The sequence below is a fragment of the Cellulosimicrobium sp. SL-1 genome (assembly GCF_011033075.1).
Lineage (GTDB): Bacteria > Actinomycetota > Actinomycetes > Actinomycetales > Cellulomonadaceae > Cellulosimicrobium > Cellulosimicrobium funkei.
Genome location: NZ_JAACJC010000008.1, coordinates 171,295 through 257,776, shown reverse-complemented (window position 1 = coordinate 257,776; position 86,482 = coordinate 171,295). Strand labels below are relative to the sequence as shown.

General features: G+C 75.0%; 70 protein-coding genes, 2 tRNA genes and 1 riboswitch (1 of these 73 cut by a window edge). Of the genes, 26 read left to right on the top strand and 46 right to left on the bottom strand.

All coding sequences use genetic code 11. The features are described 5' to 3' along the window. Positions 1–29 precede the first annotated feature (29 nt). The 3 genes from GWJ10_RS14345 to GWJ10_RS14335 all read left to right on the top strand — a co-directional run bounded on the left by GWJ10_RS14345 (position 30) and on the right by GWJ10_RS14335 (position 6,140). Positions 30–4,778, top strand: a complete 4,749-nt coding sequence (locus GWJ10_RS14345; protein ID WP_241005825.1) for an Ig-like domain-containing protein — start codon at positions 30–32, stop codon at positions 4,776–4,778. Positions 4,779–4,869: 91 nt separating this feature from the next. Further along, positions 4,870–5,535: an ATP-dependent Clp protease proteolytic subunit gene (locus tag GWJ10_RS14340; protein ID WP_061268672.1), complete on the top strand. Its 666-nt coding sequence runs from the start codon at positions 4,870–4,872 to the stop codon at positions 5,533–5,535. Next, positions 5,535–6,140 carry an ATP-dependent Clp protease proteolytic subunit gene (locus GWJ10_RS14335; protein ID WP_009866251.1) on the top strand — a complete coding sequence of 202 codons (606 nt, stop codon included), beginning with the start codon at positions 5,535–5,537 and terminating at the stop codon, positions 6,138–6,140. The genes GWJ10_RS14340 and GWJ10_RS14335 overlap by 1 nt, the downstream gene beginning before the upstream one ends. Before the next feature lie 43 nt (positions 6,141–6,183). Here GWJ10_RS14335 and GWJ10_RS14330 read toward each other — a convergent pair whose 3' ends face one another. From GWJ10_RS14330 to GWJ10_RS14320, 3 genes are all read right to left on the bottom strand, one after another. Further along, positions 6,184–7,173, bottom strand: a complete 990-nt coding sequence (locus tag GWJ10_RS14330; RefSeq protein WP_163188180.1) for a DUF6882 domain-containing protein — start codon at positions 7,171–7,173, stop codon at positions 6,184–6,186. Positions 7,174–7,241: 68 nt separating this feature from the next. Next, on the bottom strand, positions 7,242–7,724 hold the full coding sequence (locus GWJ10_RS20025; RefSeq protein WP_163188178.1) for a helix-turn-helix transcriptional regulator: 483 nt from the start codon (positions 7,722–7,724) through the stop codon (positions 7,242–7,244). 112 nt (positions 7,725–7,836) lie between these two features. Beyond that, on the bottom strand, positions 7,837–8,589 hold the full coding sequence (locus GWJ10_RS14320; protein WP_163188176.1) for a TenA family protein: 753 nt from the start codon (positions 8,587–8,589) through the stop codon (positions 7,837–7,839). Beyond that, positions 8,580–8,708: riboswitch (TPP riboswitch) on the bottom strand. (Overlaps the previous gene by 10 nt.) An 86-nt stretch (positions 8,709–8,794) precedes the next feature. Here GWJ10_RS14320 and GWJ10_RS14315 point away from each other — a divergent pair. Then, entirely contained in the window at positions 8,795–9,721 is a 927-nt protein-coding gene (locus GWJ10_RS14315) for a VOC family protein (protein WP_061268676.1), read from the top strand. 84 nt (positions 9,722–9,805) lie between these two features. Further along, on the top strand, positions 9,806–10,201 hold the full coding sequence (locus GWJ10_RS14310) for a VOC family protein (protein WP_076406322.1): 396 nt from the start codon (positions 9,806–9,808) through the stop codon (positions 10,199–10,201). A 42-nt stretch (positions 10,202–10,243) separates the two neighbouring features. On the opposite strand, the gene GWJ10_RS14305 is transcribed toward GWJ10_RS14310, so the two are convergent. The 10 genes from GWJ10_RS14305 to GWJ10_RS14260 form a co-directional block, all read right to left on the bottom strand. Next, positions 10,244–10,320, bottom strand: a tRNA-Leu gene (locus GWJ10_RS14305). A 152-nt stretch (positions 10,321–10,472) separates the two neighbouring features. Further along, entirely contained in the window at positions 10,473–11,963 is a 1,491-nt protein-coding gene (locus GWJ10_RS14300; RefSeq protein ID WP_043656236.1) for an NAD(P)/FAD-dependent oxidoreductase, read from the bottom strand. A 191-nt stretch (positions 11,964–12,154) separates the two neighbouring features. Beyond that, entirely contained in the window at positions 12,155–13,549 is a 1,395-nt protein-coding gene (locus tag GWJ10_RS14295; RefSeq protein ID WP_163188174.1) for a hypothetical protein, read from the bottom strand. After that, entirely contained in the window at positions 13,549–13,881 is a 333-nt protein-coding gene (locus GWJ10_RS14290; RefSeq protein WP_034651541.1) for a PadR family transcriptional regulator, read from the bottom strand. The genes GWJ10_RS14295 and GWJ10_RS14290 overlap by 1 nt, the downstream gene beginning before the upstream one ends. A 211-nt stretch (positions 13,882–14,092) precedes the next feature. Beyond that, a complete protein-coding gene (locus GWJ10_RS14285) occupies positions 14,093–15,127 on the bottom strand; it encodes a Ppx/GppA phosphatase family protein (protein ID WP_163188172.1) in 1,035 nt (344 codons plus the stop codon). Between the two features lie 21 nt (positions 15,128–15,148). Beyond that, positions 15,149–15,676 (bottom strand): DUF501 domain-containing protein, encoded by a 528-nt coding sequence (locus GWJ10_RS14280; RefSeq protein WP_241005824.1) that lies wholly within the window; start codon positions 15,674–15,676, stop codon positions 15,149–15,151. Positions 15,677–15,717: 41 nt separating this feature from the next. Then, complete coding sequence (locus tag GWJ10_RS19875; protein ID WP_241005823.1) at positions 15,718–16,539, bottom strand: septum formation initiator family protein; 822 nt, start codon at positions 16,537–16,539, stop codon at positions 15,718–15,720. Positions 16,540–16,731: 192 nt separating this feature from the next. After that, positions 16,732–18,018: a phosphopyruvate hydratase gene (gene eno / locus GWJ10_RS14270; protein WP_061268679.1), complete on the bottom strand. Its 1,287-nt coding sequence runs from the start codon at positions 18,016–18,018 to the stop codon at positions 16,732–16,734. A 207-nt stretch (positions 18,019–18,225) separates the two neighbouring features. Then, positions 18,226–19,005, bottom strand: a complete 780-nt coding sequence (locus GWJ10_RS14265) for a MazG family protein (protein WP_241005822.1) — start codon at positions 19,003–19,005, stop codon at positions 18,226–18,228. A 123-nt stretch (positions 19,006–19,128) separates the two neighbouring features. Further along, complete coding sequence (locus tag GWJ10_RS14260) at positions 19,129–21,315, bottom strand: carbohydrate-binding module family 20 domain-containing protein (RefSeq protein WP_163188170.1); 2,187 nt, start codon at positions 21,313–21,315, stop codon at positions 19,129–19,131. A 258-nt stretch (positions 21,316–21,573) separates the two neighbouring features. On the opposite strand from GWJ10_RS14260, the gene GWJ10_RS14255 reads away from it, so the two are divergent. After that, complete coding sequence (locus tag GWJ10_RS14255) at positions 21,574–21,792, top strand: PLD nuclease N-terminal domain-containing protein (protein ID WP_061268680.1); 219 nt, start codon at positions 21,574–21,576, stop codon at positions 21,790–21,792. Positions 21,793–21,804: 12 nt separating this feature from the next. On the opposite strand, the gene GWJ10_RS14250 is transcribed toward GWJ10_RS14255, so the two are convergent. Then, positions 21,805–22,245, bottom strand: coding sequence for an adenylyltransferase/cytidyltransferase family protein (locus tag GWJ10_RS14250; protein WP_021483197.1), 441 nt, complete (start codon positions 22,243–22,245; stop codon positions 21,805–21,807). 255 nt (positions 22,246–22,500) lie between these two features. Between GWJ10_RS14250 and GWJ10_RS14245 the strand changes: the two genes are divergently transcribed. Then, the gene (locus GWJ10_RS14245) at positions 22,501–23,205 is read left to right on the top strand and encodes a low molecular weight phosphatase family protein (RefSeq protein WP_061268681.1); all 705 of its coding nucleotides are present in this window, start codon (positions 22,501–22,503) and stop codon (positions 23,203–23,205) included. 7 nt (positions 23,206–23,212) lie between these two features. Here GWJ10_RS14245 and mfd read toward each other — a convergent pair whose 3' ends face one another. Continuing rightward, entirely contained in the window at positions 23,213–26,965 is a 3,753-nt protein-coding gene (gene mfd / locus GWJ10_RS14240) for a transcription-repair coupling factor (RefSeq protein ID WP_163188168.1), read from the bottom strand. Between the two features lie 110 nt (positions 26,966–27,075). Then, positions 27,076–28,419, bottom strand: coding sequence for an oligosaccharide flippase family protein (locus GWJ10_RS14235; RefSeq protein ID WP_241005821.1), 1,344 nt, complete (start codon positions 28,417–28,419; stop codon positions 27,076–27,078). Between the two features lie 209 nt (positions 28,420–28,628). Between GWJ10_RS14235 and GWJ10_RS14230 the strand changes: the two genes are divergently transcribed. Next, positions 28,629–30,092, top strand: a complete 1,464-nt coding sequence (locus tag GWJ10_RS14230; RefSeq protein WP_061268684.1) for a polysaccharide biosynthesis tyrosine autokinase — start codon at positions 28,629–28,631, stop codon at positions 30,090–30,092. 18 nt (positions 30,093–30,110) lie between these two features. Continuing rightward, complete coding sequence (locus GWJ10_RS14225; protein ID WP_163188166.1) at positions 30,111–31,400, top strand: hypothetical protein; 1,290 nt, start codon at positions 30,111–30,113, stop codon at positions 31,398–31,400. Between the two features lie 83 nt (positions 31,401–31,483). Here GWJ10_RS14225 and GWJ10_RS14220 read toward each other — a convergent pair whose 3' ends face one another. The 3 genes from GWJ10_RS14220 to GWJ10_RS14210 form a co-directional block, all read right to left on the bottom strand. After that, complete coding sequence (locus GWJ10_RS14220; RefSeq protein WP_163188164.1) at positions 31,484–35,791, bottom strand: LamG-like jellyroll fold domain-containing protein; 4,308 nt, start codon at positions 35,789–35,791, stop codon at positions 31,484–31,486. 128 nt (positions 35,792–35,919) lie between these two features. Further along, on the bottom strand, positions 35,920–36,651 hold the full coding sequence (locus tag GWJ10_RS14215; protein WP_163188162.1) for a hypothetical protein: 732 nt from the start codon (positions 36,649–36,651) through the stop codon (positions 35,920–35,922). Beyond that, entirely contained in the window at positions 36,648–37,628 is a 981-nt protein-coding gene (locus tag GWJ10_RS14210) for a glycosyltransferase family 2 protein (RefSeq protein ID WP_241005820.1), read from the bottom strand. Before GWJ10_RS14210 ends, GWJ10_RS14215 begins: the two co-directional genes overlap by 4 nt. A 205-nt stretch (positions 37,629–37,833) precedes the next feature. On the opposite strand from GWJ10_RS14210, the gene GWJ10_RS14205 reads away from it, so the two are divergent. Genes GWJ10_RS14205 through GWJ10_RS14190 form a run of 4 tightly spaced genes read left to right on the top strand, consistent with a single transcriptional unit; the run spans position 37,834 to position 41,945 of the window. After that, positions 37,834–38,595, top strand: a complete 762-nt coding sequence (locus GWJ10_RS14205; RefSeq protein ID WP_163188160.1) for a CDP-alcohol phosphatidyltransferase family protein — start codon at positions 37,834–37,836, stop codon at positions 38,593–38,595. A gap of 14 nt (positions 38,596–38,609) precedes the next feature. Beyond that, positions 38,610–39,632, top strand: a complete 1,023-nt coding sequence (locus GWJ10_RS14200; RefSeq protein ID WP_163188158.1) for a glycosyl transferase — start codon at positions 38,610–38,612, stop codon at positions 39,630–39,632. Continuing rightward, positions 39,629–40,948: a phenylacetate--CoA ligase family protein gene (locus GWJ10_RS14195; protein ID WP_163188156.1), complete on the top strand. Its 1,320-nt coding sequence runs from the start codon at positions 39,629–39,631 to the stop codon at positions 40,946–40,948. The genes GWJ10_RS14200 and GWJ10_RS14195 overlap by 4 nt, the downstream gene beginning before the upstream one ends. After that, entirely contained in the window at positions 40,932–41,945 is a 1,014-nt protein-coding gene (locus GWJ10_RS14190) for a glycosyltransferase (RefSeq protein ID WP_163188154.1), read from the top strand. Before GWJ10_RS14195 ends, GWJ10_RS14190 begins: the two co-directional genes overlap by 17 nt. On the opposite strand, the gene GWJ10_RS14185 is transcribed toward GWJ10_RS14190, so the two are convergent. From GWJ10_RS14185 to GWJ10_RS14155, 7 genes are all read right to left on the bottom strand, one after another. Further along, positions 41,876–43,009 (bottom strand): glycosyltransferase, encoded by a 1,134-nt coding sequence (locus GWJ10_RS14185; RefSeq protein ID WP_163188152.1) that lies wholly within the window; start codon positions 43,007–43,009, stop codon positions 41,876–41,878. The genes GWJ10_RS14190 and GWJ10_RS14185 overlap by 70 nt on opposite strands. After that, the gene (locus GWJ10_RS20085) at positions 43,006–45,285 is read right to left on the bottom strand and encodes a glycosyltransferase (RefSeq protein ID WP_163188150.1); all 2,280 of its coding nucleotides are present in this window, start codon (positions 45,283–45,285) and stop codon (positions 43,006–43,008) included. Before GWJ10_RS20085 ends, GWJ10_RS14185 begins: the two co-directional genes overlap by 4 nt. A gap of 135 nt (positions 45,286–45,420) precedes the next feature. Then, positions 45,421–46,023: an aminoacyl-tRNA hydrolase gene (gene pth, locus GWJ10_RS14175; protein WP_061268692.1), complete on the bottom strand. Its 603-nt coding sequence runs from the start codon at positions 46,021–46,023 to the stop codon at positions 45,421–45,423. Positions 46,024–46,143: 120 nt separating this feature from the next. Beyond that, positions 46,144–46,770, bottom strand: coding sequence for a 50S ribosomal protein L25/general stress protein Ctc (locus GWJ10_RS14170; RefSeq protein WP_061268693.1), 627 nt, complete (start codon positions 46,768–46,770; stop codon positions 46,144–46,146). Positions 46,771–47,119: 349 nt separating this feature from the next. Then, positions 47,120–48,262 carry an acyltransferase gene (locus tag GWJ10_RS14165; protein ID WP_163188148.1) on the bottom strand — a complete coding sequence of 381 codons (1,143 nt, stop codon included), beginning with the start codon at positions 48,260–48,262 and terminating at the stop codon, positions 47,120–47,122. A 163-nt stretch (positions 48,263–48,425) separates the two neighbouring features. Beyond that, complete coding sequence (locus GWJ10_RS14160; protein WP_163188146.1) at positions 48,426–49,148, bottom strand: GPP34 family phosphoprotein; 723 nt, start codon at positions 49,146–49,148, stop codon at positions 48,426–48,428. A 68-nt stretch (positions 49,149–49,216) separates the two neighbouring features. Then, the gene (locus GWJ10_RS14155; RefSeq protein ID WP_241005819.1) at positions 49,217–49,861 is read right to left on the bottom strand and encodes an SIMPL domain-containing protein; all 645 of its coding nucleotides are present in this window, start codon (positions 49,859–49,861) and stop codon (positions 49,217–49,219) included. Positions 49,862–49,997: 136 nt separating this feature from the next. Here GWJ10_RS14155 and GWJ10_RS14150 point away from each other — a divergent pair, with 136 nt between their 5' ends. Then, positions 49,998–52,694 (top strand): hypothetical protein, encoded by a 2,697-nt coding sequence (locus GWJ10_RS14150; protein WP_163188142.1) that lies wholly within the window; start codon positions 49,998–50,000, stop codon positions 52,692–52,694. Positions 52,695–52,697: 3 nt separating this feature from the next. On the opposite strand, the gene GWJ10_RS14145 is transcribed toward GWJ10_RS14150, so the two are convergent. The 3 genes from GWJ10_RS14145 to GWJ10_RS14135 form a co-directional block, all read right to left on the bottom strand. Then, entirely contained in the window at positions 52,698–53,681 is a 984-nt protein-coding gene (locus GWJ10_RS14145) for a ribose-phosphate diphosphokinase (RefSeq protein ID WP_024841193.1), read from the bottom strand. 67 nt (positions 53,682–53,748) lie between these two features. After that, entirely contained in the window at positions 53,749–55,428 is a 1,680-nt protein-coding gene (glmU, locus tag GWJ10_RS14140; protein ID WP_163188140.1) for a bifunctional UDP-N-acetylglucosamine diphosphorylase/glucosamine-1-phosphate N-acetyltransferase GlmU, read from the bottom strand. Positions 55,429–55,458: 30 nt separating this feature from the next. Further along, positions 55,459–55,530, bottom strand: a tRNA-Gln gene (locus tag GWJ10_RS14135). A 315-nt stretch (positions 55,531–55,845) separates the two neighbouring features. On the opposite strand from GWJ10_RS14135, the gene GWJ10_RS14130 reads away from it, so the two are divergent. The 9 genes from GWJ10_RS14130 to GWJ10_RS14090 all read left to right on the top strand — a co-directional run bounded on the left by GWJ10_RS14130 (position 55,846) and on the right by GWJ10_RS14090 (position 64,889). Further along, positions 55,846–56,448: a TetR/AcrR family transcriptional regulator gene (locus GWJ10_RS14130; protein ID WP_163188222.1), complete on the top strand. Its 603-nt coding sequence runs from the start codon at positions 55,846–55,848 to the stop codon at positions 56,446–56,448. Between the two features lie 166 nt (positions 56,449–56,614). Next, positions 56,615–57,220 (top strand): hypothetical protein, encoded by a 606-nt coding sequence (locus GWJ10_RS14125; RefSeq protein ID WP_163188138.1) that lies wholly within the window; start codon positions 56,615–56,617, stop codon positions 57,218–57,220. A 104-nt stretch (positions 57,221–57,324) separates the two neighbouring features. Continuing rightward, positions 57,325–58,287, top strand: coding sequence for an ATP-binding cassette domain-containing protein (locus GWJ10_RS14120; protein WP_163188136.1), 963 nt, complete (start codon positions 57,325–57,327; stop codon positions 58,285–58,287). After that, complete coding sequence (locus tag GWJ10_RS14115) at positions 58,284–59,492, top strand: ABC transporter permease (RefSeq protein WP_163188134.1); 1,209 nt, start codon at positions 58,284–58,286, stop codon at positions 59,490–59,492. Before GWJ10_RS14120 ends, GWJ10_RS14115 begins: the two co-directional genes overlap by 4 nt. Positions 59,493–59,899: 407 nt before the next feature. Then, positions 59,900–60,400, top strand: coding sequence for a MarR family transcriptional regulator (locus tag GWJ10_RS14110; protein WP_021482856.1), 501 nt, complete (start codon positions 59,900–59,902; stop codon positions 60,398–60,400). Between the two features lie 63 nt (positions 60,401–60,463). After that, positions 60,464–61,792, top strand: coding sequence for an MFS transporter (locus GWJ10_RS14105; protein ID WP_163188132.1), 1,329 nt, complete (start codon positions 60,464–60,466; stop codon positions 61,790–61,792). 139 nt (positions 61,793–61,931) lie between these two features. Next, entirely contained in the window at positions 61,932–62,879 is a 948-nt protein-coding gene (locus tag GWJ10_RS14100) for an ATP-binding cassette domain-containing protein (protein WP_061268702.1), read from the top strand. Next, positions 62,876–63,697 (top strand): ABC transporter permease, encoded by an 822-nt coding sequence (locus tag GWJ10_RS14095; RefSeq protein WP_206158410.1) that lies wholly within the window; start codon positions 62,876–62,878, stop codon positions 63,695–63,697. Before GWJ10_RS14100 ends, GWJ10_RS14095 begins: the two co-directional genes overlap by 4 nt. A 175-nt stretch (positions 63,698–63,872) precedes the next feature. Beyond that, complete coding sequence (locus GWJ10_RS14090; RefSeq protein ID WP_163188130.1) at positions 63,873–64,889, top strand: TetR/AcrR family transcriptional regulator; 1,017 nt, start codon at positions 63,873–63,875, stop codon at positions 64,887–64,889. A gap of 70 nt (positions 64,890–64,959) precedes the next feature. On the opposite strand, the gene GWJ10_RS14085 is transcribed toward GWJ10_RS14090, so the two are convergent. Further along, on the bottom strand, positions 64,960–65,562 hold the full coding sequence (locus tag GWJ10_RS14085; protein WP_076406275.1) for an NAD(P)-binding domain-containing protein: 603 nt from the start codon (positions 65,560–65,562) through the stop codon (positions 64,960–64,962). 119 nt (positions 65,563–65,681) lie between these two features. Between GWJ10_RS14085 and GWJ10_RS14080 the strand changes: the two genes are divergently transcribed. Continuing rightward, positions 65,682–66,167, top strand: coding sequence for a MarR family transcriptional regulator (locus tag GWJ10_RS14080; protein WP_021483746.1), 486 nt, complete (start codon positions 65,682–65,684; stop codon positions 66,165–66,167). A gap of 69 nt (positions 66,168–66,236) precedes the next feature. Here GWJ10_RS14080 and GWJ10_RS14075 read toward each other — a convergent pair whose 3' ends face one another. From GWJ10_RS14075 to GWJ10_RS14040, 8 genes are all read right to left on the bottom strand, one after another. Next, positions 66,237–66,563: a hypothetical protein gene (locus GWJ10_RS14075; protein WP_034654213.1), complete on the bottom strand. Its 327-nt coding sequence runs from the start codon at positions 66,561–66,563 to the stop codon at positions 66,237–66,239. Next, positions 66,560–68,413, bottom strand: coding sequence for an ABC-F family ATP-binding cassette domain-containing protein (locus tag GWJ10_RS14070; protein WP_061268710.1), 1,854 nt, complete (start codon positions 68,411–68,413; stop codon positions 66,560–66,562). Before GWJ10_RS14070 ends, GWJ10_RS14075 begins: the two co-directional genes overlap by 4 nt. Before the next feature lie 94 nt (positions 68,414–68,507). Further along, the gene (locus GWJ10_RS14065) at positions 68,508–69,485 is read right to left on the bottom strand and encodes a carbohydrate ABC transporter permease (RefSeq protein ID WP_228485058.1); all 978 of its coding nucleotides are present in this window, start codon (positions 69,483–69,485) and stop codon (positions 68,508–68,510) included. After that, a complete protein-coding gene (locus tag GWJ10_RS14060; protein WP_241005818.1) occupies positions 69,475–70,362 on the bottom strand; it encodes a sugar ABC transporter permease in 888 nt (295 codons plus the stop codon). The genes GWJ10_RS14065 and GWJ10_RS14060 overlap by 11 nt, the downstream gene beginning before the upstream one ends. Before the next feature lie 2 nt (positions 70,363–70,364). Continuing rightward, complete coding sequence (locus tag GWJ10_RS14055; protein ID WP_163188128.1) at positions 70,365–71,711, bottom strand: sugar ABC transporter substrate-binding protein; 1,347 nt, start codon at positions 71,709–71,711, stop codon at positions 70,365–70,367. Between the two features lie 54 nt (positions 71,712–71,765). Continuing rightward, positions 71,766–73,397: an FAD-dependent oxidoreductase gene (locus tag GWJ10_RS14050; RefSeq protein WP_163188126.1), complete on the bottom strand. Its 1,632-nt coding sequence runs from the start codon at positions 73,395–73,397 to the stop codon at positions 71,766–71,768. A gap of 48 nt (positions 73,398–73,445) precedes the next feature. Beyond that, a complete protein-coding gene (locus GWJ10_RS14045) occupies positions 73,446–74,534 on the bottom strand; it encodes a LacI family DNA-binding transcriptional regulator (protein ID WP_163188124.1) in 1,089 nt (362 codons plus the stop codon). Positions 74,535–74,782: 248 nt separating this feature from the next. Further along, a complete protein-coding gene (locus GWJ10_RS14040) occupies positions 74,783–76,771 on the bottom strand; it encodes a DUF1349 domain-containing protein (protein ID WP_163188122.1) in 1,989 nt (662 codons plus the stop codon). A 259-nt stretch (positions 76,772–77,030) separates the two neighbouring features. Here GWJ10_RS14040 and GWJ10_RS14035 point away from each other — a divergent pair, with 259 nt between their 5' ends. Then, positions 77,031–78,053, top strand: coding sequence for an acetylxylan esterase (locus GWJ10_RS14035; protein ID WP_163188120.1), 1,023 nt, complete (start codon positions 77,031–77,033; stop codon positions 78,051–78,053). 20 nt (positions 78,054–78,073) lie between these two features. Here the strand turns inward: GWJ10_RS14035 and GWJ10_RS14030 are convergent, their stop codons facing one another. The 5 genes from GWJ10_RS14030 to GWJ10_RS14010 all read right to left on the bottom strand — a co-directional run bounded on the left by GWJ10_RS14030 (position 78,074) and on the right by GWJ10_RS14010 (position 83,349). Then, entirely contained in the window at positions 78,074–78,487 is a 414-nt protein-coding gene (locus GWJ10_RS14030) for a hypothetical protein (protein ID WP_163188118.1), read from the bottom strand. A 58-nt stretch (positions 78,488–78,545) separates the two neighbouring features. Next, positions 78,546–79,496, bottom strand: a complete 951-nt coding sequence (locus GWJ10_RS14025; RefSeq protein WP_081600140.1) for a 4-(cytidine 5'-diphospho)-2-C-methyl-D-erythritol kinase — start codon at positions 79,494–79,496, stop codon at positions 78,546–78,548. After that, the gene (gene rsmA, locus GWJ10_RS14020) at positions 79,493–80,434 is read right to left on the bottom strand and encodes a 16S rRNA (adenine(1518)-N(6)/adenine(1519)-N(6))-dimethyltransferase RsmA (protein ID WP_163188116.1); all 942 of its coding nucleotides are present in this window, start codon (positions 80,432–80,434) and stop codon (positions 79,493–79,495) included. The genes GWJ10_RS14025 and rsmA overlap by 4 nt, the downstream gene beginning before the upstream one ends. A gap of 132 nt (positions 80,435–80,566) precedes the next feature. Further along, the gene (locus GWJ10_RS20020) at positions 80,567–82,018 is read right to left on the bottom strand and encodes a resuscitation-promoting factor (protein ID WP_277394954.1); all 1,452 of its coding nucleotides are present in this window, start codon (positions 82,016–82,018) and stop codon (positions 80,567–80,569) included. Positions 82,019–82,359: 341 nt separating this feature from the next. Next, on the bottom strand, positions 82,360–83,349 hold the full coding sequence (locus GWJ10_RS14010; protein WP_163188114.1) for a WYL domain-containing protein: 990 nt from the start codon (positions 83,347–83,349) through the stop codon (positions 82,360–82,362). Positions 83,350–83,487: 138 nt separating this feature from the next. Between GWJ10_RS14010 and GWJ10_RS14005 the strand changes: the two genes are divergently transcribed. Further along, the gene (locus tag GWJ10_RS14005) at positions 83,488–83,874 is read left to right on the top strand and encodes a VOC family protein (protein ID WP_232322722.1); all 387 of its coding nucleotides are present in this window, start codon (positions 83,488–83,490) and stop codon (positions 83,872–83,874) included. A 19-nt stretch (positions 83,875–83,893) separates the two neighbouring features. Here GWJ10_RS14005 and GWJ10_RS14000 read toward each other — a convergent pair whose 3' ends face one another. The 3 genes from GWJ10_RS14000 to metG form a co-directional block, all read right to left on the bottom strand. Further along, positions 83,894–85,060 (bottom strand): ubiquitin-like domain-containing protein, encoded by a 1,167-nt coding sequence (locus GWJ10_RS14000; protein WP_031316670.1) that lies wholly within the window; start codon positions 85,058–85,060, stop codon positions 83,894–83,896. A gap of 177 nt (positions 85,061–85,237) precedes the next feature. After that, positions 85,238–86,245 carry a TatD family hydrolase gene (locus GWJ10_RS13995; RefSeq protein ID WP_163188112.1) on the bottom strand — a complete coding sequence of 336 codons (1,008 nt, stop codon included), beginning with the start codon at positions 86,243–86,245 and terminating at the stop codon, positions 85,238–85,240. Positions 86,246–86,247: 2 nt separating this feature from the next. Beyond that, on the bottom strand, positions 86,248–86,482 hold the 3' end of the coding sequence (gene metG, locus GWJ10_RS13990; protein WP_163188110.1) for a methionine--tRNA ligase. The gene runs 1,559 nt beyond the window's last position; the window shows 235 of its 1,794 coding nt (coding positions 1,560–1,794); its start codon lies off the right edge, out of view — the gene reads right to left on this strand; the stop codon is at positions 86,248–86,250.

Genomic DNA, 86,482 nt, shown 5'->3' with positions numbered 1-86,482 from the left:
TCGTCGGGGACTCGCCGTCGAACGCGACCGTGCAGACCATCATGGGCGGCGCCGCGCTGCAGGCCGTGGTCCCCGAGGACGCCGAGGGCACCGGCTCCTTCCGGTACTCCGTGTCCGACGGCCGCGGCGGCGTCGCCGAGGCGGGCGTCACCCTCAAGGTGTCCCCCTGGGGCGAGAACGCTCCCCCCGAGCAGACCGGTGACCCGGTCCTGCGCGTCGCCCAGGGCGGCGCCGCGACGATCAAGGTGCTGCCCTTCTTCAAGGACCCGGACGGCGACGACCTGTACCTCGCGTCGGCGGCCGCGACGGTCGCGGGCGACGACGTGCGCTCGCGCCCCGACGGCACGGTCGAGCTGCGCGACGGCGGCGGCTCGACCGGGCGCAAGATCGTGACCCTGCTCGTCTCCGACGGCGAGCTGTCCTTCGAGGGCAAGCTGCTGGTCGACGTGGTGCCCGGTCCGCAGCCGCCGGTCGCGGTGAGCGACCACGTGGTGGTGCCGGCGGGGCAGCCGGTGACGGTGGAGCCGTTGCGCAACGACACCGACCCGAACGGGGACGAGCTGCGCCTGGCGTCGGTCTCGGAGTCGGCCCCGGCGCAGATCACGCCGAACTACGACGCGGGCACGTTCACGTTCCTCTCGATGGAGCCGCGCTCCTACGACCTGACGTACCAGGTGACCGACGGCCCGAACGCGACCACGGGCCTCGTCCGGGTCGACGTCCTGCCGCCGTCCGAGGCCGAGGGCGCGCCCGTCGTCGTCACCGACACCGCGCTCCTCCCGGCGGGAGGGTCCACGCTCGTGGACGTCCTCGCGAACGACACGGACCCCGCGGGCGGCGTGCTCGTCGTGCAGTCCGTGCGCGTGCCCGCCGACGCCGGGGTGTCGGTCGCGATCCTGGCCCACCAGATGCTGCGGGTGACCGAGATCCGGCGCCTGGACGCGCCGGTGACGGTGGAGTACACCGCCTCCAACGGCACCGAGACCGCGACCGGCCAGGTGCGGATCGTGCCGGTGCCGGCGCCGACGCGGCTGCAGCCGCCGAACGCGGTGGCGGACGAGGTGACCGTGCATGCGGGGGACGTGGTGACGGTCCCGGTGCTGAAGAACGACACGCACCCGGACGGGTTGGAGCTGTTCCTGCAGCCCGAGCTGGAGCAGGACGTGGACCCGGCGCTCGGCGAGGCGTTCGTGTCGGAGGACACGCTGCGGTTCAAGGCGGGCTCGGAGGCGGGCACGGCGTACGCGATCTACCGGGTGCGGGACGTCAACGGGCAGGAGGACTCGGCCCAGGTCACGATCCGGATCCGCGACGGCGAGGACAACGCCCCGCCGCAGCCGCGCGAGATCGAGGCCCGGGTGCTGTCCGGTTCCAGCGTGCGCATCGCGGTCCCGCTGGACGGCATCGACCCCGACGGCGACTCCGTCCAGGTCACCGGCATCGCTACCCCCGCGGGCAAGGGCACCGCCCGGGTCGTGGACGGGATGATCGAGTACGCGGCGTCGAAGAACGCGACCGGGGCGGACACGTTCACCTACTCCGTGCTCGACGCGCGCGGCGCCACCGCCACGGGCACGGTCAACGTCGGCATCGCCCGTCCCGCGGACACCAACCAGTCGCCGGTCGCGGTGGACGACGAGGTGACGGTGCGCCCGGGGCGCACGGTCTCGGTCGCGGCGCTGGCCAACGACACCGACCCCGACGGCGACCAGGTCGGCCTGGTCCCGGGCGGGATCGAGGACACCCACGACCTGGACGCCGAGGTCGTGGCCGACCGCATCGTGCTGACCTCGCCCGACCAGGACGGCTCGTACACGTTCTACTACCAGATCCAGGACACCTACGGCGCCCGCGCGACCGGCGCGGTCACCGTGAACGTCTCGGCCAACGCGCCCCTGCTGCCCCCGGTCGCGCGCGACGACACCGTGCCCGTGGAGGACATCCTGGGCAAGACCGAGGTCACCGTCCCCGTCCTGGACAACGACGAGGACCCCGACGGCGCCGCGAGCGAGCTCACCGTCACCACCGACGCGAGCACCGCGAGCGTCACCCCCGACGGCGAGCTCACCGTCACCCTCACCGAGGGCCGCCAGGTCATCACCTACACCGCGACCGACATCGACGGCCTGACCGCCAAGGCCTTCGTCAAGGTCCCCGGCCTCACCGACCAGGCCCCGACCCTCCGCCCCGGCATCACGCCCCTGGAGGTCGTGAGCGGCGAGCCGCTGCCCATCGACATCACGGACTACGTCCTGGTGGTCGAGGGCAAGACTCCCCGGCTCACCACGGAGGAGAAGGTCACCGCGCTCGAGGGCACGCGAGAGGTCCTCTCGACCACGGAGATCACCTACACGTCCGCGGCGGACTACGTCGGCCCCGCCGCCGTGACCTTCGAGGTCACCGACGGCTCCGGTCCCGACGACCCCGACGGCCACACCGCGCTGCTCACGCTGCCGATCAGCGTCGTGCCGCCGGAGAACCTGCCGCCGGAGCTGTCGACCCCGACGCTCGACGTCGCGGCGGGCGAGGAGGCCTCGATCGACCTCGCGCGCTTCGCGACCGACCCCGACGGCGACCCCCTGACCTTCAAGGCCACCGGCCAGGCCCAGGGCGTGACCGTGTCCGTCGAGGGCACCACGCTGCGCGCCCAGGCGACCCCGGACGTGCCCAAGGGCTCGGTCGTGCAGGTCCCGATCACCGTCACCGACGGCGAGCACCCCCCGGTCGAGGGCACCGCGACCCTGACCGTCGTGGCCTCCACCCGGCCCCTGGCGCGCGCCAACCCCGACACCGTCGACGACGCGCACCAGGGCAAGGCCACCACCGTGCCCGTCCTGGCCAACGACTCCAACCCCTTCCCCGACACGCCGCTCGAGATCGTGGCGGCGAGCGTCGAGACGGGCAGCGGCGACGTGTCGTACAGCGGGGGCGACGTCGTCGTGACGCCCGCCGACTCGTTCGTGGGCGTCATGGTGGTCGTCTACCGGATCCAGGACGCGACGAAGGACCCCGACCGCATGGTCGAGGGCCGCGTCCAGCTCAAGGTCCTGGGCAAGCCCGAGGCGCCCGCGACCCCGCAGGTCGTCGAGGTCCGCTCCAAGACCGTCGTGCTCACCTGGGACCCCCCGAACAACAACGGCGCCGACATCACCGGCTACACCGTGCGCTCCCAGAACGGCTACACCAAGGAGTGCGGCACCACCACGTGCACCCTCGACGGGCTGACCAACAACGTCGAGTACACCTTCACCGTCTACGCGACCAACGCCGTCGGCGACGGCCCCGCCTCCCCGGCCTCCGCCGTCGCCCGACCCGACGAGAAGCCCGACCCGCCCGCCGCACCCCGCCTCGAGTTCGGCGACAAGTCCCTCACCGTCACCTGGACCAACAAGACCTACACCGACCGCTCGCCGATCGAGACGGTCGACCTCGAGATCTCCCCGGCGCCGAAGGGCGGCGCCGTCCAGGTCACGGCGCTCTCGGGCACCCAGTACGTGTGGAACGGGCTCGAGAACGGCACCGCGTACAGCGTCCGGGTCCGGGCGAACAACCTTGCCCCCGACCCCTCGGACTGGGGCGAGTACTCGGGCGAGATGGTCCCGGCGGGCCTGCCGGACGTCCCGGAGACGCCGAGCGCGGTCCGCGCCGCGGACTCGCCGCTCAACGGCGGCTCGATCGACGTGTCGTGGAAGCCGCCGTTCGAGAACGGCGACGCGATCAAGGGCTACACCCTGCAGCGGTACAAGAACGGCGCCCGCGACGGCGCCGCGCTCTCCCTCACGGCGACGAGCCACAAGGCGACGGGCCTCGACAACGAGTCGTCGTACACGTTCACGGTGACGGCCGAGAACAAGGCGGGCCGGACGGCGGAGAGCGCGGCGTCCGCGGCCGTGGTCCCCTACGGGCGCCCCGAGGCTCCGCCCCGGCCGAGCGTGCAGAACGTGGGCGGCGGCGGGCAGGACAGCGGCATCCCCCGCGTGTCCTGGGGCGCCGCCGACGCGAACGGCAGCCCGATCACGGGGTACACCGTCACCGCGTCGCCCGGGGGCGCGAAGAGGGACGTCGCCGGCACGTCCGTCGACTTCACGGGCCTCCCCGCCGGGAACTACACGTTCACCGTCACCGCGACGAACAAGGGCGGCACGTCCACGTCGAGCCCGGCGTCGGGGCAGATCAGCGCGTACGGCAAGCCCAGCGCGCCGGGCGTCAGCCCCAACAAGACCGGCGCCACGAGCGGCACGTTCACGGTGACGGCACCGTCGTCCAACGGCGGGAGCGGGGTCACCCGGTACAACTGGCAGCTCTCCGGCAGCCAGAACAGGTCGGGCTCCGGCCAGAGCGTGGACGTCGGTGGCGACTACGACCAGACCTACACGCTCATCGCCCAGGCGTGCAACGCCGCCGGGTGCGGCCCATGGAGCTCGGGCCAGACGATCCGCACCGACCCGCGGCCGGTCCCGCCGACCGTCTGGGTGACGCGCGGTCCGCAGCGCAACACGCAGCCCGGCTTCGGCAACTGCACCGGCAGCATGTGCACGGTGTTCCGGGTCAACGCGAACTCGACCTTCCCGTCCGGCACCTACACCTTCCGGTGCTACTACGACGGCAACCAGGTCGGGGGCTACTCCTGGACCGAGTACCTCGCGGCCGGCAGCTACGTCGACCTCGGGTGCATCCTCGGCAACCCGTACGGCACGCAGCGCACCGCGACGGTGACGGTGAGCATCTCGCCGGGGAACGGCGTGACCGTCGAACCGAAGCCCTGGCCCATCCTGTGACGCGGTCCTGAGACGGCCGATCTGCCGTCGGCGAATGAGCCGACGGCAGATCGGCCTCCTCACGGGGCCACTGCGGGCGCAGGGTGGTCGCATGACCACGCACCTGACCGGCCGACCCGCCGTCGGCGACCACCACCGGACCCCGCGCGCAGAGGCTGCCGCCTCGGCGGCCTCCTCGTTCGACGACCAGCTCACGACGCGCCTGCTCCACCAGCGCATCGTCGTCCTCGGCACGGCCGTGGACGACGCCGTCGCGAACCGCCTGTGCGCCCAGCTCCTCCTGCTCTCGGCGGAGGACCCGCGCGCGGACGTCGCGCTCTACGTCAACTCCCCCGGCGGCTCGGTGAGCGCCGGCCTCGCGATCTACGACACGATGCGGCTCATCCCCAACGACGTGTCGACCGTCGCGATGGGCTTCGCCGCGAGCATGGGCCAGTTCCTCCTGTGCGCGGGGACGCCGGGCAAGCGGTTCGCGCTGCCGCACGCGCGGATCATGATGCACCAGCCGTCGGCCGGGATCGGGGGCACCGCCGTCGACATCGCGATCCAGGCGGAGAACCTCGTCTACACCAAGGGGCTCATGCACCGGCTCCTCGCGGAGAGCACCGGGCAGTCCGTCGAGACCATCGCCGACGACTCCGACCGCGACCGCTGGTTCACCGCGCAGCAGGCGCTCGAGTACGGGATGGTCGACCGGATCGTCGAGAGCGTCGACGACGTCCGCCCCGCCCGCGCGGCCCGGAAGGTGGGTCTGTGATGGCGAGCTACACGATCCCGACCGTGGTCGAGCGCACGCCGCTGGGCGAGCGCGCGTTCGACGTCTTCTCCCGCCTGCTGTCGGAGCGCATCGTGTTCCTCGGCACGGAGATCGACGACGGCGTCGCGAACGTCGTCATGGCGCAGCTCCTGCACCTGGAGTCGGACGCCCCGGACCAGGAGATCGGGCTGTACATCAACTCCCCGGGCGGCTCCGCGACCGCGCTCATGGCGATCTACGACACGATGCAGTTCGTCCGCTGCGACGTCTCGACCATCTGCATGGGCCAGGCGGCCTCCGCCGCGGCCGTCCTGCTCGCGGCGGGCACGCCGGGCAAGCGGTTCGTGCTGGAGCACTCGCGCGTCCTGCTGCACCAGCCGTCGGGCGGCGGGGAGGGCACGATCTCGGACCTGTCGATCCAGGCGGAGGAGATCCTCCGGATCCGGTCCGAGACGGAGGAGGTGCTGGCGCGGCACACGGGCCAGACCGTCGAGCGCCTGCGCGCCGACACCGACCGCGACCTCGTGCTCACCGCGCGCCAGGCCGTGGAGTACGGCGTCGCGGACGCCGTCGTCACCTCGCGCAAGCTCGCCGCGGCGGCGTGACGCCCGACCGCGGGGGCGACCCCGTGCCACGTCAGCCGCGTCGTCAGCCGCGTCGTCGGAACCACGACCGGCGGCGCGGCTCGGGGGTCGTCTCCGCGGGCGACGGCTCGGGCACGGCCGATTCCGGCGCCGCGGGCGCAGGCTCGGGCGCGGCCGGCTCGTCCGCCGGTGGCTCCGAGACGGTGAGCGCGGGCGCCGTCGGCTCCGAGGCGGCAGGGTCTGCCGTGGGCGGCTCCGACGCCGTGGGCTCCGACGCCGCGGCCTCGGGCTCCGCCGCTGCGGCCTCGGGCTCGGCGGCCAGGGGCGCGGCGGCCTCGGGCGCGGCGGTCCGTCGGGACGACGCGGAGATGCCGGCGATCCGCCCGCGCTCGTCGAACCGCACGGTCACGGTGCCGTCGGGCACGTCCAGCACGACGGCGCCGGTCCCGTCCGCGACGGCCGGCAGGCCGCGCGCGCTCGCGTAGGACGCGACGGCGCGCCGGTGGTCGACGACCGTGACGGACAGCAGCCCCTCGCTCAGCGTCCGCACGACGCGCGGCACGCTCGGGGCGGGCAGGGCGAGGTCGGCGTCGTCCAGAAGGAACCACGCCCGCGTGCCGCCGCCGACGGGGGCGCTGTAGTGGGCGGACGAGCCGGTCACGGCCTTGGCCGCGAGCGCGAGCCGGTGAGCGAGGTCGTCGGCCAGCGGGAGCTCCGGCTCGGCGGCCTCGCGCAGCCCGGTCCGGCGCGTGCTCTCGGCGGCGGTGAGCACGGCGTCGGGGAAGCCGTTGACGTTCTGCCACGCCCACATCCACGTGCCCGGCCCGGGCGCGGCCGTGCCGAGGAACTGAAGGCGGCACGTCGCGGTCCCGCCGTCGGGCGCGGTGAAGGTGAAGACCCCGGTGGTCAGGTCGGCGGCCCAGGCGTCGTCGCCGTGGAGGTCCGTCAGGTGGAGCTGGTGCTCGTGGGAGAGGAACGCGGCGTCGTCGACGAGGTCCTGGAGGGCCGGGACGTCCTGGGCTGCCGTGCCGTGCGCGGTCTGCGGCTCCGTCATGGACCGACGGTAGCGGCGCGCACCGCGCCCGGCCCCCGCACGACACGCGGTGCGACGGGGACCGTCGCTCAGGCCGCGAGGAGCAGGACGTCGCCGGCGCGCGCGGTCGGACGTCGGAGCGTCTCGGCGACGGGGAGGTCCCGCACGGGCTCGCCCGCCGGGGCGACGTGCCGTGGCGCGGAGAGGGCACCGCGCTCTCGCGCGGAGGACAGCACGCGGACGGGCGCGAGCGGCCGCAGCTCCTCGCCCGTGCGGGCGACGAGATCGACGAGGCGCAGGCCGAGGGCGCCGCACACGGCGGCGAGGACCTCGGACGACGCCTCCTTGCGCCCGCGCTCCACCTCGGACAGGTAGGCGGTGGAGACGCGCGCGGCGGCCGCGACGTCGACGAGCGTGCGCCCCTGCGCGAGCCGCGCCCGCCGCAGGATCCCCCCGATGACGTGGCGCAGGAGGGGCTCCGCCCGCCCGCCCGCCCGGGAGCGGGGGCTCGGCGTCGCCCCGTCCGGCACCACGTCCGGCAGCGTGCCCGGCACCGCGCTCGTCGCGTCCATGCGTTCACGCTACCCGCGGCCCACCCGGGTGCCGAGGCACCCGGGTGGGTATCTGCTGCTGGCGTAAGGCCGGGCGCACGACGCGAGCCGGCCGCGCGCCCGGCCGGACGGGTCACCAGCGCTCGAGCGACCAGGCCATCTGCCAGAAGCGGATCTCGTGGCGGCAGCTCAGCTCGAACGCGCGCTCCATGCGCGCGCGCTCCGCCTCGCCCGCGTCCGCGGCGAGCGCGTCGAGGCGTGCGCGCAGGTCCGTGAGGACGTCCTCGGTGCGCTCGGCCGCGTAGAACTGCCACCAGCCCGCGAGCGGGTGGTCGTCGCCGAGGGCGCCGGGCGTCGTCTCGCGCTCGCCGAGCCAGAAGCGCCGCGCGGACCAGATGTAGGTCCACGGGCACGGGAGCAGCGCGGCGAGCAGCACGCCGAGCGAGTCGCGGCCGGCCGCCGTCATGTGGTCCACGTAGGCCTGCGCGCTCGGCGCGAGGCGGTGCGTCTGCGCCTCCTCGTACGTCACGCCGAGGAAGTCGCACATCGCGTGGTGCGCGTGCGACTCGTCGTCGAGGAGGAAGCCGGCCTTGTCGTGGAAGTAGGCCGCCCACGACCGGTCGGGCGCGAGGGCCATGCCGAGGCCGTAGCAGCGCAGGTAGGCCGTGAGGTACTGGTGGTCCTGGCCCACGTAGTGGCGGACCGCGGCGGGCTCGACGGAGCCGTCGCGCAGCCCGGCCAGGAAGGGGTGGTCGTAGAACGTCTCGAAGAGGTCCGCGTACCGGCGGGCGAGGTCGGCGGTGAAGCCGGTCTCCTCCTGCCGGACGAGCGCGGTCGGGTCGTGCGCGAGGACAGGGTTCAGGGTGATGGCAGCAGGCGTCGTCATGCCCACGTTCCTCCGCTCGTGCTAGCGAGATCAGGTTCGACGGGTCCGGGCGGCCGTACCGCTCGTCTCAGTCCCTCGGCCCGGGCCGTGGCCCGGGCGGGACGCCCCGCGTGGTTCGCGCCGACCCTAGCAAGGACGGCGCCGGTGCGGGAGCCCTCGCCACGGTGTGGGAATATAGTTGTAGCGACAACAAGTTGGAGTAGACATGACCACGAGCACGCCGGGCGCGCCGACCGACCGCCTCCTGTCCCCGTCCACGAGCATGGACGCCGTCACGCTGCGCGTGGGCGACCTCGAGCTCATGACCTCGTACTACACAGGCGCGTTCGCCCTCGCCCCGCTCGAGGAGCGGTCGCGCGGCGCGGAGGTGCACCGTGTGCTGGGCCGCGGCCGCACACCCATGCTGCGCCTCGTGCACACGCCCGGGCTCCCGCCCGTCGACCCGCGCCAGGCCGGCCTGTTCCACACGGCCTTCCTGTTCGACGACGGCCCGAGCCTCGCCGCGACCGTCTACCGCGCCGCGCAGGACCGCCGCGGCACGTTCGTCGGGTCGAGCGACCACCTCGTCAGCGAGGCGTTCTACTTCACCGACCCCGAGGGCAACGGCGTCGAGCTCTACACCGACCGCCCCCGCGAGACCTGGGTGCGCGAGCACGGCCAGATCCTCATGACGACGACGTTCCTCGACCCGAACGCCTACCTGCGCACGCACCTCGACCAGGAGACGTTCGACGCCGGCCCCTCGCTCGCGGGCCGCGTCGGCCACGTGCACCTCCAGGTGGGCGACGTCGCGACCGCCCACGCCTTCTACGTCGACGCCGTCGGCTTCGAGGCGACGCTCACCGGGTACAGCGGGGCGCTCTTCGCGTCCGCCGGCGGGTACCACCACCACGTCGCGATGAACGTGTGGAACAGCGCGGGTGCCGGGCCCCGCGCCGCGAGCCTCGGGCTCGGCGACGTCGCCGTCACGGTGCCGGGCCGCGAGGACCTCGACGCGCTCGTCGCGCGCCTCCGCGCCCGCGGGCTGGAGCACGCGGACGACGGCCGCTCCGTCGTCGTGCACGACCCGTGGGGCACGCGCGTGACGCTGTCCGTCCCCGGCACCACGACCGAGGAGCTGCTCGCGCGCTGAGGCGCGGCGCCCCGGGCACGGGGCGCGCGCCCGGGGCACGAGGCGCACGATGGGAGGACCCGCCGAGCGCACCGAGGAGCGACCGTGTTCCGCAGCCTCTTCCCCGTCCTCACCGTGGCCGACCTCGACCGGTCCCTCGGCTTCTACCGCGACCTGCTGCGCGGGACGGTCGAGTACGCGTTCCCCGACGACGGCCCACCCGTCTACGTGAGCGTGCGCGTGGGCGGGTCGCCGCTCGGCCTCGGGCAGGGCGACCCGCCTCCGGCGGACACTCGCGTCGTGCTGTGGGTGTACGTCGACGACTGCGACCGCGCCGTCGAGCACCTCGCGGCCGCGGGCGTGCCCGTCCTGGAGCCGCCCGCGGACCAGCCGTGGGGCGAGCGCGTCGCGCGCGTGCAGGACCCGGACGGCACCGTCGTGATCCTCGGCCAGGAGGCCGCTCCCCCGGCCGAGCCGGAGGGGCCGACGGGGCTGTCCTAGCCCGGGGAGCCCTGGCGCCTCGGAGCCGACCGCCCGTCGGCATGGTGCCCCCACCGGGACTCGAACCCGGAACACGCCGGGTTTAAGCCGGCCGCCTCTGCCAGTTGGGCCATGGGGGCGCGGGCCGAATCTACCGCGCGCGCGGGGCTCCCCGGGCCCGTCGCCACGACGGCCGCCCGCTCGGACCCGGACGCGACGAGGGGCGAGCCGCACGCGCGGCTCGCCCCTCGTCGTCGGGCACGACGGCCGGGCCGGGGGCCCGGCCGCGGCCTCAGGAGGCCTTCGCCGCCGGCGTCCGGTCGTCGGCGTCGACGGTGCCCGCACCGGACTCCGCCGCGGCCGCCGAGCCCTGCGCGGTCTGCTTGACCGGGTCGCCGTCCTTCTTGGGCGGGACGGACGCGGCGCGGAACTCCGCGCGCGGGTCGTGCAGCGAGCCGAGCGACACGAGCTCGCGGCCCATGAGGAACTGGCCGATCCAGCCGATGAAGATGCGGATCTTGCGGTTCCCCGTCGGCATCGCCATGACGTGGTAGCTGCGGTGCATGAGCCACGCGAGCGTCCCGCGGAGCTTGAACACGCCGAACAGCTCCGCGACGCCCTTGTACAGGCCGAGCGACGCGACCGTACCGACGCTCTTGTGGCGGTACTCGACCGGCGGCTCGCTGTGCAGCTCGAGCGCGAGGTTGTCGGCGAGGCGCGTGGCCTCACGGATGGCGTGCTGCGCGTTCGGCGGGCAGAACTTGCCCGGGTTCAGCACGTCCGGGACGGCGGCGCAGTCGCCCGCGGCCCACGCGTTCGGCACGACGTTGCCGTCGGCGTCCGCGACCTGGAGCGTCGGCAGCACGGTGATGCGGCCCAGCTTGTCGACCGGGAGGTCGGACGACTCCTTGAGGACCGGGTTCGCCTTGACGCCCGCGGTCCACACGATCGTGTCGGAGTCGAACTCGACCCCGGTCGAGGTGACGACGTGGCCGTCCACGCACGACGACAGGAACGTGCTGAGGTGGAACTCGATGCCGCGCTTCTTCAGCTCGTCGAGCGCGTACTGCGCCATGGGCTCGCTGAGCTCGGGCAGGATGCGGCCCGCGCCCTCGATCATGACGAAGCGGAGGTCCTTCTCCTCGATCGTCGCGTAGTTGCGCGTCGCGTAGCGGGCCATGTCCTCGATCTCGGCCAGCGCCTCGATGCCCGCGAACCCGCCGCCGACGAACGTGAACGTGAGCATGCGGCGACGCAGCTTCTCGTCCCACGTGGACGACGCGACGTCCATCCGGTTGAGCACGTGGTTGCGGACCGCGATGGCCTCCTCCACGTTCTTGAAGCCGATCGCGTTCTCCGCAAGGCCCGGGATGGGCAGCGTGCGCGACACCGAGCCGAGGCCGACGATCAGGTGGTCGTACGTGACCGAGTAGTCGTCGCCCTCCTCCGGGTGGATCGTCACGCGGCGGTCCGTGTGGTCGATCGAGACGACCTTGCCCTGGAGCACGTCGACGCCCTTGAGCGCACGGCGGTGCGGCGCGACGACGTCGCGGCCGTCGATCGAGCCCGCGGCCGCCTCGGGGAGGAACGGCGCGTACGTCATGTACGGGCGCGGGTCGACGACGACGATCGCCGCCTCGCGGCGACCGAGCTTCTTGCGCAGCCGGCGGGCGGCGTACAGACCCACGGAGCCGCCGCCGAGGACGACGACGCGGGGCACCTTGCGGGGCCGCGGCGAAGCGGTCTGGGCACGGCTGACCGAGGTCAGGTCATTCTGAGGCATGGTTCCAGAGTATTACCGGTTGCGGCACAGGCGAGCCGGAGCGTCCGCCTGACGAGCGTGACGCGCCCCACGCCGCGCGGACGGACGGGGGCAGAGGCGGGCACACGCGGGCACAGGCGACATTCCGCAGGGGCCGGGACCGGGGTGGTGCGCCGCCGTCCGCCGTGGGCGCACCACCCCGGGCCCGCCGGTCAGCCGATCGCGCCGACGACGGGCGTCGGGCCGGTCGGTGCGGGCGCCACCCCGCCCGCGGGCGGGGTCGCGGGCGCCTCCTGCGACGGCGCCGGGTCGCCCTCGGCCGGCTCGTCGGCCGGCGCCTCGCCCGCACCGCCCGTGCCCGACGACGTCTCCCCCGTCCCCACGCTCGACGGCACCGCGGTCGGCGCCTGGAGGAACGGCCACGGCATGTCGCGCGTGCGCGTCCCCGTCGCCGGGACGGGGCGGCCGTCGCCCTCGGGGTACTCGACGTCCTCCTCGGCGACCGCGCGCAGCGGGTAGACGTTCCACCGCTCGCGCCCGTCCGTCGAGACGGCGGGCTGGAAGTACCACGTGCCCTCGACGTCGGGCACCGCCCACGCCCCGGAGGCACCCTCCTCGGTGACCGTGCGGACCTGGCGGCCGCGGTCGTCGAAGACCTGGACGTCGCGGAGCGGCTCGCCCGCCGCGTCGTACACGAAGAGGTTGGACACCTGCGCGCCGTCGACCCACACGCCCGCCGTGCCCGGGGAGTCCCCGCTCCCGAACGACACGCTGCTCACGAGGCCGCTGCTCGCGTCGCTGCGGCCCTGCTCGTAGCCGCGGTCCCACGCGTACGGGCTCGACGCGCTCGCCGAGGCGGCGACGAGGACGGCGGGCACGGCCGCGACGGCCGCGGCGACCGACAGCGGACGGCCGACCTTCCGCAGCCCGCGGGTGGGCAGCCACCGGCCCCGGCCCCACTGCACGCTCACGACGACCGCGATCAGCACGACGACGCGCGCGGACAGGTCCGGCGGGAGCACGGCCACCTGGTACCCCGCGACCAGGGCGAGCAGGAGCGTCACCACGACCCAGCCGCGCAGGATCCACCACGCGGGCGTGAGGGCGCGCAGGAACTCGGCCGTCGAGGCCCACTGCGGCGACGAGGTGACGGGCTGCCAGCCCGCGCGCCAGTCCGCCGCGAGCATCTCGCCGAGCCCGGTCAGCCGACGGCGCGGGCCCCGCGCGGCGCCCGGGGCGACGGGAGGCAGGCCGGCCGCGGTGCGCAGCTCGGCGGCGTACTCGGCGGGCGGACCGAAGAACGCGACGAGGTCGAGGCCCGTGTCGTCGAGCACCTCCGCGCCGTCCGTGCCGTCTGTGCCGTCTGTGCCGGCCGGAGCGCCGTCGGACGACGCCGGAGCGGGGGCGCGGCGCGGGAGCGCGCCGGGCGCGTCGACGACCGCCTCGGCGAGGTCGGCCTCCAGCCCGTCGGCGAGCTCCTCGACCTGGTCGGGGCGCAGGTCGGCGAGGTGCGCGCGCACCTCCTGGGCGTAGGCGTGGACGTGCCCGTAGAAGGCCCGTCCGACGGGCGCGCCGGCGGGCGGCTGCGCGGGGGTCGTCGTGCTCATCAGGCGGCCACCTCTCCGGTCCGCAGCAGCGCGGACACGGTGCCCGCGAACGTCTGCCACTCCTTGCGGTGCAGGTCGAGCATGGCCCGGCCCTGCGGATTGATCCCGTAGTACTTGCGGTGCGGCCCGGCGTCGGACGGCACGACGTAGGTGGTCAGCGCCCCGCCCGCGTACAGGCGCCGCAGCGTCCCGTACACGGACGCGTCCCCCACGTCCTCGAGCCCCGCCGCGCGCAGGCGCCGCACGACGTCGTACCCGTACCCGTCCTCGGCCTCGACCGCGGCGAGCACCGCCGCGTCGAGCACCCCCTTGAGCAGCTGCGTGGTGTCCATCCGTCCCTCCGTCGGGCGTGGCCCCGGTCCGTCCCGGTGCTCGGCCACCGGGATCACGGGATGCACACTACCGTGCGATGCGCAGTACCGTGCACACGACACGCCCCTCGCCCGAAGACGCCGGAGCCCGGGCCGCGGGCACCGGGCGGCCGGTGCCACGCGACGCCGGGCTCGGCGGTCGGGCAGGAGGGGCCGCCGGGGCGACCCCGGGTCAGGCGAGCGACCAGGCGATGCCGTCGAGGATGTCGTGCTCGCTCGTCACGACCTCGGTGAGCGACCCGCCCGCGGCGGCGACGTCGTCGCGTACACGGCGCACGACCTCCGACCACACGAGCGCGCCCGCGCCGATGACGTCGACGCGCCCGGGGTGCATGAACCCCAGGGCGGTGCGCTCGGCGCGCGTGCGGTGCAGCAGGTCGTCGCAGGCGGCGAGCACGGTGTCGACCGGCAGCACGGACCCGTTGATCCGGTCGCGGTCGTACCGGGCGAGGCCGAGCGCGTGGGCCGTGACCGTCGTGACGGACCCGGCGAGCCCGACGAGCGTCGCGGCCCGCCCGAGCGGCACCACGCGGGCCGCGTCGTCGAGCGTGGCCCGCACGTCGGCGCGGGCCGCCGCCTCCTCCTCGGGGGTCGGCGGGTCGGAGCGCAGGTGCCGCTCCGTCATGCGCACGCACCCCACGTCCATCGAGTACGCGGCGTCGGGCGTCGTCGTGCCGAGCACGAGCTCCGTCGAGCCGCCGCCGAGGTCCACCACGACGTAGGGGCCGGGGCGCACGGCCGCGACGGTCGACGTCGCCCCGCGGAACGACAGCGCCGCCTCCTCCTCGCCCGAGACGACCTCGGGCTCGACGCCGAGCGCGTCGAGGACGCCCGCGACGAACTCGTCGCGGTTCTCGGCGTCCCGCGTGGCCGACGTCGCGACGAAGCGCGTCCGCGTCGCGCCCAGGTCGTCGATCACCTGCGCGTAGCGGCGCGCGGCGTCGAGCGTGCGCGCGAGCGCCTCGGGGGCGAGCCGACCCGTGCGGTCGACGCCCTGGCCGAGCCGGACGACCTCCATGCGGCGGTCGAGGTCGACGAGCGTCCCGGCCTGCGGGTCGACGTCGGCGACGAGGAGGCGGATCGAGTTGGTGCCGCAGTCGATCGCCGCCACGCGCGAGGCGCCGGGCGGGACGGGGGCGGGCGAGGCGGCCGACGCGGCGGTCGCGCCCGGGTCCCGGGTGAGCGGAGAGGTGGAGCCAGAGGTCATGCGTCCAAGCGTGCCACGCGGTCAGCAGGTGCAGCGGTCGGGGCGCCACACGTCGCGCACGCGCTCGAGCGCCTCGTCGCCCAGCGGGTTGACGCCCGGCCCGGCCGCGAGCGCGTGGCCCACGAGGACGTGCAGGCACTTCACGCGCGTGGGCATCCCGCCCGCCGAGATGCCGTCGATCTCCTCGACGTGGCCGAGCGCCTCACGCTGCGCGAGGTAGTGCTCGTGCGCGCGCCGGTAGGCGGCGGCGAGCTCCTCGTCCTCGGTGAGCCGCTCCGACATCTCCTTCATGACGCCGTTCGCCTCGAGCGTCGACGCGGCCGCGACCGCGCCCGGGCTCGTGAGGTAGTAGGTCGTGGGGAACGGCGTGCCGTTCTCGAGCCTCGGCGCCGTGCGGACGACGAGCGGGCGCCCGCACGCGCACCGCGCGGCGATGCCGACGACGCCGCGCGGGGTGCGCCCGAGCTGCTCCGCGAGCGTCTCGAGGTCGCGCTCGGTGACGACGGCGTCCGGGTCGTCGGCGGGGATGGCCAGGCGGGCGTCGGGCACGGGACTTCCTTCGGGTCGGTCGGCGGCGTCGGGACGACGCCTCACCCATTCTCCCCGCTCTGCGGAGCGCCCTCGTCGCCGGCCGGTTCCTCGCCCGCGGGCGCGGTCCCGTCGGACGTCCCTGCGTCGTCGCCGCCGGACGTGCGCGGACCGCCCGCGACCTGCACCGACTCCCAGATGGCCTCGTACCAGGGCGTGCCCTCCTCGTACCCCCGGACGGGCCCGTCCGTGATCGTCCGCCCGGTCTGCGGGTCGGTGTCGTCGACGACCGTCTCCGGGTCGAGCACGCGCCACGGCCGCTCCCCCGGCATGACGAAGTTGAGCCGGTCCCGCGCCTCGCGCTCGACGTACGCCTGGTCGTCCCAGCGGGCGAGCTCGGCCTCGAGCTCGGTGTGCTCGGCCTGCGCCTGCTCGAGGCCGGCGCGCAGCTCGCGCAGCTCCCCCGTCTGGTTGACGTACGCGCGCAGCGTCGGCAGCAGGAGCACCGCGGCGAGGAGCACGACGACGGACAGGACCAGGGTCCGGACGGTCACCACCTCGGGCAGGAGGAAGCCGTAGCGGCTCCGACGCCGGTCCTCGGGCGCGGGGCCGGCGGCACGTCGCGTCGACGTCGCGCCGCTCGGTCGCGCGGCAGGGCGGCGCAGGCCGGACGACGACGGGGTCCGGGCGGTCGAACCGCCGCCCGGGGACTTCGCCGAGGAGCCCGACGCCGTCCGCGGGGCGCTCGTGGCCGACGTGCGCGGGCTCGCGGACCCCGAGGACGCGGAGCGCTTCGTGGGCTTCGTCCCGGACGTGCCGCGCGCGGGCCCGGAGCCCGGCCGCGCGGGGGCACCGGGGCGCGGGGGACGACGCGAGGACGGCATGCCCCGATTGTGCTGCCGCGAGACGCGGCGCGCCGGGAGCACGCGCGGTGCGCCCGCGAACGTGAGGCGATCGACACGACTTCTTCACCCGTCCGGACGCGCCGGAGCCCGGCGGGCCGACGAGCGGCCCTCCGGGCTCCGGGTGCCGGGTCGTCCCGGCGGGGTCGTGCGCGACCGACAGTCAGCCGCAGGTCAGCCCTGCACCGTCCAGCGCGGGAACGCGCCACGGCCGGCGTAGCGGGCGGCGTCGTCCAGCGCCTCCTCGATGCGCAGGAGCTGGTTGTACTTGTTGATGCGCTCGCCGCGGGCGGGGGCGCCCGTCTTGATCTGCCCGGCGTTCGTCGCGACGGACAGGTCCGCGATCGTCGTGTCCTCGGTCTCGCCCGAGCGGTGCGACACCATCGCGGTGAAGCCGTTGCGCTGCGCGAGCTCGACGGCGTCGAGCGTCTCGGTGAGCGTGCCGATCTGGTTGAGCTTCACGAGGAGCGAGTTCGCCGCCTTGAGCTCGATGCCCTTCGCGAGACGCTCCGGGTTGGTGACGAACAGGTCGTCGCCGACGATCTGCACCTTGTCGCCGACCTCGGCGACGAGCTGCGACCAGCTGTCCCACTCGTCCTCGGACAGCGGGTCCTCGATGGAGACCAGCGGGTAGTCGCGCACGAGCTGCTCGTAGTAGGCGATCATCTCGGCCGGCGTCTTCGCGCCGCCCTCGAACTGGTACGCGCCGTCCTTGAAGAACTCGGTGGACGCGACGTCGAGCGCGAGCGTCACGTCGGTGCCCGGCGCGAAGCCGGCCTTCTCGATCGCGACGAGGATGAGGTCGAGCGCCTCGCGGTTGCTCGCGAGGTTCGGCGCGAAGCCGCCCTCGTCGCCGAGGCCGGTGGCCAGGCCCTTCTCCTTGAGCACGGACTTCAGCGCGTGGTAGACCTCGGCGCCGGTGCGCAGCGCCTCGCGGAACGAGGAGGCGCCGATCGGGGCGACCATGAACTCCTGGATGTCCACGTTCGAGTCCGCGTGCGACCCGCCGTTGAGGATGTTCATCATCGGCACGGGCAGGACGTGCGCGTTCGGGCCGCCGACGTAGCGGTACAGGTCGAGGCCCGCGCTCTTCGCGGCGGCCTTCGCGACGGCGAGCGAGACGCCGAGGATGGCGTTCGCGCCGAGCTTGCCCTTGTTCGGGGTGCCGTCGAGGTCGATGAGGGCGGCGTCGATGAGGCGCTGGTCCTCGGCCTCGAAGCCGATGAGCTCCGGGGCGATGTCGTCGATCACGGAGTTCACCGCGCCCTCGACACCCTTGCCCAGGTAGCGGGACTTGTCGCCGTCACGACGCTCGACGGCCTCGAACGCACCGGTCGACGCGCCCGAGGGCACTCCGGCGCGGGCGAACGTCCCGTCGTCCAGGACGACCTCGACCTCGACGGTCGGGTTTCCGCGGGAGTCGAGGATCTCGCGCGCTCCAACGGCTTCGATGCTGGCCACAGGTGCTCCTTCGGGGCAGGGCTGCGGGCGCTTCGAACGGTGGTGGCGGACCCGGGCAGGGAAACCCGGGACGCCGCGTGCGCGCCCGCGACGATGGTGGGTTTACGACCACAGCCTAGTGCCCGGTTGTGACCTGCGCCGCTGCGTCCGGTCCGTGGGCCCCGGGTCGGGGACCTGCGCGTCGACGATCGGGACGAACGTCCCGCCTCAGCCCTGCACCGCCGGGCCGGGCTCCGCGGGCGCCCCTGCCGACGTCTCGGCCGCGACGATCCGCGCCTCGACGCGCCGCAGCTCGCCCCGCAGCGCGGCCTCCGCGTCGAGCCCGTCGGCCTCCGCGCGGGCCACGAGCGCGAGCAGCTCGCGCCCGAGCCGCTCGTCCGGCGTCGGGCCGGCGCCGTCCTCGCCGACCGCACCCGCCCCGGTGCCCGACGGCGCCGCGAGCGCCGCGCCGACGACGTCGCCGAGGCCGCCGCGACCGGCCCGGGACAGGACCTTCTGCGCGCGGGCGAGCGCCCCTTGCGTGTGCGAGATGCCCTCGAGCACCGACGAGCGCTGCTTCTCCGCCTTCTTGATCGCGTCCCACTGCCCGTGCAGGTCGGTCGCGTCGGCGTCCGCGAACACGTGCGGGTGGCGCCGCACCAGCTTCGCCGCGAGGTCGGCGGCGACGTCGTCGACGGTGAACGGGTCCGGCTCCTCGCTCGCGATGCGCGCGTGGAACAGCACCTGCAGGAGCAGGTCGCCGAGCTCCTCGCGCATCCCGGCGCGGTCGTCGGTCTCGATGGCGTCGGCGAGCTCGTGCGCCTCCTCGAGGAGGTACCGCACGAGCGAGACGTGCGTCTGCTCGCGGTCCCACGGGCACCCGCCCGGGGAGTAGAGGCGGTCCATGACGGCGACGACGTCGCGCAGCGGGTCGGTCGCGGCGCCGGGCGCGCGGTCGTGCGCGGGCTCGTGCGGGTGCGGGGCTGCCGAGGGCTCGGAGGCGGTCACCGCCTCATCGTAGGTTCGCCGGGCACGCGGTCGCCGTCGGTCGATCCTGCCGTCGCTGCCTGGCCCCAGCACGCGGTCGTGGCCCGGGCCGGGCCACGACCGCGTGCTGGGATGGCGGAAGCGCTACGACCGCCAGGTGTCCGACAGCGTCACGGAGCCGTCGGCGCCGACCGTCGCCGTGCGGTTGCCGCCGCTCTCCCAGACGACGTTCCCGCCGCCGTCGCGCTTGACGTACTTGTACTGGAAGGTCGTGCCGGCCGGGAGGTCGACGCGCGCGGTCCACACCGGGTAGGCCGACGACGACAGCGGGACGCCGTTCGCGGGCGCCCAGGATCCGAGCGCCGGGATGCTGCCGACGACGTGGACCGTCTGGCCCCACGTGGTGGTGGCGGCGACGGAGAACGACGCGTCGCCCTGCCCCTCGGCCGGCCCGCCCGGCGACCCGCCGCCGTCGCACGGGTCGCCCGCCGTGACCGTCCCGCCGGAGACGGCGACCGCGGCGCCGGACAGGGAGTAGTCCTTGCCGCCGTTGCTGTCCCAGGCGCCCGAGCCGTTCGTGAAGGCGGCGGTGACGGTCGCGGCCGCGCCCGTCGCCCCGCTGGGCAGGGTGATCTGCCGCGAGACCCAGCCTGTGCAGGCCGCCGTCATCGGGACCCCGGGGACGGCGGTCCAGGCGCCCGTGCCGACCTTGTAGTGGACGTTGTACGCGTTCCAGCCCTTGTCGGTCGCGTAGTAGACGGTCGTCGTGCCGGCCGGGTCGACGGGCCCGGGGCCCCCGGTGCCGCCGTCGCCGCGCGCCCCGACGTGGAGCGCGAGCGCCCCGTACGCGGGCACCGTCGCCGTGAAGGTGCCCGAGCCGGAGACGGAGACGGTCTTCGAGCAGTCCATCGACGCCACGACGTCGCAGTACGTCCCGGCGGGGAGCGAGGTCTGGTAGGTGCGCGTCACGGCGTTCGCGGAGTTGTTGATCGTCACGTAGCCCTTGGCGCCTCGCCCGTAGGCGATGTGGTTGTTCCCGTCGTCCCACCAGCCCGTCACCGGGGTCCCGGCGACCGCGTTGTGGAAGCCGACCATGCCCGCGATCTCGGTCCAGCGCTGCGTGCAGACCCAGGCGCTGTCGGCACAGTTCGCGTCGGGCACGGAGGTGGCCGAGGCGCCGGGCGCACCCGCGTCCTTGTCGCTCCACGTGTAGCCCGAGTAGACGCTCGGTGCGCCGTAGGGCCACGAGAGCATGAACGCGTTGGCGAGCCGGTACTTGGCGCCCCACTTGTAGTTCATCGTCTCGCCGTTGCGCTCGGTGTCGTGGTTGTCGACGAAGACGCCCGCGCGGTCGGAGGGGAGCTTGTTGTCGCCGATGGTGCGCAGGTCCTTGATCTGGGCGTCGAACCGGGACTTCAGCTCGCGCGCGTAGAAGAACTCGTGCGAGTCGCCGGAACCGAGGTACTCCGAGGGCTGGATCGGCTCGCCGCTCGCGCCGATGACCTCGTGCACCCAGAAGACGTTCGGGTTCGTGAGCCGCGCCTTGATCGCCGCGAGGTCAGCGGCCGGGATGTGCTTCGCGGCGTCGATGCGGAAGCCCGAGACGCCGAGCGACAGGAGGTCGTTGAGGTAGCCCGCGATCTTGCCGCGCACGTAGTCGGAGCCCGTCCGCAGGTCCTGGAGCGAGACGAGGCGGCAGTTCTGGACGTTGTACCGGTCGCCGTAGTTGCTGATGTTCGACCGGCAGTCGTTGAAGTCGTTCGGCCCGTACGGGACGCCCGGGAAGCTGTCCACGGAGTAGCTCGTCCCGCCGGTCCCGGTGCCGGACCCGGTGTCGGCGCCCGCCGTGTGGTTGACGACCGCGTCGACGATCACGCCCACGCCTGCCGCCTTGCAGGCGCTCACCATGCGCTGGAACTCGGCGCGGGTGCCGAGCTTCGACTCGAGCTCGTAGCTGACGGGCTGGTAGGAGGTCCACCAGGCCGTGCCCTGGATGTGCTCCTGCGGCGGCGAGACCTGGACGTAGCCGAACCCGGCCGGGCCGATGGTGCTCGTGCACTCGGCGGCTACGGAGTCCCACGTCCACTGGAAGAGGTTGAGGATCACGTCGCCCCGGCCGTTCGGGGAGTCGACGACGGGCGTCGGCACGGGCGGCGCGGCCGCGGCGGGTCCGGCGACCGGGACCGCGGCCAGCGCCGCGGTCAGCGCGAGGGCCGCCGAGGCGCCGGCCGCGAGGACGCGGCGCAGGCGCCCGCGGTGCGGGCTGGCGGGGCGGCCTGCGGGGACGAGGGTGGGCGCCGGGGGTCCGGCGAGGTCGGTGGTGCGCGTCATTGCAGCTCCTTCGAGGATGCGGCCGCCCCTCGCTCGGCGTCGAGCACGGGCGGGCCACGCGGTGATGACGAGCGCCCCGGGGTGGCGGGCGCGACCGGCACCTGCGGCGTTGCAGGATGTTTCCGGATGTTGCTGCAACCTTACAGAGACCGGCGCGGGCTGTCACGACCTGTGTCCACGGGTCGTGCGGACGGGTCGTGCCGGTGCGGCGGCGGCCCGGACGGCATAGCGTCGGAGGACACATCGAGAGGAGACGCCATGGGAACCAAGCGCCGGTGGAAGGACCTGACGAAGGGTCAGCGGATCGCCGTCGGGGTGGTGGGAGCCGCCCAGGTCACGCTCACCGCCGCGGCGTACCGGGACCTCGTGCGTCGGCCGGCCGACCAGGTGAACGGGACCAAGCTCGCGTGGGGCCTCGCGCTCCTCGTCAACTGGGTCGGGCCCATCGCCTACTTCCTCGACGGCCGCAAGAGCTGACCGCGGGAGGGCTCAGCCCTCGACCGTGAGCCCCGCCGTCGGCTCGAGCAGCGTCAGCGCGCGCCGCAGCGCCGTGCTCGACGTGTGCACGGTGTAGGGGAAGTAGACGACCTCGACGCCCACCTCGGCGAAGCGACGCTCCAGCTCCGCGCCCTTCGGGGTGCCGCGCCAGTCGTCGCCCTTGAAGAACACGTCGAACGGGCGCTGGCGCCAGGTCTCGAGCTTGTCGGGCTGGGTCTCGACGAACACCTCGTCGACGAACCGGACGTGGCGGACGATCTCCGCGCGCTCCGTGACGGGGACGACCGGGCGCCGGCCCTTGGCGAGCTCGAGCATGTCGTCGTCCACGACACCCGCGACGAGGTAGTCGCACTCGCTGCGGGCGTGCCGGAGGACGTTGAGGTGCCCGACGTGGAACAGGTCCCACGCACCGGGGGCGTACCCGACCTTCATGCCCGTCCTCCCGTCCTCGGCCGCGCGCCCCGCACGGCGAGGGGGCCGCGTCCAGGCTAGGACCGGGAGGAGACCCGAAACCACGCCCTCCGAGGGTGAAGAGTGCGGCCCACCGGGTGAATTGTGGGCCCCACGAGCGCGTGGGAGCGCACCCGCCCGCCCGCCCGGCAGGGGCCCGATCGCTGCGTGCTACCTTCGGTCGGTCGCCTTTCCGGACGACGTCCCCGCGCACCGGAGGGAGTGCCGACCTCAGTCATGCCGTCCCAGGTCCTCACCGTGTGCACCGGGAACGTCTGCCGCTCCCCCACCGCCGAGAGGCTGCTGAGCATCCGCAGCGACACGAGCGTCACGGTGTCGAGCGCCGGGACGCACGCGCTCGAAGGAGCACCGCTCGACGAGCCGATGGCGCGGCTGCTCACGGCACGCGGCCTGGAGGCGTCGACGCACACCGGGCGGCAGCTCACGGCGGCGATGATCGAGCAGGCGGACCTCGTCCTCACGATGTCCCGGGCCCAGCGGGCCGCCGTCGTCACCCTCGTCCCGCAGGCCGTCCGACGCACCTACACGCTCCTGGAGCTCGCCGCGCTGCTCTCGGCGATCGACCTGCCCGTCGACCCGGACGAGACCGACGCCGACCGGATCGCCCGCCTCCCGGAGATCGCGAGCGCGCAGCGCGTCCGGACGATCACCCCGCGCACACCCCTCGACATCCCGGACCCGCACGGTCGCTCCGAGCGGGCCTACCGGCAGGCGTTCACGACGATCGACACCGCCGTCGCGGCGGTCGCCCGCGTCGTGCACCCGCCCGCCGCCCGGCGCCTCGAGTGGTCCCCCACCCTCACCGAGCGCGGCGCGCGCACGCCGCCGTTCCCCGGCGGCGGGGACGGCACCGACCCTACCGGGCGCGGCGGCAGCAGCTCGCCCCGGCACGGCGGCCGGCGGAGCTGGCGCCTGCGCTGACCGCGCGTCAGCGGGCCGACGACGTCCCCACCGTCGCGGCCGCGCTCACCTCGCCGAGCACCACGGCGTCGATGAGCTGGCGCGCCCACCCGAGGACCTCCGCGCCACGCAGCGGGCGGCCGCCGATGCGCGCCGTCGTCGGGTACGGCACGAGGATCGCCCGGATCGCGGGCTTGAGCAGCGTGCCCGGGTAGAGGCGCTTGAGCCGCAGCTGCGCCGACTCGGGGAGGTCGACCGGCGCGAACCGGATGAACTTGCCCTGCGCGGTGACGTCCGTGAGCCCCGCCCGGCGGGCGTGGTTGCGGAAGTCGGCGACGTCGAACAGCGCGGACGCGACGTCCGGGAGGGCGCCGTAGCGGTCGACGAGCTCGGCCCGCACCTCGGCGAGCTCCGGCGCGTCGGCCGCGGCGGCGATCTTCTTGTACGCCTCGAGCCGCAGACGCTCGGTCGCGATGTAGGACTCCGGCAGGTGCGCGTCGACCGGGAGCTCGATCGAGACCTCCGGCTGCTCCTCGGGCCCGTCGCCCCGGTAGTTGGCGACGGCCTCCCCCACCATGCGCACGTACAGGTCGAACCCGACGCCCGCGATGTGGCCGGACTGCTCCCCGCCGAGCAGGTTGCCCGCGCCGCGGATCTCGAGGTCCTTCATCGCGACCTGCATGCCCGCGCCGAGGTCGGTGTGGGCCGCGATCGTGGCGAGGCGATCGTGCGCGGTCTCGGTGAGGGGTCGCTCGGGCGGGTACAGGAAGTACGCGTACGCGCGCTCGCGCCCGCGGCCCACGCGGCCGCGGAGCTGGTGGAGCTGGGAGAGGCCGAGCATGTCCGCGCGCTCGAGGATGAGCGTGTTCGCGTTGGAGATGTCGAGGCCCGTCTCGATGATCGTCGTGCAGACGAGGACGTCGAGCTCCTTCTCCCAGAACGCCCGGATCACCTGGTCGAGCTGGTGCTCGTTCATCTTGCCGTGCGCGACGCCCACGCGGGCCTCGGGGACGAGCTCGCGCAGCCGCGCCGCGGTGCGCTCGATCGTCTCGACCTTGTTGTGCACGTAGAACACCTGACCCTCGCGCAGGAGCTCGCGGCGCAGCGCCGCGGCGATCTGCTTCTCCTCGTACGCCCCGACGTACGTGAGGACGGGGTGGCGCTCCTCCGGCGGGGTCGCGAGGGTCGACATCTCGCGGATGCCCGTGACGGCCATCTCGAGCGTGCGCGGGATCGGGGTCGCGGACATGGCGAGCACGTCCACGTTGGTCCGCAGCTGCTTGAGCGTCTCCTTGTGCTCGACGCCGAACCGCTGCTCCTCGTCGATGATGACGAGGCCCAGGTCCTTGAACCGCACGCTGCCCGTGATGAGGCGGTGGGTGCCGATGACGACGTCCACCGTCCCCTTGGCCAGCCCGTCCACGACCTCCTCGGACTCCTTGGGGGTCTGGAAGCGCGACAGCGCCTTGACCGTCACGGGGAAGCCCGCGTACCGCTCGGAGAACGTCTCGAGGTGCTGCTGCACGAGCAGCGTCGTGGGCACCAGCACCGCGACCTGCTTGCCGTCCTGGACCGCCTTGAACGCCGCGCGGATCGCGATCTCCGTCTTGCCGTAGCCGACGTCGCCGCACACGAGCCGGTCCATCGGGACCGTCTTCTCCATGTCGGCCTTGACCTCGTCGATCGTCGCGAGCTGGTCGGGCGTCTCGACGTACGCGAACGCGTCCTCCAGCTCGCGCTGCCACGGCGTGTCCGGGCCGAACGCATGGCCCTGCGTCGCCATGCGCGCCGAGTACAGGCGGATGAGCTCGCCCGCGATCTCCTTGACGTGCTTGCGCGCGCGGGACTTCGTCTTGGCCCAGTCAGACCCGCCCATCTTGTTGAGGCTCGGTGCCTCGCCGCCCGTGTACTTCGTGACCTGGTCGAGCTGGTCCATGGGCACGAACAGGCGGTCGCCCGGCTGGCCACGCTTGCTCGACGCGTACTCGATCACGAGGTACTCGCGCGTCGCGGCGTTGCCGCCCGTGCCGAGCGTGCGCTGCACGAGCTCGACGAAGCGGCCCACGCCGTGCTGCTCGTGCACCACGAAGTCGCCCGCCTTGAGCTGGAGCGGGTCGACGACGTTGCGACGCCGGCTGGGCATCTTGCGCATGTCGCGCGTGCTCGTGCCGGCCCGGCCCGTGAGGTCGGCCTCGGAGAAGACGGCGAGCCGCAGCCCCGGCGCGACGAAGCCCTTGCCGACCATCGCCGGCGTGACGAGGACGATGCCGCCCTCGGGCTCGTCGTCGAGCCGCGGCACGAGCCGCGCGGGCGTGTCCGCCGCGCCGAGCTGCTCGACCATGCGCTTGGCCGGCCCGTGGCCCTCCGTCGTGAGCACGAGCCGCCAGCCCGCGTGCTGCAGTCCCCGCACGTCGTCGAGCGCGCGCGCCACGTCGCCGCGGTAGGACTCGACGTCGCGCGCACCGAGCGTGAAGGTCGGCACGCCGTCGGCGCTCTCGCCGACGTGGGCGGCCGTCGTGCCCGAGCCGCCGCCCGCCGCGTCGGCGCTCCCGTCGGCGCCCCCGTCGGCGTCCGGCGGGACGTCGAGGTCGGGGTTGTCGAGCGCGAACGACGACAGCGTCCACCAGCCCAGACCGCGGCGCTGCGCGACCGCGCGCACCTCGGAGAACGTCTCGAACGACGCCGCGGACAGGTCGACCGGCGCCTTGCCCCCCGCCACCGCGCCCGTCCAGGCCGCGGCGAGGAACTCCTCCGTGGTCGCCACCAGGTCGTGCGCGCGACGGCGCACGCGCTCGGCGTCGTCCACGACGAGGAGCGCGTCGTCGGGCACGAGCTCGAGCACCGGGACCATGCGGTCCACGAGCACCGGCGCGAGGGACTCCATGCCCTCCACCGCGACGCCCGCCGCGAGCCGGTCCAGCATCTCCGTCGCGCCCGGCAGGTCCTCCACCAGCGCGGCGGCCCGCGCCCGCACCGAGTCCGTGAGCAGGATCTCGCGGCACGGCGGCGCCCACAGGCCGTGCTCGGCGATCTCCAGGCTGCGCTGGTCGGCGACCGCGAACCAGCGGATCTCCGACACCTCGTCGCCCCAGAACTCCACGCGCAGCGGGTGGTCCTCCGTGGGCGGGAAGATGTCGAGGATGCCGCCGCGGACCGCGAACTCGCCGCGCCGCTCGACCATGTCCACGCGCGTGTACGCCGCCGCGACGAGCCGCTCCGCGACGTCGGTGAGGTCCGCCGTCGTGCCCGCGTGCAGCTCGACCGGCTCGAGGTCCCCCAGCCCGTCCACGACGGGCTGCAGGAGCGCCCGGACCGGCATGACGAGCACCCGGACGGGACCGGACGGGCCGACCTCCGGGTCCGGGTGCGCGAGGCGCCGGAACACCGCGATGCGCTTGGCGACCGTGTCCGCGCGCGGGCTCAGGCGCTCGTGCGGCAGCGTCTCCCAGCTCGGCAGCACCGCGACGACGTCGCCCAGCTCGTCCGGCAGGTAGGCGCGCACGCTCGCGGCCAGCTCGTCCGCGTCGCGCCCCGTCGCGGTCACCACCACGAGCGGGCGCGAGCCCGCGGCCCACGCCGGGCCGCCCCGACCGCCCGACGCCGGGGCGTCGCCGTCCGGCACCGGCCCCGTCGCGCGCGCCCCCGCCATCGCCGCGAGGAGCGGCGGGCGGACGCCGGCCGGGCCGACGACGTCGGCCTCGCCGCGGGCGCGCACGTGCTCGACCGCGGCCGTCGCGGCCTGGTCGGCGAGCAGCGCGGGCAGGATGCCGGTGAGGTTCATGGGGGTCCTTCGAGGAGAGGGCACGACGACGGTCCCGACCGGGGCGGGCGATCGGGTCCGGCGTCCACACTACGCGCGTGGACCCACATCGTTCCGCGCGCGGGCGTGCGTCAGGCCCCCGCCACCGGGGCCTCCTCCGAGCTGCCCGCCGCCGCGGCCCGCCGCCGGGCGCGCAGGTCCCGGGCGACCCAGATCGAGTTCGGCACCACCTGGAAGACGAGGATCGCGACCGCCGACCCGACGACCGGCCCGGCCGCGCCCAGCGGCTCGATGAGCACCCACGAGAGCGCCACGTTGCTCACGGTCATGAGCAGGACAGGGACGACCTGGAACCGCAGGCCGCGCTCGTCGGTCATGTACATGCCCGGCGGGTAGTTGAGCGCCTGGACCGCGACGAGCGCGCAGTAGCCGAGGACGAGCGCGAGCGGCACGGTGATCTTGCCGTCGGCGACCACGTCCTGGAGGAACGGCAGGCACAGCGCGAGCACCGTGGACAGCAGCACGCCCCCGGCGAGGAACGCGAGCGAGATCCGGAACGGGCTCATCACCTCGTCGCGCGCCCGCGCCTGCGCGAAGTAGGGCCACATGCTGACCCCCGCCGCGATGATCGCCTGCATGACGAGCCCGAAGAGCTGGGTCGCGAACGTGTACTGCGCGAGCGCCTGCGTCGTCGACAGGTGGGACAGGAGCAGCCGGTCGCTCTGCATCGCGACCGGCATCGCGACGGACTGCACGAGCATCGGCACCGCGACCGCTGCCACCGGCACCCCGGGCACGGCCCGGCGCCGCGGGACGTCGCGGAACGCCCGGCCGACCTGGGGCGCGAGCAGGCGCGCCGCGACGCTCACCGTGATCGCCGACGCGAGCCCGGCCGCGACGTAGGAGACGAGCGCGACGTAGTTGCCGCCCTGCCCCTTGCCGACGAGGACGAGCACGACGACGCCGACGAAGAAGAGCGGCGACACGATGCCCTGGAGGAACGTCTGGAGCACGTTCTGCTTGAGCCCGATGAGGACCCGGATGCCGATCCCCAGCGGGAGCGACAGCCCGAACACCACGAGGCACAGCGTCGCGACGACGTCCCCGCCCGCGACGAGGCCGTCGCCCAGCAGGAGGGGCCACCACCCGAGGAGCTGGATCGCCACGCACACGGCGGCGATGGTCAGGCCCGAGACGGTGAGGACGCGCAGCGCCGTCGTCAGCGTCCGGTGGACCCGCTCCGACTCGCGCGGGGACGACGCCTCCGCGATGGCGTTGATGACGACCGCGCCGATGCCGAGGTCGGCGAACGGCAGGAGGTTGCGCAGCCCGTTGAGCAGCCCGTACTGGGCGTAGGACGCGACGCCGAAGTGCTCGATGATGAGGCGGCTGGTGACGATCCCGAGGAGCCCCGCCAGGCCCATCACGGCGACCTTGGCGCCGGCCGTCCCGGTCACCGAACGCCAGAGGCCCACTCGTCCTCCTCGTGCTCCCGGTGCGTCGCCCGCAGGCCCGAGCGCCGGCCCGCTGCCCGGAATTCACGATCTTAGGACCTTCTCCACGAGATCCGACCGTCGCGGGAGGGTGAATCCCGCCCGACCTGCGGCGACCGTCCGGTGCGCCCGACTACGGTGGACGGCAGGGCCCGTCGCCGACGGTGCCGACCGGCCGCGGAGGGCGAGAGATGACGCTGCGCGAGTACGTGACCGCGGTGCTGCGCCACTGGGTCGTGGTCGCCGTGTGCGCCGTCCTGGGGGCGGTCGCCGGGTTCGGCTACGCGCGCTCGGAACCGAAGGTGTACCAGTCGTCGGCGTCGGTGATGGTCGTCCCCGAGCAGGGCGAGAACGCCGCCGAGCTCGTGCAGGGCTCGAACTACGTGCAGAACCTCGTGGCGTCGTACGCGGTGCTCGCGCAGTCGCCGTACGTGCTGGAGCCCGTGATCGAGGACCTGGGCCTCGACACCACGCCCGCCCGCCTGGCCCGCAGCGTCAGCGTGAACACGCCGCTCAACACGGTGGTCATCGAGATCGCGGTGAGCGACACCTCGCCGGACCGCGCGCGCGAGATCGCCGACGGCATCAGCGACCAGCTCGCGCTGGCCGTCCCCGAGCTGTCGCCGCAGCTCGCCGACAGCTCGTCGGCCGTGCGGATCACGACGATCGCCCCCGCGCGCCAGCCCGTGAACCCCATCGCGCCCAACACGCGCCTGCTCACGATGGTCGGCCTCGCCGCGGGCCTCGCCGTCGGCGTGACGTACGCCGTCCTGCGCGAGCTGCTCGCGCGCCGCGTCGTCAGCTCGTCGTCGATCCAGTCGATGCTCGGCGTGCCGTTCCTCGGCGAGGTCGTCAAGGTGCCGTCGCGCACGTCGCTGCCCGCCGTCGTCGCCGCCGGGCCGGGCAGCCGCCCGTCCGAGAGCGTGCGCACGCTCGTCGCCAACGTGCGCTTCGCCGACGTCGACCACGGCCGCCGTGTGCTCATGGTCTCCTCCGGCGACGCGGGCGAGGGGAAGAGCTCGATCGCGATCAGCCTCGCGCTCTCGCTCGCCGAGGACGGGAGCAGCGTGCTCCTCGTCGACGCCGACCTGCGCCGGCCCTCGATCGCGCGCGTCACCGGGCTGGAGGGGTCGGTCGGCCTGACGAACCTGCTCGTCGGCGACGTGGCCCAGGAGGACATCGTGCTCCCCTGGACGCGCCCCAACCTCTTCGTGCTGCCGAGCGGCGTCCTGCCCGCGAACCCCGGCGTGCTGCTGTCCTCCGAGCGGCTCGTCGCCGTCATCGGCGACCTGCGGACGCACTACGACTACGTCGTGATCGACACCGCGCCGATCCTCCCGCTGAGCGACCCGCTGTGGCTCTCACGCGCCGTGGACGGCGTGCTCGTCGTCGCGCGGGCCCGCAAGACCCGCATCTCGCGGCTGCGCCAGACGGTCGACAAGTTCGAGCGGGGCGAGGCGGACGTCATCGGCATCGTGCTCAACGACGTCAAGCCGCGCGGGCGCAGCGCCTACTACGTCGACGACCCCCGGGTCGGCATCCCCGGCGCGTTCTCTCGCGAGACCGGATCCGCGGACGTCCGCCCCGTCGCGACGGCCGACGACGCGGCGGCGCCGCGCGCCGTCGAGGACGCGGACCGCCGCACGACGCCGTGACGACCGGATGACGACGCGATGACGGCGCGCGCCGGGGCCGAGCCCGGCACCGGGCCCCGGACGACCGTCCCGGCGCCGCAGCCCCTCCCGGGGGCGTCCGACGTCGCGACGCGGATCGCGGCCGGCGCAGCCGCCCTCGCGTGCGGCGCCTGGGTCCCGACCGTCGCGGGGATCACCCCGGCGATCGTCGTCGGGCTCGTGCTGCTCCCCGTGTGGCTCCCCGTCGTGCGCCGGTCCCGGCCCGGCCGGTGGTTCGTAGGGCTCGGCGTCCTCGCCCTGCTCAGCGGCGTCCTGCTCACCGAGCTCTCCGCCCCGGACCGCGTGCTGTCGTCGCTGGCGCTGCGTGACGGCCTCATCACGCTCTCGGCGCTCGTCCTCGGCGCCGGGGTGCTCCTGTGGTGCCGCGCCGTCCTCGAGACCTCGACCGTCGCCGTCCTCTTCGGGGTCGGCGCGCTCGCCGCGGCCGTGCTCCGGACGGGGGGCGCCGACAACCCCTGGAAGTACACGTTCGGCATGCCCGTGACCGTGCTCGTGCTCGCGCTGTGCCTCAGCACGCGGTCGCGCGGGCTCCAGGTCGTCGCCGCCCTCGCGCTCGCCGGGGTCTCCGCGGTCAACGACTCCCGGTCGGCGGCGACGACGATGCTCATGGTCGCTCTCCTCGTCGCCTGGCAGGCGATGCGCACCGGCCTGCGCGTGCGGTCCGGCGGGGTGCGCGTCGCGACGCAGCTCGGCGTGCTCGCGCTCGTCGTCTTCCTCGGGATGCAGACCCTCGTGCTCGACGGCTACCTCGGCGCGGACGCGCAGCAGCGCACGGAGATGCAGATCCAGACGTCGGGCTCCGTCTTCACGGGCGGGCGGCCCGAGATGGGGGCCGCGACCGCGCTCGTCGCGGCCCGACCCTGGGGGTACGGAGCAGGCGCTGTGCCCAACCTCGAGGACCTGCTCACCGCCAAGACCGGGATGGCGCGGCTCAACTACGACCCGAACAACGGCTACGTGGAGAAGTACCTCTTCGGGTCGGGCTTCGAGGTGCACTCCGTGCTCGGCGACCAGTGGATCCGGTTCGGGCTCGTCGGCATGCTGTTCGCCGTCGCGTGCGTCGTCGTCGTCTGGCGCGGCACGCTGGCCGACCTCGGCCGCAACGCGGCGTCGGCACTCCTGCTCTACCTCGCGCTCTCGTGCGCGTGGGACCTGCTCTTCAGCCCGTTCTACTCGGTGTCCGCCACCGTCCTCATGCTCGGTGTGGCGATCGCGACGCCGTACACGCTGCCCGACCGCGGCAGCGCCACCCCGCTCGGTAGTCCCTGAGCCCCCCGGGAAGCCCCCGGGACGCGCCGGTGCCCCCGGGTCGAGGACCCGGGGGCACCGGCGGACGTGCGGGGGCGGCGGGCCTACGGCTCGCGCACCACCTTGACGTCGTCGAACGACACGCGCGTCGTCGGGTTGGTGGACGCCGAGCTCACCGCCACCTTGATGCTCACCGTGCCGGGCGACTGGAGCGCCGCCGTCGTGTCGGTCGCCTCGAGGTGCCACGCCTGCGCCGGGCCGGCCGCCGTGGGCCACACCTTGGCGGAGAGCGTCGTCGGGGACGTCCCGACCGCCGAGATCGACACCGTGTACCGCGTGCCGGGTGCGTACGTCGCGGGGAGCAGCTGGTTCCCGAGGAGCGTCTCGTCCCGGAGCAGGTACAGCCGCATGAGCCCGTTGGGCTCGAGGCGGACGCGCGCGGAGTACGTGCTCGTCCCGACCTGCCGGCCGACGAGCGTGACCGACGTCGTCCCGCCCACCGACGCGACGTCCGACCAGAACGTCGTCTCGGTGCGGGCCCGCGACTCCGAGACCCCCGCCAGGCGCGCCTCGCGCGTCCAGGAGGGCGACATCGTCAGCGTGCCGGCCGAGTCCGCGACCGAGAAGGCCGCGGCCCCGCCGAGCGCGGACCACGCCGCGCCCGACGTCGTCGTGCCCCAGCCGGAGGTCACCGCACGGTCGAACGTGTCGCGCACGACGACGTTCTCCGCCGGCGCGGTCGCCACGACGTCGTGCGACACGGAGGACGTGCCCCCGCGGTCGTCCGTCACCGTGAGCGTCACCGCGTACGTCCCGGCCTGCGCGTAGGTGTGCGAGGCCGTGGCGCCCTCCGCGGTCGCGCCGTCCCCGAAGCTCCACGCGTACGACGCGATCGTGCCGTCCGGGTCGCTCGACGACGAGCCGTCCACCGCGACGGTGAGGTCCGTCGCGGACGCCGTGAACGCCGCCTGCGGCTTCACGTTCGGCGCGAGCACCTGCACCGACGTCGTCGCCGTGGCCGTCGCCCCGCGGTCGTCGGTCACGTCGAGCGTGATCGTGTACGTCCCCGGCGCGTCGTAGGTGTGGGTCGCCGTCGCCCCGGTGCCGGTCGCGCCGTCACCGAAGTCCCACGCGTACCCGGTCAGGGTGCCGTCCGGGTCGCTCGAGCCCGAGCCGTCGACCGACACCGTGAGCCCGTCGGCCTGCGCCGTCACGACCGCCTGCGGCGGGACGTTCGGCGTGGTGCCGGAGCCCAGCTGGAAGTGCTGCTTCACCTGGGCCGGCGTGAGCGCGACCGGGTAGACGGCCGCCTCGTCGAGGTAGCCCTTCCAGTAGGTGTCGCCCTCCCAGCCGTTGTCGCCGCCGAGCCGCCAGTAGCCGGTGTTGTTCTCGGGCACGGCCTTGTCGTTCGACCCGACGAGCTCGCCGTCGAGGTAGAGCCGCATGCCCGCGCTCGACTGCGTCGCCACGACGTGGTGCCAGGCGTTGTCCCGGTACGACCCCGTGGTGCTGAGCACCTGCTGCGCGCCGTCGTACGTGCCGAACTTCACCTTGCCGTCGGCCGACATGTAGACGTGGCGGTCGTAGTTGGAGCTGGTGCCCGTGCGGCTGCTGCCGAACCCGATGAGCTTGCCACCGGTCGTGGTGTCGGTCTTGAACCACGTCTCGACCGAGTAGACGGTCGGGTTGGCGTAGCTGCGCTGGCTCGCGACGAGCCCGCCGTTCCAGGTGCCGAAGACGTTCTTCGTCGGCTGGAAGCGCACCGCCGTGTCCGTGACGCCCGTGAGCGCGCCGGTCTGCGACTTCGTCACGGGCCCGGAGTACGAGCCGTCGGACGCGTCGGGCCCGGAGTCCTTCGCGACCGAGCCCGAGGACTCCCCGAGCCGCCAGTACAGCGTCGGCTCGAGCGAGTAGACCGCCTGGCCGTACGCGTCCTGCGGCGCGGTGGCTCCGGCCGCGGGACGGCCGCTCGCCGTCCAGTGGTCGGAGACCTCGCCACGGGTGAGCGCACGGTCGTACACGGCGACGTCGGAGATGGTGCCGTTGAAGAAGTTCGAGCTCCCGCTGCTCGGCCAGCCTGACTGGCTGTCACCACCGACGCGCCAGTAGCCCGAGTAGGACTGGGCCGACGTCGTGTCGCTGCGCTGGCCCGCCTTGATGCCGTCGACCCAGAAGGTCATGCCGGAGCCGTCGAGCGTGCCCACCACGTGGTGCCACGCGCCGTCGTTGTACGAGCCGGCCGTCGTGATCTCGCGGACGGTCCCCGGGTAGACACCGAACGTGAGGCGTCCGGAGTTGTTCATGTAGATGTGCCGGTCGTAGCTCGACGACGTGCCGGTCTTGGAGCTGCCGAAGCCGACGATCTTGCCGCCCGACGTCGAGGTCGTGCGGAACCAGGCCTCGACGGAGAACCGCTGCGGTCCGGTGGTCGCGGTCGGGGTGCTCCCGGAGACGCCGTTGGCGCCCGAGAATCGCGTCGCCTTCGCGGTCGGCGGCACGTCCTTGCCGTCGACGCCCCGCGTCGTGCCGTTCGTGAGCGCGAGGTCGGACAGCGACGCCCAGTCGGTCGCGCTGCTCCCGCTCGCCTCGCCCATCGGCCAGTAGCTCACCGGCGAGTCGCCGAGCACCGAGTCGTTGTAGGCCGTGCTCGACCCCTGCGCCGCGATCGTGACCGGCGTCCAGTTGGAGACCGTGGAGTTGCCGTCGCCGTCGATCACCTTGACGCGGTACTCGACCGTGCTGCCCGGCGCGAGGCCGGAGTCGGTGTAGCCCATGGTCGGGCGCACCCAGTACGTGGACGACGCCTTCTGCGTGGAGATCGGGGCGGTCGTGCCGCGGCGGTACAGCTCGTAGGTCAGCTCGGCGTTGTCCTGGTCGATGTTCGCCGGCCAGGAGATACGGGCGCTCCCGCTGACGAGGGACCGCGTCGAGATGGTGTACTGCCCGCCCTGGATCGTCGGGCCGATCTTCGTCGGGGCGACGTCGCGCCGCGCGAACCGGACCAGGCCCTGCTGCCGGGCCCCGGCGACGCGCGTGAACTCGCCGCCGTACACGACGTACTTGTCGTTGGCCGTGATGTCCCAGCCCGCCTGCGAGATCCCGGACGCGCTGCCTGTGCTCCACGTCGGGTACCAGTGCAGCAGCTTGCCCGCCGTCTGGCCCGTGAAGCTGCGGTAGCCCCAGACGTCCGGCGTGATCTTGCGGTCCGACGGCTCCTTGGCGAAGGCCAGCGAGTGGTTCACCGTCCAAGGGTCCGTCTGCGGGAACTCGCCGATGTTGCCGCAGTAGTGCGCGTGCGTCGCGACGTAGACGGAGTCGCCCGCCGGGTACACCGAGTACGTGTCGCCGTGGCAGTCCTCCATCCAGACGAGCGACCCGTCGGACCAGCTCGCGCGGAACGAGCCCTCGAAGTCGTCGTCCGTCTTGCTGCCGCCGTAGTCGTAGCCCGACCCGTAGACGCTGTCGCCGTCGGACGCGAGCGAGTAGATCGCGGCGTTGTCGCCGCCGTTGCGGATCACGGAGTTGACGGCCCACGGGAGCACGGCCCCCGTCGTCGCGTCGAGCGCCGCCATGCCACGGCCGGGGTTCGTCGACCCGTTGGTGCTCGTGAAGGAGCCCGCGACGACCACCTTGGCGCCGTCGGGCGAGATCTCGATCGCGCGGCCGCCGTACCCGCCGGCGAGCTCCGGCGCGAAGCCGAGCAGGGCGCCCGTGGACGCGTCCAGCGCGGCGATGCGGGCGCGCGCGGTGTTGTTGACGTTGGAGAACTCCCCGGTGATGTAGACCGTGGAGTTCGTCGCCTTGATGTCGTAGACCGTGGAGTTCGTGCCCGGGCTCCAGCTCGAGACGAGCGCGCCGGTCGCGGTGTCGAACGCCGCGAGGCGGTAGCGCGCCTGACCGGCGATCTCGGTGAACGTGCCGGCGACGTAGAGGCGCTTGCCGTCCGGCGACGACGAGATCGCGAGGACGCGGCCGTTCGTGCCCGGGTTCCAGGACGCGTCGAGCACGCCGGTCTCGACGTCGTACCGCAGGATGTTCGCGCGCGGGGTCTCGCCCGTCCCGGCCGCCGCACCTGCGGGGCGTGCCGAGGTGAACTGGCCGCCGGCGTACGCCCGCCCGCCGACGATGGTCTGCGCCCAGACGATCCCGTCGATCTGGGTCGTGGGCAGGGGGTCGGCCGTGACCGGGACGGTCGCGTCGGCCGGGGTGGCGGCAGCGGCCGCCGGCGCGTCGGGCGCGACGGCGGCGGGCGCCGCGCTCTCGACCGCGCCGGCCGCCGGCGCGACGAGGGCCGTCGCGACGAGGGCGGCGACGGTCAGCCCGGCGACCCGGCCGACGACGCGTCGCCGTCCCGGCGGCGCGCCACGAAGAGAGCCCTGGACGACCGTCCGACTCGCATCATTGTTTTTCATGGGTCACTCTCTTCGTCGCGGACCCGCGGAAATGCCGGTCCATCAGCCGGACGTTGTGACTGTAGCGCCGGAGAACCGGCCGCAGAACGGCGCGAGCGGGCGAAATTTACCGCCCCTTCCCGCGCGGGTCAGGACAGATCGCCGCGAAATACCACGGTCGACGTGCCCGGCGCGTACTCCACCGCGACGGTGACGTCGTCGCGGTCGGCCTCAGGGATGGAGAACAGGACGACGCCCGTCCCGCTCTCGCCCGGGGCGAGCTCGCCCTCGAAGGGCCGGCCGCCGGGCTGCACGAGGCGCCCGGCCGGCGCGCGGTCCTCGCCCGTGTAGGCGTTGACGACGGCGTAGGAGAGGTCGAGCGGGGCGTCGGTCCCGTTCGTGACCTCGACGGTGAGCCGGACGGCCGGACCTGACGTCTCGCCCGCGGCCACGGCCTCGCCCTCGACGTGCTCGACCTGCGCGAGCCGCACGGTGACGCCGTCGGGCGCCTGGACCGTCTGGTCGGGCGCGGCCGGCTCGAGCTCGGGGGCCACGGGCACGACGACCGGGTTCCCCCCGTCGCCCTCGCCCGTCCCGGCGGCCGCGTCGCCGCCCGCCGCTGCGGCCCCGTCCCCGCCGCTCGCGTCGTCCGACGGCGTCGCGTCGGCCGAGGCGGCGCCGCTCTCCTCCGGGGAGGCGACCGGCGCGGGCGTGACCGTCCCGCCCGGGGACTCGTCGCCGTCGGACCGCCACGGCTGCAGCACGACGAGGGTGACGGCGACCGCGAGCGCGACCGCCGCCCCGATCACCGCGACGGCACGGCGGGAGGGCCGCCGCGTCCGGGTGGCGCCCTCGGGGGCGCCGTCGTTCTCCGCGTTCATCGTCCGCCTCCGGTCGTGCTCCGTGCCGGCTCGCGCCGGTCCGCCGTCGCGGCGCCCTGCCGGGCCGCCCGTCGGCCGTCGCGCAGCCCGCGCCAGGCCGCCCGCAGCGGGACGACCGGCCGCAGGAACTGGCGCCGGCCGCCGCGCCGCAGGACCGCGCGGGCGTTGCCCGGCGCGCTGCGCCGCCAGCGCCGCACGGACACCTCGTCGAGGTGCTGCGCGGCGAACAGCATCCGGTTGCGGATGTTGTAGTAGTAGTACGTCTCCGACTTGGCCTCCGGCCGCTGCCGGCCGTCGCGGTGGGTCCCGCCCTCGTCGTGGACCGCGACGGCGTCCTCGACGACGGCGACCCGGCCGCCCGCGCGCTGCAGGCGGTAGGACAGGTCGACGTCCTCCCAGTAGAGGAAGTAGGCGTCGTCGAACCCGCCCGTGCGCTCCCAGACCTCCCGGGTGACGAGCAGGCACGCGCCGCTGAGCCACTCCACGCGCGCGGCGCCCGGGTGCTCGTCGCGGCGCGACGGCGCGCGGAACGTGCCGTCGTCGAGGTAGACGTCGAGGCCCCCGAACCAGCGGCGCCCGGCGGGCGTGAGGACGACCGGGGACACGAGGAGCAGGCGGTCGTCCTGGACGGCCGCCCGCAGGGTCCGGACGTCGGCCGCGGCGATCGTCGCGTCGGGGTTGAGCAGGAGCACCTCGGCGGCGCCCGCGCCGAACGCCGCGCGCATCCCCAGGTTGGCACCGCCGCCGAAACCCAGGTTCTCCGCCGGGGTCAGCAGGTCCCAGCCGCGCTCGTCCGCCAGGCGGGAGACCCGCTCGCGCTCCGGCGTCGTCGACCGGTTGTCGACGACGACCACGCGGGCCTCCCCGACCGCGCCGCGCGCGCCGAGGTTGCGCTCGAGGAGCGCGGCGGAGCCGTAGCTCACGACCACGATCGCGAGGTCGCCGGAGGCGTCCGAGACGTCGTCCACGGTCGTCACCTCCAGGTCCTGGCACGTCGGCCGTCGCGGCGATCCTAAGCCCGTCGTCGGGCCGTGACGCCGGAATTCACCCGGGCGAGATACAACCTCACCCGCTGTTCACCCGCGCCCGCCTGGATACGATTCTCGGCACGGTCGGGGGCGGGCAGACAATCCGTCGCCGCCGCTTCCCGGAAGCTCCCCCCGTCTCTTTCGCGAGGTGCCCATGTCCGAGTTCGGCGCGGCGATGACGCGACTGCACGACGCGCAGAAGTCCTCGAGCGGCGCGGCCGCGTACTCGCGCTTCGTCAACCGCCCGCTCGGCCGCCCGCTCGCCGCGGGCGCGTACGTGCTCGGCCTGACGCCCGACGCGGTGACGCTCGTCAGCGCGGTCACCACGCTCGCCGGGATCGCGACGATCGCGCTCGCCGAGCCGACGCTCGCGTCGTCGCTCGCGGCCGTCGTGCTCCTCGTCCTCGGGTACGCCCTCGACTCGGCGGACGGCCAGCTCGCGCGGCTCTCGCGGTCGGGCAGCGCGGCGGGCGAGTGGCTCGACCACTTCTTCGACGCCCTCAAGACGGTGGCCCTGCACCTCGCGGTGCTCGTCTGCTGGTTCCGGTACTACGACGTCGACGCCGCCTGGCTCGTCGTGCCCCTCGCGTTCTGCGTCGTGAGCAGCACGTTCTTCTTCGGGATCGTCGCGGTCGACCTGGTGCGCCGCGCCAAGGGCTCGCCGGGCGGGGCCGCGCACGGGACGGGGGGCCGGCTCCGCGAGCACCCGCTCTACACGCTCGCGGTGCTCCCGACCGACTACGGCTTCCTGTGCCTCTCGTTCGCGCTGCTGTGGCTCCCCTCCGCGTTCCTCGTCGTGTACACCGCGCTCGCCGTCGTGAACGCGCTCGTCCTGCCTCTCGCGGCCGTGCGGTGGTACCGGTCGCTCCAGGCCCTCGAACGCGGCGCGGCGACGACGGCAGGGGTCCGCTCGTGAGGCCGGTGCGGGTGATGCAGTCGTTCCGCGCGCCGCGGCCGACGACGAACCCGTACATCACCCAGCTCGACGCGGCCCTCGCGGCGGAGCCGTCCGTGGAGCACCTGCGCTTCGACTGGCGCACGGCGATCGTGGGCCGCTACGACGTCTTCCACTGGCACTGGCCCGAGGGCAAGCTCGAGGGCACCACGTGGTGGAAGGCCGCCGCGAAGCACGCGCTCGTCGCCGCGATCCTCGTGCGGCACCGCCTGAGCCGCGTGGTCGTCGTGCGGACGGTCCACAACGTCGAGCTGCCCGACGTCCCGCGCGTCTCACGCTGGCTCCTGGTCCGCGTCGACCGCTCGACGGACCACCGCATCGTCCTCAACGAGACGACCGAGCTGCCCCCGGAGCAGCCGCGCACCACGATCCTCCACGGCCACTACCGCGACTGGTTCGCCCGGTACGCCCGGGACGAGCGGGTCCCCGGACGGGCGGGCTACTTCGGAGGCGTGCGGCGCTACAAGAGCGTGAGCGACCTCGTGCGCGCCTACCGCGAGGCGCGCGCCCTGCGCGACGACCTGAGCCTGGAGATCGGCGGGCGCCCGTCGTCGGCCGAGCTCGAGACCTCGCTGCGCGCGGAGACCGCGGACCTGCCCGGCGTCGAGCTGACCCTGCGCTTCCTCCAGGACGACGAGCTCGTCGCCCTCGCCTCGCGCTCCCAGCTCGTGGTGCTGGCCTACCGGTTCATGCACAACTCCGGGAGCGTGCTCGCCGCCCTGTCGCTCGACCGCCCGGTCCTCGTGCCGCGCAACGCGGTGAACGAGGCCCTCGCGAAGGAGGTGGGCGACGAGTGGGTGCTCATGTTCGACGACCGGCTCACGGGCGAGCGCCTCGTCGGGGCGCTCGCCGAGGCGGCCGCGATCCCGGAGGGCGCGCGCCCGGACCTGTCGCGCCGCGAGTGGACGGACGCGGGGGCGGCGCACGCCCGCGCCTACCGCACCGCGCTCGCAGGCCGCCGGTCGCGCCGCCGCGCCGGGCGGGAGGGAGCCGCGTGATCGCCGAGGCCGCGTTCCGCGCCAAGACCGCCGTCGTGGGCCGGGACAGCACGGCCCAGCTCGACGCGTTCGTGCGGCACGATGCCCTCCCGGCGGCGGCGCTGGAGCAGCTCTCGCGCGAGCGCGCCCTGCGGCACGCCCGGTTCGCGTCCGAGCACAGCCCGTTCTACCGGGACCTCTACCGCGACGCCGGGATCACCGCGGCCGACCTCCGGGACGACGCGGTGCTCGACGCGCTCCCGCTGGTCGACAAGCCCGCCCTGCGCGAGCACTTCGACACGATCCGCACCGACGAGGCGACGGACCGCACGTCGGCGACGTCGCGCACGGGCGGCAGCACGGGCCTCCCCCTGCACGTGCTGCGCGACCTGCGCTTCCCGGCGCGCGCGCTCGAGTGGCGGCTGTTCCGGTGGTGGGGCGTCGAGCCGTGGGAGGACCGCGGGATCATCACCCGGCACATGCTGGAGGGCCTCGCGCGCGTCCGCCACGACCTGCAGTGGCTCCCGAGCCGCCGCGTGCAGCTCGACGCGTTCCGCATCACCGACGAGACGGTCACCGAGTTCGCGCGCCGCTGGAACCGGCTGCGGCCGCCCTTCCTGCTGGGCTACGGCGGGGGCGTGCTGGAGCTGGTCCGGCGCACGGGACGGCTCGGCATCGAGCTCGCGCCGCCGCGCGCGGTCGCGGTGACGGCCGCGCCGCTCGCCCCGGGCGTCCGCGCGGAGATCGCGACGGCGCTCCGGGCGCCCGTCTACGACCACTACCGCAGCGCCGAGGTGCCGTGGATCGCCGGCGAGTGCGCCGAGCAGTCCGGGATGCACGTGTTCTGGGACGTGCGCCGCGTCGAGGTCCTCGACGACGACGACCGTCCGGTCCCCGACGGGCAGGAGGGCAACGTCGTCGTCACCGACCTGACGAACCGCGTGTTCCCCGTGGTGCGATACCGCCTCGGCGACGTGAGCAGCATCCACCGGGAGACGTGCGCGTGCGGGCGCTCCCTGCCCCGGCTCGGCGCGGTCTCGGGGCGGGCCTCCGACGCCGTCCGCCTCCCGGACGGGACGACCATCGCCGGGGCGCTCGGCCACATCTTCGACCACGCACCGCTCTCGGTGCGGCAGTTCGAGATCGTGCAGGGCCGCGACTACGCCGTGACGCTGCGCTGCATCCCGGCGAGCGACGAGCGCGCCGACATCGAGCGGGCCCTCGCGACGCTGCGCCGCGCGACGCGCGGGCTCGTGCCGGTGACGCTCGAGCTCGTCGACCACATCCCGCAGGTGGGCGGGAAGATGAGGTTCATCCGCAGTGACGCCCCCTCCTGAGCTCCGGCTGGTCGTCGCGGTCCCGACGTTCCGGCGCCCCGCCACGCTCGCCGGGCTGCTCGCGCGGCTGCCCGAGCGGGTGGCCGAGGTGGAGGGTGCCCGGGTGGAGGTGCTCGTCCTGGACAACGACCCCGCCGGGTCGGCGCGGGAGGTCGTGCGGGACGCCCCGCTGCCCGTGCGCTACGTCGTCGAGCCGCGCCCGGGCATCGCCGCCGTGCGCGACCGCGCGCTCGACGAGACGGCCGACGCCGACCTGCTCGCGTTCCTCGACGACGACGAGCGCCCGCGCGAGCGGTGGCTCGCGGCCCTCGTCGACACGTGGCGCGACACGGGCCGGCCGGCGGCCGTCATGGGTCGGGTGATCTCCGTGTTCGCGCACGAGCCCGACCCGTGGCTCCTCGCGACGGGCGTGTTCCGCCGTCGTCCGCGCCCGACCGGGATCGAGATCCCGGTCGCGGCGAGCGGCAACCTCCTGCTGGACCTGCGGCAGGTGCGGTCGCTCGGGACCCGGTTCGACGTCACGCTGGGCCTCGCCGGGGGCGAGGACACGCTCTTCTCGCGCGCGCTCGTCGCCGCGGGCGGCCGGATCGTGTGGTGCAACGAGTCCGAGGCGGAGGACCTCGTCCCGGCCGAGCGCATGACCCGGGCGTGGGCCATGCGGCGCGCGTTCAACGGCGGCAACAGCGCCGTGCAGGTCGAGCTCCGCCTCGCCCGAGGCCCCGCGCGCCGGGTGCTCGTGCGCGCGCGCGCCCTCGTCGGGGGCGCGGGACGCACCGTCGCGGGCGCGGCCCGGCACGTCTGGGGCCGCTGGACGGGCGACCTGGAGAGCGACGCGCGCGGTCTGCGCACGAGCCACCGGGGCCGGGGCATGGTCGCCGGCGCGTTCGGGCACCTGCACCGGCAGTACGCCCGCGACGCCGCGACGCCTCAGGGGGCGAGCCCCGCCTCCTCGGCGACCGGCTCGAACGACGAGACCGCGGCGGGGATCTCCGCCTGAGCGACGAGCGCGCGCGTGAGCAGCACGTACCGCGCGACGTAGTCCTCCTGCCGCAGACCCCGCGCCCGGACGTCCGCGGCGCTCGTCGCCTCCCCCGGGCCGAGCGCGCGCCGCACCGCCTCGGCGAGCGCGGCGGCGTCGTGCGGGGCGACGAGCCGGGCCCGCGTCCCCGCGACGTAGTCCCGCACCCCGCCCGCGTCGGTCACGACGAGCGCGCGGCCCGCCGCCATCGCCTCGACGCACGCCGTCGCGCCGGACGCGTGCCGGTTCTCGCGCAGCGGCACGACGACGACCCGGCAGCCCGCGTAGAGCCGCGCGAGCTCGGCGCGGCCCGTCGCCGGCGCGACGTCGACCCGGCCCGGGACCGCGACCCGGGCCGCGGCCGCCGACCGCGACGCGACGCGCGCGGTCGCCCCGGGCAGCAGGTCGAGCGCGGCGCGCAGCACGGCCCAGTCCCGGTCCCGGTCGTTGCCCACGGCCAGCACCTCGGGCGCGGTCCCGAGGCCGTCGGTCCCGGCGGCACCCCCCTCCCGCGTGGCGGGCGCCGTCCCGAACGGGACGAGGACGACCCGCCGACCGGGCACCCGGTCGAGCGCCACGCGCCGGTTGACGTCGCTGTGCACCGCCTCGACCGCGTGCCCGCGCAGCACGGCCGCGAAGAGACGGCGGCGGGCGCGACCGAGGTCGTCCCACCGGTCCCAGAGCCACACGGACTGCGCGAGGACAGCGGGCCTGCGGCGTCGGGGCAGCGTCGCGCGCACGAGGCCGACCGCGAGGTGCTCGCGCTCGGTGTGCGTCCACACGACGTCGGCGCTCCCCAGGAGCGCGCGGTTGCGCCACGCGTGCACGACGTCGGTCCCGAGCCGTGCCGCGAGCGCGCGCCGCACGCGCGCCACGGACGGCCGCTCGCGGTGGGACACGCTCCACGCGAGGTCGACCGCGCCCGCGGCGAGGTCGTAGCCGTAGGGCGTGCGGTCCAGGGTCTCCCCCGCCGCGTACCGCGCCCGCCACGCCACCGGGTCCTGCTCGTGCGCGAGGTGCACGACGACGCGCGGCCGCGTCACGGGACGAGCCCGCGCAACCGCTCCACCACGCGGTCCCACTCGTACCGGGCGAGCAGCCGCTCGCGCAGCGCGGCGTCCGGGATCGTCCCCCAGGCGGCGTCCAGCGCGGCCGCGACGTCGCGCGACGGCGCGTCGAGCGGGACGAAGCGCGCGAGGCCGTCGGCGAGCTCGCGGAAGACGGGGGTGTCGGCCAGCACGAGCGGCGAGCCGAAGTGCGTCGCCTCCAGCACCGGCAGCCCGAAGCCCTCGTCGCGCGACAGGAACGCCGTGACGGCGGCGCGGGAGTAGAGCCACGCGAGCTCGGCGTCGTCGATCGCGCCGAGCAGCCGCACCGCACCGCTCGCGAGGAGCGCGTCCGTGCCCGGCGGGAGGTCCGGGGCGACGCCGGAGTGCTCGGCTCCCCCGACGACCAGGAGGGGCGCCTCGGGCCCCAGCCGCGCGGACAGCGGGACGGCGCGCAGCACGGCCTCGAGGTTCTTGCGGACGTTGAGGCGCCCGACGCACAGCGCGAACGGGAGCCCCGGGTCGACCCCCGCGGGCGGGCGCGGGACGGCGTCGGTCAGGGTGCGCGGCACGCCCAGCCCCACGGGCGTGACCGGGCGGCCGGAGCGGCCCTCGATGCGGTCCGCCTCCGTGCGCGACGACGTCGCGACCGCGTCCGCCGCACGCAGGAGCGGGATCATCGGCGCGAAGTACGCGCGCTCCGTCCGCGAGAACCACTCGGGGTGGTCGCGGAACATCACGTCGTGGACGAACGACACCGTCGGGACGCGCCCGACCGGCGTGTAGTTGTGGGCGACGACGACGTCGGCGTGGACCGTCCGCGCGAGCCGGCCGAGCTCGACCGCGTTCGACAGCGCGTGCGGGTACAGGCGCGTCCCGATCGTCCGCGCGCCGGGCGGCAGGTCCGACGGCGCGGCGCCCTCCCCGCCGCGGACGGCGAGCACGAGCTCGTCCTGCGGGAACCGCTCGTGCCAGTGGTGGATGAGCGCACGCTGGACCGACCGGTTCGAGAACGGCCCCCGGTCCCACCAGTAGGCGTCGAACAGGACTCGGCGGGGAGAGTCGTCGCGGGCGGGGTCGTCGGCGGCTGCGGCGGGGCGAGGCGCGTCCCGCCGGTCCCCGGCCGCGGTGCGACGGCGCGCGGTCCGCCAGGGCCCGGGCGTCCGCCGGGCCGCGAGGTCGTGTGCGAGCCGCTCGTACCCGTCGGCGACGTCGTCCCACGAGTAGTCCTCGGCGCGCTTGCGGTTCGCGCGTCCGCGCTCGAGCGTCCCGAGCTCGTCGCGCTCGGCGTCCTCGAGGATCCCGGCGAGGTCGTGCGGGCCGCGGAAGTAGAGGCCGGGGTCGCGCACGACCTCGCGGTTGAAGTCCACGTCGAACGCGACGACGGGTGCGCCGGCGCCGATCGCGCGCAGGAGCGACGGGTTGGTCCCCCCGACGGAGTGGCCGTGGACGTAGGTGAACGCGGACGCGTAGAGGTCGTCGAGCAGCTCCTGGTCCCACACCGCGCCGAGCAGCCGGACCCGCGCGTCCCCCTGCGCGAGCCGGTCGATCCGGTCGGTGTACTCCGCGGAGTACGGCGCGGAGCCGACGACCACGAGGGGCTTCGTCGCGGCGGACCGCGCGTAGCCCTCGACGATCTCCTGCACGTGGTTCTCGGGCTCGAACCGCGCGACCACGAGGTGGTAGCCCTCGGGCTCCAGCCCGAGCTCGGCGACGCGCGCGCCGCGGTCGTCGTCGAGCAGCGGGGCGCCGTACGCGATGAGCGACGACGGGACGCCGTACTCGCGCGCGTAGTAGTCCTGGATGCCCCGGGCGTCGGCGACGATCGCGTCGGAGCACCGGACGGCCGTCGTCTCGGCCGCGCGGTAGTAGCGGCGGCCCGTGGGACCCCACTTCGCGCGCCGCCACTCGAGCCCGTCGACGTGGGTCGCGACGGGGATGCGCGCCGCGCGCAGCAGCGGCAGGAAGGGGGCGTTGGCCGCGTTGAAGACGAAGGCCGCGTCGGTGCGGTGCGCGACGAGGTGGGCGACCGACACGGCCGTGTGGCTCAGCGTCTCGAGCGAGCGGCTGCGCAGCGCGCCCGCGGTGACGACCTCCATGCCGAGGTGCTCGCGGACGACGTCCTCGGTGTTCCCCGTGCGCGTGTAGACGCGCACGCGGTGCCCGCGCGCCGCGAGGCGCGAGCCGACCTCCTCGACCGCCGTCTCGAAGCCGCCGTACCGTGCCGGGACGCCGCGCGTGCCCACCATCGCGATGCTCAGCGTCGCCGCCACCGTCACTCCCGCCCTGCCGCCCTGTGCCTTCCTGCGAGGCTAGTGGTGCGCGGGGCCCGTGGGGCCGGGTTCCCGGCGCCTCACCCGGGTGATTTCCCCGGCGGGGACGGGGTGGAGAGGCCTCGGCGGGACGGGTCAGGCGCGGGCGTGGTACTTGCCCTGCGCCGCGAGCAGCCCCTCGGTGAGCACCATCTCGACCGCGTCGGCCGCGTCGTCGAGGAGGAAGGGCAGCTCCTTAGCCTCCGTGCCCTTGAAGTCCTTGAGCACGTAGTCGGCGGTGTCCATGCGGCCGGGCGGGCGCCCGACGCCGCCCCGGACGCGCACGTAGTCCTTCGTGCCGAGCGCCTTGGTGATGTCGCGCAGCCCGTTGTGGCCGCCCTCGCCGCCGCCGATCTTCAGCTTGACGGCGCCGAAGGGGATGTCCACCTCGTCGTGGACCACGACCACGTGCTCGGGGTCGATCCCGTAGTACTTCGCGAGCCCCGCCACGGGCCCGCCCGAGACGTTCATGTACGTCGTGGGCTTCGCGAGCACGACGCGCGGCCCGGGGCGCCCGCCGGGCAGCATGCCGAGGCGCGCCTCCGCGACGGCGGCCTGCGCGCGCGGGTGCCGCGCGAACCGGGCGCCGGCCCGGCCCGCGAGGACGTCCAGGACCATGTGGCCGAGGTTGTGGCGGTTGCCGGCGTAGCCGGGGCCCGGGTTCCCGAGCCCGACGACGAGCCACGGCTGGTCGCTCATGTGCACCGTTCCTTCGCTGACGTCCTGCACGGTCCCGGCTCCCGACGCGCACGAGGCGTCCGGCACCAGGGTGCCGGACGCCTCGACGAGAGCATGGCGCGGACGACGTCCGCGCGGGGGTCACTCGCCCGCGGTCGCCTCGGCGGCGGCCTCGGAGCCGGCGGCCTGCTCGGCGGCCTCGGCCTCGGCGGCCTCGATGTCCGCCGAGTTGTCCTGCGGCACGGAGATCGTCACGACGACGAGCTCGGGGTCCGTCGTGAGCGTCGCGCCGGAGGGGAGCTTCACCTCGCCCGCCGTGACGGTCGTGCCGGCCTCGAGGCCCTCGATGGAGACCTCGACGGACTCGGGCAGGTGCGTCGCCTCGGCCTCGATGGCGAGGGTCTGCAGGTCGACGAGGTGGATGGTGCCGGGGGCGGACTCGCCGGTGACGGCGACCGGGACCTCGACGGCGACCTTCTCGCCCTTCTTCACGATGAGCAGGTCGACGTGCTCGATGACGTTGCGGACCGGGTCGCGCTGGACGTCCTTGGCGATGGCGAGCTGGCCCTTGCCCTCGAGCTCGATGGAGAAGAGCGCGTTCGAGTGCTTGAGCGCCAGCATCGTCTGGTGGCCCGGCAGGGTGACGTGCACCGGAGCGCTGCCGTGGCCGTAGAGGACGGCGGGGATCTTGTCGGCGCGGCGGATGCGGCGCGCGGCGCCCTTGCCGAACTCGGTGCGGGCCTCGGCGGCGAGCTTGATCTCGGACACGTGGATCACTCCTGGAAGATGCGTTGCGGGCCGGCCGCCAGTGGGGGACGGTCGGCTGTCCGGACGGTGAGAGGGCCTCCCGGACGGGCGGTTGCGTCGGCGCGGGACGTGTGACGGGCGCGCAGGAGGACGACCGCCCAGTCGATAACGGAGATCCAACAGGTCTGGCTGACACGTGCGGTCCCGCGCCGCCGGTGTGCTCACCGGTCCAGCGCTGCCGGCCGTCAGACGTCCCTCGCCGAGGCAACCTGATAACTGTACCCGGGCGCGGCGCGAGTCGGAAACCCGCTCCCCGCCGCCGGACCCGGAGCCGCGGCCGCGAGGCCTGCGGCCGTCGTCGGGAAGGGCGTCAGGGCGTCGCGTCGGCCCGGGCGGTCTCGGGACGGGGCGCGGGCCGGCCGGCGAGGCGGCGCGCGAGGCTCCGGGGCAGCTCGTACAGCCAGTAGACCGGGGTCCGGGAGACGACGGCGTGCACGCCGACCGAGGCCAGGGTCGCGACGAGCGCCAGCACGGGCGGCGCGAGCGCGGCCACCGGGGCGGGCACGGCGTCGAGCGCGTCGCCGCCGACGAGCAGGATCGCGTGGATGACGAGCATGTGCGTGAGGTAGACGGGCAGCGTCCGCGTCCCGAGCGCGCGCAGCGGCCGCAGGCCGCTCGTCGCGACGCCGAGCACGATGCCCGCGGCCACCCCGAGCACGCACACGACCCACAGCAGGACGCCCGACGCCACGTGCGCCGCGAGCACGCAGCCCGCGACCCAGAGCGCGACGACCCCCGCGCCGGTCCACAGCGTCAGGCGCTCGGCCAGCCCCAGGACGCGGTCGCGCAGGAGGAGGCCGCCCAGGAAGAAGACGAAGTACTTCGGCGCGCTGTCCCAGGCGTTGTTCGGCAGCTCGAGCGCGAACGCGAACGCCGCGAGCGACACGGCCGCCGCGCCGACGAGCTGTACGCGCGGGGACAGCCCCGAGAGCAGCTTCGCGACGACGAAGAACACCGCGAGCGCCCAGAGGAACCAGCGGATCCCCGACGGCCACACCCACGCCGAGAGCGCGGCCGTGCCGACCTGCAGGGCGGGTCCGCCGTCGTCGGCCAGGCCGGGCGGGAGCTCGAGCCCGACGAGCGCCTCGTGCACCGGGTCGGGGTCGCCCGCGACGACGGCCCCGAGGAGGTAGCCGAGCGCCCGGACGAACGGCCACAGGAGCAGGAGCCAGGCGAAGAGCGCGACCTTCGAGGCGAGCAGCGCACGCCAGGGCCCGCGGACCCACTTCCCGGCGAACAGGCCCGCGACGGCGAAGAAGAGCGGCATGCGCATCGTGCCGAGCGCCGCGTTCACCCGGTCCCACCCGGCCAGGACCGTGCCCCAGGCGCCGGAGAGGTCGAGGTCGCCGAGCGCGCGCGTCGCGTGCAGCACGACGACGAGCAGGATCGCGAGGCCGCGCGCGGCGTCGGGCCAGCGCAGGCGCACTCGCTCGGCGGTCTGCTGCCGGGGCACGTCGTCACCTCCGGACGCTGCGGGCGGGACCGCGCGGGCGCTGCCACGACCGGACCGGGAGACCCCCGGCCGTCGGGACCGACGCGGACCGTGCGAACCTACCCTCGCGACGGCGACGGCCACGAGGGCCCCGCCGTCATTTCACCCGGGCGAGATCGTGCGCTCAGCCCGTCGCGGTGGTCGTCGCGACGGTCGTGGCCACGGTCGCGCCGACGAGGATCACCGCGGTCACCTCCTCGACGTACGCGCGCACGGCCTCGCTCGCCCAGCTCTCGCGCGCGATCTCGCGCGCCCGGGCGTCGACGTCGCGACGCCCCGCGGCGGTGCGTCCGGGCCCGCCGTCGGCGTCCGTGCCGCCGGCCGCGAGCACCCGGCCGGCCTGGCCCGTCGCGGCGAGCAGCGCGACGATCGCCGCCGCGCGCGCGTCCGGCACCTGCCCCTCGACGAGGACGCGTTGCAGGTCGGCCCGCACCGCGTCCTCGTGGCGGGAGTCCGCCGCGGGGAAGCGCGTCGTCGGGAAGATGCCGAGCACGCGGCCCTCCTCGCGCCGCAGGACGCCGCGCTCCGCGAGCGCCGCGACCGCGCGGGCGGCGGGCCGGAGCCTGGCGATCGGCGCCACGAGCGCCTTCGGCGTGGAGCCCTCGCGCGCCCGCACGACGTCGAGCGCCTCGTCGAGGAGCGCGTTGCCCGTCGGGGACGCGTCCCGGACGACGATGCGGCCCACCCGGCCGCCGTCGCCGTCGCCCGCGAGGTCGGCCCGGCCGAGGAGCGCGAGCTCGACGAGCAGGGCGCCCGCGGCGACCTGCTCGCGGTACGAGGCGTCGACGACGGCCTTCCCGGTCACGTCGTCGAGCGTGAGCAGCAGGTAGTCCTCGAGGATGAGCATGCGTCCACGCTAGGGCCGGGCGACGGGGCCGGGCACCTGCCGTTTGTCACCGGTGCCCGGTGCAGGTCTCACGCCGTCGGCGACGCCGGGCCCCGCTCCGCCGGGTCGGCGAGCTCCCACCGGACGGTGACGGTCGCGCGGACCTCCTGGCTGCCGGGCTCCACGACGAGCGCGTCGCTCGTCGCCTTCGCCGCGATGACGCGTGCCACCGGGGCGGGTGCGCCGTCGTCCTCGCGGACCTCGACGACCGGGCCGAGCGAGCGTCCGGCGAGGCGGGCGTACTGCTCGGCGCGGGCGCGGGCGTCGGCGAACGCGGCCTCGCGCGCCGCGGCCGCGAGCGGGCCGGGGTCCCCCACGGCGAGGCTGGTCGAGTCGAGCCGGCCCACCGGGCCGGCGGCGTCGAGCGCGGCGCGCACGACCTCGCCGCTCGCCCCCACGTCGCGCAGCGTCGCGCGCAGCGTGAGGCGGGCGGTCGTGCGGGGGCCGTCCTCGCGCTGCTCGGTCCACGTGGACGTCTGCGACGTGCGCAGGTCGGACGGCGCGACGCCGTGCGCGACGAGCGCGTCCCGCGCCGCGGCGAGCCCGGCGTTGGCGCGGTCGAGCGCGTCCTGGACGCCGGGCGCGCTCGCCTCGGCGCCGAGCTCGACGACGGCGACGTCCGGCGTGGCCGTCACCGCTCCCTGACCGGTGGTCGTCACCCCAGAGCCGTTCATGGCCGTCATGCTCGCACGGACCGCCCGGGGTCGCCCCCGTTTCACCCGGGTGAGCGCGGCACGGACGGCCCGCGGCCTGCCACTCTCGTGTCAGAGGGGCACGACGTCGTGCCCGTCCCGCACCCGGGAGGTCCGCGTGAGACGTCTCCTCGCGCTCGCCGCGCTGCTCGTCGCGCTCGCCCCCGCCCCGGGGGTGGCCGCCGCGGACGCCGCGGGCACCGACCCGGCCGCCACGACGCCGCGCGCGTGCGCCGACGCGCTCGCGCTGCTCGACGACTCCCGCCCCCGGGACGCGGTCGCGCTGGTCGACGCCTACCGCGCGACGGCCACGTCCCCCGCGGACCCGGCGGCGCGGGCCACGGCGTGCGCCGACGTGCAGGACGCGGCGGTCGCCGCGCGGGACACCGCCGCGACGCTCGCCGCCGAGGCGGAGGCCCTCGAGCCCGGCGGGGCGCGGCCGACGTCCGGGGAGGCCGAGTCCTGGGCCGCCGCGCAGGCCCGCGCGGAGCAGGCGCTCGCGCTCGACGCGCAGGACGCGCGGGCCGCCGCCGTGGTCCGCGCGGCGCAGGAGGAGGAGACGACGGTCCCGGACCGCGCGGCGTCCGCCTGGGACGGGTTCGTCGAGGCGGTCTCCCCCCTGGGTCCGCTCCTGCTCGCGATCCTCGTCGGCGTCCTCGTGCTCGCCGTCGTCGCGCGGCTCGTCGTCCCCGTCACGCTGCGCTGGCCCGTCCTGTCCGCGGGAGAGCGCGTGCGCGCGGGCGCCGCCGGGTGGGGCGCCCTCGTCGCCGGCGCGGCGCTCCTCGTGTGGGGTCCCGCCGCGGGCGCGAGCACATGGACGGGCTCCGGCGTCGCGGGCGCGACCCTCGCGGTGGTGGTCCTCGTGCTCGGGTTCGTCGCCGGTGTCGTGGCGGTGGCGCTCGCCCTCGGGCGGCTCGTCGCGCCGGGTGCCCGCCACGACCGCACGCGCTGGTGGGCGTGGGCGACCGCCGTGGCCGGCGTCGCCGCGGTCGCGGTCGTCGTGCTGTCGGCCCGCGCCCTCGGGAGCCCGGGCACTGTCGCGGCAGGGCCCGTCGCGGCGGGGTCCCTCGTGGCGGGGGCCGTCCTGGCGGCGCTCGGCGTGCTCCTCGTCGCCACGGTCCTCGCGACCCGGCTGCGGCTGACGATCGAGGTGACGTCGGGCCGCTCGGGCGACCGGACGACGTCGCACGAGGGGACGGGCGGGGCGCGCCTCGTCGCGCTCCTGGGCGAGCTGGGCGCCGAGCCGCCGCGCGGCCTGGAGGTGCCCCGCGGCACGGACATCAGCGCCCTCAGCGGGTCCGCGCTGTCCGAGCTGCCCCAGGGCGCGTTCGTCAAGGCGGTCGTCAGCCTGGCCCAGGGCGTCGTCGGTTCGGTCCCCTGGCGGGTCACGGTCGAGGAGCGGGACGCCGACCACCTGGCCGTCGTCGTCACCAGGAACGGACGGGCCGCGGGCTCCGCCGCGCTCGACCGGGCGGGGCTCCTGCGGTTCGACCCCGACGACCCGACGTCGGCCGCCGCCGCGGCGCAGGTCGACCTCTACCGCGCCGCGGCGGCCGTCGTGCTGCTGACGCTGGCACGCCACCACGCGGGCTTCGAGGGGCTGTGCGGGGCGACGTCGTGGCGCAGCCTCGCCCTCCAGTACGTCGCCCAGAGCGACCTCACCGACGCGCCGGACCGGGAGCGGGAGCTCCTCGCGCGCGCCGTCGACGTCGACCCGCGCAACGACCTGGCCCAGGTCGCCCTCGCGCACGCCGAGGGCCGGCACCACACCCTGCGCGAGGACCTCGACGCGTACGGCCGCTGGCTCGACCGGTTCGTCACGCGGAGCGAGGGCCGCAGCGGGTACCGCTCGCTGCGGCTGCGGGCCCAGTACTCGCGCGCCGCGACGACGGTCAACGCATGCTTCGCCCCGGGCCGCGACGGGGACGACCCGGCGGGCAGGCTCGACGCGACCGCCGTCGACGCGGTCCGCGCGCTGCTGGAGGCGCTCGCGGTGGAGCGTGCCGCGGGGCGGGAGGACGCGCTCGTCGTCCGGCTCCAGGACGCCGTCGACAGCCTCTACCTCCAGGCGGAGGTCGCGGCCCGGGCGCTGGAGCCCGTGGCACCGCAACGGGTGTCGACGGCACCGGGGACGGAGCCGGGCGAGCGGGCCGAGCCGAGCGAGACGGCCGAGACGCCCCGGGAGCGCCTGCGGCGCGCCTACCGGGCCGCCCTGGCCCGCGACCCCGAGGGCGCGGACGCGCCGTCCCCCACGACGCCGACCGGCGAGTACAACCTGGCGTGCACGTACGCCGTCCGCACGACGCCGCTCGGTGCCGCGGACGCGCTCCGCACGACCGACCACCTGCGGCGTGCGGTCGTGCTCGCCGACCTGCGCACGTGGCTCCACGACGACCCGATGCTGGCCGCGTACCGCGAGCGGCCGGAGTACGCCGCGGAGTTCGGCCAGGACCCGCTCGACCTGCTCGCCGTCGCGCCGTTCGCCCGGTACGCGCCGGCCCTGCGCGCGTGGGGCCTGACGACGGAGCAGCGGATCGTGGCGGTCTCCCCGCCCGACCTCGCGGCACTCCTCGGGACGACGCCCGAGGAGGCCGCGAGGGTGCGCGCCGCCGCGCACCTCGCGGCGGACCTCCCGGCGCTCCCGGGCCGCTGCGACGTGCTCGACGTGCTGCTCGCGCACGACGTGGGCGCCCTGCCCCAGGAGGGGCTTCCCGACGACGTCGCCCGCGCCGTGCGGTCGCGCGTCGTGCGCCTGCGGCTCACCCCGTCGGAGCGCGACCGGCTGCGCGCCGCGCTGGCCGGGTGGCTGGGCTGAGCCTCAGCTGTTGCCGTCGAACAGCGAGGTGACCGAGCCGTCGTCGAACACCTCGCGGATCGCGCGCGCGATGAGCGGCGCGATGGAGAGCACCGTCAGCTGCGGGAACTGCTTCTCGGCGGCGATGGGCAGGGTGTCCGTGATGACGACCTCGCTCGCCCCGCACTCGGACAGGCGCTGGGCCGCCGGGTCGGACAGCACGCCGTGCGTCGCGGCCACGATGACCGACCGCGCGCCCGCGGCGAGGATGACGCGCACGGCCTCGGCGATCGTGCCGCCGGTGTCGATGAGGTCGTCGACGAGCACGCAGTCGCGGCCCTCGACGTCGCCGACGACGCGGTTCGCGACCGCCTGGTTCGGGCGCGTGACGTCGCGCGTCTTGTGGACGAACGCGAGCGGCCCGCCGCCGAGCTTCGCGGCCCACTGCTCGGCGACGCGGATGCGGCCCGCGTCGGGCGAGACGACCGTGACGTTCGACGTGTCGACGCGCGAGCGCACGTAGTCGGTGAGGATCGGCATCGCCCACAGGTGGTCGACCGGCCCGTCGAAGAAGCCCTGCGTCTGCGCGGCGTGCAGGTCGACGCTCATGAGACGGTCGGCGCCCGCGGCGGTGAACAGGTCGGACATGAGGCGCGCCGAGATCGGCTCGCGACCACGGTGCTTCTTGTCCTGGCGGGCGTACCCGTAGAACGGCTGCACGACCGTGATCGTGCGGGCCGAGGCGCGCTTCGCGGCGTCGACCATGAGCAGCTGCTCCATGATCCACTGGTTGATCGGCGCGGTGTGGCTCTGGAGGATGAAGACGTCCGAGCCGCGCACCGACTCGCCGAACCGGACGTAGATCTCGCCGTTCGCGAAGTCGTACGCGGTCGTGGGCAGCAGGTCGATGCCCAGCTCCCGCGCGACGTCGTTGGCCAGCTCGGGGTGCGCGCGCCCCGAGGCGAGGACGAGGGACTTCTCCCCGTTGCCGGCGATCGTGCTGCTCATACCAGTGGGTTCCTTCGGTGGGGTTTCCGGGTGCGGGGTAGGTCTGAGGTCGGCTGGCCGGTCGCGGTCAGTCTGTCGTGGTGGCGGGACGACCGCCACGCAGCGCCTCGAGCGTGTGCTCGAGCTCGGGCGCGGGCGGCGGCGGGGTGGGGCGGTCGGCCGTCGCGGCGGCGCTCTGGTCCGCGAGCTGGGCCTGCGCCTGTGCGCCGAGCGGGGGCGCCTCCGGGTCCGCGGCGCGCGCGGCGGCCGCGGCCTCGGCGGCGGGCGTGCCGGCGCGACGCCGCTCGACCCAGCCCTCGATGTTGCGCTGCTGGCCCCCGCTCACGCCGAGCGCGCCCGCGGGCACGTCGCGGCGGATGACGGACCCGGCGGCGGTGTACGCGCCGTCGCCGACGCTCACGGGCGCGACGAACATGTTGTCCGCGCCGGTGCGGGCGTGCGAGCCGATGACGGTGCGGTGCTTGTGCACGCCGTCGTAGTTGACCGTGACCGACGCGGCGCCGATGTTCGTGTGGTCGCCGATGGTCGCGTCGCCGACGTAGGACAGGTGCGGGATCTTCGACCCCTCGCCGATCTCCGCGTTCTTCGTCTCGACGAACGTGCCGATCTTGCCCTGCGCACCGAGCACGGTGCCGGGCCGCAGGTACGCGAACGGTCCGACGGACGTCCCCGCGCCCAGGACCGCGAGCGAGCCGTGCGTGCGGGTCACGGTCGCACCGGCGCCGACCTCGGTGTCGGTGAGCGTGGTGTCCGGGCCGACCGTCGCGCCCTCGGCGACGACCGTCGCGCCGTGGAGCTGCGTCCCCGGGAGCAGCGTCACGTCGCGCGCGAGCTCGACGTCGACGTCGACCCACGTCGTGGCCGGGTCGACGACCGTCACGCCCGCGCGCATCCAGTCCTCGAGGATCCGGCGGTTGAGCTCGGCGCGCAGCGTCGCGAGCTGCACGCGGTCGTTGACGCCCTCGACGACCGTCGGGTCGTCCGAGACGAGCGCCCGCACGACGCCGCCCTCGGCGCGCGCCGCGGCGACGACGTCCGTCAGGTAGACCTCGCCCTGCGCGTTGTCGCGGCCGAGCGTGCCGAGCCCGCGTCGCAGGACGGCGGCGTCGAAGACGTAGACCGACGCGTTGATCTCGCGGATCGCGAGCTCGTCGGCCGACGCGTCCTTGTGCTCGACGATGCGCAGGACGTCGCCGGTCGTGTCGTCGCGCACGACGCGGCCGTAGCCCGTCGCGTCGTCGAGCTGCGTCGTCAGCATCGTCACGGCGTTGCCGTCGGCGACGTGCGCCGCGAGGAGCTGGGCGAGGGTGCCGCCGTCGAGCAGCGGGGTGTCGCCCGCGGTGACGACCACGGGGCCCTCGAGGCCGTCGCCGACGCCGCGCCCCTCCTCGCCGTCGGGCACGCCGTGGACGAGCGCCTGCGCGTGCGCCTTCGCGTCGAGCGCGACGAGCGCGCACTGCACGGCGCGGCCCGTCCCCGGGATCTCGTCCTGGTCCACGACGACCGCGTCCGGGTCGACCGACACCGCGTGCTCGGCGACGCGGTCGCGCTCGTGCCGCACGACGACGGCGAGCAGGGCCGGGTCGAGCGAGCGCGCCGCGACGAGCACGTGCCCGAGCAGGCTGCGGCCCGCGAGCGTGTGCAGCATCTTGGGGGTGGACGACTTCATCCGCGTGCCCTCGCCTGCGGCGAGGACGATCACGGCAGCGGGGGCGACGGTGGTGTCGGTGCCCTGCTGAGCTTCCATGGGTGTTCCCCTCGGGATCGGTGGCACGAGCTCCGCCCCCAGGACTCGAACCTGGACCAAGGGCACCAAAAACCCTTGTGCTGCCGATTACACCAAGGCGGACCGGACCCGGCGACGCCGTGCTCTCACGTGCTCGGCACGTGAGCGTCACCTGCCCGTCGCCGCGCCCCCGGTTCGACCCGGGCCGCGGCGGGCGGGCCGGGTCCGGGAACAGTCTGCCAGGTCGGTCCCCGTGCCCGACGCCGCGCGTGCCCGTCTCGCCCCATCCGCACCGGACGCGGGGCGTGGCCCGCACCACACCCGCGCGCGCCCGCCCGACGACGCCCGCGCCGGCGGGCGCGGACCCTCCGGCTGCGGCGACCGCCCGCACGGCATGATGGACCCGTGGCAGACTCCAGGCGCACCCCCCGATCCCGCATGACCGCGAGCCAGCGGCGCGAGCAGCTGCTCGCCGTCAGCCGCAGGCTGTTCGCCGAGAAGGGGTTCGAGGGGACGAGCGTCGAGGAGATCGCCGCGCGGGCCGAGGTGTCCAAGCCCGTCGTGTACGAGCACTTCGGCGGCAAGGAGGGCATCTACGCGGTCGTCGTGGACCGCGAGGTGCAGGCGCTCACCGCGGCGCTGTCGGGCGCGCTCGACGAGGGCGGTCACCCGAAGGTGCTGCTGGAGCGCACCGCGCTCGCCCTCCTGTCCTACATCGAGGCGTCGGAGGACGGCTTCCGGATCCTCGTGCGCGACTCCCCCGTCGCGCAGGCCACGGGCACCTTCTCGAGCCTCATCGGCGACGTCGCGACGCAGGTCGAGCACCTCCTGGCGCACCAGTTCCGCACGCGCGGCCTCGACCCGAAGGTCGCGCCCATCTACGCGCAGATGCTCGTCGGCATGGTCGCCCTCACCGGTCAGTACTGGCTCGACGCGCGCTCCCCCAAGAAGACGGAGGTCGCGGCGCACCTCGTCAACCTCGCCTGGAACGGCCTCGCGGACATGGAGAAGCGGCCGCACCTCATCACCACGAGGTCCTGACGCAGATCCGCTCCCCGAACCCGCGTCATGACAGCGGGGTCAGCCCGTCTCTCTGGCGGCAGAGCAGAACGACGAAGCGGGGCAGCGGATGCACGGGCACGACCGGTCGGCCGACCAGGGGTACGGCGACTCACGGGACGAGATCCGTCCCACGGTCTGGGGGTACGTGACCTGGACGACCGCACGGTGTCTGCAGGGCGACGTCCCGGGCGCGCCCGCGCGCGTCGTCCAGCGCACCGACGTGCTCGTCCCGGGCCTCACGCCCTACGAGCTCGACCGGGTGCGTCGGCACGCCGAGTGGCGCGCGTCGGTCGACGTGGTGCGGGTCGGTCTCGTCGCAGGCGTGACCACCGCGCTCGCCGCGCTGGTCGCCGGGCGGAACCTCGCGACGCCCGAGACCCTGCTCCTCGCCGCCGTCCTCGGCCTCGTGGCCGCGCTCCTCACCGTCGTGCTCCTGCACGTGACGGGCCCGCGCCTCACGCGGGTCGAGCGTCGCGCGCTGCGCCGGGCCGTGGAGATCCGGCGCGTGCGCGTCGCGCCCCCGACGTCGGCCGTGATGCGCGTGCTCGTCGCGATGAGCGCCGTCGAGTCGGTGTCCGGTCGGCTCGACGAGCAGGACGCCGCGCTCGCCCGCGAGCTGCTCTGGGTCTCGCTCGACGCCGTCCGGCGCGACGACGCCGCAGCCGTCGACGAGGCGACCGGGACGATGCTGCGCCTCGCCGTGCGGGCCGCCCGGACGCTGCCCACGGTGCGCGACGAGCACCTCGGCTGACCGGCGGGCCCGACGTCGGCAGGGGCACACCCCCTGCTCCCGCACGGCCAGGACGTGACATCTGTCCCGTGCCGCGCGCGTTCGCGCGTGGTTGTGTGGAGCGCATGGCGACACTCGAGATCGACTCGCTGACCAAGTCCTACGGCGACGTGCGCGCCCTGCGCGGCACGTCGTTCGACGTCCGCGCCGGGGAGATCTTCGGCTTCGTCGGCTCCAACGGCGCCGGCAAGACGACGACGATGCGCATCGTCCTCGGCGTCCTCGCCGCCGACGGCGGCGAGGTCCGGTGGGAGGGCCGGCCCCTCGACCTGGCCGCCCGCCGCCGCATCGGCTACATGCCGGAGGAGCGCGGCCTCTACCCGCGCATGAAGGTCGGCGAGCAGCTCGTCTACCTCGCCCGGCTGCACGGGCTGTCCGCCGCGGCGGCGAAGGACGCGATGGAGCGCTGGACCACGACGCTCGGCGTCGAGGCGCGCCGCGGCGACGAGGTGCAGAAGCTCTCGCTCGGCAACCAGCAGCGCGTCCAGCTCGCCGCCGCGCTCACCCACGACCCCGAGCTGCTCGTGCTCGACGAGCCGTTCAGCGGGCTCGACCCCGTCGCCGTCGACGTCATGAGCGGAGTCCTGCGCGACCGCGCCCAGGCAGGCGTGCCCGTCGTGTTCTCGTCGCACCAGCTCGACCTCGTGGAACGGCTGTGCGACCGCGTCGGCATCATCAAGGACGGCGCGATGGTGGAGGTCGGCACGATCGACGAGCTCCGTCGCACCGAGCAGGAGCGCTGGGTCGTGGACGGCCCGCCCGGCGCCACGTGGATCGGCGCCGTGCCCGACGCGCGGGCCGTCAGCCTGGAGGGGTCGCGCACCGTCGTCGAGCTCGTGCCGGGTGGGTCGACCGGCGACGAGACCGGAGGGCGCGAGCAGGCCGTGCTGCGCGCGGCGCTCGCCGCCGGGCCCGTGCACGAGTTCGCGCTCGTCCGGCCGTCGCTCACCGAGCTGTACCGCGACGTCGTGAGCGCCGAGGAGAAGCCGGCCGCGACGGCCGCCGAGACCGTGGAGGTGGGGGCATGAGCACGGGGACCTCGTTGACGTCCTGGGGCGCGATCCGCCTCGTCGCGGGCCGCGAGATCATGACGCGGCTGCGCTCCAAGTCGTTCGTGTGGCTGACCGTGATCCTCGTCGGCGCCGTCGTGCTCGGCGGGGTCGTGCTCAACCTCGCGAACGGGTCGGGACCGAGCGCCGAGCGTGTGGGGGTCACGCCGCAGACCGCGGCGCTCGCCGAGACGATCGAGACCACGGGGAGCACGCTCGGGACCGACGTCGAGACCGTCGACGTCGCGGACGACGCCGCGGGCGAGGCCCAGGTGCGCGACGGCGACCTCGACGCCCTGGTCACCGGGAGCGTCGGCTCCCCCACGGTCGTCGTCGACACCGAGCTGTCGTCGGGCCTCACGGCCGTCTTCACCACGCTCGCCCAGCAGACCGCGCTGTCCGACGCCGTCGCGAGCCTCGGGGGCGACCCCGCCCAGGTCGCGGGCGACGTCGCGACCGCCGCGCCGGACGTGCGCACCATCGGCGAGCCGAGCGAGTTCGACCCGGCGCGCTACGTCACCGGCCTGGTCACCGGCATCCTGCTCTTCATGGCCATCATGATCAGCGGCCAGCTCATCGCGCAGGGCGTCGTCGAGGAGAAGACGAGCCGCGTCGTCGAGCTCCTGCTCTCGACCGTGCGCCCGTGGCAGCTCATGGCCGGCAAGGTCCTCGGCATCGGCCTCGTCGGGCTGGGGCAGGTCGCGCTCGTCGTGCTCGCGGGCGTCGGGACCGCGCTCGGCCTCGGCCTCGTCGACACCTCGACGATCGACCTCGGGACCGCCGCCGCCTGGGCGCTCGTGTGGTTCGTCGTCGGCTTCGTCAGCTACGCGCTGCTCATGGCCGGCCTCGGCGCGCTGGTGTCGCGCCAGGAGGACGTCGGCGCGGTCACCACGCCCGTCACGTTCCTCATGATCGTGCCGTACATCGTGGGCGTCTCCGTCGCGCCGTGGGCGCCGGACAACCCGCTCGTCGTCTGGCTGTCGTACGTGCCGCTGTGCTCGCCGCTGCTCATGCCGGTCCGCATCGCGCTCGGCAGCGCCGAGACGTGGGAGGCCCTCGTCGCGCTGGGCCTCTCCGTGGCGGTCATCCCCCTCCTCGTGTGGCTCGCGGCGAAGATCTACTCCAACGCCGTCCTGCGCACCGGCGCCCGCGTCAAGCTCACGGACGCCCTGCGCACGTCCTGACGGGGGGCCGCCCCGCCCGCCGAGGTAGAGGCGCGGTTCGTCGAGGTAGAGGCCTGGTCCGCCGAGGTAGAGCCTCGGTTCGGCGAGGTGGAGCCCGGGTTCGGCGAGGTCGAGGCCAGGTCCGGTGGTCGACGACGGTGGGTCGCCCCACCCCGTGCTCGTGTCGCCCTGGTAGGTGCGCGCCCAGGCACGGCCCGCGCGACCACGCCTCTACCTCGGCGGACAGCGGCTCTACCTCGCGGGACCACGGCTCTACCTCGCGGGACCACGGCTCTACCTCGACGAACCGCGCCTCTACCTCGCGGGGCCAGGGCTCTACCTCGCGGCGGCGGGTCTTGCGACGCGCCGCGACGACCGGCGAGCCGTCAAGAGTCTTGACGTCGAGACACGTCGAGTACCCTCGCGTCATGGACCAGCAGCACGAGGACGAGGTCGACCGCATCGTCGCGGCGTGGCAGCGCGAGCGGCCGGACCTCGACGTCGAGCCGCTCACCGTGTTCTCCCGGGTCGACCGGCTCGCCCGGCACCTGGACCGGGCGCGGCGCACGGCGTTCGCGCGCGGGCACCTGGAGACGTGGGAGTTCGACGTCCTGTCCGCGCTGCGCCGCGCCGGCGAGCCGTACCGCCTCTCCCCCGGGGCGCTCGTCACCCAGACGCTCGTGACGAGCGGGACCATGACGAACCGCATCGACCGGCTCGAGGAGCGCGGGCTGGTCGTGCGCCGCCGCTCGCCCGACGACCGGCGCGGCGTGCTCGTCGAGCTCACGCCCGAGGGCCTGGAGCGCGTGGACACGGCGATGACCGACCTCCTCGCCGTCGAGGCCCGCATCCTCGACGCGCTCGAGCCGGGCGAGCGACCTGCGCTCGCGGCGCTCCTGCGTACAGTCGGAGGACAGTTCGACGACTGACCGACGGCCCGGACGACCGGGCGGGCGTCGCCGCACGCGCCCGCACCCGGAGGTCCCCGCCCGATGCCGTCGTCACGGCCGCCCCGCCCGAGCACGTTCCGCGGCGGGATCGACGGGGTCCTGCTGGTCGCCGTGCTGCTCGTGGCCGTCAACCTGCGGGCACCGCTCACGGCGCTCCCGCCCGTCGTCGCGGACGTCGCGGCCGACCTCGACCTCACCGCCGCCGCGGCGGGCCTGCTCACCGGCATCCCGGTGCTGTGCTTCGCGCTCGCGACGCCCGCCGTCGCGGGCCTGCTCGGGCGGTCGTCGCTGCGGACGGCGATCGCCGTCGCGCTCGCGCTGATCGTCGCGGGGACGGTCCTGCGCTCGGCGGACCTCGCGGCGCTCGGCGCGGCCGGGACGTTCGCGGGCACGGTGCTCCTCGGGCTCGGCATCACGACGGCGAACCTCGCGGTGCCGATGATCGCCCAGCGCGACTTCCCCGGCCACGTCGCGACGGTGACGGGCCTGTACACGGCGGCGATCAACGTCGGGACCGTCGCGACGACGGCGCTCACCGCCCCGCTCGCGGACGCCGTCGGCTGGCGCTGGGCGCTCGCGTCGTGGTCGGTGCTCGCGGTCGTCGCGCTCGTGTGGTGGCTGCGCGCGGTGCCGCGCGAGGCGCGCGAGCCCCGGGGCGTGTCGGCGGAGACCGTGCCCGGCCCGGCGGCATCGGAGACGAAGGCCGGGGCGGCCGGGGATGCGGCCGAGGCGGACGCGCTGGCGGCGGCTGCGGCGGAGGGCGTCACGGGCACCGACCCGACGACGGCCCGCGAGCGCCACGTGCTCGCGACGCCGTTCACGTGGTGGCTGTGCGCGATGTTCGCGCTCCAGTCGTCGAGCTTCTACGCGCTCACGGCGTGGCTGCCGCTGATCCTCGAGGACCTCGCGGGCATCCCGCGCTCGGCGTCGGGCGGCGCGGCGTCGCTGTTCCAGGGCTTCGCGATCGTCGGCGGTCTCGCGGTGCCGCTCGCCGCGCGCCGCCTCAGCCTGCGGCAGACGTTCGTCGGGATCGCGGTGCTGTGGCTGACGCTGCCCGTGGGGCTGCTCGTCGCGCCGGGGCTCTGGGCGGTGTGGGCGTCCGCCGCGGGCGTCGCCCAGGCGGCGAACTTCGTCGTGATCTTCACGCTCGTCGCCCAGCGGTACCCGACGGTCCGGCGCGGCCGGCAGGCGTCGGCGACGGTGCAGTCCGTCGGGTACTGCCTGGCCGCCGTCGCGCCCACCGCGGCCGGGGCGCTGCAGACGGCGACGGGGACGTGGACGGTGCCGGTCGCCGTCGCGCTGGGTGCGCTCGTGGTGATGACCGGGATCGGGCTGGTCCTCACCGGCGCTCCCCGTCGTCGCGCGGGCTGAGCGCGAGGCCCCTCTCCCCCGAAGCGCCTCCTCGACCCTTGACCCCCACTCGCGCCGGTGTTTATGGTGTACACACAGTTTACGGCGCACACAAACAGTGTGCGCCGCATACGAACGGCCGACGGAGAAGGAGAAGGCGATGACCGGACCGATGATCGCCGCGCAGGGGTTGGAGAAGTCCTACGGCGACCACGCCGTGCTGCGCGGCGTCGACCTGACCGTGCGCCGCGGCGAGATCTTCGCGCTGCTGGGGCCCAACGGCGCGGGCAAGACGACGACCGTCAACATCCTCACGACCCTCGTCCGGCCCGACCGCGGCACGGCCCGCGTCGCGGGCGCCGACGTCGTGCACGACGCCGCCCGGGTGCGCGAGACCATCGCGCTCACGGGCCAGTACGCGTCGGTGGACGAGTTCCAGACGGGCCGCGAGAACCTCGTGATGATGGGCGAGCTCGCGCACCTCCCCCGCCGGGCGGTGCGCCCGCGCGCCGCCGCGCTGCTCGAGCGCTTCGACCTCACCGACGCCGCGGACCGGCGGGTCGGGACCTACTCGGGCGGCATGCGCCGCCGCCTCGACCTCGCGATCAGCCTCGTGGCCGACCCGTCGGTGCTCGTGCTCGACGAGCCGACGACGGGCCTCGACCCGGCGTCGCGCGCGCAGCTCTGGGAGGTCGTGCGGGGCCTCGCCGCCGACGGGACGACCGTCCTGCTGACGACCCAGTACCTGGAGGAGGCCGACCGCCTGGCCGACACGATCGCCGTCCTGCACGACGGCCGCGTCGCGGCGCGGGGCACGGCCGCCGAGCTCAAGGCGCTCGTCGCGGGCGACCACGTGCGCGTGGCGTTCGACGACCGGGAGAGCCTGGCCGCCGCCGTCGGGCTCGCGCCCTCGATCGGCCTGGCCCGCCCCACGGCCGACGCGAAGGACCTCTCGCTCACCGCACCGAGCGACGACCCCGTCCGCACCATCCGCGACGTGCTCGCGGCCGCCGACGCCCACGCGCTCGCGGTCGTGGGGGTCAGCGTCGTGCGGCCCACGCTCGACGACGTGTTCCTCGCCCTGACCCGGAAGGAGGGCGCCCGATGAGCGCCGCACCCACGACCACGCTGCCCCGGCCGTCCCGCACCACGCGGCCGCGCGCGCGGCAGACCCCGGCCACCGCGGCGCGCGACGTCCGCACGATGGTCGGCCGCGAGACCCGCCGCCAGCTGCGCAGCGTCGACGGGCTCGTCACGGCCTTCGCGCTGCCGGTGATGATCATGCTCGTCTTCGTCGTCATCTTCGGCGGGGCGATCGGCGGGGACGACTACATCGACTACGTCGTGCCCGGCGTGCTCGTGATGTGCCTGGGGTTCGGCTCCGCGACGGCCGCGGTCGGCGTCGCGCAGGACATGACGTCCGGCACGATCGACCGGTTCAAGACCCTGCCGATCTTCGGGCCGTCCGCGCTGTGGGGGCACGTCGTGGCGAGCGTCGTGCGCAACCTCGCGTCCGCCGTCGTGGTCGTCGGTGTCGCGCTCGCGCTCGGCTTCCGGCCCGACGCCGGGCCGGCCGACTGGGCGGGGCTCGTCGCGTTCGCGGTCCTCGCCGTGCTGACGTTCACGTGGCTGAGCGTGGCGCTCGGCCTCGTGCTGAGCGTCGAGGCGTCGCAGTCCGTGAACTTCCTCTTCCTGTTCGTGCCCTACCTCAGCTCGGGGTTCGTCCAGATCGACACCATGCCGTCGTGGCTGCACGGGTTCGCCGAGAACCAGCCGTTCACGCCGGTCATCGAGACGTTCCGCGGGCTGCTCGCGGGCGCGCCCGACGCGTCGACGGCCCTCACGGCCGTCGCGTGGCTCGCCGGCTTCCTCGTCGCGAGCTGCACCGCCGGCTCCCTGCTCTACCGCCGGCGGACCGCCCGCTGACCCCCCTCCGCCCCTCTCTCCCACCCACCCCCGCCCCCACCCCCGCGCGGCCGAGCAGGTGGTCCTGGTGCGTCCGGTCGACAAGACGCCCCACGACCACCTGCTCGCGCCACCGGGAGGGCCTGCTCGGCAGGGCTGCGACCCACGTCCGGGCGCCGTCGGGGAGGATGAAGCCATGACGGACGCACCCGACCTCCCGCCCCGGCTCGCGCTCGCGTGGGGCGTGGCCGAACGCCCCGAGCGCGCGCCGAAGCGCGAGCTGAGCATCGAGCGGATCGTCGACGCGGCCATCGAGCTCGCCGACGCCGACGGGCTCGGGGCCGTGTCCATGGCGAAGGTCGCGCAGAGCCTCGGCTTCACGACGATGTCGCTCTACCGGTACGTCACGAGCAAGGACGACCTGCTGCTCCTCATGCAGGAGGCCGCGCTCGACGTCGAGTACCCGCCCGCGCACGAGCCCGCCGACTGGCGCACCGAGCTGCGCGAGTGGGCGCAGTTCACGATGGCGGTGTTCGCGTCGCACCCGTGGTTCCTCGACATCCCCGTGACCGGCGCGCCGCTCACGCCGAACAACCTGCGCGGCGCGGACGCCGGGCTGCGCGCGCTGCGGTCCACGCCGCTCGACGACGAGGAGAAGATGTCCGTCATCCTCCTCGTCAGCGGGTACGCCCGGAACGCGGCGCGGCTGCAGACCGACCTCGCGCGCGCCGTCGCGGCGGCCGGGGGCGACGAGGCGGTCCAGGGCGGCGCGTGGGCCGACGCGCTGCGCGGGCTCGTGGACGAGGTGCGGTTCCCCTACCTGCGCCCGCTCGTCGAGGCCGGCACGTACGCGGGCGAGGGCGAGATCGACGACACCGCGTGGGGCCTGGAGCGGGTGCTCGACGGGATCGCCGTCTACGTCGACGCGCGGGCCGCCGGGGCGCCCGGCGCGGGCCGCGCGCCCGGGCGGCAGCCCACCACGGTCACGGAACCCGCACCGGCGCCGGACCCGCGCGACGCCGTCGCGCCCGTCGAGGTCGCGGTGCACGTCAAGGACGCGCGGGTCAAGAAGGCGACGCTCCGGCGGCGCGACGCGGAGCGGCGCGTGCGCGAGGCCCAGAAGAAGGTGCGCGAGCTCGAGAAGGCCCTGCGGGACGCCCAGAAGGCGGAGCACGAGGCGGCCCGCGCGGCCGTCGAGAAGGCGCGCGGCTGACGCACCACGCACGACGGCGGCCGGCCCCCCCCAGGGGTGGCCGGCCGCCGTCGTGCGTGAGCGGGCTGGGTCACTCGGCGAGCGCGAAGCCCGTCGTCCAGGAGGTCTTCTCCCCCGCCGCGAGCGTGAGCTGCAGGAAACCGAGAGCCTCGAGCTCGTGCGCGCGCTTCAGCGAGCCGGCGTCGACGACGCGGACCCCGGACACGGCGCCCGCGAGGGCGGCCTTCGCGTCCGCGTCGTCGCCCGCGACGAGGACCGTCGTCGCGAGCGGCCCGACCTGGCCGGTGGCGAGCGTCGCCGCGAAGTTCGTGTTGAACGCCTTGAGGACGCGCGCGCCCGGGACGCGCTCCTGGATCTGCGCCGCGGCCGACGAGCCGTCGGGCACGACGAGGGAGTCGAACGTCGCGAAGTCGAGCGGGTTGGTGATGTCGACGAGGACCTTGCCGTCGAGGCGGCCCTCGTAGGCGCCGAGGACGTCGTCGAGCGCCCCGTACGGGAGCGCGAGCACGACGACGTCGCCGGTGATCTCGTCGCCGACGGTGCCCGCCGTGACGCGCGGGTCGACCTCGGTGGCCTCACGGGTCAGGACCTGCACCTGGCTGCCCGCGGCGAGCGCGAGACCGGCGATGGCCGAGCCCATGTTCCCGGCGCCGATGATGGTGATGCTGCTCATGGTGGCTTCCCTTCCTCCGCCGGCCCGACGGTCGGCTATTAGTTGTTGCTACAACTAACACCGTACGCCGCTAAAGTTGTACCGTCAACTATGCGGATCGCCGCACCGGAGGAGGCACGATGACGACGGAACCCCGCTGGCTCGACGACCAGCAGCTCGACGCGTGGAAGCGGCTCGTGGCGGTCGTGGAGCTGCTGCCGGGCGTCCTCGACTCCCAGCTCCGGCGCGACGCCGACCTCAGCCACTTCGAGTACTACGTGCTCGCGATGCTCTCCGAGGCGCCGCGGCGCACGCTGCGCATGACCGACCTCGCGGGCGCCACCAACGCCACGCTCCCCCGGCTCTCCCACGTCGTCGCACGCCTCGAGAAGCGTGGTCTCGTCGAGCGCGTGCCGTGCCCCGAGGACCGCCGCGCGACGAACGCGCACCTCACCGACGCCGGCTGGGAGAAGGTCGTCGCGACCGCGCCCGGGCACGTCGGGACGGTGCGCGACCACGTGATCGACGCGCTCACCGACGAGCAGGTCGAGCAGCTGGACGCCATCGCGGGCGCCATCCTCGAGCGCGTCGACCCCGACGACCGCATGGGCTTCCTGCGGCGCTGAGCCGCACACCCGCGCCCGGCTGGGCCCCGGCGACACGCCCCGGGCGTCCGGACCCGGGTCCCCGCGGGGTCAGCGGGTCCGCACGGGCCCCGCGAGGACGAGCCGCTCGCCCGGCGCGAGCGCGCCGAGCGCGACGAGCGGGTCGTCGACCGCGAGCTCGACCCGCCCGGGCAGGGCGGCGAGCACGTCGTCCCACTCCGGGGCGGCGTCGTCCACCTCGACGCTGTGCCCGTTCACGAGGTCGAACGACACGTACCGGGCGGTGCCGCCCGGGGCACCGAGCGCGAACGCGGTGACGCGGCGCACGTCCGCCCACGGCGCGAGGACGCCGCCCTGCCCGTCGTCGACCTCGACGCCGCGCGCGGACACCGCGACGCGCATCCGGTCGGCCGTCACCCGGCGACCTCGGCAGCCTCGAGCCACGCCGCCTCGAGCTCGTCCTTCTCCGCCGCGAGGGTGCGCAGCTCGGCGTCGAGCTCCGCGACCGCCGCGAAGTCGGTCGCGTTCGCCGCGATCTTCTCGTGCAGCCGGCCCTCGGCCTCCGCGATCTTGCTCAGGCGCCGCTCGATGCGGTTGATCTCCTTCTTCGCCGCCCGCACCTCGGCCGCGCTCGGGCCCGGGGCCGCCACGGCCGGCCCCGCGTCCGGTGTCGCGTCGGCGCCGCCCGTGGGCGCGAACCCGGTCGACGCCGCGCCCGCGCCCGCGAGCGCCGCGCGCCGCAGCTCGAGGTACTGCTCGACGCCGCCCGGCAGGTCGCGCACCTGGCCGTCGCCGAGCAGCGCGACCTGGCGGTCCGCGACGCGCTCCAGCAGGTAGCGGTCGTGCGAGACGACGATGAGCGTGCCGGGCCAGCCGTCGAGCAGGTCCTCGAGCGCGGCGAGCGTGTCGGTGTCGAGGTCGTTCGTCGGCTCGTCGAGCAGGAGCACGTTGGGCTCGGCGACGAGCAGGCGCAGGAGCTGCAGGCGCCGCCGCTCGCCGCCGGAGAGGTCGCGCACGAGCGTCTGCGACCGCTCGCGCGTGAAGCCGAGCCGCTCGACGAGCTGGGACGCGGAGAGCTCCTTGCCGTCGACGACGACCGAGCGCTTCTCGTCCTCGATCACCTGGATCACGCGCGCGCCGGCGATGTCGTCGAGCTCGCCGACGTCCTGCGACAGCTCCGCGACGTGGACGGTCTTGCCGCGCTTGACCCGCCCGGAGTCGGGCTCGCGCCGCCCGGCGAGGAGCGCGAGGAGCGTCGTCTTGCCGGCACCGTTGACCCCGACGACCCCGTACCGGTCGCCGGGCCCCAGGCGCCACGTGACGTCGTCGAGCAGCACGCGCTCGCCCTGGCCGTCCTGGCGCGGCACCGCGACCGTCACGTCCTCGAGGTCGAGCACGTCCTTGCCGAGGCGCTTCGTCGCGGTGCGCGTGAGCTCGAGCGTGTCGCGCGGCGGCGGGACGTCGGCGATGAGCGCGGCGGCGGCGTCGAGCCGGAACTTGGGCTTGGACGTGCGCGCGGGCGCGCCCCGCCGGAGCCACGCGAGCTCCTTGCGCAGCAGGTTGTCGCGCTTCTCCGCCGCGACGGCCGCGGTGCGCTGGCGCTCGGCGCGCGCGAGCACGTACGCCGCGTACCCGCCCTCGTAGCCCTCGACCTGGCCCGAGCCGTCGCCGCGCACCTCCCACATGCGCGAGCACACGGCGTCGAGGAACCAGCGGTCGTGCGTGACGACCACGAGGGCGCCCTTCGCGCCCGGGCGGGCGAAGCGGTCGCCCAGGTGCGCGGCGAGCCACGCGACGCCCTCGACGTCGAGGTGGTTCGTGGGCTCGTCGAGGAACAGCACGTCGTGGTCGGCGACGAGGAGGGCCGCGAGCGCGACGCGGCGACGCTGCCCGCCGGACAGCGTGTCCGCCGGGGCGTCGAGGTCGAGGTCGCCCAGCAGCCCCGCGTGGACGGTGCGGATGCTCGCGTCCGACGCCCAGGCGTGGGTCGCGGCGTCGCCGTGCACGAGGTCGCGGATCGTCGCGCCGGTGCCGACGTCGTCGCGCTGGTCGAGCAGGCCCACCCGCAGGCCGCCCACGCGGGTGACACGGCCGCCGTCGGGCTGCTGCGTGCCCGCGAGGAGGCGCAGGAGCGTCGTCTTGCCGGCCCCGTTGGGGCCGACGATGCCGACGCGGTCGCCGTCGTCGAGGCCGAGCGAGACGTCGTCGAGCAGGGTGCGGGTGCCGACGGTCAGCGAGATGCCGTCGGCGCCGAGAAGGTGAGCCACGCCGTCGAGCCTAGGCCGCACCCCGTGAGTGCGGGAAATAGCCGCCGATCCGCGACGGGACCACGACTGTCCCCCGCACCCACGGGAGGGGCGGTCAGCCCTTGAGGCCGGTGTGCGCGAGGCCCTGGACGAACTGCTTCTGGGCGACGAGGAACACCGCGAGGACCGGCAGCACGGTGAGCGTCGTCGCGGCGAGCTGGACGTTCCACATCGGGCCGCCGTAGGCGTCGACGTACTGCGTGAGCGCCTGCGGGAGCGTGAACCGGTCCTTGCTGGACAGGTACACGATCGGCTCGAGGTAAAGGTTCCACGACTTGAGGAACGTGAAGATCGCGACGGCCGAGATCGCCGAGCGCGACAGCGGGAACGCGATCCGCCAGAAGATCCCCCACCGCCCGAGGCCGTCCATGCGCCCCGCCTCCTCGAGCTCGCCGGGGAGCCCGAGGAAGAACTGGCGCATGATGAACGTCGCGAGGACGCTCGGCGCCCCGAGGATCGGGATGACCACGAGCGGCCAGTGCGTGTCGATGAGCCCGAGCGAGTTGACCATCCGGAACAGCGGGACGATCGTCACCTCCGACGGCACGAGCAGCCCGACGAGCACGAGCAGGAACAGCGCGTTCGCCCCGGGGAACCGGATGCGCGCGAAGGCGTACCCGGCCATCGAGGCCACGAGGATCGTCCCGACCGTCACGACCACGGCGATGTAGAGGCTGTTCCAGTACTGCTGCGCGAACGGCTGCAGCCGGAACACCTCGCCGTAGGCCGCGAACGACGGGTCCTGGGGCCAGAGCGTCGGCACGGCCCGCAGGATCTCGCTCATCGGCTTGAGGCTCGACGTCGCCATCCACCACGTCGGGAAGACGAACGGCACGCTGAGCACCACGAGGAGCGCCACGAGCGCCGCGCGCCCCCAGCGGCGGCGCGTGCGCGCGCTCCCCGTGCGGCGCGCGGGCCGTCCGCCGCGGGTCGCCGCGCCGTCGGCGCCGCCCGTGCCCGACGCCGCAGGCCGGGCCGGGCCGTCGTCCGCGCCCGGGAGCGTGGCCGGGCCGGGCATCACGTCAGACTTCATGGAAGACCCACCTCTTGCGCGTCTGCCACTGCACGAGTGTCAGGACGAGGACGATGACGAACAGCAGGACGGAGATCGCGCTCGCGTAGCCGAAGTCGTTGAACCGGAACGCCTGCTGGTACAGGTAGTAGACGAGCACGGTGGTCGAGTTCCCCGGCCCCCCGCCCGTGAGCACGGCGATCTGCGCGAACACCTCGAGCGAGCCCACGATCGTGAGGATCGAGACCAGCAGGACGGTCGGGCTGATGAGCGGGAGCGTGATCGACCGGAACCGGCGCCACGCGCCCGCGCCGTCGATGCGCGCGGCCTCCTGGATCTCCTCGGGCACCCCCTGCAGGGCCGCGAGGAACAGGATCATGTTGAGGCCCACGTTCTTGAAGACCTGCACGACGATCACCGAGAGCATCGCCGTCGTCTCCCCGCGCAGCCAGTTCGGGCCGCCGACGCCGAGCAGCGACAGGAACCCGTTGATGCCGCCGTCCGCCTGGAGCAGGAAGCTCCACACGATCGTCCACGCCACGAGGGACACGACGACGGGCGAGAAGAAGAACGTGCGGAACGTCGTCGTGCCGGGGAGCCGCTGGTTGAGCAGCACCGCGAGGACGAGCGCGAGCGAGATGTTGAGCACGACGAGCCCGACCGAGAACCACAGGCTCGCGAGGAGCGAGTCCCGCAGACCGGGGTCGGCGAGCATCCGCTCGTAGTTGTCGGCGCCCGCGAACGTGAACGTGTTCGCGAGGACGTTCCACTCGTGCAGCGAGTACCAGACGACGGCGACCAGCGGCGCGACGACGAACGCGAGCGCGCCGAGCACGGCGGGCGCGACCATGGTGTAGCCCACGGCCGCGTCCCGTCGTGCGAGTGCGGAGGACGCCACGCTCAGTCCCCGAGCAGGGGCTGGATCGCCGCGCACGTGTCGGCGAGGACGCCCTCGATGTCCGCGTCGGCGGTCCACAGCGCGTCGAGCTGGGCGCGCACCGTGTCCTGCAGCTTGGCGAAGTTCTGGTGCGACGGCTTCGTCACGGCGCCCTGGATGCCGTCGACGACGACCGCCTGGAGCTGCTCCTCGCTGAGCTTCGGGTTGGCGGCCCCGAGCGTCTCGGCGGTGAGCAGCGACTCGCGCGGCGGCGGGAAGTACGCGGCGAGCGTCTCGGCGTTCTCCGGGTTGGTGAACCACGCGAGGAAGTCGGCCGCGACGTCGGGGTGCTCCCCGGCCGCGAAGACGCCGATGCCGGCCTGGCCGATGACGTTCTGCTGGCCCGCCGGGCCCGCCGGGAGCGGCACGACGTCCCACCCGAACGAGTCGTCGAGCGACGACGCGCGGCTGATCTGCGTGATCGTCATGGCGGAGTCGCCCGCGAAGAAGTCGGCCGTCGTGCCGGGACCGGGCAGCGCCTTGTCGACGAACGTCGCGTCGTGGATCCACGTGAGCGCGTCGACCATCTCGGGGTCGGTGAACGTGCACTGCGTGCCGTCCTCGCTCCACGGCGTCGCGTCCCAGCCGTCCCAGATCGTCGACAGGTTCTCCCAGACCTTGTAGTCGAAGTCGCGCACCACGAGGCCCTGCTTGCCCGACGTCGCGGCGGCCGCCGCCGCGATCTCGCGGACCTGGTCGTAGGTCCAGTCGCCCGACGCGACGAGGTCGGCCGGGTTCGGCTGGCCCGCCGCGGCGACCTGGTCGGTGTTGACGAACAGCGCGAACGGCGAGTTGGAGAACGGGTAGGCGTAGAGGCCGCCGTCCTTCTCCCACAGCGCGAGCGACGAGTCGAGCAGGTCGTCGTACGCGTACCCCTCGGTCTCCTGCAGCTTCGGGCCGACGTCGACGAGCGCGCCGCTCGCCACGAACTCGGGCGCGTAGCTCTCGAGGATCCACGCGAGGTCCGGCGCGTTGCCGCCCGCGAGCTGCGTCGTGAGGGACGTCGTGTAGTCCTCGAACGGGATGGTCTCGAACGTCACGCCGGACACGAGGTCGGGGTTCTCCGCGACGTACGCGTCGGCGATCTCCTGGAACTGCGCGAGCTGCGTCTCGTCGGCCGTCCAGACGGTCATGCGCAGCTCGACCGGCTCGCTCGGGGTGCTCGGCTCGCCCGCGACGTCGTCGCCGCCGCCGGAGCACGCGGTGAGGACGAGGGCGAGCGCGACGCCGCCGGCGGCCAGGGGTGCGCCGACGAGGCGGCGGCGGCGCGGGGCGGACCGAGGGGCCGACCGTGGGGTGAGGGGGTTCATCAGTTCTCCTTCGGACTGAGGGTGGGCGGGGGTGCCGGGCGCGGGGAGCCCGGGTCAGTAGGGGTGGGCCTCGGCGGGCCAGCGCAGCTCGACGCCCGCCCGGACGAGCTCGTCCTGGTAGTCGGCGAGGAGGTCGGCCTTCGACTGGACGGCGTGCGGCGTGCGGCCGGTCGCGAGGCAGTGGGCCGCGAGGTGGCCGGCGGCCTCGCCGACGTTCCACTCGACCGGGTGCAGGCGGTAGCAGCCGTTGGTGATGTGCGTCGTGCCGATGTTCTTGTTGGCGGCGAGCAGGTTGGTCACGCGCTGCGGCAGCAGGGCCCCGAGCGGGATCTCGAACGGCGTCGACGCCACGTCGATGTACGTGTCGCCGCCCGTCGAGGGGTGCAGGTCGATCCGGTACATGCCGACGCCGACCGAGTCGTCGTAGCGCGTCGCGCCGCGGTCGCCGCGCACGGCGTACGAGACGTCGTTCTCCGTCACCGTCGTCACGGCGCGCAGGCGGCGGGACTCGCGGTGGTAGGCCGCCTGGGCGAGCCCGTCGGGCGAGCCCATGACGTCGGGTCGCAGACGCAGGCCGGGGAAGCCGGTCCCGCCGTCGGCGCGCGGCGCCTCGGTCTGCATCCAGTAGAGCATCGAGAGGCTGAGCTGCCGGGCGTCGGCGATCCGGGCCTCCTCCACGTCGCGCGGCACGTCGAGCACGGGCTCGAGGAAGTAGTCGATGCTCGGCCAGTTCACGAGGCACAGGTCGCTCGCGTAGTGGCCCGGCGCGAAGAGGTCGCGGGCCGCGATGCGCCGGAACGTCCAGAGGTTGCCGTCGCCGGGGTTCTTCGACTGGTCGGCGTCGACGGCGCGCGGGTCGTCGCCCGGGTTCGGGGTGAACGACCGCACGTCCATCGCGAGCGTGCGCGGGTTGGGCGCCTCCCACGACAGCATCCGGCGCCCGTTCCACGGGCCGGGGGTGTACGTACTCCAGAAGTCGTAGCGCTCGGGGCGGTCGATCGTGTGGTCGCCGTCCACGTGCTCGACGGCGAAGCACACGCTGAGGGCCTGCACGTTGTCGGGCTGCGCCTCGTCCGGCGCGCTCGGCTCCCCGGTCTCGCGGTTCGACTCGAACCCGGTGACGTACTCGGTGCCGGTCAGCGGCAGGAGCTCGCCCGTCTCGGTCGCGTCGACGACGAACGCCGCGTGGACCGTCACGGCCGCGCCCGCGCCGTCGGCGGTGACCGGGGTGAGCGTCACGGAGGTGACGCGGTCGCCGTCGGTGGTGGCCGCCGTCGGGCGCACGCGCTCGAGCAGGCGGATGCGGCCCGCGGACCGCCACGGGGCGAGCATCTCCTCGAGCACGCCCACCGCGACGCGCGGCTCGTGGCACAGCTTGGAGACCCAGCCCGCGCCGGGGTTGAGGGCGTCCCACGTGCGGGCGGCGTCGGTGAGCGGGTAGGAGCGGCGGTACACGTCGCGGATGCCGTCGCGCAGCGCGCGGTAGCGCGCGGTCACGCCGAACCGCTCGACCCACGGGCTCTCGTCCGGCGGTACCGCCTGGGACGTGAGCTGGCCGCCGATCCACGGGTGCTCCTCGGTGAGGACGACGCGGGCGCCGCGCTCCGCCGCCGCGAGCGCGGCGGCCACGCCGCCGAGCCCGCCGCCGACGACGAGGACGTCTGCCTGGAGGTCTGCATGGGTCACGCTGGGGTTTCCGTTTCTCTGGTGCTCGGTGGTGCGGTCTGAGGTCGGTCAGGCGGGCGCGACGACGCCCGACGGCGCGGCGACGGTCTCGCCGTCGACGTCCACGCACTCGAGGAGCTGGTGGAGCTCGTCCTCCGGGACGGCGACGGCGCGCGACGACCGGCGGTCCGAGCGGCCCGAGCCGGACTCGGCCGCGACGAGGCGGGACAGCAGCACGAGGGCGCGCGCGCCCATCTCCTCGCGCGGGATGGAGAAGCCCGACCAGCGGCGCCCGCCCGGGCGCCCGTGGTGCGGCTGGCCGAGCAGGAGCACGGAGACGTCCGCCGGCACGCGCACGCCCCGGTCCTCGAGCTCGTCGACGAGCTCCTCCGGGGAGTTCTCGGGTGCCACGACGACGGCGGTGAGCCGCTGGTCCACGATCTCGGCCGCCGTCGCGGGCACGTCGTCCAGCTCGACGAACCGGACGGTCAGGCCGTGCGCCTTCATCGTCGCGCGGTAGGCGTCGACGCGGTCGAGCGTCGGCTGGTCGGTGCCGCGGGGCCCGACGTACCCGATGCGCTCGTGCCCGAGCTCGACGAGCCGCTCGACCTGGCGCGCGGTCGCCGCGACGTAGTCGGCGCCGACGTAGGGCAGGCGTCCGCCGTCGCTGCCGCGCTTGCCGATGAAGACGAAGGGGTAGTTGGTGTCGAGCAGGTGCTGGAGCTCGCCGCGGTCCTCGTGCTGGCCGAGCAGCAGGCAGCCGTCGGCGATCCCGAGGCGCTGCCAGCCGTCGCGCGTGAGGCGGCGGCGCCCGTCGACGACGCGCGCGCTCGTGAACAGCAGGATGTCGATGCCGAGCTTCTCGGCCGCGTGCTCGATCCCGACGAGGAACGGCCCGTAGAAGTCGCGACCGGAGCGCGGGAACGTCGCCTCGTAGGTGAAGACGCCGAGGATCTGGTTGCGCCCGCCCGCGAGACGCTGCGCGACGGGGTTCGCCGAGTAGCCCGTGATCCGGATCGCGTCGAGCACGCGCTGGCGCGTCTCCTCGCTGATCCGCACCCCCGCGGGCGTGGAGTCGTTCAGCACGAACGAGACCGTCGCCTGGCTGACGCCCGCCATGGCGGCGACGTCGGCCTGGGTGATGCGGTGCCTCGGCATGGATCCTCCTCGATCACGTCGTCGATGACGTGGAAGGAGTCTCGCCAGGCCGGGCCCGGCCGGTCAACGAGGTAATACGCATTATTACGCCGGGACCCGCGCGGCTCCGCGGGTGGGCGGGCGCCGGGTGATCCGCATAATGCCCCGGTCGTCGCCGTGGCCGGGCGTGCGGCGCGGGACGCACGACGGGCCCGGGGCCGCACCGTGGTGCGTCCCCGGGCCCGTCGCCCCCCTGCTCGCGCGGCGCGCTATCCGCAGGTCAGCGCGCCGTACGGCGCGGTCGTCGTGCCCCGCCCGACGCCGTCCGCCCCCACGACCTCGACCGTCGCCTCCCCCGCCGCGACCGTCGTGGCCCGCGTCGCGAACGACTGGTACGCGCTGCGCCCGGGCGCGACGTCGGCCACGGTGCGCTCGCCGAACGGCGTCGCGAGCCGGACCGCCACCGCGTCGTCGCCCGCCGGGCGCGCCGTCACGGCCACGTACGCGCGGCCCGCGAGGCACCGCGTGACGGCCTCGACCTCGACCGCGGGCTCGTCGTCGCACGCCGCCGCCTCCTGGGCGGTCGGCGTCCAGCGGAACCAGTCGAACGACGCGACGATCTCCGGCGGCGTCGCCGAGCCGCGCATCGCGAACGGGCCGACGCCGGTCGCCCGGAGCGCCTCCACGTCCACCGTGCGGCCCCACGGCGCGAACTCGACGCCGTCGACCGACACCGACGCCTGCACGGCGGTCCCGTCGCTCGTCAGGCGCAGCCAGAAGGTGTCGCCGAGGCCCGCCGGCGGGACGACCGAGTCGAAGCCCGTGTTGCGGTCCGTGCCGTTCTGGCGCCAGATGAACTCGACCCGCGGGCCGAGCGACCCGTGCACCAGGTCGAGCTTCGCGTAGTTCGCGTCGTCGCGGTACAGCAGGAGTCCGCCCTGCTGGAACCGCTCGGTCGGGGACACGGAGACGGCCGTCGTGACCTCCCACGACCCGGCGGGCACGGCCTGGAGCGGCAGCGCGGCGCCCGCGACGCCGGTCGGGTACGCCGGGACGCGCAGCGCGCCGTCCACGAGCTCGTGCCGGGCCGTCCCCGGCCGGACCACGGTCCAGCGCGCCGGGTCGAGCGTCGTGCCGTCGAACTCGTCGGACGCCGCGCCGCTGCACCGCTCGCGCAGCGGGTCGGGGTCCTGGCCCGGCTCGGGGGGCCGCACGGCGTCGGGGTCGCGCTGCGCCCACGCGATCGTCGCGCCCAGGCGGTCGCCGGACTCGTAGAAGAGGTACGTCTCGTCGCCGTCGGTGACGATCTCCGGGGCTGCGACCCGACCCGTGTCGTCGCCCACGCCGCTCGCGCGGTGCAGCTCCCAGCGCGGGCCGACCTGCGTCATCGTCGGGTCGAGCGTGCGGGCGAACGTGATGCCCGTGGAGCCGTGGTAGATCACGTAGAGCTGACCGTCCCACTCCCACAGGTTGCCGCCGGACACGTTGGTGCCGGTCGCGGCGTCGGGCACGACGAGCGGGTCCGGCCGCACGACCCAGGTCTTGCCGTCGACCGACTCGGCCACCTTGATCCGCCGGATGTTGTCGGTCCGGTTCTGCATGTACGTCATGGCGAACCGGTAGCCGGACGACGGGTCCGGGTGCTCGACGACGCGCGCGTACGACGTCTCCGTGGTCCCCGCGCCGCCGTCGGCGTTCGTCAGGGCGACGCCGGAGTCGTCGAACGCGAGCCCGTCGGGCGACGTCGCCCAGCGCGTCGTGGAGTTCTCGCCGTGGAAGTACAGGAGCACCTGGTCCGTCGCGTCGTCCCACAGGACGTCGGGCGACGAGACGTGCGAGACGCGCTCGTAGAACGGCAGCCACTCGTCCGCGACGATCGGGTTGTGCGCGTACTCCGTCCATGGGCCCTCGAGCGAGTCGGCGTACATGACCGAGATGCCGCCCGGGGAGTCGTGCGGGGCGTAGTAGAGGTACCACTCCCCCAGCGGGTCGTCGAGGTACGCGCCCGCGTGGAAGACGCTCGGGAAGATGAACTCGTCCGTCGGGTTGTAGAGCATCGACTCCTTGTCGGTGACCACGCCGCGGTACTCGAACACGGGCAGGTCGGACGCGGACGGGCCGTCGGTCGTCGCTCCGGTCGTCGCCCCGGTCGAGGTGGCGGCCGTGGCCGCGGGCGGCGGTCCCGCGGCGAGGGCTGTCGCGGGGACGACCGCCCCGGCGGCGAGGACCGCCGTCAGGGTGGCGACCGCCGTCGCCACGGCGCGCGGTCTGCGGCGTGGTGCTGCTGCTCGGGTTCTCACAGGGGACCTCCGTCGGTTCCTCGCCGGCGGCGTCGTCGCCGCCGGGCGCCACGTCGAGACGTGGGCTGGTGGCAGTGTCGCCGGAGGGGCGCGGGGCAGGTCAAAGGGATGATGCGCATTATTAGCGTGGCTCACGGTGCGCCGGGCCGCGACGCTAGAGTCGTCCCGACCGCACCTGAACGTCGGACATCAGACGTATTGACCGGAGGATCGCCCCGTGCCGCTCTTCGACCTGCCCCTCGCCGAGCTCGAGACCTACGCCCCCGCGCTCGACGAGCCCGCCGACCTCGACGCCTTCTGGGCGCGGACCCTCGCGGAGTCGCGCGAGGCGGGCGGGGACCCGGCCGGGACGATGCGGCTGGAGCGTGTGGAGACCGGCCTCGACCTGGTCGTGGTCGACGACGTGACGTTCCCCGGGTTCGCCGGCCAGCCCGTCAAGGCGTGGCTCGTGCGGCCCGCCGAGGCTGCCCGCGCCGCCGCGGCCGGCGACGGCGCCCCGCTGCCCGCGGTCGTCGAGTTCCTCGGCTACGGCGGCGGCCGCGGGCTGCCCCACGAGCACCTCGCATGGGCGAACGCCGGGTACGCGCACCTCGTCGTCGACACGCGCGGCCAGGGCAGCCAGTGGGGCAGCGGCGGCGGCACGCCCGACCCGGCCGGGTCGGGGCCGGCCGTCCCGGGCGTCCTCACGCGCGGCATCGAGGACCCGCACGACCACTACTACCGCCGCGTCTTCACCGACGGCGTGCGGGCGGTCGACGCCGTGCGCTCGGTGCCCGGCGTCGACCCCGAGCGCGTCGCCGTGCACGGCGTGAGCCAGGGCGGCGGCATCGCCATCGCCGTCGCGGGCCTCGCCGACGGGCTCGTCGCGGCCCTCCCCGACGTCCCGTTCCTGTGCCACTACCGCCGCGCCGTCGAGATCACGGACCGCGACCCGTACCGCGAGCTCACGCGCTACCTCGCCGTCCACCGCGACGCGGAGGAGACCGTGTTCCGCACGCTGTCCTACCTCGACGGGGCGGTGCTCGGCCGCCGCGCCACCGCGCCGGCGCTGTTCTCCGTCGCGCTCATGGACCAGGTCTGCCCGCCGTCCACCGTCTACGCGGCGTACAACGGCTGGGGTGCGGCCGCCGGGGCGGCTCCCGGCGCCGAGCGCGCGATCGACGTCTACCGCTACAACGAGCACGAGGGCGGCCAGGGCTACCGCTTCGCCCGTCAGCTCGCCTGGCTGCGCGACCGCTAGACCGCCTGGCTGCGAGACCGCTAGACCGCCGGGCCGCGCGACCGCGAGGTCGCGCCGCCCGGCGCGGCGCGCAACCGGCGCAGCGCGACCGCCTGGGAGCCCGCGAACAGCCCGACGTCCGCCGCGACCGCGAGGACGGCGAGCAGCACGAGGACGCCCGCCGTCGTCGCCGAGAACGCGGCGACGGCAGCGGCGGCCACGACGTTCGCGACCATGACCGTCCGCAGGGCGGCGCGCAGCGGCAGCCGCGCGCTCATCCAGACGACGGCACCCGCCCACACCACGACCGCCACCCCGAGCCCCGCGAGGACCGGGACCGGCACCCGCAGCGCGGGTGCCCACGACGGCGCGAGGGCGGCGACCACGACGCCGAGCGCGAGGCAGTACGCGGCGTCGAGCCGCAGGCTGAGCAGTCCGAGCCGTTCCCCCACCATGTCGGCGAGCCTACGCGCTCGGCCGCCTGCCGGGGCGTACCGCCGCCCGGGCAGGGGGTCAGTGCGCGACGACGCGCGCGCCCGCCGCGGGGGCCGTGGTGCACCACACGGTGTCGCACGCGTCGTTCGCGGTCCACGAGGCCGCGATCGCGAGCGCGTGCTGGCGGCTGCGGGCCAGCGCGGCGACGGTCGGGCCGGAGCCGGACACGATCGCGCCGAGCGCGCCGGCCTCCGTCGCGACGTCGATCGTCCGCTGGAGCTCGGGCCGCAGCGCGAGCGCCGGGCCCTGGAGGTCGTTGCGCAGCACCTGCCCGAGCCCGACGGCGTCGCCCGCGCGCAGGGCCTGCATGAGCGCGGTGTCCTCCGCGAGGTCCAGCTCGGCGGGCCCGCCCACGGTCTCGTCGAAGGTGCGGTAGACCTGCGCGGTCGACAGGCCCTCGGCCTGGACCGCGAACACCCAGTGGAACTCCCCGCGCGTCATCGCGGGGGTGAGCACGTCGCCGCGCCCCGTCCCGACGGCGGTGTGCCCGACGAGCCCGAACGCGACGTCGGCCCCGAGCCCCGCGGCGAGGCGGACGAGCTCGGCGCGCGGCACGCCCGCGTCCCACAGCGCGTCGCACGCGACGAGCGCGGCGGCGGCGTCGGCCGACCCGCCGGCCATGCCGCCCGCGACGGGGACCTCCTTGTGGATCTCCAGCCGCACGTCCGGGTCGAGCCCCACGTGCTCCGCGAGCGCGACCGCGGCGCGCCACGCGAGGTTCGTCTCGTCGGTCGGCACGGCGTCCGCCTGGAGGCCCGAGACGCTGAGCGAGACCCCGGAGCCGGGCGGCACCTGGTGCGCGACGACGTCCTCGCTGAGCCCGACGGCCTGGAAGATCGTCACGAGCGGGTGGTAGCCGTCGTCCTGCACCGCCCCGACGCGCAGCGAGAGGTTGACCTTGCCGGGCGCGCGCACGCGGACGGACGGGGGCGGCGCGAGGGAGATGCTCGGCGGGCGCGGGGGTGTCACGCGTCCACTGTGCCAGGTCGGCCGGTGGGTCGCTCCGCGGCGGGGGCGGCGCCGCGCGCGGGACGGTCGGCGAGCCCGACGCGGCGGACGAGCTGCTCGGCGACGCGCGCGAACGCTTCGACGTCGAGCACCTCGCCGCGCGCCTGCGGGTCGACGTCCGCGGCCTCCAGCACCTCGGCCGCGACGCTGGCGGAGCCCGCCAGACCGGACAGCGCCGAGCGCAGCATCTTCCGGCGCTGCGCGAACGCGGCGTCCACGACGGCGAAGACCTGCTCGCGGGTCGCGGCGGTGGCGGGCGGCTCGCGGCGGTCGAGCGCGACGAGGGCCGAGTCGACGTTGGGGACGGGCCAGAACACGGAGCGCCCGATCGTGCCCGCGCGCCGCGCGTCGGCGTACCAGGCGGCCTTGACCGACGGCACGCCGTACGTGCGCGACCCGGGGGGCGCGGCGAGCCGGTCCGCGACCTCCGCCTGCACCATGACGAGCACGCGCTCGAGCGAGTCGAAGCGCTCGAGGAACGTGAGCAGCACGGGCACCGCGACGTTGTACGGGAGGTTCGCGACGAGCGCGGTGGGAGGCTCGCCGGGCAGCGACGTGACCTCGAGCGCGTCGGCGCCCACGACCTCGAGCCGGTCGCCGACGTCGGGCACGTGCGTCGCGACCGTGTCCGGGAGCTGCCGCGCGAGGACGGGGTCGATCTCGACCGCGACGACGCTCGCGCCGGCCTCGAGCAGCCCGAGGGTCAGCGAGCCGAGCCCGGGCCCGACCTCGACGACGCGCTCGCCCGGGCGGACGTCCGCCGCGCGCACGATCTTGCGGACGGTGCCGCCGTCGTGCACGAAGTTCTGGCCGAGGGTCTTCGTGGGGCGGACGCCGAGACGCCCCGCCAGGTCACGGATCTCGGCCGGACCCAGCAGGGCGCCTCGGGTATCGCTCATGGGACGCAAGCCTACCGACCCGGCGCCGACCGGCCCTCGCCGGGGACGACGAAGGGCGGGACGCCGTGCGCCCCGCCCTTCGTCGTCGTCCACCGGTCCGCCCTCAGGCGGCCGGGTGCGTGCCGTGCCGGCTCAGAGGAGCCCGAGCTTGCGCGCGCACGCGGGCCACTGGCCCCAGCCCGAACGGGCCTGGAGCGCCTGGGCACGCTGCGTCTGCTCGGCCGCCGAGGCCTCCGACGGGAGGCCGGAGCCGCCCATCGCCCGCCACGTGGAGAGCGAGAACTGGTACAGGCCGTAGTAGCCGTTACCGGTGTTCGTCGCGGGGTTGCCCCCGGACTCGCACTGCGCGAGCGCGGACCAGACCCCTGCCGGGGCCGACCCGAGGTCGGCAGCCGGTGCGGGCGCCGGGGCGGACGAACCGCCCGACGAGGAGCCGCCCGACGACGAGGACGACGAGCGCTGCGGCGCCGCCGGCTTGGGCTCCGGCTTGGGGCGCTCCTTGGTGCCCTGCACGAGGATCTTGTTCACCGGCGGCGTCGTGACGCCCTCGGAGACGAGCTCGCGGGACTCCTCCACGCCGTCGACCGTCGTGACGCGGTGCACGGTCGTGTGGACGCCCTCGGCGCCCTCCTGCTTGACGACCGGGTCGAGGTCCTTGAAGCGGTCGGCGTCCTCCTCGGTGACCGTCTCGAACGGGACGGCCGCCTCGGTGGGCACCTCCTCGACCTTGACGCGCTGCACGACGAGCGAGACGGGCGCGGCGTCCGCCGCGGCCTCGGTGTCCTCGGACGTCGCGGCGGCGGCCGGCTCCTCGGTGGCGGCCGCGTCGGCGGCGGGCGCCTCGGCCGGGGCCGCGGCGGCCTGGGCCGCCTCGACCTGCTCGGTCTTCTCGACGTGGACGCGGTCGAGCTCGCCGAGCTGGACGCCCTGCTGGTCGAGGATCGCGTCGATGCCGATGCTGCCGTCGGGGGCGACCTTGGTCTCGCCGTCGACGACGACGTTCACGGGGCCGTCCGCGTCGAGGCGGATCGGGAGGGAGGCGCGCTCGCCGGAGCGCGACGCCACGAGGCGCACGTCGCTGCCGCGCGAGGCGAGGGTCGTGAGGGCCTCGTCCGCGTCGAGCGACGTGAGCCACACGGAGGACTGGGAGCCGTCGACCTGCACGGGCACCTCGCGCCCGTAGCGCACGACGACGTCGCCGCCGCCGCGCAGGGCGGAGTCGACGTCCGGGACGACGAGGTCGCGGTCGCCCACGGCGACGTCCTGCTCGGCGAGCAGGCCCTCGACCGAGCCGGCGAAGGTCGTGACGGTGGTGATCTGGCCGTCGACGTCGAGCTCGACGGTCTTGCGCGCCTGGCCGTAGGCGACGGCACCGGTCGCGAGGAGCACGACGGTGGTCGCGCCGGCGACGAGCGGCCAGCGGCGGCGACGGTGCGCGGTGGTGGTCGCGGGGCTCTGGGGGCTCTCCGCGAGGGTCTCGGTGGTGTCGGGGGTGATGTCGGCGCCCTCGGGGGCGCCGGCCGCGTCAGCGGTCCGGTGGAAGGGGTTCTTCACTCGGGTCCAGTCGTCGTGCGTCCCGGGCACGGAGGCTCGACGGCGCGTGGCACCACCCGTGGCCCACGGCGGACTGACGTCCTCCGCGGCGGGCGCACACGTGCGACCACGGGTCTCGAGCGGCCGATCCGGCTGCCGGCGCCACCCTCGGCACCCCTTCCCCAGGGCCCGTCGACGGCGCACCGCTCGCGTCGGTCCGGGCACGTCCCGCCGGTCCGGGTGGACCGTCGGAGCACGCCGTTCACGCGCGAGCGACGATCGACCGTAACCGATCTGTTATCGAAGTCCAACCCCTGGGGGGATACGCTGGCGAGTTCTGTCCGGATTTCGGCGTGAATGTCGTGCGCTCTCCACGAGTCCCGCACGCCGCCTCACGCGCCCTCCCCCTCCCCGTGCTCGTGCCCGTGCGCGCGCCCGGCGCGCGCGCCGCGCGCCCCGAGCCGCGCCAGGACCGTCGCGAGCTCGGGCGGGTCCAGCACGGTGACGTCCACGTCCAGGCTCAGCAGGAACCCCGCGACCTGGGCGAGCGACGTGCCCCCGGTCTCGAGCACGCACGCGTCGGGGCCGTCGTCGGCGAGGGCGCCCGCGACCGGGGAGAGCCGCTCCGCCACGACGCCCGCCGGGGCGTGCAGCCGCACCCTCACGGGCCGCGCCCACGCGGCGGAGCCGACGCCCCGCACGACGTGCGCGACGGCGTCGCCGCCCGGCACGGGGCGCGGGACGAACCGCGGGCCGCCGGGCGTGCGCAGCGTCAGCCGGTCCACGCGGAAGGTGCGCCAGTCGTCCCGGTCGAGGTCGAACGCGAGCAGGTACCAGCGGCGCCCCACGTGGACGAGGCGGTGGGGCTCGACGGCGCGGGACGTCGTCGTGCCGTCGTGCGCGCGGTAGTCGAGGCGCAGCCCCGTGCGTGCGGCGACCGCCGCCGCGACGTCGGCCAGCACCTGCGCCCCGACGGCGGGCCCACCGCCGGGTGCGCTCACGACGGCGGCGCGCAGGGCGTCCGCCCGGACGCGCAGGCGGGCGGGCAGGACCGTGTCGAGCTTGACGAGCGCGCGCGCCGCGACCTCCTCGACCCCGGCGATCGACCCGGTGGCCGCGGCGCGCAGCGCGACCGCCACGACGGTCGCCTCCTCGTCGTCCAGCAGCAACGGCGGCAGCGCCGCCCCCGAGCCCAGCCGGTACCCGCCCGCGGCTCCCGGGGACGACCGCACCTCGTAGCCGAGCAGGCGCAGGCGCTCGACGTCGTTGCGCACCGTGCGGGTCGTCACGCCCAGGCGGTCGGCGAGCTCGGGCCCGGACCAGGACGCCCGCGCCGGCAGGAGCGCCAGGAGGCGCAGGAGCCGGACCGAGGTGTCGAGCACGTCCCCATCGTGCCGCACGATGCGGAACCGCACGTTCCGCAGCGGGGTCTACGGTCGACGTGTCGGCCCCGCCGGGGGCGACGGGAGGACGGGACCGGGCACCGCCCGACGACGGAGGAGACGACGATGCTGCGTGGGATGGCGACGCTGAACCTGTGGGCCGACGACCTCGAGGCCGCGGCCGCGTGGTACGCGGAGGTGCTCGGGACCGAGCCCTACTACGTGGTGCCGGGCGGGTACGTGGAGTTCCGCGTCGGCGACCGGCAGGACGAGCTGGGCATCATCGCCCGGTCGTGGTCGCCGCGCCCTCAGCCGGGCACGCCGGGCGGCGCGATCGTGAACTGGCACGTCGACGACGTGCGGGCCGCGTTCGCCCGCCTCCTCGCCCTGGGCGCGACGGAGTACGAGGGCGTCGTCGAGCGCGGGCAGGGCGAGGGCTTCGTCACCGCCTCGGTCGTGGACCCGTTCGGCAACGTCCTCGGGATCATGCAGAACCCGCACTACCTCGAGATGCTCGGGCGGTAGCGGCGCGACTGCGGAGCGGTCAGTACCAGCCCTTGGCGACGGAGTGGGACCACGCGGAGCACGGCGTGCCGTAGCGGCCCTCGATGTACCCGAGGCCCCACGTGATCTGCGTCGCCGGGTTGGTGCGCCAGTCGGAGCCCGCGCTCGCCATCTTGGAGCCGGGGAGCGCCTGCGGGATCCCGTACGCGCTCGAGCTCGGGTTGTCCGCGTCGACGCGCCAGTTGCTCTCCTTGGTCCAGAGCTTGTCGAGGCACACGAACTGGTCGTCGCCCCAGCCGCGCTGCGCGGCGAGGGAGCGGCCGACGGCGCGCGCCGAGCCCGGGTCCACCGAGACCGAGACGTCCATCGTCCCGACCTTGATGACCTCGTTCCGCGGCTCCGTCGTGACCGTGCGCGTGAGGACCGTGCGCGACACCTCGGCCCCGCCGAGCGTCTGCACCGAGTAGGTCGTGACCGCCTCGCCGACGCGACCGGACTGCACGACGACGCGGTGCCCCTGCGGGAGCGTCGGGTCCTCGCGCTCCTCCGTCTCGAACGGCAGGACCTCCGTGACCGTGTCCGCCGTGGCCGCCGCGCGGCTCACGAGCACGAGCATCCCGTCCACCGCCGCGGCGTCGAGCGGCGCGGACGTGCCGTCGCCCTCGGCCAGCACGATGCCCGCGGTCGCGAGGACCCCGCGCACCGTGGGCTCGGCCGTCGTGATGGGCATGACGGCGCCGTCCACCGCGACGTGGACCGTCTTGAGCGTGGAGACCCGGATCGGCTCGCGCCCGAGGGCCTGCGTGCGCGACACCTCGGTCACGGCGCCCTCGGCGCGCGGGCCGAGGTAGGTGAGCAGCTCGCCCACGGTGCGGGCCGTCGTCGGGATCGTCTGCACCTGGCCGTCGATCTCGACCGTGACGTCGTGGCTCGTGCGCACGACGATCGTGCCGCCGTCGCGCGCCGGGTCGGCGAGCGCGGGCTCGACGAGGTCCTGCTCGCCGACCGCGACGCCCTGGTAGTCGAGCACCGCGGCGACCGTGCGCCCGTACGCGGAGACCTGGTGCAGCTCGCCGTCCACGTCGAGCGTGACGTCCTTGTGGAGCGTGGCGAACGCGCCGGTGACCCCGACGAGGCTCGCGACGACGAGGCCCTGGGCCGCGAGGCGCTGCACGCGCCGCCGGCCGGTTCCGTCAGGTGCGAGCACGCGGGCGGTCCCTTCTGCGGGAGGACGCCCGCCGGCGAGCGCCGGGGGCGAGGTGCGGGACGTCGTCGGCGCGGGGCGCACGACGCACGGACCCGACCGTAGCCGAAACGTGACCTGGGGCGAAACCTCGCAGCCCTCGCGCACCGGACGCGGTGCGCCCGCCCGGACGCCTCGTCGTCACCAGGAGCCGTAGACCGCGACGGAGGTCGCGGCCAGGCGCTCGCACACGTCCGCGAGCGGTCGGTCCACGACCTCCGCGACCGTACGGACCGTCGTCGGCAGGACGTACGGCGCGTTGGGCCGCCCGCGGTACGGGTGCGGCGTGAGGTACGGCGCGTCCGTCTCGACGAGGACCTGCCCGAGCGGGACGGCGCGCAGCGCGGCCCGCAGCTCGTCGTTCGCGCGGAACGTCACCGGGCCCGCGAAGGACAGGTACCAGCCCTGCTCGGCGCAGAACCGGGCCATCGCGGCGTCGCCCGAGTAGCAGTGGAAGACCGTCCGCTCGGGGGCGCCGTCGCGCGCGAGGACGTCGAGCACCTGCGCGTGGGCGTCGCGGTCGTGGATCTGGAGCGCGAGGCCGAGCTCCTTCGCGAGCGCGACGTGCGCGCGGAACGCCTCGCGCTGGACGGCCTCGCCCCGGGCACCGGTCCGGAACAGGTCCATCCCGGTCTCGCCGATCGCGCGCACGCGGTCGTTCGCACGCGCGATCGCCGCGATCTCCGCGACCGCGTCGTCGAGCGGCACGTCGTGGTGCGGCCGCGGGTCGGGCTCGAGCCCGTCCGGCCCGACCTCCCGCACCCCGCCGTGCAGCACGGCCTCGTTCGGATGGATGGCCACGGCCCCGAGCAGCCGCCCGACCCCCGGCGCCCCCGCGCCGCCGACCAGGTGGTCCTGGCTCGTCCCCGCCTCAGCACGCGCCGGATCCGCCTGCTCGCGATCCCAGACCGCCTGGTCGCCGCGCAGGAGGGCGTCCGTCCAGCGGGCCGCCGGCAGGTCGCAGCCCACCTGCACGACCCGGTCCACGCCGACGGCCGCCGCCCGGGCCAGGTGGTCCGCGACGGTCGGGGCAGGGGTGCCCTCGGGGAGGACGTGCGCGATCGAGTCGAGGTGCGTGTGGTTGTCCACCACCGGGACCGGCAGCGGCTCCGGGTCCGGCGGCCAGCCGCGCTCGCGCTGCTTGGCCACCGTCAGGCGCCCTCGCGCAGGCGGTCGAGCTCCTCCTCGACGATCGAGTCGTCGAGCTTGGTGAACACCGGCGTCGGCTTGCCGACCGGGGTGCCCGGCACGACGGCCTTCGGCTCCCACGTCGCCAGGCCCTCGGCGCGGTAGTCGCCCGTGATGACCGGGTAGTGGCGCGAGTCGTCGTCGAGGTCGGTCACCTCGTCGATGCGCGGCTGCGCGGCGAACGTGCCCGTGCCGCCG

What these genes read in the sequence shown, in the direction of transcription:
- GWJ10_RS14155 (WP_241005819.1), bottom strand. Translation starts at nt 49,861, where the DNA reads ATGAACGGCTCTGGGGTGACGACCACCGGTCAGGGAGCGGTGACGGCC.
- GWJ10_RS14105 (WP_163188132.1), top strand. Translation starts at nt 60,464, where the DNA reads ATGCCGTCGTCACGGCCGCCCCGCCCGAGCACGTTCCGCGGCGGGATC.
- pth (WP_061268692.1), bottom strand. Translation starts at nt 46,023, where the DNA reads ATGAGCGACCAGCCGTGGCTCGTCGTCGGGCTCGGGAACCCGGGCCCC.
- GWJ10_RS14220 (WP_163188164.1), bottom strand. Translation starts at nt 35,791, where the DNA reads ATGAAAAACAATGATGCGAGTCGGACGGTCGTCCAGGGCTCTCTTCGT.
- GWJ10_RS20025 (WP_163188178.1), bottom strand. Translation starts at nt 7,724, where the DNA reads ATGGACGCGACGAGCGCGGTGCCGGGCACGCTGCCGGACGTGGTGCCG.
- GWJ10_RS14315 (WP_061268676.1), top strand. Translation starts at nt 8,795, where the DNA reads ATGACCACGAGCACGCCGGGCGCGCCGACCGACCGCCTCCTGTCCCCG.
- GWJ10_RS14255 (WP_061268680.1), top strand. Translation starts at nt 21,574, where the DNA reads ATGGGAACCAAGCGCCGGTGGAAGGACCTGACGAAGGGTCAGCGGATC.
- GWJ10_RS14225 (WP_163188166.1), top strand. Translation starts at nt 30,111, where the DNA reads ATGACGGCGCGCGCCGGGGCCGAGCCCGGCACCGGGCCCCGGACGACC.
- GWJ10_RS14205 (WP_163188160.1), top strand. Translation starts at nt 37,834, where the DNA reads ATGTCCGAGTTCGGCGCGGCGATGACGCGACTGCACGACGCGCAGAAG.
- GWJ10_RS14260 (WP_163188170.1), bottom strand. Translation starts at nt 21,315, where the DNA reads ATGACGCGCACCACCGACCTCGCCGGACCCCCGGCGCCCACCCTCGTC.
- GWJ10_RS14045 (WP_163188124.1), bottom strand. Translation starts at nt 74,534, where the DNA reads ATGCCGAGGCACCGCATCACCCAGGCCGACGTCGCCGCCATGGCGGGC.
- rsmA (WP_163188116.1), bottom strand. Translation starts at nt 80,434, where the DNA reads ATGAGCGATACCCGAGGCGCCCTGCTGGGTCCGGCCGAGATCCGTGAC.
- GWJ10_RS14200 (WP_163188158.1), top strand. Translation starts at nt 38,610, where the DNA reads ATGCAGTCGTTCCGCGCGCCGCGGCCGACGACGAACCCGTACATCACC.
- GWJ10_RS14320 (WP_163188176.1), bottom strand. Translation starts at nt 8,589, where the DNA reads ATGACGACGCCTGCTGCCATCACCCTGAACCCTGTCCTCGCGCACGAC.
- GWJ10_RS14055 (WP_163188128.1), bottom strand. Translation starts at nt 71,711, where the DNA reads ATGAACCCCCTCACCCCACGGTCGGCCCCTCGGTCCGCCCCGCGCCGC.
- GWJ10_RS14110 (WP_021482856.1), top strand. Translation starts at nt 59,900, where the DNA reads ATGGACCAGCAGCACGAGGACGAGGTCGACCGCATCGTCGCGGCGTGG.
- GWJ10_RS14250 (WP_021483197.1), bottom strand. Translation starts at nt 22,245, where the DNA reads ATGAAGGTCGGGTACGCCCCCGGTGCGTGGGACCTGTTCCACGTCGGG.
- GWJ10_RS14115 (WP_163188134.1), top strand. Translation starts at nt 58,284, where the DNA reads ATGAGCACGGGGACCTCGTTGACGTCCTGGGGCGCGATCCGCCTCGTC.
- GWJ10_RS14030 (WP_163188118.1), bottom strand. Translation starts at nt 78,487, where the DNA reads ATGGTGGGGGAACGGCTCGGACTGCTCAGCCTGCGGCTCGACGCCGCG.
- GWJ10_RS14160 (WP_163188146.1), bottom strand. Translation starts at nt 49,148, where the DNA reads ATGCTCATCCTCGAGGACTACCTGCTGCTCACGCTCGACGACGTGACC.
- GWJ10_RS14080 (WP_021483746.1), top strand. Translation starts at nt 65,682, where the DNA reads ATGACGACGGAACCCCGCTGGCTCGACGACCAGCAGCTCGACGCGTGG.
- GWJ10_RS14285 (WP_163188172.1), bottom strand. Translation starts at nt 15,127, where the DNA reads ATGACCTCTGGCTCCACCTCTCCGCTCACCCGGGACCCGGGCGCGACC.
- GWJ10_RS14145 (WP_024841193.1), bottom strand. Translation starts at nt 53,681, where the DNA reads ATGAGCAGCACGATCGCCGGCAACGGGGAGAAGTCCCTCGTCCTCGCC.
- GWJ10_RS14335 (WP_009866251.1), top strand. Translation starts at nt 5,535, where the DNA reads ATGGCGAGCTACACGATCCCGACCGTGGTCGAGCGCACGCCGCTGGGC.
- GWJ10_RS14340 (WP_061268672.1), top strand. Translation starts at nt 4,870, where the DNA reads ATGACCACGCACCTGACCGGCCGACCCGCCGTCGGCGACCACCACCGG.
- GWJ10_RS14290 (WP_034651541.1), bottom strand. Translation starts at nt 13,881, where the DNA reads ATGGACACCACGCAGCTGCTCAAGGGGGTGCTCGACGCGGCGGTGCTC.
- GWJ10_RS14095 (WP_206158410.1), top strand. Translation starts at nt 62,876, where the DNA reads ATGAGCGCCGCACCCACGACCACGCTGCCCCGGCCGTCCCGCACCACG.
- GWJ10_RS14120 (WP_163188136.1), top strand. Translation starts at nt 57,325, where the DNA reads ATGGCGACACTCGAGATCGACTCGCTGACCAAGTCCTACGGCGACGTG.
- GWJ10_RS19875 (WP_241005823.1), bottom strand. Translation starts at nt 16,539, where the DNA reads ATGCCGTCCTCGCGTCGTCCCCCGCGCCCCGGTGCCCCCGCGCGGCCG.
- GWJ10_RS14245 (WP_061268681.1), top strand. Translation starts at nt 22,501, where the DNA reads ATGCCGTCCCAGGTCCTCACCGTGTGCACCGGGAACGTCTGCCGCTCC.
- GWJ10_RS14230 (WP_061268684.1), top strand. Translation starts at nt 28,629, where the DNA reads ATGACGCTGCGCGAGTACGTGACCGCGGTGCTGCGCCACTGGGTCGTG.
- GWJ10_RS14130 (WP_163188222.1), top strand. Translation starts at nt 55,846, where the DNA reads ATGACCGCGAGCCAGCGGCGCGAGCAGCTGCTCGCCGTCAGCCGCAGG.
- GWJ10_RS14065 (WP_228485058.1), bottom strand. Translation starts at nt 69,485, where the DNA reads ATGAAGTCTGACGTGATGCCCGGCCCGGCCACGCTCCCGGGCGCGGAC.
- GWJ10_RS14100 (WP_061268702.1), top strand. Translation starts at nt 61,932, where the DNA reads ATGACCGGACCGATGATCGCCGCGCAGGGGTTGGAGAAGTCCTACGGC.
- GWJ10_RS14215 (WP_163188162.1), bottom strand. Translation starts at nt 36,651, where the DNA reads ATGAACGCGGAGAACGACGGCGCCCCCGAGGGCGCCACCCGGACGCGG.
- mfd (WP_163188168.1), bottom strand. Translation starts at nt 26,965, where the DNA reads ATGAACCTCACCGGCATCCTGCCCGCGCTGCTCGCCGACCAGGCCGCG.
- GWJ10_RS14295 (WP_163188174.1), bottom strand. Translation starts at nt 13,549, where the DNA reads ATGAGCACGACGACCCCCGCGCAGCCGCCCGCCGGCGCGCCCGTCGGA.
- GWJ10_RS14330 (WP_163188180.1), bottom strand. Translation starts at nt 7,173, where the DNA reads ATGACGGAGCCGCAGACCGCGCACGGCACGGCAGCCCAGGACGTCCCG.
- GWJ10_RS14005 (WP_232322722.1), top strand. Translation starts at nt 83,488, where the DNA reads ATGGCGACGCTGAACCTGTGGGCCGACGACCTCGAGGCCGCGGCCGCG.
- GWJ10_RS14085 (WP_076406275.1), bottom strand. Translation starts at nt 65,562, where the DNA reads ATGAGCAGCATCACCATCATCGGCGCCGGGAACATGGGCTCGGCCATC.
- glmU (WP_163188140.1), bottom strand. Translation starts at nt 55,428, where the DNA reads ATGGAAGCTCAGCAGGGCACCGACACCACCGTCGCCCCCGCTGCCGTG.
- GWJ10_RS14090 (WP_163188130.1), top strand. Translation starts at nt 63,873, where the DNA reads ATGACGGACGCACCCGACCTCCCGCCCCGGCTCGCGCTCGCGTGGGGC.
- GWJ10_RS14300 (WP_043656236.1), bottom strand. Translation starts at nt 11,963, where the DNA reads ATGCCTCAGAATGACCTGACCTCGGTCAGCCGTGCCCAGACCGCTTCG.